This window comes from Lysobacter sp. P5_C4 (genome assembly GCF_054049695.1).
Genome location: NZ_JBFULX010000003.1, coordinates 226,050 through 337,203 on the forward strand (window position 1 = coordinate 226,050; position 111,154 = coordinate 337,203).

The following is a 111,154-nucleotide window of genomic DNA, read 5'->3' on the forward strand; positions in this document are numbered from 1 at the left end:
CTGGATCGCCTTCCTTGTCGCGACGCCGGTCGTGTTCTGGTCGGGTTGGACGTTCCTGGCAGGGTGCGTGCGCGAATTGCGCGAGCGACGCCTGGGCGCGGATACCCTGGTCGCGACGTCCGTGCTGATCGCGTATTTCGCGAGCGTGTACGCAACGGTGACTGGTGGTCCGGCCGTCTGGTACGACGCGGCAGTGATGTTCGTCTTCCTGTTGCTCGCCGCACGCATGCTCGAACAGCGCGCACGTGCCACCGCGAGCGCACGCGTGGATGCGCTGGCGCGCGCGCGTCCGGCCTTCGCGGTGCGCGAGCGCGACGGGCGGCGCGAAACCATCCCGCTCCAGGCGCTGGAGCCCGGCGACATCGCCTGCGTCGCCGCCGGGGCGGGCGTGCCCGCCGACGGCGTGTTGCTCGATGCGCAGGGCTGGTTCGAGGAATCGTTGCTGACCGGTGAATCCACGCCGGTGCACAAGTGCGCAGGCGATCCGGTGTTCGCGGGCACCGCGTGCCGCGAGGTGCCTGCGCGCGTTCGGGTGGACGCGACGGGCATCGCGACGCGGCTGTCGCAACTGGCGGCCCTGGTCGAACGGGCGCAGGCGCACCGGCCCGCGATCGCGCGCACGGCCGATCGCGTGGCGATGGGGTTCGTCGCGGTGCTGTTCGCGATCGCCACCCTCGTGTATGTCGCATGGCGCATCCATGCGCCGGATCGCGCACTCGACGTCGTGCTGGCATTGCTCGTGATCAGTTGCCCGTGCGCGTTGTCGCTGGCGATTCCCACCGCGCTCGCCGCGGCCAATGGCGCACTCGCGCGCATGGGCGTGTTGCCCGTCGGCGCCGATGCGCTCGATCGGCTCGCACGCATCACGGACGTCGTGTTCGACAAGACCGGCACGCTGGGCGAAGCAGTGCCCGCATTGGGGCGCGTCCAAACCTTCGACGGCTTCCCGCGCGCGCAGGCGCTGGGCATCGCCGCGGCGCTCGAACAGGACAGCAGGCATCCACTGGCGTCGACGTTCGCGCCGTATCGCGACGGCGGGCGCAGCGTCGATGCCGCACGCAGCGTACCGGGGCAGGGCGTGCAAGGCTGCGTCGACGGCGTCGCGTGGCGGTTTGGACACGCCCCGTTCGCATGCAGCGGCGCCGACGACGGTGCGCTGTGGCTCGGCGACGGGACCCGCGTTGTCGCCCGCTTCGAGGTCAGCGAGAAGCCGCGGGCCGACGCGCGGGCGGCACTCGACGCGCTGCGTGCGCAGGGACTCAGTCTCCACCTGTGCAGCGGCGACGGCCACGCAGCGGTTGCGCGATTCGCCGATGCGCTCGCCTTCGACGAGGTCCGGGCACGCCAGTCGCCGGAAGACAAGCTCGCGGGCGTGCGCGCATTGCAGGCGCGGGGCCGCGTGGTCGCGATGGTCGGCGACGGGCTGAACGACGCGCCCGTGCTCGCGGGCGCCGATGTCTCGATCGCCGTCGCCGATGGCGCGGCCCTTGCGCAACGCGCGGCCGACCTTGTGCTCGCCACGCCCGCGCTCCATCGCATTCCCGACGCGATCGCGCTGGCGCGCGACACGCGCCGCGTGGTCCGGCAAAACCTCGCATGGGCGATCGGCTGGAACCTGGTTGCCTTGCCCATCGCCGCCCTCGGACTGGTCACGCCGTGGATCGCCGCGCTCGGCATGGCGTTGTCGTCGCTCACGGTCACGCTCAACGCGCTGCGGCTAGGGCGGGAACGCGGGGTGCGCGCATGAACATCCTCTTGCTGCTGGTGCCGCTCGCGCTGTTGTTGCTGGTGGTCGCCATCGTTGCTTTCGCGTGGGCCGTGCGCGGGGGGCAGTTCGAGGATCTCGAAACGCCTGCGTTGTCGATCCTCGCCGACGAYGATCCGCTGCCATCGCAACAGGACACCCACGATGGCGCTTGACTGGCTCGTCCTGGGCGGCGCGCTGCTCACCGGATTACTCGGTGGTGCGCATTGCGCGGTGATGTGCGGCGGCATCGCGACCGGCTTGTCCGTCGGACAACGCAGCAGTTGGTGGATCGCCGCGCAACCGAACCTGGGGCGCATCGCGGGCTATGCGATCGCCGGCGCGCTGGCCGGCGGTGTCGGTCAAGCGGTGCTCAATGTCGCGCGGATGCCGGCACTGGTGGTTGCCTCGCGCGCGGCGGTGGGCATCGTGCTGGTGCTCGCGGCATTGCGCCTGCTCGACCGGAGTGGGCGTTTCGCGTTCCTCGCGATTCCGGGCACGCGGTTGTGGCAGCGCTTGCGTCCGTTGCAGCAGCGCCTGCTTCCCGCCGATACCGTCCCCAAGCGCTTCGGCCTGGGCGTGTTGTGGGGGTGGATGCCGTGCGGCCTGAGTACGCAGTTGCTGATCGCGGCGTGGCTGCAGGCCAGCGCGTGGCACGGCGCGATGACGATGCTCGCCTTCGGGCTTGCGACCTTGCCCGTGATGTTGCCGCTGACCTGGGCCGGCGCACGCTTCGGCCAGCGCCTGCAACGCGGTGGATGGCGCATCGCGTCGGCGATGGTCGTGCTTTGCGCCGGCGTGGCGACGATCGCGGGGCCGTGGCTGGTGCAGGTGCCCGCGTTGCACGGCGCGCTCGAAGCGCTGGGGTGCCGCAGCCTGGCGTGATCAGCCGTGCGCGCGGTCGCGAGGTTCGACGACTTCGGGGTGGTGGGCGAGACGATCGAGCTCCGCGCGATCGAGGATTTCCACGCGACGGCCATCGACCGCGATGACGCCGTCTTCCTGCAACCGCGTGAAGCCGCGGCTCACCGTTTCCAGCGCGAGCCCGAGGAAGCGCGCGATGTCTTCGCGGCGCATCGGCAGCCTGAATTGCAGGTCCGACTGGCCGATGTGCCGGAACCGTTCCGACAGGCCATGCAGGAAGAGCGCGATGCGCTCGGAGGCCTGGCGGCGCGCGAGCATGTCCAGGTGATCCTGGTCGCGGCCGACGCTGCGCCCGATCACGCGCAGCAATTGATGCTGCAGCCCCGGCACTTGCGATGCCACGTCGGCGAGCTGGTCGAACGGGACTTCGCAGACGTTGGCGGTGGTCAGCGCAATGGCGTCGCAGCGATGGATGTCGGCGCCGAGCGCGTCCAGGCCGATCAACTCGCCGGGCAAATGGAAGCCGACGACGCGCTCCTCGCCACCTTCGCTGATGGAAACGGTCTTGAATGCGCCGTCCCGCGCGACATAGACCGCGGTGAGCGGATCGCCCATGCGGAACAGGGATTCACCGCGCACGATGGGCCGCCTGCGTCGGACGATCGAATCGAGCTGCTTCAGCCCGTCCATGCCGATGCCCGCCGGCAGGCACAATTGCTGCAGCGAGCAGTGGGTGCACCCTTTCCGCAGCGTCTGGAGGTCGAGGACGAGCGAGGCCATGGGCGAAATTGTAACCGCTGGCCCAAGCCCGATGTTTTGCGTCATGCTGCTTCCGGCATGGCAATCACTGCACGAGACACGGCCTCATCCGCGCGCCTGGCCGACGACCTGCGTGGCGTGGGGCAATTGGCGATCGAAGGCGTGATCGGCCTCACCGACGTGGTCGAGGCGATGCACTCGGCGATCGGCCACCTGCCCGCCGTCATCGGTCGCAAGCCCCCCACGACGACGACGGGACTCACCGGGCTGGTCTACGGCACGGTGCGGGGCGTTACGCGCCTGGTGGGCACAGGCGTCGACGCCTCCCTCGCGGCGCTCGCGCCGGTGCTCGGCGGGGGCGTGCGCGCTCCGCGGCGCGAAGCGGCGATCGCAGCGCTCAACGGCGTGTTCGGGGACCACCTGCATGCCAGCGGCAACCCCCTGGCAATCCACATGCAGCTTCGCCATGCGGGCGATGCAGTCTCCCTGTCGCGCGAAAGCCTGCCCCGACGCTTCCCGCACGCCGACGGCAAGGTGATGGTGTTCCTGCACGGGTTGTGCATGAACGACCTGCAATGGTCGTTTGCCGGCCGGGACCGCGGCACCGCGCTCGCCGAGGACTTCGGCTTCTCGCCGTTGCACCTGCACTACAACACCGGACGGCATGTCGCCGAAAATGGGCGCGCGTTCGCAGAACTGCTCGAACAGCTCGTGCATGCGTGGCCCGTGCCGGTGGAGGAGCTCGTGCTGGTTTGCCACAGCATGGGCGGACTGGTTGCGCGCAGCGCGATCGGCGTCGGCGTGAAGGCTGGCCACGCATGGTCGACGCGGCCGTTGCAAGTCATGTTTCTTGGCACGCCGCACCACGGCGCGCCGTTGGAACGCGTCGGCGGTTGGGTCGATCTGCTGCTCGGGCTGAGCGCGTACAGCGCGCCGATCGGGAAAATCGGCCGCACCCGCAGCGCCGGCATCCGCGATTTGCGGCATGGCGTCCTTCGCCAAGGCGGGGAGGCTGCGGTGTTGCCGGCGCACGTGCACGCGTATGCGATTGCAGCAACCGTCGAACGGTCGCGCGGAGCGGCAAACCTCGGGTCTCTCCGTGGCGATGGCCTGGTTCCGGTCGCGAGCGCATTCGGCGAACATCCCGATCCTGCCTTCGATTTGCGCATTCCTGCCGCGCGTCGCCGGATCGCGCATGGCACGCACCACCTTGGCCTGCTGCGTAGTGCGGCGGTCTACAGGCAACTCTCGGACTGGTTGCGGGCTTCCAACAAGGACGATCCCTGATGCCACATCTCCACGCCGAATGGCACAAGTCTTCACGCATCGGTTGGCTCCGTGCCGCGGTGCTCGGCGCGAACGACGGCGTAATTTCCACCGCCAGCCTGATGGTGGGTGTCGCTGCGACCGGCGCCGCCCCATCGGCGGTGTTGACGGCCGGTATCGCCGGATTGGCCGCGGGCGCGATGTCGATGGCTGCGGGCGAATACGTGTCGGTGCAATCCCAGGCCGACACGGAGAAGGCCGACATCGCGAGGGAAACGAAGGAACTCGAGACGCAACCGGAACTGGAGCGCGCCGAACTCGTTGCGATCTACCGCCGTCGCGGCCTGGACGAGGCGTTGTCCGCGCAGGTCGCGGATCGACTCATGGCCCACGACGCACTGGGCGCGCACGTCCGCGACGAGTTGGGCATCACCGACACGCTTCGTGCGCGCCCCGTCCAGGCGGCGATGGCATCGGCCGCATCGTTCATGGTCGGCGCGTTGATTCCGATCGCCGCATCGCTCGTGTCGCGGGAGAACAGCAGCACCTGGATCACCTCGACCACGCTGGTCGCGCTGCTCGGCCTCGGGGGGCTTGCGGCTTATGCGGGCGGTGCGTCGGTGGTCAAGGGCGCAGTCCGCGTCGCATTTTGGGGGGCCCTCGCGATGGCACTCACTGCCGGGGTAGGCCGCCTGTTCGGGACGGCGGTTTGAGGGAGCCTCCAGCGACAAGAAGCAAGCCGATCGCGAACAGGAACAGCGCGATCGTCAGCAGCCAGGCGTCGACCCGGTTGTCGAGACCGAAGCCAAGGATCGCGCACAGCGCGGAGCCAAGGGACGCGACGGCTGCCAGCAAGGCAACGCCGAGCAGCGCCCAACCGATCAAACGGTAGCGCCGCGTCATCGTTCGTATGCGCCGATGTCCGTGCGCGTTCCACGGATGCGCGGATGACCGATGTCGCGCTGGTCATAAGCAAGACCCAGCACGTTGTTGCCTCGGTCGATTGCGGCACTGGTGCCGACCAGCGCGTGGGTGGGCGTCGGTCCGCCATTCCAGGCAAGCGCGCGCAAGCCCGGATCGACGCGGAGCGTGTCGCCAGGCAGGCCAAGCACCGACGTGCCGATGATGTTGTCGGCGCCATCGACCGAGTAGCCCGCGAGCCTGAAGCCGCCGACGTCGACCGCATTCGCATTCGCAGCGATGATCGAACTCTCGACGTGCAGCTGGAACGGCGAGAGCCATGCCGTCACCGCCGCGGTCCCCGGATGACCGGCGTCGACCTTGTTGAAGGCGATGGTGCTGTTGTGGATCGATACGTGGCCGGAAATGCCGGCAGCGCTGGCGTCGGGAGCGGTGTTGCCGGACAGCGTGCTGTCGACCATGGCCGAGTCATTCCCGTTTTCGATGCAGATCCCGCCGCAATGTTCGGACCCGACGTTGCGGGCCAGCGTCGAGCGATGGAGGTATGCGCTCCCGTAAACGTAGAGCCCGCCGCCATCGCGCGCGACGTTGTAGTCGACCAGTGCGAAGAGTGTCTTGATGTAGCCGGCGTACGCACCGCCGCCGAGCGAAGCGGAGTTGCGTGTCAGGCGGCTGCGGAAAATCGTCAGTGTCCGGGCGCTCACCGCGCCTCCGGTTGCGGAGAACGCCTCCGCGGAATTGGCGTCGAGAAGGCTGTCGGCGACCAGGACGTGCCCGTTCGCGAACACGCCGCCGCCGTTGGCGAATGCCCCCGTGCCCACGCCGCCCGAGTCCGGCGGCGTGCGGCCGCTCGCTACGCAATGGTGGACGCGCACATGGCGAAGTTCGACATCGCCTGCGGACCAAACGCATCCGCCTGCTGCGTACTGCACGGAGTCGCGCCCGTTCGCGAGGGTCAGCCCGGAAATATGGAGCTTGCCGGTCCCCGTGTGCTGGAACACACGACCCTGACCGTTCGCGTCGATCGTCAGTCCGTTGTTCCCGAGAATGCGAATGTCCCGCTGCGGTAACAGCACCTGGGATTCGATCGGCACGACGCCGCACGCCAAGGTGCGCAGATCGATGGTGCCGCCGGCGGGCGCGAGGGCGGCGGCATCGCGCAGGCTGCCCGGGCCAGCGTCATTGCAGTTGGAAACCACGACACTTGCGGTTGCGGTCGCGGCGGGCGCCGCCGATGAGCCGACGACGCCGAAGGCGGCAAGCGCTGTTGCCGAGATGACTCGAAGGGTGCTGTTCATTGAGGTTCGCTCCTGGCGGAGGATGCGTCACGCAACGTCGTATTGCGGGTGCATGTTCGATCGTGCGCTTGCGTGGGCGAGCGCGCGTTGACCTGGATCAAGGCGTCGCGTCTTCGCTGGGTGCATCTTGTGCGACATCCCCCCGGAGGCGTCGACATGCTCAAGGACCTGTTCTTCCCGGTGACGGGCGCTGCCAGCGACGACGCGGCCCTCGCGGTCGCCGAGCAGCTTGCGAAACGACATCGTGCCAGGCTGATCGTTTCGGTTCCCGCCGCGGTGCCGACCGCCCTGGCCGCGCCGTGGGGATTCGCACCCGGCCCCGTGCTGGCGGAAGTCCTCGAGGAAGTGGAGATACGTGCGGTGGGACGTGCGGACGCGCTTCGGCAACGACTTGCGAACTCCGAAGCGACCGTCGAAGTACGCGTCGACCGAACGCGCCTGTTCGATCCGCCCGAGGCGCTGACCATCCAGTCGCGCTACGCGGACCTGTCCGTGCTTGCGCAACCCCGGGGCGATGAAGCATCGATCGCCCACGCGTTCTTCAACGCCTTCCTCTTCCAATCCGGTCGGCCGGTGCTGGTCGTGCCGCCGCGGCCGTTGCCAGGCCCGTTCGACAAGGTGTTGATCGCGTGGAAGCCCACGCGCGAATGCGCGCGCGCGGTCCACGAGCTGCTCGCGCTATTCGCCCCGCGCGAAGCGGAGATCCTGGTGGTCGATGCGGAAATAGGCGACCTCGGGCACGGCGACGAGCCCGGCGCCGATATCGCCGCACACCTGGTGCGACACGGGCTGAAGGTCAACGTGGCGCGGCGCCGTTCGGGCACGATGAGCGTGGCGACCACCGTGCTTCTGCATGCCTCCGAATCGAGCGCGGACCTGGTCGTTGCCGGCGGTTACGGCCACGCGCGCATGCGCGAATGGGTCCTGGGCGGCGCGACGCGCGAGATCTTGTCGGCGCTGGAGATCCCCGTGCTGTTTTCGCATTGAGGTGTGCGGACAGGTGCGCGATGGCGCGGTGTCTTGGCGAGCACGTCGCGTGCGGCATTGGTGATGAAGTGCCCGAGTTCGGCACGATGCGCGGTTGTCTCCAGGTGCCGCGCATCCACAAGCCATGTCGCGCGTGGCGCCTTGCGGCACAGACGTTCGAGGTCAGCGAACGCCGCGTCTGCCGTCGGGCCGCCGGCCGTGCAGAAGAACGCGACTTGCGGCGCGCGCGCGACATGGCGCCTGGCGAACGTGCGTACCGGCGTGGCCATCCGTCCGGCCCAGATCGGGCCGCCGATGATGACGATGTCGTAGCATGCCGGATCGCGATTGGGCGGCAGGACGGGCGTGGACCGCCGGACAATCGCATCGAAGAGCGCGCGAAAGACGCCTGCCAGGCCTTGTCGCATGCGCGGCTCCCGGATCTGTTCGATGTCGGCGCCCGTCGCGCGGCGGATTTCGTTGGCGATGGCCCGCGTGCGCCCGGTCATGGAGTAGTAGACGACGAGGATGCTTGCGGCCATGGCGGGATCTCCATCGGGAATGGGCCCATCGTTGCGCACGGGCGCGACGCGCACCTTGATCTGCGTCAAGAGCGCCTCCGCTTGGCCCCGGTCACGGCGATGCCGGGCGAAAGTCGGACGAATGCGCGGCCTTGCGCCTGCGCCGCACGACCCGTACCAACTCGAACAACGTCACACCCGCGACCAACAGCACCGGCACGTTCAACACACCCGACCCGCGCATCGCGTCGGGAAAGAATTTGGCCTGCCCGAAGAACAACGACGCGGTCGCGATCCACAGGCCCGTGCCCATCCGCCACAGATGGCGCACCAGGCGTTGCGCACCTTCGATGCGGCCGGCGAGCAGCAGGCGACCATCGAGTAGCGTGCCGGACAGGCTGACGAAGCCGAACGCGAAGAACACGCCGGCGGGGAAGTGGTCGACGCCCCCTTCGCGCACCGCGAGCGCGCCGAGCCAGGCAGCGCGCGCCGTTGCAAGGGCGCCGAGCAACATCAACGCGACATACCACCCGCGCGCGATGGCGACATCGCGCTTGACCGTCAGGAAACCGGTCGTCACCAGGTAGAGCGTCACCATCGCGGCGACCACGTTGCCGCGGTTGGGATGGACGAACGACGCGGCGTACAGCGCGGTGCCGGTCAGCGTGACCATCGCGACGACGAACGCGTCGCCCGAACGACGATGCAGCGGCGATCCTTTCTTCGCGAACAGCGCGGTGAAGCCCGCAAGGATGGCCATCACTCCGGCGGCGATATGGATCCAGCGCAACATGGCGAACTTCCCTTCGTGTCCGGTGTGGGCCGACTGTGGAAGTGCGCATCAGGCCGGTCCAGCCCGCATGCGACGAACGACGGTCTGGCGGGCATGAAGCACGGTCGACGCCGACGATCCGCGCGCGCCGGGCTGGTATCGTCCCGCCATGTCCGCGAACCGACCTTCGCCTCCGCCTCCGCCGGTGCCCGGATCGTGGTTCGGGTGGCGCCGGCTGCGCGTGGTCGGTATCACGGCATTCGTCGTGAGCCTGCCGATGTCGGCCAACTGGACCGCGCCCTACGTCTTGCTGCTGTTGCGACTGCTCCTGGTGGGGCTCGCAGCGTTGTTCGCCTTCGGGCTGTTCGAACGCTGGCCGCGCCGGTTGCCGGAATGGTTTCCGCGATGGGGCCTGCAGGTCGCGAGCGTCGCACTTGTGATGCCGATCGCCGCCGCGCTGTCCTATGCCTTCACCACGCCGCACGACGTGCATTGGTGGACGGTGAAGTCGCGCATGGAGGGCTTCAGCTTCATCGCGTTCATGGGGTTGCTGGTCGCGCCGTGGGTCGCGATGTCGGCGTTGTATCGACAGATCAGCGGGCAGGCGCGCAGCCAGGCGCTGGCGTTCGCGCTCGAGCGCAGCCAGTTCGAGCGCAACGCGCTCGATGCACGCTTGCGACTGTTGCAGGCGCAGGTCGAACCGCATTTCCTGTTCAACACGCTCGCCAACGTGCGCGAGTTGGTGGATGCCGGATCGCCGCAGGCTTCCGACGTGCTCGGCAGCCTGATCGCCTACCTGCGCGCGGCCGTTCCGCGCCTGCACGAACCCGGCGGCACGGTGGCGCAGGAACTCGACCTGGTACGCGCGTACCTCGCGGTCATGCACATGCGCATGACCGATCGGCTGCAGTGGTCGGTGGATGCCGAACCCGCCGCCCTGCAAGTCGCCTGTCCACCGACCAGCGTGCTCACGCTCGTGGAGAACGCCGTGCGGCACGGCATCGATCCGGCGGAGGAGGGCGGGCGCATCGATGTACGCGCGACGCTGGCTGGCGATGCATGCCGAATCCAGGTCGGCGATACCGGCGTCGGGTTGTCGGGCTCGATGCTCGACGGCACGGGCCTGTCGAACCTGCGCGAACGCCTGCAACTCGCCTTCGGCGATGCCGCGCGGCTTTCGCTCACGGCGGTGCATCCGCACGGGACAAGCGCCGAGCTGGTCTTGCCATCGCAGGCGCCTACGCCATGAGCGCCCTCGCACCCACCGCGCTGATCGCCGACGACGAACCGCTGCTGCGACGCGCACTCGTGCGTTCGTTGGCGGAGGCATGGCCGGAACTCGAAATCGTCGCCCAGGCGCGAAACGGGCGCGAGGCCGTGGACCGATTCGAAGCGCTTCGGCCGGACGTGTGTTTCCTCGATGTCCACATGCCCGGCCTGGACGGCATCGATGCCGCGCGTGCGATCGGCCGCCGCGCACGCCTGGTCTTCGTCACGGCGTACGACCGTTACGCGGTGCAGGCTTTCGAGCACGGCGCCATCGACTATCTCGTCAAACCGGTCGAACCCGCGCGCCTGGCCGACACGGTCGCGCGCTTGCAGGCGAACCTGCACGCCAACACGCCGATGGGCGATCTCGCCCCCTTGCTGCAGCACCTTGCGCGCCAGCATCTGCGCTGGTTGCGCGCATCCGTCGGCAACGACGTGCGGCTGATCGCCGTCGAAGACATCGACTACCTGCGCTCCGACGAGAAATACACGCGCGTTGCGTGGCGCGGTGAGTCGGGGAAAGGCGGGGAAGCGCTCGTGCGCACACCCTTGAAGGAGCTGCTTGCGCAACTCGACCCCGCGCAATTCGTCCAGGTGCATCGGGCGGTGGTGGTGAACCTGCGGGCCGTCAGCCATGTGGTGCGCGGAGAGAACGAGACGGCGCGATTGCACCTGAAGTCGCGCACCGACGTGCTGCCGGTCAGCCGCCGCTATTCCCATCATTTCCGCGCGGGGTGACGCATGGGCTTGCTCGAAACGCTGGGCGTGCGTGTTCCGATCTTCCAGGCGCCGATGGCGGGTGTGTCGTCGCCGGCGATGGCCGCGGCGGTGTCGGCGGCAGGTGGRCTCGGCGCGCTCGGCGTGGGCGCGATGTCGGCGGCGCAAGCGCGCGAGGCGATCGCCGCAACACGGGCGCTCCATCGCGGGCCGCTCAACGTCAATGTCTTCGCGCATCGGCCCGCGATTGCGGATGTTGCGAAGGAGCGCGCGTGGCTCGCGCGCCTCGCGCCCGAGTTCCGACGCTTCAATGCGCAAACGCCGGATGCGTTGCGCGAGATCTACACGTCGTTCCTCGTTGACGATGCGATGCTCGCGGTGCTCGTCGAATCGCGCCCCGATCTCGTCAGCTTTCATTTCGGCCTGCCTACGGATGCGCAGCGCAACGCGCTGCATGCGGCGGGCATCAGCCTGGTCGCCTCGGCAACCAGTCTGGCCGAAGCGCGCCTGATCGAATCCGCGGGCCTCGACGCCATCGTCGCGCAGGGTTACGAAGCCGGTGGGCATCGCGGCGTGTTCGACCCTGATGCGCAGGACGATCGCCTCGGCACGATGGCGCTGGTGCGCATGCTGGTCGACAGCACCGCGCTTCCGGTCATCGCTGCGGGCGGGATCATGGATGGCGCTGGCATTCGTGCCGCACGCTGCCTGGGTGCGTGCGCCGCGCAACTGGGCACCGCGTTCATCGACACCGACGAATCGCTCGCGAACGCGGGGTATCGCGAGCGGCTGCATTCGGACGCCGCGCACCACACCCGCATGACGCGCGCGATTTCCGGTCGCCTTGCGCGCTGCCTGGACAACGATTTCACCCGCTTCAGCGCCGATGTCCCCGACGACGCGATTCCCGACTATCCGATCGCCTACGACGCCGGAAAAGCCCTCGCGCGATCCGCGCGGGCAGCGGGCGCGTTCGGCTACGACGCGCAATGGGCCGGGCAGGGCGCACCGCTCGCGCGCACGATGTCGACGCAAGCATTGATGGCAGCGCTGATCGCAGAGCTCGGTTGATGCAATGCAGCGAAGGTCGCGAACAAGCGATTGCCGAAGATGCCCAGCTTGTTCATCCGGTGCTCCCTGCGTGGTGGGAGCGAGCGTGCATTGCAGGCGACCATTCCGCATCCCCCGTTCGGGCGATGCGGGTACGTCCGACGCGACGACAGACTGCGCTCCCGCCCCACGGATGACGACCGCATGCAGGAGCAACTGCCGGACCGGGGCGACCAGCGTCGTCGGCTTCTCCTGGGCACCGCGGCGCTGGGCGCGGGTGTTGCGCCGCTGCGTTTCGCGCGACAGGCGCACGCGGCTGTGTCGACGCCCGTGAAAACCGGCGCCTCGTTCCCGCGCATCGAACAGGTCCACGCCGGCGTCCTCGACATCGGCTACGCGCAGGACGGGCCGAAGGACGGCACGCCGGTCGTGCTGCTGCACGGCTGGCCGTACGACATCCACAGCTATTTCGATGTGGCGTCGTTGCTCGCCGCGAAGGGGTATCGCGTCCTGGTGCCCCACCTGCGTGGCTACGGCACGACGCGCTTCCTCTCGGCGGGGACGCCGCGCAATGCACAGCCGGCGGCGCTCGCGCAGGATGTCGTGGACTTCCTGGATGCGCTGGAGATCGACAAGGCGATCCTCGGCGGGTTCGATTGGGGCGCTCGCTCCGCGGCGATCGTCGCGGCGCTTTGGCCGCAACGCGTCAAGTCGCTGGTCGCCGTGAGTGGCTACCTCATCGGAAGCCAGGCCGCGGCGCAGGCGCCGCTTCCACCCGAAGCCGAGTTGCAGTGGTGGTATCAGTATTACTTCGCGACCGATCGCGGGCGTGCCGGCTACGCGAAATACACGCACGACTTCGCGAAGCTGATCTGGAAGCTTGCCTCGCCGAAGTGGGCGTTCGACGATGCGACGTTCGATCGCAGCGCGAAGTCGCTGGACAACCCGGACCACGTGGACATCGTCGTCCACAACTACCGATGGCGCCTGGGCCTGGCCAAGGGCGAGGCCAAATACGATGCCGTCGAGACCAGGCTCGCCGCGTTTCCACCCATCGGCGTTCCGACGATCACGCTCGAAGGCGATGCCAACGGCGCGCCGCATCCGCCGCCGGAGAGCTACGCCAAACGCTTCACCGGCAAGTACGAACACCGCTTGCTGACCGGCGGCATCGGCCACGACCTGCCGCAGGAAGCGCCAGGCGAATTCGCAAAGGCGATCGTCGATTCCGATCGCCTTTGACGCTTCGATTCACCTGGGCCCGCGCTTGGCCTTGCGCGTCGTGCGGCTCTTTTCCGCCAGCGACTCGTAGTGCTTGCGCAATTCGTCCATTTCCCCCTCTTCCAGTTCTTCCAGGTCGAGCAGCTTGTTGCTCGCCGAGCGGTTCGCGCGCAGCAGTTCGTCGAGCTTGATCTGCATCGCCTCGGTGTCGCGGTTCTGCGTGTTCTGGATCAGGAACACCATCAGGAAGGTGATGATGGTGGTGCCGGTGTTGATCACCAGTTGCCAGGTGTCGTTGAAGTGGAACACCGGCCCGGTGGCGGCCCACACGACGAGGATGACCAGCGCGATCACGAAGCACATGGGCGTGCCGGTGAAGTGCGCGGCTTTTTTCGCGAAGCGCGTGAATGGTTTGTTGCGGTTGGTCATCGGGCTGGCTCGTCCGGAAGATGCGGCAGCGTCGCACGCGGCGTGAACAGGGGACGTGGTGGCCGCTAGCGATCCCGATGAGCCACGCCCGGTTGGCCCAAGGGGCAATTGCGAGGGCGCGATCCCGGCGCGAGGCTTTCCATCACGCCAACCGTCCTGGAGGGACATGCCATGGCACGCTGGACATCTTCGAAACACGGGTGCTGGATCGCGGCGTTGCTGACGCTGCTGGCCCTCGCGCCCATGGCCTTCGCCGCCGATGGCGACAAGTCCTCGGTCAAGGGGCTCATCACCGCGATCGACGGCGATACCGTCACGGTGCGCGACGGCAACAACGTCGATCACACCATCACCCTGACATCGGCCACCGAGATCAAGAAGAAGGAAGGCCTCGCGGCCGTGCGCTTCGAACGCATGCAGAAGACCGCGCTGATGCCGGGCCTGCCGATCGTGGCCGACCTCGTCGCGCAGGGCGACCAACTGCAGGCGACCGCCATTTCGTTCCGTTCGGACGACATGCGGACCGCGCAGCAAGTGCAGGCTGGCGTCGCTCCGACGTCCACGAAGGTCGATGCGATGGGCAAGCGCATGGACGACTTCGGCAAGTACGAAGCGGTTGCGACGGCCGAGGTGATGTTCGCTTCAGGCAGCACGGCGATTTCGGAAAAGGGCAAGTCCGACCTGATGGCGCTTTCGACGAAGGCCAAGGAAGTCCAGAATTACGCCGTCGTGATGCAGGGCTTCACCGATTCCACCGGCGATGCCGCGGCGAACGAACGCCTGAGCAAGCGCCGCGCCGACGCGGTCGCGAATTTCCTGCAGCGCTCCGGCGGCTTGCAGCCCGCCCGCGTCACCGCAGGGGACGGCATGGGCGTTGCGGCGGACGCTGGATCGGGCAGCAATGCGAGTGCGCGCAAGGTCGTCGTGAAGCTGGTCGTCGACAAGGGCGTCAACGCGGCGAAGTGAACCCACGGCAAGTCCCGCCACCGGCGGGCTTCCCTCGCTCCCGGGCGCATCGGTTACCCTGTGGCCATGCGCCCGTTCCCATGCCTGCTGCGCCTGCTCCTGTGCCTCGCCTTGTTGGCGAACGGCACGGCGACGGCGTTCGCGAACGCGCGGATGGCCCTCGACGGTGTCGCCGGCAGCGCACAACGCGATCCGCCGCCGTGCCACGCCGCATCGGCGATGCACGATGCGCCCGCGGCACCCTCGGCATCGCACGCCGCCGATTGCTGCCCGCCTGGTGCGTGCCTGTGCAGTTGCATCGCGCAGGCGACCAGTTTGCCAACCGTCGCCGGAATCGCGTTGACGCCGCGTGCCGCGGTGTTGACCGCCGCCCTGCATGACGCCGCGCGCGCCAGTCCGTCGCTCCCCCATCTGATCCGACCTCCCATCGGCTAAGCGGTCCATCGGCGCCTTTCGCGGCGCCTTGCCTGCCGTGCGCCTGCGCGCACGCCTGTCCGTTTTCCGGAGTGTCGGATGTCTTTCGATCCTGCTTTCGACGTGCCCGCGCAACCCGCGCGGCGCCGTTTCGTGCAAGGCCTCGCCGTTGCCGGTGTGTTTGCCGGCCTCGGTGCATGGCCCCTGCGTGCATCCCCGGGTGCGATGCGCCAAGCCGTGCTCAGCGGCACGCAGTTCGACCTGGCCATCGGGGAATCGCCTGTCAATTTCACGGGCCGCGCGCGTACCGCGGTCACCGTCAACGGTTCGCTGCCCGCGCCGCTGTTGCGCTGGAAGGAGGGCACCACGGTGCGCCTGCGCGTGCGCAACGCCTTGCGGCCCGGTTCGATCCACGGCGACCGCACCTCGATCCACTGGCACGGCATCGTGCTGCCCGCGAACATGGACGGCGTGCCGGGCATCAGCTTCGACGGCATCGGCCGCGGGCAGGCGTACGACTATCGCTTCGACGTGCGCCAGGCCGGCACGTACTGGTACCACGGCCACTCGGGCTTCCAGGAACAGGCGGGGCTCTACGGCCCGCTGATCATCGATCCGCTCGCGCCGGCGCCCTTCGCCTATGACCGCGAGCACGTGGTGATGCTCACCGACTGGACGGACCTGGATCCGGCCGCGTTGTTCTCGCGCTTGAAGAAAATGCCGGGGTACGACAACCACTACAAACGCACCGTCGGCGATTTCCTCCGCGACGCGCGGCGAGACGGTGTATCGAAAACCCTCGCCGACCGCCGCATGTGGGGCGCGATGCGGATGACGCCGACCGATCTGTCGGACGTCAACGCGAACACCTACACCTACCTGATGAACGGCGCGACGTCGCTGGCGAACTGGACCGGCCTGTTCCGCCACGGCGAGAAGCTGCGCCTGCGTTTCATCAACGGCTCGTCCATGACCTACTTCGACGTGCGCATTCCCGGTTTGAAGATGACCGTCGTCGCCGCGGACGGGCAGTACGTCCATCCGGTGACGGTCGATCAGTTCCGCATCGCCGCGGCCGAAACCTTCGATGTCATCGTCGAACCCGCGGGGCAGGACGCCTTCACGATCTTCGCGCAGGACATGGCGCACACCGGTTACGTCAGCGGCACGCTGGCCGTGCGCGAAGGCTTGCGCGCGCCGGTGCCTGCCCTGGATGCGCGCGCGATCCTGACGATGGGCGACATGGGCCATCGCATGCCGTCGAACAGCACGATGTCGCACGCCATGGTCGACATGCCCGGCATGGACCACGCCGCGATGGGCCACGCGATGCCTGCGCAAACCCATCCGGCGAGCGAAACGGGCAATCCCTTCGTCGACATGCAGGCCTCCGCGCCAACGCCGCGACTGGACGACCCCGGCCTCGGTCTGCGCGACAACGGTCGCACGGTGCTGACCTACGGCATGTTGAAAAGCGCCTTCGACGACCCCGACGGTCGCGACCCCGGGCGCGAGATCGAACTGCATCTCACCGGCCACATGGAGCGTTTCGCGTGGGGCTTCGATGGCCGCAAATTTGCGGAAGCCGAACCGTTGCGCATGCATTACGGCGAGCGCCTGCGCATCGTGCTCGTCAACGACACGATGATGACGCACCCCATCCACCTGCACGGCATGTGGAGCGACCTTGAGGACGAAGACGGCGCCTTCCACCTGCGCAAGCACACCATCGACATGCCGCCCGGCACGCGTCGCAGTTATCGCGTACGCGCCGACGCACTCGGCGCATGGGCCTACCACTGCCACCTGTTGTTCCACATGGAAGCCGGGATGATGCGCGAAGTGCAGGTGGAACGATGAAGGCGTTCTTCATCACGATCGCATTGCTCGCATCGGGCAGCGCGTACGCGCAACACCACGCGCACGGCGAGACCGCGCACGACAACAGCGTGCAGTCGTACGTGTTGCTCAATCGCCTGGAAGGCTTCGACGCCCACCACGGCGCGGGCCTGGCGTGGGAAGCGCAGGCGTGGGTCGGCACCGACACCGACAAACTGTGGCTGCGCTCGGAAGGCGAACGCATCGATGGACGCACGGAGGCTGCCGGGTTCGAAGCACTGTACGGCCGTCCGATCGCGCGTTGGTGGGACCTGGTCGCCGGCGTGCGACACGATTCCAGGCCCGGTGCGTCGCAGGATTGGGCGGCGCTGGGCGTCGTCGGCGTCGCGCCGTACAAGTTCCATGTGGACGCGACCGCGTACCTCGGCCCCTCCGGGCGAACGGCCGCGCGCATCGAAGCCGAGTACGAGCTGCTGTTCACCAACCGCTTGATCCTCCAGCCGCTGGTGGAAGCCAACCTCTACGGCAAGGACGATCCGCAACGCAGCATCGGCGCCGGGCTGTCGACGATCGAAGCGGGGTTGCGGTTGCGCTACGAGGTGCATCGCCAATTCGCGCCGTACGTCGGTTGGGTGTACGAACGTGCTTACGGTGATACCGCCGACTTCCGTCGCGCGACGGGCGAGGGGCCCGGCGACACGCGACTGGTTGCAGGCGTGCGCATCTGGTTCTAACGTGAAGCCCAGTCGTTCTCGCTGATCAGCCGATGGATCCGAAACACATCGTCATCTTCGCCTTCCAGCTGAGCATCGTGTGCACGGTGCTCGGTTTCGGGATGCAGGCCACGCGCGGCGACCTGTTGTACCTGTGGCATCGGCCGGGGCTACTGCTCAAGGCGCTGCTGTCGGTCATGATCGTGATGCCGATCGTCGCGGTGGCGATGGAAACCGTCTTCGATTTTCGCCCCACCACCGAGATGGCGATCATTGCGCTCTCGCTGTCGCCCCTGCCGCCGCTGTTGCCGACCAAGGCCGAGCACGCGGGCGGCGAGCACTCGTTCATGGTGGCCTTGCTGGTGACGCTGTCGCTGATCGCCATCGCCGCGATTCCGCTTTCGGGCGCGTTGCTCAGCCTGATCTTCGGGCGGGAGTTCCACGTTTCCGTCGGCGCGATCGCCAAGACCGTGCTCGGCATGATCGTCGCGCCGCTGCTGGTGGGCGTCGTGATGCGACGGCGCCTGCCGCGGCTTGCGCAACATCTGTCGCCGATCGTCGGGCGCATCGCGAAAATCCTGCTGCCGCTCGCCGTCGTCGCGTTGCTTGCGGCCGCGTGGCGCGGCATCTGGTCCGCTGTCGGCGACGGCACCATCTTCGCGATCACACTGTTCGTCGTCATCGGCCTGGCGGTGGGGCATTGGCTCGGGCGCCCCGAACGCGGCCATTCGATCGTGCTCGCGCTCGCCAGCGCCTGCCGGCATCCGGCGATCGCGCTGACCATCGCTTCGGCCAGTTTCCCCGACCTGAACTTCGTCGGCACCATCCTGTTGTACGTGCTCGTCTCTGCGATCGTCGGCGTGCCCTACGTGATGTGGCAACGCCGCGCGGAATGCCCGCCGTCGCCACCGCCGGTGGCGCCCTCGCTCTGACCCTCAGGCGCCGATGCCGGATTCGGCGATGCGCTCGTCCTCGTATTCGACGAACCGATCGAGCTTGAACGTGTCGAGCCGGAATTTCTCGGTCGCCGCCGAAAAGGCCATCGTCGCGAGCACACGTTCGGGCGATTGCGCCCACGGCGGCACGTAACGCGGGCCGGCGATCAATCCCGACTCGCGGAACGGTGCCAGCGTGATGACGTCGGCGGCGTGGACGCGTCCGCAGAAGAGCATGCGCAGGACTTCGGCGCGGCTTTCGTGCAGTGCCTTGCAGATGAACAGGTGGACCATGATGACGCCTTCCAGGTAGGCGCCGTCCTTCGTGAAGCAGACCTTGCCGTGGACGTCGCCGCCACGGAACACGCGCGCGGCGCTGCGGTAGCTTTCGACCTCGGTCTGCCCGGCATCCAGGAACGTGCGGAAGACCTCCATGAAGTCGGCCCCCTGCAACGCCTGTCCGACGGCGACGACGCGCAGCGCCACGCGGCGCAACCGTTGCAGGTCGATCGAGCCGGTGATGATCTCCGAATACGTCGCCAGGCCTTCCTGCGTGCGCGTGGTGCGTGGCGAACCGACGCCGAGCGACTTGACGCAGGGCTGGTGCTTGCCGTTGAGCAAGGTGGCCGAGTGGATGAAGGCTTCGTGCTGGACGAGTTGTTCGACGTCCAGTTCGGAGAACATCGCGGTCGCGCGCAGGGTGATCTGCTTGCTGCCGGCGGAGGCTTTCGATGCGAGGTCGGGGTTGAGCACCACGTCGACCTTGTCGTCGGTGAAAAACGGATCGATGCGCGCGCGGATGCGTTCGGCGAATTGCTCGGCCGTCATGTTGCACGGCGTTTCGGGAATCCGGCGCGAATCGACCAGGCGATCGGTGGTTGCGAGCATGTCGCGCGCCGCATCGTCGGCGGTCACGTCCTGCGACTGGTACTTCGTGTCGGGGCGGCCGTAGAGCAGGGTGGAGCAGCGCGTGAACTCGGGCGTGCCGATGCCGCGCAACATCTGTGCGGCGACGCGGTAACTCCATGCGGTCTTCCACAGCCAATGCCCGATCGGATGCCCGCGATCGATGCCGCGCATGAGCGTATCGAGTTCCGCCACCTCGGCATCGAGCGCCTGCGGTTGCGTGGTGGGTTGCGGCAACTCGGGGTTGCCTGCACGCAAGCGTTCGAGGAAGCGCGTTTCCATTGTCGCGGGCCAGCCGATCGCATCGAGCACGCGGATCTTGCGCCCGACCTTGACGATGGCCGCATCCGCGGCGAGCAGGGGCGTCAGGACGGGATCGGCGGGCACGGCGTTCATTCGGGTCTCCGCAACCAGCGATACAGGCCGCCGCCGATCACGCCGCCGATGATCGGCACGACCCAGAAGAACCACAGTTGCTGCAGCGGCGCTCCGCCGATGAACAGCGCAACGCCCGTCGAGCGCGCGGGATTCACCGAAGTGTTGGTCACGGGAATGCTGATGAGGTGGATGAGCGTGAGCGCCAGGCCGATGGCGAGCGGCGCGAAACCGGCGGGCGCTTTCGGATCGGTGGCGCCCATGATCACCACCAGGAACATGCCGGTCATGACGAGTTCGCACAACAGCGCCGCGACCATCGAATAACCGCCCGGCGACATCGCGCCGTAGCCATTGGTGGCGAAGGTGCCCGCGGCGGTCGGATCGATCACGACATCCGCGCGGCCGTGCACGATCTGCCACAACACGAACCCCGCCAGGACCGCGCCCAGTGTTTGCGCGACCCAATAGGGGATCAACTCCTTCGCGGGAAAGCGACCGCCGGCCCACAAGCCTGCGCTCACCGCGGGATTGAAGTGTCCACCCGAAACGTGGCCGAGTGCGTATGCACCGGTGACGACCGTGAGGCCGAAGGCAAGCGCGACGCCCAGCAAACCGATGCCGAGCGGATTGCCGTCGCCGCCGAAGTTCGCCGCGAGCACTGCGCTGCCGCAGCCTCCCAACACGAGCCAGAAGGTGCCGATGGTTTCGGCGAGCAGGCGCTTGAGCATGTCGATCTCCTCGGGTGCGGTGTTCAGAACGTGATCGTGCCGGTGAGCATCATCGGGTTGCCTTCCAATCGATTCTCGACATGGAACTCGTACAACCAGCGTGCGGAGAATTCGACCTTGCCGGTCTTGTAGGTCGCAATGGGACCAACGGCCAACGCATGTCCCTTGAAGCCGTCGAGGCGGTCGGCAGTCGGCCCGGTGTCGTCTTCGAGTTGCTGGATCCAGCCGCCGGCGCCGCCGAAGCCCCAGCCGCTCGCGGTCCTCTTGATCAACAACGCATCCACGCGGAAAACCGCGCCATTCTGGTAATCGGTCGCGTCGTTGCGCGTGTACAGGTCCACTGCCGCCAGGGTCGTGAACTCGAGCGTGCCGGCCTGGCCGAGCTGCGTGTACGCGAGCGTTGGCGAAAACGACCAATTGTTGAGGCTGAGGTTGGCGAGTCTGTCGGCGTCGTAATCACCGGTGGGCGCGCTGACGTAGAGCGCGAGCGACAGGTGCCTGGTCTGGCTGAAATGGCGGCTGGCGATGACCGGCACGAGCGTCATGTCGAACAGGCCGGTGTCCTCGTCGTCGGTCGACAGCCCGAGACGGCCGATGCGCAGGTCCGCGCTGACATCGACCTTCGCGAACGGCACCGCTACCGCACTGGCGTAGTTCCAGCGGCCCTCGCCCGTGGGCCAGACATACACACCGGTAAAACTGAGCAGGCTGAATTGCGCATCCAGGCCGAGCGCGGTGCTGCGCCCGATCGGTGTTTCGCGCTGGCCCCCGATTTGCCCGGCGTAGTAGATGTACCCGACGGCGAGGTTGAATCCCGGCGTCGGCGGAACGACGCCTGCATACGGCGTCCCTTGCAGGCCGGTGATCGGCTTGCCGAGGCCACCTTCCGTGGCATGGGCGGGAGCGCCGGCAAACGTGCAGGCGAGGGCTGCGACCAGCGCGACGCAGAGGGGGAGGGAACGCGCGCTCGAGCGCATGTGCGATTTCCGCCGACGACGGGACGGCCCTATCCTCCGGCGGCAAGGCCACGCACCCCAACCCGACTTCTACGGAACCGGCCTCAGTACTTCTACCGATGACGCCGCAACGGGGAAGCGGACGTCCACGCGCGTGCCGCCACGCGGCCCTGCGGCGAACTCGATGCGGCCGTGCAGGGAACGCGCGCGTTCGACCATGCTGATCATGCCGAGCCCGCGGCGCGGTGCGGCCGCGCGATCGGCCGGCAGGCCGCGTCCGTCATCTTCCACGCGCAGCAGCGCCATGTTGCCGCCGTCGCGTCGCAGTTCGATGCGCACATGGCGCGCGCCGGCGTGCTTTTCGATGTTGTGCAGCGCTTCCTGCGCGATACGGAACAGGTCGAGCTTCTGCGGCTCGTCCAGGTCGAAGGACTCGTCTGTATCGCAACGCACGTGAAGGTCTTCGCGCGAATGGCCGGCGCACAGGCCTTCGAGCGATGCGGCCAGGCTCGTGTAGCGCAGCATGCTCGGGTGCAGTTCGTGCGACAGACGGCGGATGTCGTCGGACACGCCGAGCAGGCGATCCTGCAAGCCTTCGATGCGCGCGCGCCCCGGCGGATCGGCGTTGCGCTTGAGGCTGCTCAGTTCGATGGAGATCGCCGCGAGCGACTGGTTGACGTCGTCGTGCAGATCGCGTGCGATGCGGCTGCGTTCGTTTTCCTGCATGTTCATCGCGCGCCGCGCGAGCTGGCTCAGCCGCTCGCCGGAATCACGCAGGGCCTCGCTGGATTCGCCGCGTTGATCGCGCATCGCGGTGAGCAACAGCAACACCACCGTGGTGCCGATGGACCACCATTGCACGTGCGAGAGCGTGGCAAGGGGCGCCTCGTGCACGAGCGGCCCGATGCCGAGCGAGGTCAGCAGCAGGCAACCCAGCCACACCGGGAGCCACGCCACGCGCGTCCACGCCGAACCGAGCGTATGGTCGGCCCACAACAACAGCATGATCGGCGCGAGCAGCAGGAGCGGGAAGGCCTGGCCGTTGCCGATCGGCGAGATCCACGACACCACGATCGACAGCGCGCCGATCAGGATGATCGCCGGTTGCCAACCATGCGCATCGGCGTCGATCTCGTGCTCGCCAGCCAACCGCACGCCGCCGGTGAAGGCGGGGACGACGATCAGGTAGCCGATGCTGCGCGCGAGCATGTCGTGGGCGTCGGTCAGGGACATCGCCATCATCCCGAGTTGCGCGCCCGCCGCATGCGCCCACGCGCCGCCCGCCACGGGCAGGAGGACGCCGCACAGCACGAGGAACTTGACCGGATCACAACCGGTGGGCGAGATCCGGCCGTCGCGCGCCGGGTGCAACCACCACGTGCCCACCACGACCAGCGCGAACTCGCCCATCAGCACGACGCAATGCGGCAACAACTCGCGCTCCATGCCCACGCAGGCCATCGCGCTGCCGAACAAGGCCGCCCCGAACACGACGGGCCATCGCGCGCCCGGCGTCGCCAGCAGGCCGCACATCAGGATCGCGCCCGGGATCCAGACCGATTGGCCGAGGAAGGACGCCATCCACGGCGTCATCGTCATCGCCTGTCCGAGCGCGCCTGCCGCGGCGACGGCCGCGGGCAGGAGCCACCCCGTGCGTGCAGGTGCCAGGTCCATTGCGAGCCCCATGCGTTTTCAGCTTTGTCTACACCTCGTACACGCGTCCGGCAACGCCACAAGGTCATCGTTCCGACGGATGGATCACCCGTTCCAATACATGAATACGGCGAGGTCCCTCACACCCTTTGAACGCATTTCACGCGAGGCTCACCGTACGCAGGGGGACCCATACGACCTTCAAAGGGGCGGAAGATGGACGCTGCGAATTCGAGCGAACGCGCGCGGGTGCTGCTGGCCGACGACCACGTGCTGGTCGCGCAGGGCGTCGAAATGCTGCTGCTGGAGTGCTTCTGCAACATCCGGATCGTGAGCGACGGCGAGTCGCTCGTCGCGGCGGTGCGCAGCGATCCGCCCGACGTCGTCGTCTCCGACATCAGCATGGGCGGCATCAGCGGGCTGGACGCGATGCGCACGGTGCGTGGCCTGGGCATCGAGGTGCCGTTCGTGTTCCTGACGATGCACGCCGATCCCGAGCTCGCCGCCGAAGCGATCGAAGGGGGCGCGAGCGCCTATGTCCTGAAGTCCTCGGCAGGCGATGAACTCGTGCGCGCGATCTTCGAAGTGCTCGCGGGGCGCACCTACGTGACGCCGACGCTCGCCGCACGCACGATCCGCGCCAGCGCGCATCGCGCGCACGGTGCGCCGTCGGCTTCGCGCACCACGCCCGATGCGGCATTGACGCAGAAGCAGCGCGAGATCCTGGCGCGCGTCGCGCAGGGATTGCGTTCCAAGCAGATCGCGTTCGAACTGGGCTTGTCGGTGCGCACGGTCGAGTCGCACAAGTACGCGATCATGCAGGAGTTCGGCGTACACAGCACCGTCGAACTGGTCCGCAAGGCGGCGCATGCGGGGCTGATCGCGATCGACGCGCCGCCCTGACGTACTGACCGGGCACAGTAGTTTTACCTGCCCGGTTTCAGTCGTTTTCACGATAGGCGCGGGGCGCGCGTGGCTTCAGGCTGGTGGCATGCAAGGTCTCGCGCCGAATCGCACGCGCGTGCTGCTGGCCGAGGACAGCCCGGTGGTGGCGCGCCAGTTGCGCACGCTGCTGGCACAGGACTTTGAGGTCCTTGGCCTGGTGACCGATGGCGACGCCATCCTGCCCGCGCTGGAGGCCTTGCAGCCCGATGTGCTCGTCACCGACATCTCGATGCCCGGCATGGACGGGTTGCAGGCCGCCGAAAGGGCGTTGAAAGCGCATCCGGCGCTGCGCGTCGTGTTCATCACCGTGCACGACGAACCCGCCCTCGTCGCCCGTGCGCGCGCGCTTCCGCGCACCGCCTACGTGTTGAAGGCCGACGCCGGCGATGCGCTGTCCGCCGCGGTGGGCGAGGTGATGGCCGGCCGCTGGTATGCGTCGCCCTCGCTCAATCGGCAGGCGCTGCGGCGTTGAACGCACAGTAGAAATACTGAGGGCGGCGACCGTGTAAACCCCGTTGTGTGGTCCATGCGGCGACCGGAAGCTGGGCCCATGCCCCCGGTCGATCCCGTGACATTCAAGACCAGCGACGACATCTCGGTCGAACTGTCCTCGCGCCGCACCGGCATGAGCTTCCAGCGCACGCGCCTGAGCGCGGACCGCACGTTGATGTCGGTGATCCGCACCTCGCTGTCGCTCATCAGCTTCGGCTTCACCATCTACCAGGTGTTCACGCACTGGCTGGAAAACCCGGCCGCGCAGATTGCACGCGCGGCGCCGCGCAACTTCGGCATCGCGCTGGTCGCCCTCGGCATCGCTTTGCTGTTGGTCGGCATCGTCTATCACGCGCGTTACATGAAGCAATTGCGCGCCGAACGCACGCAGATGATCCGCGACGGGCTGATCCACGGGCAGAGCGCGTATCCGGTCTCGCCGATCCTGATCTGCGCGGTGGTGCTGCTGCTCATTGGTTTGATGTCGATCGCGAGCATGGTGTTCGACGTGAAGCCGTTCGGTTGAAACTTTCCAGGAGGCAACGCAATGAAGGCGCTCATTCCATTCGCACTGACCGCGCTGCTGGCCGGTTGCGCATCCACGCCCGACGTCACGGTCGACCACGACCCGGCCGCGGATTTCTCCCGTTACCACACCTACTACTGGGCGCAGGAACCGCAGGTCGTCAATCCGCTGGTGAAGCAACGCCTCCTCGCGGGCATCGATGCGCGCCTGGCGGCGAAGGGATTCACGCGACAGGAAGGCAGCGGCGATCTTGCGATCGTCGGCAATGTCGCGACCAGCGAGAAGCAGACGCTCGACACGATGTACACCGGCGCCGGCATGGGCGGGTGGGGGTACGGCCGGCCGGGATGGGGCGCCTACGGCGGCATGGGCAGTTCGACGACGCGCGTGAACACCTACACCGTCGGCACGCTCGTGCTGGACATGTTCGAACCGGCGACGAAGAAAGCGGTGTGGCGGGGCGTGGCCAGCGGCACCGTCCCCGATTCGCCGGAGAAGACCGACGCTGCGATCAATGCTGCGCTGGACAAGATGTTCGCCGCCTTCCCGCCGGGCGCTGCCGTCAAATGAGCGCGCAACCCGCGGTGCGCGCCGATTGCAACGCCGGCATGGTGTGGATCCCCGGACGTACGTTCCGCATGGGATCGGACGATCACTATCCGGAAGAAGCGCCGGCGCATCGCGTCACGGTCGATGGGTTCCGGATCGATGCATCGCCGGTGACCAACGCGCAGTTCCGTGCGTTCGTCGAAGCGACCGGGCATGTCACGCTCGCCGAAGTGCCGCCGAAGGCCGGGGACTATCCCGGCGCACTGCCGGAGATGCTGGTCGCGGCTTCCGTGGTGTTCGTCCCGCCGACGCATCGTGTCGGCCTGGACGATCACCATCGCTGGTGGCAGTTCATCCCCGGCGCCGACTGGCGACATCCGCACGGCCCGCATTCGTCGATCGAGGGCAAGGACGATCATCCGGTCGTGCATGTCGCCGCGCGCGATGTCGATGCGTATGCGCAATGGGCGGGCAAGGACGTGCCGACGGAAGCGCAATGGGAATGCGCCGCGCGCGGGGGACTGGACGACGCCGAGTTTGCATGGGGCGATGAATTCGCGCCGCACGGATTGCATCGCGCGAATACCTGGCAGGGCGAGTTTCCCTGGCAGAACCTCGCGCAGGATGGGTATGTCGGCACCTCGCCGGTCGGTGCGTTTCCCGCGAACGGGTACGGCTTGCTCGACATGATCGGCAACGTGTGGGAATGGACGTGCGACTGGTATCGCCCGCGCCATCCCGCCGAAGCACGCAAGGCCTGCTGCATTCCGGAAAACCCGCGCGGCGGCCCGCAGGCGTCCAGCTTCGATCCCGCGCAACCGCAGTTGCGCATTCCGCGCCGCGTGATGAAGGGTGGTTCGCACCTGTGCGCGCCGAACTATTGCCGTCGCTATCGTCCCGCCGCACGCATGGCGCAGCCGGTCGACACCTCGACCTCGCACCTGGGCTTTCGTTGCGTTCTGCGCACCTGAGCCACGCGCATGGAAGACCTCTTCAGGCAAATCAGTGAAGGCATCGCGTTGGCGCTGGAGGCGATCTCCGTCCTGATGATCGCCATCGGCGGCGTCGAAGCGCTCGCGCGCATCCTGATGCCGCTGTTCCGCAACCAGGCCACGCACGGCCGACGTCGCGCGGCATGGCTGAGCCTGGCGCGCTGGTTGCTGCTCGGCCTGGAATTCCTGCTGGCGGCCGACATTGTGCGCACCGCGATTTCGCCGGACTGGGACGACGTCGGTTTGCTCGCCGCGATCGCGGTGATCCGCACGTTCCTCAACTATTTCCTCGAACGCGACCTGGAAGCGGCCTCGCGCGAAGCGCCGACGGCCGAGGCGGCGAGGGAGATGCAATGAGCACGCAACCCACATCAACGAGGCGCATCGGCCTGACCGCTGGCCGCCGGCACGCGGACGAGGCGTTGTGTACGAACGTCCCTCCGGAGATCCGCGCATGTCCAGCCACGTCTACAAAGCGGTCGAGCTCACCGGTTCATCGAAGACCGGCACCGACGATGCCGTGCGCAATGCGATCGAACGCGCCGGCAAGACGATCCGGAGCCTGAAGTGGTTCCAGGTGATCGACACGCGCGGTCACGTCGAAGACGGCCGCATCCAGCACTGGCAGGTGACGATCAAGGCCGGCTTCACGCTGGAGGAGTGAGCGGGCCTGCACTCGCGGCGATGTCGTAGTGCACGACGGTCGATTCGAACTCCAGCAGGAAGTCGCGATCCTCCGGGTAATACTTCGCCATGGCGATGTCGTCGCCGGCGAAGGCGACGATGGCCTCGCGCGAGGTCCAGTGCGTCATCGTGATGAAGTGGGCGACATCGCCCTCCATGCGTCGCAGCAACCACACACCCGTGTTGCCGGGAATGCGGCGGTAATCGGGGATCGCGCGAGCCTCGAGGAACGCCAGGTACGCATCGGCGTGGTGGGCGTTGGTGCGGCCGTGCCACATGCGGACGATCATGGGCGGGGCTCCGTGCGGGCGACGCCGCGATTGTGTCATGTCATGCGCGCGGCGCGCGGAAGATTCCACTGTCCATCCGCGACCGTGCCCGCGAGCGAAAGCTGACCGGCGTCGCACGTGCCCGGTTTCGCATCGCCTTAGGCTGTTGCGAAAGGAGGTCATGGATGACGATCCGTGTATTCGTGGTGGACGACCACGTCATGGTGCGCACCGGAATGTGCATGATCCTCGGCGAAGGGTCGGGCGTCGAAATCGTCGGGCACGCCGAGAACGGGGAAGATGCATTGCCGCAATTGCGCAGGTTGCGGCCTGACGTGCTGGTCTGCGACGTGCACCTGCCCGGCATCAGCGGGCTGGAGGTCACCGAGCGCGTGGTGCGCGGTGGTTACGGCACGCGCGTGATCGTCGTGTCCGCGCAGCACCAGGGGCCGCTGCCGCGGCGCGCGATGGAAGCGGGTGCATCGGCCTACGTCGGCAAGAGCCACGATTCGACCGAACTGCTGCGGGCGCTGCAGGATGTCGCGCATGGCAGACGCTATCTCGCCACGGGCATCGCGCAGCAGATGGCGCTGGCAGGCATCGATGGCGCGGGCGCTTGCCCGTTCGACGCACTGTCGCCACGCGAACTGGAAGTCGCGATGTTGCTCGTGCGTGGATTGCGCCAGGAAGACATCGCGCGGCGCCTGAGCCTAAGCGCAAAGACGATCAACACGCACAAGTCGCGCTTGTTCGAGAAGCTGGGGATCCGCGATCCGATCGCGCTCGCGCGGATGGTCAGTCGCTACGGGATGTGCGATCCGGCGTTGGCGTTGTAGGCCCGCTTCGGAAAAACAAAGGCCGCACCCGGAGGCGCGGCCTTTGTCGTTGCGCTTGCGGCTTCGAAAGCGCTTACGCGTTCCGCTGCTCGTGCTTGACGTCTTCGACCGCGTCCGCGGCGGCCTGCGCCGGATCGGCGGAAGGCACGGCGTCGAACAGGCCCGGCGTCGGGGTCGGGCCGGCGATGGCGTCCTCCTGCACATCGCGCTGCATGTCTTGCTGCACGACGGCGGTCTCGACCTGGGTTTCGGGCTCGGGCCGCGTTTCGACCACGGGTGCAGCTTGCGACGGCACCGGCGCGACTTCGATCGGCGCGACTTCGACAGGTGCTGCATCGATCGGTGCTGCATCGACCGGCTCGGCTTCGCCCTGCGCGGACGCGGCTTGCGCAACGCTTTCGTTCGCGACCGGTGCATCGGTCCACGTGCCCGGCGTTGACGCCGAGGCGTGATCCCATGCGGCCGCGGCGGATTCGACGTTGGTCTCGGCCGGAGGAGTGCGCTCGACGTCGTGTTCCACCGGCGCCTGTGCGAACTGCGCTTCATGCGCGGCGGCCTGCTGCGGCGCGGCGGCCGCTTCGGCGGGCTGCGATGCGACCGGGGCGGGCGCAAAGTCGTCCTCGAAGTCGAACTCCGGCTGCGAACGATGCTGCGCGGCGACTTCGCCGGTGTCGGCGTCGTCGTGCATGGCGCCTTGCGCGTCGCCTTCATTCCCGGCTTCGCCCTCGGCGCCGCCTTGGCCACGACGGCGACGACGGCCACCGCGGCGGCCGCGACGACGGCGTCCGCCGGCTTCGCCCGCGTCGGCGTGCGCATCCTGCGGATGTTCGGTGCCTTCGACGACCGGCGGCTGCTGCACGGCGTCCTGCGTGGCGTCACCGGGCTGCACAGCGTCGGTTGCGGGCAGGCCCGGCGCGATCGACGTCACTGCGGCCATCTCGGCGACCGGCTCGACCTTCGCCTCGGCAGCCCTGGCGGCATCGGCGGCGGCCTGTTGTTCGCGCTGGCGCTGCTTCTCGGCGTTGCGCGCCAACTGATCGGCCCGTTGCTGCTCGGCGCGCTGCTGCTGTTCCAGACGCTGCTGTTCGCGCTGCGCTTCATCGCGCGGCGGCTTGGGCTGCTTCTGCTGCTTCGGCGCCTGCGGCTGTTGCGGCTGGTTCTTCTGCTGCGCCTGCTGCGGACCTTTTTGCTGGGCGCTCTTCTGGTCGCGGCGGCCTTCGTCGCGACGGCCCTCGTCACGGCGGCTATCGCGCCCGGCTTGCTGGCTGCGGCCGCGGCCGTCGCGCGAATCGCGGCGGCCGTCGCGAGCATTGCGGCCACGCTCTTCCTGCGAACGCGGGGTGGGCGCGGGCGTTGCGACGACGGGTTCACCGCCACCGAACAGGCGCTTGAAGAAGCCGCCGATGCCACCGGCCGAACGCGCGACCGCCGCCGGAGCGGCGGCAACGGGCGCCGGCGCAGGTGCGGGTTCGTCGCGCGGTTCTTCGCGCACGGGCGCGGGCTGCGCGGGACGCACGTTGGTGACCGCCGGCAGGTTCGGGATGTTGAGGTGCGCCTTGGTCAATGCGTGCGTGGCCAGCTTGCGCGGCGTGCCGCGCATGTAGCTCGGCTTGCTGCTCTCTTCGCCGATCTCGTTCTCGCGGATGCGCGTGACTTCGTAATGCGGCGTCTCGAGCTGGTCGTCGGCGACGATGACGATCGGCGCGTCGTGGCGCTGTTCGATCTCGGCCAGCGCGCGGCGCTTTTCGTTGAGCAGGTAGTTGCCGATCTCGGTCGGCACCTGCACGAGCACCTGGCCGGTGTTTTCCTTCATCGCGTGTTCTTCGGCGATGCGCAGGATCGAGAGCGAGAGCGATTCGACGCTGCGCATGCGGCCGTGGCCTTCGCAACGCGGGCAGACGAGCTGGCTGGATTCGCCCAGGCTCGGGCGCAGGCGCTGGCGCGACATCTCCAGCAGGCCGAAGCGCGAGATGCGGCCCAGCTGCACGCGCGCGCGGTCGTACTTGAGCGAATGCTGCAGCTTGTTCTCGACTTCGCGCTGGTGCTTGTTCGAGGACATGTCGATGAAGTCGATGACCACCAGGCCGCCGAGGTCGCGCAGGCGCAGCTGGCGCGCGACTTCCTCTGCCGCTTCCAGGTTCGTCTGGAACGCGGTTTCCTCGATGTCGCCGCCCTTGGTGGCGCGCGCGGAGTTCACATCGACCGCGGTCAGGGCTTCGGTCTGGTCGATCACCAGCGCGCCGCCGGAGGGCAGGCGCACGGTGCGCTCGTACGCGTTCTCGATCTGCGATTCGATCTGGAAGCGGTTGAACAGCGGGGTGTCGTCGGTGTAGTGCTTGAGCTTGCGCAGGTTGTGCGGCATGACCTGCTGCACGAATTCGCGGGCTTCCTCGAACATCTCCGGCGTGTCGACGAGGATCTCGCCGATGTCGGCGCGCATGTAGTCGCGCAGGGCGCGGATGATCAGGCGCGATTCCTGGTAGATCAGGAAGGGGCTGGGCTTGGTGAGCGCCGCTTCGGCGATCGCCTTCCAGACCTGCAGCAGGTAGTCCAGGTCCCACTGCAGCTCTTCCGCGTCGCGGCCCACGCCGGCGGTGCGGATGATCACGCCCATGTCGTCGGGGATCTCCAGCTTGTCCATCGCCTCCTTGAGGGCGGCGCGGTCGTCGCCTTCGATGCGGCGCGAAACGCCGCCGGCGGTCGGCGAGTTGGGCATCAGCACCATGTAACGGCCGGCGAGCGAGATGAACGTCGTGAGCGCCGCGCCCTTGTTGCCGCGCTCTTCCTTGTCGACCTGGACGACGATTTCCTGGCCCTCGCGCAACAACTCGCGCAGGCCCGCCTTGTTGTGGTCGACGCCCTGCTGGAAATAGTCGCGGGAGATTTCCTTCAGCGGAAGGAAACCATGGCGGTCGCCGCCGTACTCGACGAAGGCCGCTTCCAATGAGGGTTCAAGGCGCGTGATGCGCCCCTTGTAGATGTTGGACTTCTTCTGTTCCTTCGACGGCTGTTCGATGTCGATGTCGTACAGGGTCTGGCCGTCGACGATGGCCACGCGCAGTTCTTCGGCCTGCGTGGCGTTGATGAGCATTCGCTTCATTTGCGTTCCTCGCGCGCTGTCGCACGCGGAACGCCGTGGGCGTTCGCCTCTGGATACCGCGGCGCCATCGGCGCGCCATGCAGGCGCATCGTTGTCGCTTCTTGTATGCCAGCGCTACGACACCTCGGCGAACCGCGGGAGCGCTTGTATTCCCAATCCAATTTGCGGGCCGGCGACGTTGCGGCGGGGGAGCCTTGCGTCGCGCGGGTCGTGTGAGCGCCGATGTCTGACGCACCGGGCGATGGCCGGGCCTGCCGACGAGCCGCTAACATGGCCGCCCCGGGGGCGGTGGTCGCGCACTGTGTCGGGGATCGCGGGAGGCGGGCTTTCGGCCCGTTGGCTGTGCGGGAACGCGATGTTCGCGGTCCTTCGCGCAATCTCCCTGCGAAATCAAACCCTTACTTCGCGCGGCGAGTGTAGCAGGTCAAAGGCGAGCATGGACCCCACCGATCAATCCCCCGGCCGTGCCCCCGCACAGGCCCGGACCGTCCGCATTGCCGATGACCGGGAAGGCCAGCGGCTGGACAACTTCCTGCTCGGGTATCTCAAGGGCGCGCCGCGCTCGTTGATCTACAAGATCGTGCGGTCCGGCCAGGTGCGCGTGAACGGGGGCCGCGTGAAGGCCGACAGGCGCCTGGAGGGCGGCGACGAGGTGCGCATCCCACCGGTGCGCCTGGACGAGCCGACGGAGAAGGGCACGCCCGCCAAGGGTCTGCTCGACGCAATGGAAGGCAGCATCGTGTTCGAAGATGGGCGCCTGCTCGCCGTCAACAAGCCCGCGGGCGTGGCCAGCCACGGCGGCAGCGGCATCAGTTTCGGCGTGATCGAAACGCTGCGCGTGCTGCGCCCGCACGACGGCCTGGAACTGGTGCATCGCCTCGACCGCGACACCTCCGGCCTGCTCGTGCTGGCGAAGAAGCGTTCGGCGCTCACCGAACTCCAGTCGCTGATGCGGGAAGAGGGCGGCATCGCCAAGCGCTATCTCGCGCTCCTCGTCGGCCGCTTGCCCAACGGCACGATGACGGTCGACGCGCCGCTGCACATCGGCCTGCGCCAGGGCGGCGAGCGCCATGTGCAGGTGAATCCGGCGGGCAAGCCGTCGCTGAGCCACTTCAAGGCGTTGGAGCGCCGCGGTGGCCAGTCGTATTGCGAAGTGCGCATCGAAACCGGCCGCACGCACCAGATCCGCGTGCATGCGCAACACATCGGCCATCCGATCGCCGGCGACGACAAATACGGCGATGCGGCGGCGAACAAGCGGCTGCGCGAACAGGTGGGGTTGAAGCGGATGTTCCTGCACGCATCGACGCTGGACTTCGCGCTCGACGGCGGGCGCGCCCCGTACGCGCTCAACGCGCCGCTCGCGCCGGAATTGATCGACGTGCTCGACCGCCTGGCCTGAGGCTCAACCCGCCAGGCGTTCGGTCTTGGCGGCCAGGATGAAGTCGTTCTCGCTCAGGCCGCCGACGTCGTGCGTGGAAAAGCGCACCACGCAGCGGTCGTAATGCACGCCGAGGTCCGGATGGTGGTCCTCGGCGTTGGCGATGAAGGCCAGCGCGTTCACGAAGCCCATCGTGCGGTAGTAGTCCTTGAACTTGTAGGTCTTCACGAGCGCGTGGCCGTCCTCGGCCAACTCCCAGCCGGGGATCTGCGGCAGCAATTCGCGCACGCGGGCTTCGTTGAGCTTGTGCTCGGCGCCGCGGCGCGGGATGCAGTGGGCGTCGGCGAGGGCGATCAGGTCGGACATGGGGGCACTCCGCAGCGTTGCGCGCTGAACCAGAACATATCGGCCGTGGTCGCACGGTGGACTGTCCACCACGGCGGCCGCTTCCGGGGTCGGTAGAATAGCCCGCATGATCCAGCTCTCCGAAACCGCGCAGGCGCACTTCCGCCGCCTGATCGAACGCGAAGCCCTGCCGGGCCTCGGCGTCCGCCTGTCCGCCGTCCATCCCGGCACGCCGCGCGCCGACGTGCGCCTGGAGTTCGCCGAACCCGGCGATCTCAGCGGCGACGAGTGGGCCATCGACTGCGATGGCTTCACCCTGTGGGTCGATCCCGCCAGCGCGCCCTTCCTGGATGCCGCGGAGATCGACTACACGCAACAGGCCACCGGCGGGCAGTTGCAGATCCGCGCCCCGAAGATCAAGGGCGAAGCGCCGGCGGACACCGCATCCCTGGTGGAACGCGTGCGATGGGTGGTCGAACATGAGGTCAACCCGCAGCTCGCCCAGCATCGCGGGCACGTGTCGGTGCATGAGGTGACGGCCGAAGGTGTCGTGCTGCTGCATTTCGGCGGTGGTTGCCACGGTTGCGGCATGGCGGACGTGACGCTGAAGCAGGGCATCGAGACGACGCTGATGACGCGCGTGCCGGGCGTCACCGCGGTGCGCGATGCGACCGACCATGCCACAGGCACGGCGCCGTACATGCCGCGCGACGCGGCCTGACGGTTCGCGGAGCGCGCCACTCTGGCCGGCACTTTCTCCGCCGACGACATCATCGAAGCACTGGGGCTGCGGCGGCGGCTGAAGTCCATTCGCCCGCAGGCGCCGGGGACGTTTCCGCCCGGTTGGCAGCAATGGTTCGACACCATGCACGCCACGCCGCATGCGGTGAAGGGCGCACCGCCGCAAACCTTCGTCGACGAACTTGCGCAACGTCCGCTCGCTTCGCCGCCCGGGCGCGAGGTGCAGCTCAATCGTTGGCAGGCGTTCGCGACCTTGTGGCGCCAGCAATGGCATCCGCCGATTCGCGAGGAACGGGGATTGCGATGGTTCGCCGCGTCCGTCAGCGCGGTGTTGCATCTGTTCTTCGCGATCCTGCTGTTGTGGCTCGCCTATGTCTTCGTCCCGCCGCCGCCACCGGAAGGCGCGGGCGAGCAGGTCGTGCAGGCTGAATTCATCGGCAAGGGCACGCCGGCGGAAACCGGCGGGGGCGCGCCGGAAGGGCCGCAACCGGAACCGGCGCAAACCGCCGCCGCACCTTCGCCGCCCGCGGCAACGCCGACGCCATCGGAAGCGCCGACGCAGCCACCGCCGCCACCGCAACCCGAGCAGCCCGCGCCGCAACCCGAAGAGCCCGTCGCCGCGCAACCGCCGCCGCAGGCGCAACCCGAACCCGCGCCCGTCGTCGAAGTGCCGCCGGCGCCGCAACCCCTGCAGGTGACGGAAGTACCGCAACCGGACACGCAGTTCGTATTGCCGCCGCCACGCCCGCGCGAAGTCGACGTCTCGCCACGCGAATTGACGATGCCGCAGCTACGACAACCCACGCAGGCGATCGCGCGCACGGAAGCGCAACGGCAGACGATCGACACACAGCGCGTCGAAGTCCAACGCATCCGCATTGCGCCCCAGGTGCGCGGTGAGGAGTCTGCACGCCTGGCGCAACAGATCCCGATCGCGAACGCGCAATCGCAATCGCGCGAGATCGCGTTGCCGACCTTGCGCGGGCAAGCGCGCGAGATCCCGATGCCATCACGCGGCACCACGCCGGGCGCGACTGCACCGGGGACGTCGACGTCAAACGCGCCCTCCACATCGCCGGGCACGGCGACCGCGGCGACCTCGGCCGCACCGGGCGGGCAACAGGCGCCGGGCAGCGGGACGTCGCCCGCGGCGCAGCCCGGTGCAGGCACCACGCCGAACGCCGCACCAGGCGCGTGGCCCTCGCCGAATCGCGGGGACGATTGGGGCGCAGGGACGCGCAACACACCGGGCGGTAAGCCGGGCTCCGGTGCAAAGCCCGGCATCTTCGATGCGCAGGGACGGCCGAACCTCGGCGAACCGCCGACGCCGGGACAGAACGCGCCGGGCACGGTGGAAGCGCACATCGCCGACCTGGATCGCGCGGGCCGTTGGCTCAAGCGCCCGCCGCTCGACTACACGCCGACCACGTTCGACCAATATTGGGTGCCGAGCGAAACCCTGCTGCAGGAATGGGTGCGCAAGGGGATCAAGTCGCTTTCGATCCCGATCCCCGGCACCGACAAGAAGATCTCGTGCGTCGTTTCGCTGCTGCAGTTCGGCGGCGGCTGCGGCCTGGTGGATCCGAATGTCAACGCGCAAGCGGCGACGGCGCGACCGCCGCCGGATGTCCCGTTCAAACCCTGGCTGCAGCAGGACAACGGGAGCGTCAGGAAGGCGCCGCCTCCGCCGAACACCTCGGTGCAGGTGCCGGCTTCGACGACGCCCTGACGCAAAAAGGCCCGCTTGCGCGGGCCTTTTCTCAAACGCAGCGCGGTGTCACTGCGCGCTGTGCAGGTCGGCCAGGTGGCTTTCCGTGGAGTGGAAATACGCACCCAGGTCGGCGATCTGCTGGTCGGTGAGGTCCTTCGCCTGAGGCGTCATCAGCGCGTTGTCGCGATCGCCCTTGCGATAGGCGAGCAGCGCGTGCCCGATGTAATCGGAGTACTGGCCGCCGAGCTTCGGGTAGACCTTGTCGATCGGTGCGTTGCCTTCGGCGCCGTGGCAATCCACGCACGCAAAACCGTTGCGCTTGGTCGTTGCGAGCTTCATGCCCGCTTCGACGTTGCCCGCCGGCAGGCCGGCGGAGGAAGACTTCGGCGCCTCGCCTTCGGCGTGGCTGCCTTCGGTCTTGCCTTCTTCGCCGTTCTTCGAACAGGCGGTCAGCGCGAGGGCGAGCAGGGCGATGGCGAACGCGGTCTTCTTGATCGTCATGGTCAGGCTCACTTCTGCACGTTCACGGTCGAAAGGTAGGCGGCGATGTCGGCGATGTCCTGCGGCGAGAAGCTCTCCGCCTGCGCCTGCATCGTCGGGTGCTTGCGCTTGCCTTCGCGATATTCGGTGAGCGCCGAGGCCAGGTAACCGGCCGACTGCCCGCCGATGCGCGGCACGTGGTAGCTCGGGTAGGCGTTCTTGTAACCGGTGATGCCGTGGCAACCGCGGCACGTGTAGGTGAGTTCCTTGCCCTTCGCGGCATCGCCGGTGAGGTCGGCAGCCTTCGGTTCGGCAGGCGCGGCCGGCTTGGCGGCGGCGGTGGAAGCGGCGGCCGGTGCGGCGGTGGAGGCAGCGGCCGGTGCGGCGGTGGAAGCAGCGGCCGGCGCGGCGGCAGTGGCCGGTGCGGCGGGCTGCTGCGCATGTGCAGTCAAGAGCAGGGGCGCCAGCAGCAGGCCGGCGGCGATCGTCAGCGGTCGCATCATGAAGTGAAGTCCACGGTGGAAGTTCGGTCGCGCGATACGCGTGTCATCCGGGCGTCTCGCAAGCGGCGAAGTATAGCCCGCACGTGAATGGAACCGGCAAACGGGTGGCCGTCGAATGCGTTCGCGCGCGTGCAACCGGTCGGACCATCGACGCATCTCTTGTTCGATCTCTCCCGAAGTGCGATCCGCGCGCAACGCCCGCATCCGTCCATACGCAGGAATCCTCCGCGAAGTCACCATGACCTATGGCGCATGGCGGCGGGAACGGGGGAGTGATTTACTTGACTACAACACCCAAGGGGTCAGCCCACATGTCCGCCAATGTCTCCATCCACGGCCGCGCCCTGCGCGCCGGCGCCCTCCTGATCGCCTGCGCGCTCGCGCTCGCCGCCTGCAAGAAGGGGGATGGAGATGCCCAGGCCAAGGCCAAGGACGACAAGGGCCCCGATGCCATTCCCGTCGAGGTGATGGCCGCCACCAAGCGTCCGATCGCCGCCAGCTACACCGGCACCGCGCCGCTGGAAGCCCGCGGCGAGTCGCAGGTGGTCGCCAAGACCTCCGGCGTCGCGCTGCAGGTGCTCGTGCAGGAAGGCCAGGCCGTGAAGGCCGGCCAGGTGCTCGTGCGCCTGGATTCCTCGCGCGCTGCGTTGCAGGCCGCGCAGACCGCCGCGCTGATGGGCAAGCTCGAAGCCAACTACAAGCGTTCGGTCACGCTCGCCGATCAGAAGCTGATGAGCGCCAACGACATCGACACGATCCGCTATGACCTCGAGAACGCACGCGCGGCCAACCGCCTGGCGAACCTCGAACTCTCGTACGCCAACGTCGTCGCGCCGATCTCCGGCGTGATCGCCGAGCGCAAGATCAAGGACGGCAACTTCGTGCAGATCAACACGCCGATCTTCCGCATCGTCGATACCTCGCGCCTGGAAGCCACGCTCAACGTGCCCGAACGCGAAGTCGCCACGCTGCAGCAGGGCCTGAAGGTCGCCCTGTCCGCCGACGCGCTGCCCGGCAAGAAGTTTTCCGGCGTCATCGATCGCATTGCACCGGTCGTCGACTCGGGCAGCGGTACGTTCCGCGTGATCTGCACCTTCGAAGGCGGTGGCGCGCTGCAGCCGGGCATGTTCGGCCGCATCCGCATCGACTACGACCAGCGCACCGATGCGCTCGTCGTTCCGCGCATCGCGCTGCTGGAAGACGAAGGCGATCCGGCGGTGTTCGCGATCAAGGCGGGCAAGGCCGTGCGCGTGCCGGTGAAGCTTGGTTACCTCGACGGCCAGTGGGCCGAAGTGCGCCAGGGCCTGAAGGTGGGTGACCAGGTCGTCACCGCCGGCAAGGTCGCGCTGCGCGAAGGCAGCCCCGTGCAGATCGTCGGCGACCAGGCCAAGCCGGCCGCGCCGGTTGCCGGCGGCAAGGGCGTCGCCGCCGCCACCGCATCGCGCTGATCGACGACAACGGCCTGGAGCTGCGCGTGAACCATTCTTCCGATCCTGCCTCCTTCAACGTCGTCGAATTCTCCACGCGTCGCCGCGTCACGGTGATGATGGCGACGCTGACGTTCCTCATCTTCGGCTTCATCGCCTTGAGCCACCTCAAGGTCAACCTGCTGCCCGACCTCAGCTATCCGACGCTCACGGTGCGCACCGAGTACACGGGCGCGGCGCCATCGGAAATCGAAACGCTGATCAGCGAGCCGGTGGAAGAAGCCGTCGGCGTGGTCAAGGGGCTGCGCAAGCTCAAGTCGGTGTCGCGCACGGGGCAGAGCGATGTCGTGCTCGAGTTCGCGTGGGGCACCAACATGGACAAGGCCTCGCTGGAAGTGCGCGACAAGATGGAAGCGCTCTCGCTGCCGCTGGAAGCCAAGCCGCCGGTGCTGTTGCGCTTCAATCCCTCGACCGCGCCGATCATGCGCCTGGTGCTTGCGAACAAGGGCCGGGACACACAGGGCGCACTGACCGCGTTGCGCCGTTACGCCGACGATGACCTGAAGAAGAAACTCGAACCGGTCGAAGGCGTCGCCGCGGTGAAGGTCGGCGGCGGCCTGGAAGACGAAGTGCAGGTCGACATCGACCAGCAGAAACTCGCGCAGCTCAACCTGCCGATCGATACCGTCATCCAGCGTTTGCAGCAGGAAAACATCAACATCTCCGGCGGTCGCCTGGAGGAAGGTTCGCAGCGTTACCTCGTGCGCACGGTCAACCAGTTCGCGACCGTCGACGAAATCCGCAACCTGCTCGTCACCACGCAAGCGGCGGGTGGCGGTGGTGCGCAGAGTGCAGCCGAAGAAATGGCGCGCGTGGCCGCAGCGACGGGCAATGCCGCGGCGATGGCCGCGGCCTCGTCCGTGCAGAGCGCGTCCTCGGGCAGCTCCGCGGCGGCCGGCGGCATGCCGATTCGCCTGAAAGACATCGCCGACGTGCGCCAGGGCTTCAAGGAGCGCGAAGCGATCATTCGCCTCGGCGGCCACGAAGCCGTGGAACTTGCGATCTACAAGGAAGGCGACGCCAATACCGTCTCCACCGCCGATGCCATCGCGACGACGATCGAGACCATCCGGAAACAGATGCCGCCGGACATCGAGCTGACCGTCATCGACGATCAATCGCAGTTCATCCGGCACGCCATCCACGACGTGAAGCGAGACGGCATCATCGGCGCGATGCTCGCGATCCTGGTCATCTTCCTGTTCCTGCGCGATGGCTGGAGCACGTTCGTCGTCGGCCTGTCGCTGCCGGTGTCGATCATCACCACGTTCTTCTTCATGGGCCAGTTCGACCTCAACCTCAACGTGATGTCGCTCGGCGGCCTGGCGTTGGCGACGGGCCTGGTGGTCGACGACTCGATCGTCGTGCTCGAATCGATCGCGAAGGCACGCGAACGGGGTCTTGGCATCGTCGAAGCCGCGATCGTAGGCACGCGCGAAGTGAGCATGGCGGTGGTCGCCTCCACGCTGACGACGATCGCGGTGTTCCTGCCGCTGGTGTTCGTCGAAGGCATCGCCGGCCAGCTGTTCCGCGACCAGGCGCTGACCGTCGCACTCGCCATCGGCATCTCGCTCGTCGTGTCGATGACGCTGATCCCGATGCTCTCCTCGATCCGCGGCCGTGCACCGCTCGCGTTCAAGGAAGAGCCGGCGCATCCGCGCTGGGAGCCGACGTCGAAGTTGCAGCGGCCCGTCGCCGCCACCGGTCGCGGCATCGGCTGGGCGATCCGCAATGGTGCGTTCGGTTTCTTCTGGCTGTTCGTGCGCGCATGGCGCGGCCTGGTCGCCGTCGTCGGCCCGGTCATGCGCACCGCCAGTCGCGGTGCGATGTCGGTCTACGATCGTCTCGAAGCGCTGTACCTGCGCACGCTGCCCAACGCACTCGAACACCCGCGCAAGGTGCTCGCCATCGCCGCGCTCGCCTTCTTCGCCACGCTCGCGGTGGTGCCGCTGCTCGGCGCCGACCTGATCCCGCAGCTCGCGCAGGACCGTTTCGAGATGACGGTGAAGCTGCCGCCCGGCACGCCGTTGCGCGAAACCGACAAGGTGGTGCAGACCCTGCAGGGCGAACACGGCAAGGACGAGAACCTCACCGCGCTGTACGGGGTGAGCGGCACCGGCACGCGCCTGGATGCCAGCCCGACCGAAAGCGGCGAGAACATCGCCAAGCTCACCGCGGTGATGAAGAACGGCGGCAGCGCGAAGGTCGAATCGGACCTGACCGAGAAGCTGCGCAAGAGCATGGCCGGCCGCACCGATGCGCAGCTCGACTTCAGCCGACCGGAGCTGTTCAGCCTCTCCACGCCGCTGGAAATCGAACTGCAGGGCGCCGATCTCCCGCAGATCGAAGCGGCCGGTCGCAGGCTTGCGACGATGTTGCGCGGCAACCCGCATTACGCCGACGTGACCTCGACGGTGGAGCAGGGCTTCCCGGAAATCCAGATCCGCTTCGACCAGGATCGCGCCGCGGCGCTGGGGTTGACGTCGCGCCAGATCGCCGACGTCGTGGTGAAGAAGGTGCGCGGTGAAGTGGCCACGCGCTATTCCTTCCGCGATCGCAAGATCGACGTGCTGGTGCGTGCGAAGGCGACGGATCGTGCGTCGGTGGAAGACATCCGCAACCTGATCGTCAACCCGAACAGCAGTACGCCGGTGCGCCTGTCGTCGGTGGCCGACGTCGTCGCGGGCACGGGCCCGAGCGAAATCCACCGCGCCGACCAGGTGCGCGTGGCCATCGTCTCGGCGAACCTGCGCGACATCGACCTCGGCGGCGCGGTGAAGGAAGTGCAGCAGATGGTGCACGACACGCCGCTCGGCGCGGACGTGGGCATGCACATCGGCGGGCAGGGCGAGGAACTGGATCGCTCGGTGAAGTCGCTGATGTTCGCCTTCGGCCTGGCCGTGTTCCTCGTCTACCTGGTGATGGCCTCGCAGTTCGAATCACTGCTGCATCCCTTCGTCATCCTCTTCTCGATCCCGCTCGCTCTCGTCGGCGCGGTGCTCGCGTTGCTGATCACGAACTCGGCGATCTCGGTGGTCGTCTTCATCGGCCTGATCCTGCTGGTCGGCCTGGTGGTGAAGAACGCGATCATCCTGATCGACAAGGTCAACCAGTTGCGCGAGGAGGGCGTGCCCAAACGCCAGGCGCTCATTGATGGCGCGCGTTCGCGCCTGCGCCCGATCGCGATGACCACGCTGTGCACGCTGTTCGGCTTCGCGCCCCTGGCCCTGGCCGTGGGCGAGGGCGCGGAAGTGCGCTCGCCGATGGCGATCACGGTGATCGGCGGGCTATTGGTGTCCACGCTGTTGACGCTGGTCGTCATTCCGGTCGTGTACGACCTGCTGGATCGTCGTTCGGACGAGTACTACGCGCAGAAACTGCGTTCGCAACGTGCGGATGCGAAGAAGGCGAAGTCGCTGATCGAACACGACCAGGATCCGCTCAATGGTTCGGCTGATCCGGCGCCGGAGGCCAGTCCGTGAGCGTCGCCGAGCTCAGCATCAAGCGGCCCGTCACCACGATCATGTTGTTCGTGTCGATGGTCGTCGTCGGCCTGATCGCGGCGGTGCGCCTGCCGCTGGAAGCCATGCCCGATGTCTCGGCGCCCCTGCTCTTCATCCAGTTGCCCTATGCCGGCTCCACGCCGGAGGAAGTGGAGCGCACGATCCTGCGGCCCGTCGAGGAAACGCTCTCGACGATGACCGACGTCAAGAGCATGGAAGGCAACGCGACGTCCGAGCAGGGCACCGTGTTCGTGGTGTTCTCCGACTGGGATCGCGACATCGAAATCGCGTCGGCCGAGGCGCGCGAACGCATCGATGCGATCCGCGCCGACCTGCCCGACGACCTCCAGCGTTACTTCGTCTGGAAGTGGGCGACGGGCGACCAGCCCGCGCTCGAGTTGCGCCTCACCAGCAAGTCGCTCGACCTGACCAAGGAATTTGACCGCATCGACYGCATCTACAAGCGGCGCCTCGAACGCCTGCCGGGCGTGGCCAAGGTCGAACTGGAAGGCGCGCCGCAGAACGAAGTCGAGATCGCGATCGACCAGGACCGGCTCAACGCGCACGGCCTGGCGCTGAACGATCTCGACCAGCGCCTGCGTGCGGTGAACTTCTCCGTGTCCGCGGGCCAGATCGACGATGGCGTGCAGCGCCTGCGCGTGCAGCCGGTGGGCGAACTCGTCGACCTGCAGCAGTTGCGCGACACGCCGCTGGGCAAGGGCGTGCGTCTGTCGGACGTCGCCGATGTGCGCCTCAAGCCGGAGAAGATGCCGTACGGCCGTCGCCTGGACGGGCGCCCCGCGGTCGGCATCGACGTCTACAAGGAACGCGACGCCAACCTCGTCGACGTCTCGCGCAACGTGCGCGCCGAACTCGACACGATCAACAAGGAACAGGGCACCAACGACATCGACCTGCTCGTGCAGTGGGATGCCGGCGAGAGCGTGACCGGTTCGCTGCTCGGCCTGGCCGAAGCCGGCGGCATCGGCCTGCTGTTGTCGATCGCGGTGCTGTACTTCTTCCTGCGCCATTGGCCCTCGACGCTGATGGTGACGCTGGCGATTCCGATCTGCTTCATCATGACGCTGGGCTTCATGTACTTCGCCGGCGTCACGCTCAACGTGCTGTCGATGATGGGCCTGCTGCTCGCGATCGGCATGTTGGTCGACAATGCGGTCGTGGTGGTGGAAAGCATCTACCAGGAACGCGAACGCCTGGGCGGCGAACCCAAGCTCGCGTCGATCATCGGCACCCGCCACGTCGCCATCGCACTGTCCGCGGGCACGTTGTGCCACTGCATCGTGTTCGTGCCGAACCTGTTCGGCGAAAAGAACATGATCAGCATCTACATGGGCCAGATCGCGATCACGATCTGCGTTTCGCTGCTCGCCTCCTGGCTGGTCGCGGTGAGCCTGATCCCGATGCTGTCGGCGCGCATGAAAACGCCGCCGGCCGTGCGCGACGAAAAGGGGCTGATCGCGCGCCTGCAGCGCCGTTACGCGGTGCTGCTGCGATGGACGCTGGATCATCGTGGCTGGAGCGTGCTCGGCATCCTGATGATCGTGGTCGCGAGCATGGGCCCGGTGATGTGGACCAAGTCGAACATGTTCGGCGGCGACGATGTCGGCGAGATCGACATCTACTACCAGTGGAAGGGTGCGTACACCAAGGAGCAGATGTCGGCCGAGGTCCTCAAGGTCGAGCACTACCTGGATGCGCATCGCAAGGAATTCCAGATCGACCAGGTCTTCTCGCGCTATCGCGAGCAGGGCTGGGCCGGCACCAACGTCAAGCTCGAAACCAAGGACCGCGAGGCGGTCGCCAAGATCACCGAGGAAATGCGCAAGGGCATGCCGAAATCGGCGCGCGCCAACATCGGCATCGGCGACCAGGGCGGTCCGGATGGCGGCAACGGTGCGGGCAAGGAAGTGCAGGTGATGCTGGTGGGCGATTCGACGCAGACGCTCAGCGAAATCGCCGAGGACGTCGTGCCGCTGCTCGCGCGCAAGAAGGAGTTGCGCGACGTGCGCATCGACAACGGCGATCGCAACAGCGAGCTGACCGTGCAGGTGGATCGTGATCGCGCGGCGGCTTTCGGCTTCAGCGCGAACGATGTGGCGACCTTCGTCGGCCTGGCCTTGCGCGGCGCGCCGCTGCGCGAGTTCCGCCGCGGCGACACCGAAGTGCCGGTGTGGGTGCGCTTCGCCGGGGCCGACGATTACGGCACCGAAGACCTGGCGAGCTTCACGGTGCGCGCGCCGGACGGGCGCAGCGTGCCGCTGCTGTCGATGGTCAACGTGCAGGTGCGTCCGGCTGCCTCGACCATCGAGCGCACCAATCGCCAGACCACGCTGACGATCACCGCCGGCATCGCCGACAAGGTCACGCAACCCGACGCGAAGAAAGCGATCGAACAAACGCTCGAGAAGGCGCGCGAAGGCTTCCCCGCCGGTTACAGCTATTCGTTCGACCGTCCCTCGTTCATGAGCGACGACGCGGCGGTGACGCAGATGATGTGGAACCTGTTGATCGCCTTGTTCATGATCTACGTGGTGATGGCGGCGGTGTTCGAATCGCTGCTCTTTCCCTCGGCCATCATGAGCGGCGTGATCTTCTCGATCTTCGGCGTGTACTGGCTGTTCTGGCTCACCGGCACCGAGTTCAACATCATGGCCTTCATCGGCATCCTGGTGCTGATGGGCGTGGTGGTGAACAACGGCATCGTGATGGTCGAGCACATCAACAACCTGCGGCGACGCGGACTGTCGCGCACCGACGCGCTGGTGGAAGGCAGCAAGGAGCGCCTGCGCCCCATCCTGATGACGATGGGCACGGCGATCCTGGCGATGGTGCCGATCGCGGTGGGCAACACGCAGATGGCCGGCGACGGCCCGGCGTATTACCCGATGGCGCGCGCGATCGCCGGCGGCCTTGCGTTCTCGACGGTGGTCAGCCTGCTGTTCCTGCCGACGATCTACGCCATGCTCGACGACCTGCGCCATGGCACCGTGCGCGCGATCCATCGGGCGCGCGGGAAGACGCTGCCGCCGTCGGTGGCGACCGTCACCGCGATCAGCGCCTCGGAGTAATCAGCCGAGCAACTTCCCGAGCATCCGGGCACCGCCGAGCCAGACACCGATGGCGGTGCCCAGGCTGGTCAGGAAGAAATTGAGCAACACGCGTGCCACGCGGTTGCGGTACCAGCCGCGCACGCTTTGCACGTCGTCGCGCAAGGCCATGAAATCGGCGTAAGTCGGCTTGCGCACCCATGCTTCGACGATCGCGCTGATCGTGCCGGACGCCAATGCCGGGTGCAGGGGCGTCACCGGCGAGGCGAAGAACGCCGCGATGATGCTCAGCGGATGTCCGCCTGCCGCGGCACAACCGATCGCGCCCAGCGTGCCGGTGATCATCACCCAGTACAGCATCAGGTCGGCGCCGACATCCAGGCCGCCGCGCCAGAACCCGAACGCGAATCCGCCGAGCACGAAGAACGCCAAGATTACCGTGAACCACGGGAAGGACGACTTCTCCTTCACCGTTTCGAGTTGGCCGCGGATGTCGCCGGGCGTGCGGTTTTCTTCGCGCAGGTGCTTTGCAAGGCCCTGCAGGTGGCCGGCGCCGACGACCGCGAGCACGTTGCGCGCACCGCTTTGCGCCGTCGCGCTTTCGCGCAGGCGCGCGGCCATGTAGCGGTCGCGTTCGCCGATGACGGTGTCGTACAACTCCGGGTTGTCCTGCGCGAATTCGCCGAAGCTGGATTCGAGCATGTCGCCCTGCTTGAGCTTTTCGATTTCGTCGTGGCCGACTTCCTCGTCGCCGAACAGCGACGCGGCGATGCCGCCGCCGAGCTTCGCGCGCCCCCACCAGCCCAGGCGTTGCGAGGCGCGCTTGAAGGTGAGGCCGACGTCGCGGTCGATGAGGTGCACGGTCAGGTTGCGTGCGTTCGCGTCGTTCACCGCGGCCTTGAGTTCGGCGCCCGGTTCGATGCCCAGTTGTTCGGCGAGGCGACGTTGATACGCGGCCAGGCCGAGGTTTGCGGCGAACAAGGCCGTCTTGCCTTCGCGCAGGACCTTGACCAGGTCCATGCGCGCGAGTGCGTCGGGATCGCTCAGCGCGGCCAGGCGTTGCGGGTCGAGTTCGACGGCGACCGTGTCGAATTCGCCGCTGGCGATCGCCGCGTGCACGGCATCGACGCTGGCGCGCGAGACGTGCGCGGTGCCGAGCAAGGTGTAGGCCACGCCGTCGCGTTCGACGCGGAGGTGCGGCTGGTCGGCGAAGAGGGCGGGGGGCTGCGCGGTCGGATCGGTCATAGCCGCGCAGTATGGACGTTCGCCTGGCTCAGGCGAACCCGTAGGGCAGGTTCCGTGATGACACCACGCGGACGCCCACCGTCTCGCCATGCGCGAATCGCAGGGCCGCGGCGATGACGCCTGCATCTCCCGCGATGCGGTTGTGGCCCAGGCCCTGCGTGCTGAGCAGGCGCGAATCGGCCCAGTAGCGTGCATAACGCTCGCCTTCCGACCAAGGCACCTCGCGATCCTCCAGGTCGTGCACGATCAGCGCCGGTCGCGCGATGCACGGCGCGTTGCGATGCGCCTGGAGGTCGTCGAAGGCGACGCCCACGTGGCGCTCGAAGGAGCAGATCAGCGCGCGCCACAGCCGCTGTGGCAACGCGATCATGCGGGCGAAGCGTTCGGTCGCCGCTTCCGGATCCGCGGCCGGTGCGATCAGCACGACGCGTTCGGCCTGCAGGCCGTTCGCCAGCGCGACACTCGCGGCCGCGCCGCCGAGCGAATGCCCGACGAGCAAGGCCGCGGGGCCGAAGCGTCGTCCGACGGCGAGCAAGGTGTCCGCGAAGCCCGGCAAGGTGGTGCGCTCACCCGAACTGCGTCCGTGCGCGGCCTGGTCGAAGGCGACGACCGCGTAGCCTTCCGCGCGCAAACGCGGCACCCAGGGCAGGAAACGCGTGCCGTGGCTCGACCAGCCATGCGCGAACAACACGTAAGGCTGGCGCTGCGGATCTCCCCACGTGTAGGTGGCGATGCGCTTGCCGTCGACCGTGATCTGTCCGATGCGCGCAGCGCCGACGGGCGCGGCGAGGGCACGCGCGCGGCTGGATCCGAAGGGCGTGGAGAACAACTTGCCGGCGGCGCGCAGCGTGGTCTTCGGGTTGAGCATTCCGAAGACGCGGAACCCCAGGCGCACTGCGACCAGATGCAGCGAAGAGCGAACGGTCGTGCTAATTCGAGAGGCGGGCGTTGCCATGGGGGCTCCGGCGTGCAATCAGCGTTGGGGGGAGGCGGGTCGCGGCGCGTAAGCCGCGATCCATCGTTCGACGGCGGCATCGCCATGGCGGCGCGCGACGTCGTAGCCGAACAGGCCGGCTTCGTGATGGACGGTGAGCGGAATGGCGTAAAGCTCGAACACGTATTGGTCGACGTCGCCCTGTGCGAGATGGCCTGCGTCGATGGCCAGTTGCACGGCGCGCGCGAGTTCGTTGCGCCAGCGATGTTCGTTGTGGACGACCAGATCGCGCAGCGCACCGGGGCGGTCGTCGTATTCCATCACCGAGGCCATCAGCACGCAGCCACCGACGGCCGCGGTGCTGCGCACCCATTCGAACCAGTGCGCCATGATGGCGCGCAGCCGGGGCAGCCCGCGGGATTGGGTCAACGCCGGCATGAGGACTGCGTTGCCGAAACGTTGCGCGGCTTCTTCCAGGACCGCCAGCTGCAAATCTTCCCGCGAGCCGAAGTGTGCGAACACGCCACTCTTCGACATGCCGACGGCAGCCGCGAGTGGACCGATCGACAAGCCTTCGACGCCGGAGGCGCGTGCGATGTCATAGGCCCGCGCGACGATCGTGTCGCGGGTGGCTGCGCCCTTCGGCGTGGCGGTTTGGGTGCTCATGGCGGCGGACATTAGCACGACCGTTCGTATTTTGTGGACCGCTTGTCGGCTGATGCGGTCCCCCGATGGGTCGACCCTAGTCGCGGTAGCGCTTCAGCAGGTCCTGGTACGCGTCGATGCGGCGGTCCCGGAGGAAGGGCCAGATGCGACGCACGTGTTCGCTGCGCTCCATGTCGACCTCGGCCATCAGGACCTCGGGTTGGTCCTGGTTGGCTTCGGCGAGGAACTCCCCCTGCGGGCCCAGCACGTGGCTCGATCCCCAGAAGCGGATGCCCGATGTGCCCATCGGCGAGGGCTCGTGGCCGACGCGATTGCAGCTCAACACCGGCAGGCCGTTGGCAACCGAGTGCCCGCGGTGGCTGAGGATCCACGCGTTGCGCTGGCGATCCTTTTCGGACTGTTCGTCGTCGGGGTCCCAGCCGATGGCGGTCGGATACAGCAGCAGCTCCGCACCGGCGAGCGCCATCAGGCGCGCGCCCTCCGGATACCACTGGTCCCAGCACACCATCAGGCCGAGGCGGCCGACGGAGGTGTCGATCGGTTCGAAGCCCATGTCGCCCGGCGTGAAGTAGAACTTCTCGTAGAAGCCCGGGTCATCGGGGATGTGCATCTTGCGGTACTTGCCCGCGAGCGCGCCGTCGGTTTCGAACACGACCGCGGTGTTGTGGTACAGGCCGGTCGCGCGCTTTTCGAACAGCGAGCTGACGAGCACGATGCCGTGCTGCTTCGCCAGTTTCGACAGGCGTTGCGTGCTCGGGCCGGGAATGGTTTCGGCGAGGTCGAATTCGCGCACGTCCTCGTGCTGGCAGAAGTACGGCCCGTTGTGCAGTTCCTGCAGCAACACCAGGCGCGCGCCGTTCTTCGCCGCTTCGCCCACGCGCGATTCGATCACCGCGAGATTTTCTTCGGCGCAACCGTGGTTGCGTTCCTGGATGAGCGCGACGGGAAGCCTGGTACTGCGGGTCATCGCACGAGTCCTTGCGGCAATTGCATCGTGATGCAGTGGAGGCTGCCGTTTTGCCAGATCAGCGAACGGCAGGGAACCTGCACGATGTCGCGGCCGGGGAAGGCCTTTTCAAGCACGGCGGCGGCGAGCGCATCGGCCGGATCGCCGTAGGAGGGCATGAGCACGGCGCCGTCGACGATGAGGAAGTTCGCGTACGAGGCCGCGAGGCGCCGGTCGTCGTCCAGGATTGGCTGCGCCCAGGGCAGCGGGAACAGGCGATACGGCGCGCCGTCCCTCGTGCGCAGCGCCGCGATCTCGTCGGCCATCGCGCGCAATTCGGCGTAATGCGAATCGGAGGGATCGTCGCAGGCCTGGAACACGATCGCGTCGTTCGGCGCGAGGCGGGCGAGGGTGTCGATGTGCGCGTCGGTGTCGTCGCCTTCGAGGTAGCCGTAGTCCAGCCACAGCACGCGGTCCTGCTTCAGCCACGCTTTCAACTGTGCGTCGAGCGATGCGCGATCCGCATCAGGATGACGTTCGTGCAGGCAACGCCAGGTGGTGAGCAGCGTGCCGTCGCCGTCGGTTTCGATCGCGCCGCCTTCAAGCGCGAAGTCGATCGGCGCGCGTTGTGCGTCTTCAAAAACACCTTGTTCGACGAGCCGTTCGATCAACTGGTCGTCGCGGCTGGCTTCGAACTTGCCGCCCCAGCCGGTGAAACGGAAATCGAGCAGGCGGAAGCCGTCGGGCGTGCGCAGCGTGATCGGGCCGGAGTCGCGCAGCCAGGTGTCGTCGTATTCGACTTCGACGAAGCGCACGCGCGCAAGATCCACGCGTGCCGAACGCAAGCGCGCCTCGGCGTACGTCTGCAGGTCTTCGTCGGCCACGCATACGATGACGCGCGTGTAACGCACGAGCGCGGCGATCAGCGCGATGTAGGTTTCCTCGACTTCGCCCAGGCGCTCGGCCCAGTCGGTGTCGGCGTGCGGCCATGCGATGAGCACCGCGGACTGGGACTCCCACTCCGCGGGGAAACGTGCGTCGGAAGAGCGCTCCGTGGGGGCGGAGCGTGCAGCGGATTCGGGCATCAGCGGATGGCGGGCTTCGGGCCGACTTCGTTGGCGTCGGCCTTGTTGGCGACGGCGTCGATGACGCGGTCCTTCTCGAAGTAGACGGTGAACGTGGGATAGGACCAGCGGTTGATGGTCGGCCACTGATGCTTCTGGCCGCCGCGCGGGTCGAGCTTGCTGGTGGGCGCGCCGAACTTGGATTCCACTTCCTGCGCGCTCATGCCACGGGCCGGCATGGCCGCGGTGTTTTCCTGGCTGACGCGTTCGATCAACAGCGTGTCGCCTTCGGTCACGCGCGTGTCCGGGGCAGGCGTGGGCTGGGCGTCCTGCGCGAAAGCCGCGCCGGCGAAACCGAGGGCGAAAATGGATGCGGCAACGATGCGGACGACCATGCGGACTCTCCCCTTTGGCATTCCACCTGAATGCAAGTGGGCGGGATTGTAAGCACGAAGCAGGATCCGAAAATGCGAAAGCCGCCTCGCGGCGGCTTTCGTCAATCGGCAAATCGCGAACCGCTCAGCGCTGGCGCGCCTTGAAACGCGGGTTGGACTTGCAGATCACGAAGACCTTGCCACGACGGCGGACCACCTTGCAGTCGCGGTGACGGGCCTTCGCCGACTTCAGGGAGGACAGGACCTTCATGACGAACCTCGGCAACGGTTGAATGTGGATGGGTGGAGCGAAGCCGCGCATTCTGACGGGTTTTCTTCGGCCGCTCAAGTGGTTGCACTACAATCGTTCCCCATGACCGAAGCCCAGCCCGATCGCCCCGCCATCCCCGTCCTCACCATCGACGGCCCCTCCGGCTCCGGGAAGGGCACCATCAGCCGCCACGTGGCCCAGCGCCTGGGCTGGCATTACCTGGATTCGGGCGCGCTCTACCGTGCGGTCGGCATCGCCGCGGGGTGGAACGATATCGACCTGTCGGACGCCTCGGCGCTGGTCCGCTGCACCTTCGACACGGAGATCGACTTCCGCGAAGGCAACGGGGACGAGCCCCGCGTCATCGTGAACGGGGTGGACGCCACCGATGAGCTGCGCACCGAGACCGCCGGTGCGGCCGCTTCGGCCATCGCCGCCATTCCCGAGGTCCGCGCCGCGCTCAAGGAGGCCCAGCGCGCCTATCGGCGCCCGCCGGGCCTGGTCGCCGACGGCCGGGACATGGGCACGGTGATCTTCCCGGACGCCGCGCACAAGGTCTTCCTGACGGCCAGTGCCGAAGAACGGGCCGAAAGGCGCCATAAGCAGTTGAGCGAGAAGGGAGTTTCCGTTACATTGCCCGGTCTGTTGCGCGAGATCCTCGCCCGCGACGCCCGCGATGCGAACCGTGCAGTGGCGCCCTTGCGGCCGGCCGAAGACGCCGTCCGGATCGACACCACCGGCCTTTCGATCCAAGCCGTCGTCGAGCGCGTGCTGTCGTTGATGTCGGCCCGCTGACACCAGTTTCATCCGTAGCACAAAGCCCCCGCCGCGCATGGGTGTGCGGTGGGGTTCACCACTCCAACCCCCTGGTCGCTTCATCCCGAAGCACCGCCTGAGAATTTACCAATGTCCGCTGCAATGACCGAATCTTTTGCCGAACTGTTCGAACAGAGCCAGGCCGGCCTGGCCAAGCTCAAGCCCGGCTCCATCGTCACCGGTGTCGTCGTCGAGGTCCGTACCGACGTCGTCGTGATCAACGCCGGCCTGAAGTCCGAAGGCATCGTGCCGATCGAACAGTTCCGCAACGACGCCGGCGAGATCGACGTGGGCGTGGGCGACGAAGTGAAGGTCGCCCTCGACTCGCTCGAGAACGGCTTCGGCGAAACCGTGCTGTCCCGCGAGAAGGCAAAGCGCGCGATGGTGTGGGACGAACTCGAGGAAGCGCTCGAGAAGAACGAAACCATCACCGGCCGCATCAGCGGCAAGGTCAAGGGCGGTTTCACCGTCGACATCAAGGACGTCCGCGCGTTCCTGCCGGGTTCCCTGGTCGACGTGCGCCCGGTCCGCGACCCGGTGTACCTCGAGGGCAAGGAACTCGAGTTCAAGCTCATCAAGCTCGACCGCAAGCGCAACAATGTCGTCGTCTCCCGCCGTGCGGTGGTCGAGAGCGAACATTCGGAAGAGCGCGAGCAGCTGCTCGAGAAGCTGGTCGAGGGCGCGGTGCTCAAGGGCGTCGTCAAGAACCTCACCGACTACGGCGCGTTCGTGGACCTCGGTGGCATCGACGGCCTGCTGCACATCACCGACATGGCCTGGAAGCGCGTGCGCCATCCGTCCGAAGTCGTTGAAGTCGGCCAGGAATTGGACGTCCGCGTGCTCAAGTACGACCGCGAGCGCAACCGCGTCAGCCTCGGCCTGAAGCAGCTGGGCGAGGATCCGTGGGACAACATCGCCCGTCGTTACCCGGCCAACACCCGCGTGTTCGGCAAGGTCTCCAACGTCACCGATTACGGCGCGTTCGTCGAAATCGAGCCGGGCGTCGAAGGCCTGGTCCACGTGTCCGAAATGGACTGGACCAACAAGAACGTCAACCCGTCCAAGGTGGTCCAGGTCGGCGACGAAGTGCAGGTCATGGTGCTCGACGTGGATGAAGAGCGTCGCCGCATCTCGCTCGGCATGAAGCAGGTCACCAGCAATCCGTGGGAAACCTTCGCCGCGATCCACAAGAAGGGCGACAAGGTGTCGGGCCAGATCAAGTCGATCACCGACTTCGGCGTCTTCATCGGCCTGGACGGCGGCATCGACGGTCTCATCCACCTGTCGGACATCAGCTGGAACTCCACCGGCGAAGACGTCGCGCGCAACTTCAAGAAGGGCGACAACCTCGACGCCGTCGTGCTCGCGGTCGACCCGGAGCGCGAGCGCATCTCGCTCGGCGTCAAGCAGCTCGAGCAGGATCCGTTCGGCCAGTACATGGCTGCCAACCCGAAGGGCTCGAAGGTCAAGGGCACCGTCAAGGAAGTGGACGCCAAGGGCGCGACCATCGACCTGGGCGAGGGCGTGGAAGGCTATGTCTCGGTTCGCGACATCTCCTACGACCGCGTCGAAGACGCCAGCCAGGTGCTGAAGGTCGGCGAGGAAGTCGAAGCCAAGTTCACCGGCATGGACCGCAAGGGCCGCACGCTGCAGTTGTCGATCAAGGCGAAGGACGAAGCGGATACCGCCGAAGCCATGGCCGAATACAACAAGGCATCGGACGCTTCCACGGGCACCACGCGCCTCGGCGCGCTGCTGCGCGAGCAGCTGAACAACAAGTCCGAGTAATCGTTGCATCGCGAAGGCGGCCCGGTCATCGGGCCGCCTTTCGCACAAGCAGGAAAGGCCGGGCTCCAACCGAGCAATCCAACCGAGCAATCCACTGCCCGCATCCGACGAGCCAGAATGACCAAGTCCGAACTGATCGAGATCCTCTCCGCGCGCCAGGGCCACCTGAAGGCGGACGACGTCGATCTCGCGGTCAAGTCCTTGCTCGAGATGATGGGCGGGTCGCTCAGTGGCGGCGAACGCATCGAAATCCGCGGTTTCGGCAGCTTCTCGCTGCACTACCGTCCGCCCCGCCTGGGGCGCAACCCGAAGACCGGCGACTCCGTCGCGCTCCCGGGCAAGCACGTCCCGCATTTCAAGCCCGGCAAGGAACTCCGCGAGCGCGTCAGCGCCGTGGTGCCGGTCGAACCGGACGCATGAGTCCATCGGCTAAGCTGACCCCTCCAACGCGAAGGAGCCGCAGCGCCGAATGATCCGATTGATCCGTCTCCTGATTGCCCTGGCATGCCTCGCGGCAGGCATCGTCGTGGGCGCGCTCAACCCGCAAACGGCAGTGCTCGACTTCGGCTTCGCCAGCGCGACGAGCTCGCTCGGCGTGATCGTGCTGGTGTCGCTGCTCGTCGGCGTGGTCGCCGGCGGCCTCGCACTGGCGGCGAGCGTGGTCCTGCCGATGCAACAACGCCTGCGCCGTGCGCAGAAGCCCGACGCGCGTTCGCGCGACGCACGCCCCGACAACGACCGGACGATCCCCTGACGCATGTTGGAATTCGTCAACCAGTGGTTCTGGTTCTTCCTCCTGTTGCCGCTCGCGGCGTGGAGCGGTTGGCTCATCGGCCGGCGCGGTGGCGAACGCCACAGCGACACGCAGGTCAGCCGGCTGTCGACCACCTACTTCCGCGGCCTGAACTACCTGCTCAACGAGCAGCCCGACAAGGCGATCGAAGTCTTCCTGCGCATCGCCGAACTGGACAAGGACACGTTCGAAACGCAAGTCGCGCTCGGACATCTGTTCCGCCGTCGCGGTGAAGTCGATCGCGCGATCCGGCTGCACCAGGCGCTCGTGCAGCGGCCCGACCTGTCCGACCAGCAGAAGGTGCAGGCGCTGCTCGCGCTGGGCGAGGATTACATGCGCTCGGGCCTGCTCGATCGCGCGGAGACGGTTTTCAGCGACCTCGTGCGCCTGGACATGCGCGCCCCGCAGGCGCTCAAGCATCTCATCGGCATCTACCAGGCCGAACGCGACTGGGCGAAGGCGATCGAGAACGCCACGCGCTACGAGGAAATCACCGCCGAGCCGATGGGCAAGCTGGTCGCGCAATTCGAATGCGAACTCGCCGACCGCCATCGTGCCGCAGGCGAAGTCGAAGCCGCGCGCGCCGCGGTTGCGCGCGCCTACCAGGCCGATGCGAATTCCGTGCGCGCCGGCATCCTGGAAGGCCGCATCGAACTCGAACACGGCAACGATGCCGCCGCCATTCGCGCCTTCGAGCGCGTCGCGCGCATCGACGCCGACTATCTCCCTGAAATCCTGCCGCAGTTGTTGCCGGCCTACGAACGCGCGGGCGATCTGTCGGGCGCGCGCAGTTTCCTCACCGAGATGATCGAGCACTATCGCGGTGTCGCGCCCGTGCTCGCACTGACGAAGATGGTCGAATCCGAAGAGGGCGTGTCTTCGGCGCGCGCCTACCTCGCGCAGCAGTTGAAGGATCGTCCGTCCGTGCGCGGCGAAGCGGCGCTGATCGACCTGACGCTCGCCGACGGCGGCGACCCTGCGGCCACGCTCGAAGATCTCAAGCACATCACCGACCAGTTGCTCGTGCGCAATCCGAGTTACCGGTGCAACCGCTGCGGTTTCGGCGCGCGTGCGCACCACTGGCAATGCCCCAGTTGCAAGGAATGGGGCTCGATCAAGCCATTGCTGAACTACGCGGTCGTCTGATGTCCGCTGCATGGTTGCTCGGCTGCCTGCTGATTGGACTGGGGGGCACCTGGTTTGCGCGGGCCTACGCACTGCGTCGCGGCGTCGTCGATGCACCGGGCGAACGTCGCGCGCACACGACGCCGACGCCACGCGGCGGCGGGGTTTCGATCGTCGTCGCGCTGTTGCTCACGGGCGCGTGGTGGCTGCGCGGCTTGGCCGATCCGTTCGAACTGAGCTGCGCGCTTGCGGGCCTGGCCCTGGTCGCGGGCGTGGGCTTGCTCGACGATCACCGCCCGTTGTCCCCGTGGTGGCGCCTGGCGGTACAGGGCATCGCATCGGCGCTGCTCGCGGTCGGCACGGGGCACGCCACTGGTGAACCGACCCTCGCCGTCGCGGCATTCGTGCTGGCGATGGCGCTGACGAACATCTGGAACTTCATGGACGGGATCGACGGCATCGCCGCGACCCAGGCACTGCTGTGCGCGCTGGCGATCGGGCTGCTCGGGCATGGCGCATGGTCGTGGTGGGCCCTTGCGCTTGCGGCGGCGACGCTGGGCTTCCTGCCCTTCAACTTCCCCAGGGCGCGCATCTTCCTCGGCGATGTCGGGAGCGGGGCGCTCGGGTTCGCGCTGGCCGCGTTGCTCATCAGGACCGTTGCAGGCACGTCCGCCGCGCAGGCGTGGTTGTGGGCGCTGCCGATCTCCGCGTTCGTGATCGATGCAGCGCTGACCCTCGCGCGCCGCATGCTGCGCGCGGAGCGCTGGTGGCGACCGCACGCGCAGCATCTCTATCAACAATGGGCGCGACGCACGGGCTCGCACCCCAGGGTCACGCTGGCCTATGCGGCGTGGACGCTGGCCGCCATCGTCCTGATGGCGACGCTCGGAGGTCAGGGACATGACGCGCTGCGGGTGTCGGTCGTCGTCGTCGCGTGGTATACCGCCGGTGTTGGAGCGTGGTGGATGCTGCAAAGGGAAGGGAGTAGCGCGGTGAAGGAAAGCACCGAATGATGTCGTGGCGTCCGAATTGGGCGTCGGCCCTGCCGCGCACCGCGGTCCTGGCCCATGACCTGATCATGGTGTGGCTCAGCTGGAACGCCCTGCGGCTCGTCCGCCACGGGCTGGCCGGCACGCCGGTCGACGTGCCCGCGCTGACCTCGCCGGAAATGCTGCTCGTGCTGATCGCGCAGGGCCTGGTGCTGTGGCGCGTGGGCCTGTATCGCGGACTGTGGCGCTTCGCGAGCGTGCCCGACCTGTTCAACCTGGCGAAGGCCGCGGTTCTCGGCGTCATCGCCATCGCGCTGGGCCTGTTCCTCTACAACCGCCTGGCGACCGTGCCGCGCACGGTGTTGATCCTCTATCCCTTCGCACTCGTCGGCCTGCTTGGCGCGCCGCGCCTGCTGTATCGCGTGTGGAAGGAACACACGCTCGCGCGCACCCATGCGCAGGGCGTGCGCGTGCTGATCCTCGGTGCCGGCCTGGCGGGCGAAGCGCTCGTGCGCGACCTGCGCCGTACCGGCGCGTACGAACCGGTCGGATTCCTCGACGACGCGGCGCAATTGCGCGGCAGCAAGTTGCAGGGCGTGCCGGTGCTCGGGCCGATCGCGGACCTGGAATCCATCGCGCGCGAAACCGCCGCGCGCCTGATCGTCATCGCCATGCCCTCGGTGCATGCGACGTTGTTGCAACGCGTGGTCGCCGTCTGCGAACGCACCGGAATTCCCTTCCGCATGGTGCCGCGCTTGGACGACATGCTCGAAGGCCGCTCGCAACCGGGCGAACTGAAGGAAGTTGCGATCGAAGACTTGCTCGGTCGCAGCCCCGTCATGCCTGACTGGAAAGCGATTCGCGGTTGGCTCGGTGGTCGCTCCGTCCTGGTGACCGGAGGCGGTGGTTCGATCGGCGCCGAGTTGTGCCGACAGTGCGCGAAGCATGGCGCGCGTCGCGTCGGCATCGTGGAGATCGACGAACTCGCGCTCACCACCACCGTCGCCGAACTGCAGCGCGATTTCCCGGACCTGGAATGCGTGCCGCTGCTCGGCGATTGCGGGGACCCGGCGGTCATCGCGCACGCGCTGCGCCTGTCCGAACCCGATTCGGTCTTCCACGCGGCCGCGTACAAGCAGGTGCCGCTGCTCGAGGACCAGTTGCGCGAAGCCGTGCGCAACAACGTGCTCGCCACCGACACGGTCGCGCGCGCGTGCCATGAAAACGGCGTCGGCACGTTCGTGCTGATCTCCACCGACAAGGCGGTCGATCCGGTCAACGTGCTGGGCGCGACGAAACGCCTGGCGGAAATCGCATGCCAGTCGCTCGTGGACCGGCGCTCGACGCGCTTCGTCACCGTGCGCTTCGGCAACGTGCTCGACTCGGCGGGCAGCGTCGTGCCGCTGTTCCGCGAACAGATCCGCAAGGGCGGCCCGGTGACGGTCACCGACCCGGAGGTCACGCGCTTCTTCATGACCATTCCCGAAGCCTGCCAGTTGATCCTGCAGGCTTCGGCGATCGGCGCGCACGAAGCGGTCTACACGCTCGACATGGGCGAGCCGGTCGCGATCCGCGTGTTGGCCGAACAGATGATCCGCCTGGCGGGCAAGCAGCCGGGGCGCGACATCGCGATCGTCTACTCGGGCCTGCGGCAGGGCGAGAAATTGCACGAAACGCTCTTCCACGCCGACGAGCGCTACCGCCCCACCTCGCATCCCAAGATTCTCCAGGCCGAACCGCGCGCGGTCTCGCCCGACGCCGTGCACGAGGCGCTCGCGCAACTGCGCGAAGCCTGCGGCCGCTACGACCTCGAAATCATGTCCCGCGTGCTGCGCGCAGCGGTGCCCGAATTCGCGCCTGCACCCGCCGTGCACGCGCAGGCCGCCACCGTAGTGGCCTTTCCCGCCCGCAACGCCCGCAGGATCTGATGACCCCGACGTCCCCCAACCCGCCGCGCCGCGTGCGCAAGGCCGTGTTTCCCGTGGCCGGCCTCGGTACGCGCTTCCTTCCCGCCACGAAGACCGTGCCGAAGGAAATGCTGCCGATCATCGACAAGCCGCTGATCCAGTACGCCGTCGACGAAGCCATCGAAGCCGGCTGCGACACGCTGGTGTTCATCACCAACCGTTACAAGCACGCCGTCGCGGACTATTTCGACAAGGCCTACGAGCTCGAACAGAAGCTCGAACGCGCCGGCAAGCACGAACAACTGGAACTCGTACGCAACGTGCTGCCGCCCGGCGTGCGCGCGGTGTTCGTCACCCAGGCCGAGGCATTGGGCCTCGGCCACGCGGTGTTGTGCGCGAAGGAAGTGATCGGCGACGAACCCTTCGCCGTGTTGTTGCCCGACGACCTGATCTGGAACCGCGGCCCCGGCGCGCTGAAGCAGATGACCGACCACGCGGCGGAGACTGGCAACAGCGTGCTCGCCGTGCAGGATGTCCCCGCCGACAAGACCAGCAGTTACGGCATCGTGGCGACCGAGGACTTCACCGGGCGCAAGGGCCGCATCAGCGCGATCGTCGAGAAGCCCGAGCCGCAGGACGCGCCGAGCACGCTCGCCGTCGTCGGCCGTTACGTGCTCGACAGCCGCATCTTCGCACTGCTCGAGCAAGTCAAGCCCGGTGCCGGCGGCGAGATCCAGCTCACCGATGCCATCGCGCAACTGCTCATCGAGCAGGAAGTGGACGCCTATCGCTTCCGCGGCACGCGCTTTGACTGCGGCACGCACATCGGGCTGATCGAAGCGACCATCCGCTACGCGCTCGACCACGAAAAGCTCAGCGAAGCCGCGGCGCGCACGATGCAGACGGCGCTCGACGAGCTGGGCGTGGTCGAACTCAAGTAGTGCAGGGCGGCAACGTGCGATGCCCGCTCCGTTGCCCGCTTCACCCATCGGCGATGTGCTGATCGCGATCGCGCAGATCGGCGTCGCGCTGGCGGGCTTTTCCGGTTTGATCGCGGCCATCCGCACGACGGCGCCGGAAGGCTGGCATCCGCGCGATCCCTGGTCGCTGTCGTGGATGCTCGCCACGAGCATCGGTGCGCTGCTGCTGGCCTTGCTGCCGTTGTGGCTCGGCCTGTTTCCCTGGACCACCGATCGCGTTTATCGCATCGCCTGCGGCGCGACCTGCGTCTACACCGGCGTGCTCGTCATCGTCCGCGCCATTGCGGGTCGGCGCCTGACGCGCGCCGGTTATCCGCCGCGCGTGCCGTATTTTCCGCTCACGCTGACCTGCCTGCTGACGCTGGCGGCGATCGCCGGCGGGCTCGGTGCGTTCGGCCAACTGGGCGGGGCGATCGTGCCGGTGTTCGCCGGCTGCCTGTTCATCCTGCTGCTCGCCTCGGTGCTGGTGCTCGCGATCTTCCTGATACTGCTCGCGCGGTCGTTCGACAATGCGCCACGCGACGAACGGCCCGACAAGTAGCCGGGCCGCGTCCGCCTCACACCGCTTCGAAAATCCCCGCCGCACCCATGCCGGTGCCGATGCACATCGTCACCAGGCCGTATTTCTGCTTGCGACGATGCAGCCCGTGCACGATGGTCGCGGTGCGCACCGCGCCGGTCGCACCGAGCGGATGGCCGAGCGCGATCGCGCCGCCGAGCGGATTGACCTTCGCCGGATCCAGTTTCGAATCGCGGATCACCGCGAGCGCCTGCGCGGCGAAGGCTTCGTTGAGTTCGATCCAGTCGATCGCATCGATCGACAGGCCCGCTTGCGCCAGGGCCTTGGGAATCGCCGCGATCGGGCCGATGCCCATCACTTCGGGGCGCACGCCGGCAACGCTGAAGCTGCGGAATTTCGCCAGCGGCGTCAGGCCGTAATCCTTGATCGCCTGTTCGGAGGCGAGCAACACGGCAGCCGCACCATCGCTCATCTGCGAACTGTTGCCCGCGGTGACGCTGCCGCCGAACTGGCCGTTGCGGAACACCGGCCTGAGCTTGGCGAGGCCTTCGAGCGAGGTATCGGGGCGCGGGCCTTCATCGAGTTTCACGATGCGGCGCACTTCCTGGATGAGGTTGCCGTCGGGCAGGTGCGAGATGACTTCATACGGCGAGATCTCCGCATCGAATTCGCCGGCCTGGATCGCCGCGAGCGCCTTCTGGTGCGAAGCGAGCGCGAATGCGTCCTGGTCTTCGCGCGAGACCTTCCATTCTTCGGCGACCTTCTCCGCGGTGATGCCCATGCCGTAGGCAATGGCGACGTTTTCGCCGCCCTGGGCGAACACCGACGGGCTCAGCGCCACCTTGTTGCCCATCATCGGCACCATCGACATCGACTCGGTGCCGCCGGCGAGCATCAGGTCCGCATGGCCGAGGCGGATCTGGTCGGCGGCCAACGCGACCGCCTGCAAACCCGACGAACAAAAACGATTGATGGTCTGCGCGGCGATCGTGTTCGGCAGGCCCGCGAGCAAGGCGCCGATGCGCGCGACGTTCATGCCTTGCTCGCCCTCGGGCATCGCGCAGCCGATGATGACATCGCCGATGCGCGCGGCATCGATGCCCGGCGCCTGCGCGACGGCGCTGCGCAGCACGTGCGCGAGCATGTCGTCGGGGCGGGTATTGCGGAACACGCCGCGCGGGGCCTTGCCCACGGGCGTGCGCGTGGCGGCGACGATGTACGCTTCCTGTACTTGCTTGGTCATGTCAGTCAGTTCCTGAGCGGCTTGCCGGTCTTGAGCATGTGCGCGATGCGTTCCTGCGTCTTCGGCATCTGCGCCAGCGCCACGAAGTGTTCGCGTTCCAGGCGGAGCAGCCATGCCTCGTCGACCAGCGTGCCGCGGTCGACGGCGCCGCCGCAGAGCACGGTGGCGATGCGCGTCGCGATTTCGAAATCGTGCGGCGAGATGAAGCGGCCTTCGAGCATGTTGACGAGCATCATCTTGAACGTCGCGATGCCGACATCGCCCGCGACCTGGATGCGACGCGCCGGCAACGGCGGGCGATACCCGGAATCGGCGAGCGCACGCGCCTGCGCGCGCGCGACGTCGAGCAGTTCGAAGGCGTTGAAGACCACGCCATCGTTTTCGCGCGCCAGCTTCAACTGTTTGGCTTCGAACGCGGAGGTGGACACCTTGCCCATCGCCACCGATTCGAAGCCCGTCTTCAACTGCGCGAAGACATCACCGCCGGGACCCGCGGCTTCCGACGCGCGCAAGGCGAGTTCCTTCAGGCCGCCGCCCGCCGGCAACAGGCCGACGCCTGCTTCGACGAGGCCGACATAACTCTCGAGCGCGAACACGCTGCGCGCGGCATGCATCTGGAATTCGCAACCGCCGCCGAGGGCCAGGCCGCGCACCGCGGCAACGACCGGCACGAGCGAATACTTGATGCGCTGGCTGGTGGCCTGGAAGTTGCCGACCATGCCCTCGAAGCCCTTGACGTCGCCGGCCTGCAACAGGCCCAGCGCGCCGGCAAGGTCGGCGCCGGCGGAGAAGGGCTCCTTCGGTTGCCAGATCACCAGGCCCCGGAAATCGCGTTCGGCGATCGCGATCGCTTCCTGCAATCCGTCGAGCACGAAATTGTTGACCGTCTGCAGCTTGGTCTTGAAGCCGACCACCGCGATGTCGTCTCCTTCGTCGACCCACATGCGCACGCCGTCGTTCTCGAACACGGTGCGGCCCTGCGAGAACTTCTCGCCGAGCACCGGATCGGGGAACCGCTGGCGCTGGTACACCGGATTGGACGAGCGCGGCACCATCGCATTGCGGGCGGGGCTGTAGCTGCCGGCGGGGCCGTGCACGCCGTCGCGGCCGTCGAACACCCAGTCGGGCAACGGCGCATTCGCCATGGCCTGGTTACCGACGATGTCGTCGGCGATCCATTGCGCCACTTGCTTCCATCCCGCGGCCTGCCAGGTTTCGAACGGACCGAGCGACCAGCCGTAGCCCCAGCGGATCGCGAGGTCCACGTCGCGCGCAGTGTCGGCGATGTCGGCCAGGTGATAGGCGGTGTAGTGGAAGGTGTCGCGGAAGCAGGCCCACAGGAATTGCGCCTGCGGATGTTCGCTTGCACGCAGCGCGGCGAATTTCTTCGCGGGGTCGCGCTCCTTCAACAACTCGGCGACGGAAGGATCCAGTTCGCCCGCGCTTGCCCGGTAATCCTGCTGCGCCAGATCGACGACGAGGATGTCCTTGCCGCGCTTGGTGTAGAAGCCCGCGCCGGTCTTCTGGCCCAGCGCGCCCTTGGCGACCAGTGCCTGCAGCCATGCAGGCGCGGCGAAGTATTGGTGCCACGGATCATTCGGCAGCGTGTCGGCCATCGTCTTGATGACGTGCGCCATCGTGTCCAGGCCGACGACGTCCGCGGTGCGGTAAGTCGCCGACTTCGGACGACCGATCGCCGGACCGGTCAGCGCATCCACGGTGTCGAACCCGAGACCCAGTCGCTGCGTGTGGTGCATCGCGGCCAGCATCGAGAACACGCCGATGCGGTTGCCGATGAAGTTCGGCGTGTCCTTCGCAATGACCACGCCCTTACCTAGCGTGGTGACGAGGAAGGTTTCGAGCGCTTCGAGGATGTCCGGATCGGTCGTTTGCGCGGGAATCAATTCGGCCAGGTGCATGTAGCGCGGCGGATTGAAGAAATGCACGCCGCAGAAACGGTGGCGCAGGGCTTCGGGCAGCACGCCGGCCAACGCATTGATGCCCAGGCCCGAGGTGTTGCTGGCGAGCACCGCGTGTTCGGGCACGAAGTCGGCGATCTTGCGGTACAGGTCCTGCTTCCAGTCCATGCGTTCGGCGATCGCTTCGATCACCAGGTCGCAGCCGCGCAGCAGTTCCAGGCCGGTGTCGTAGTTCGCCGGCACGATGCTTTCGGCAAGCGCCTTGTCGGCGAGCGGAGCAGGGGAGAGCTTGCCGAGGTTGGCGATGGCCTTGATCGCGACGCCGTCGGGCGGGCCTTCCTTCGAGGGCAGGTCGAACAGCACCGTATCCACGCCGGCATTGGTCAGGTGGGCGGCGATTTGCGCGCCCATGACCCCGGCGCCGAGCACGGCCGCCCGGCGTACAAGCAATTTCTTCGACATGTTGCGTAAGCCCATGAAAGGGAAAAAGAAATGAGGTCGAGTTAAAGCAATGTCTCAGCTTTTGAAACCGGCCGCGGCGAAGCGGATCAATTCCTCCGCCACGTGCTGTCGATGGGCGGCTTCGGAAACACCCGAGGGCCGCTTGATCAGTCCGAAATCGGCCATCGCATAGGTCAGGGCACCCGACAGGAAATCCAGCCGCCAATACAGCGTTTCCTTCGTCAGGCCGGGCATGCAGGCCGCAATGGCCTTCGCGAATTCGCGCAGCACGTGCCCGTACTGGTCGGACAGGAACTTGCGCAGGCCGTCGTTCTTCTCGGCGTAGGCGCGGGCGATGACGCGGATGAACGCGCCGCCGCCGTGGCGGTCCTGCGCCATGGCCAGCGCGGGTTCGACGAAGGCGGCCAGGATCGGTTCGAGCGCGCCCGGATGCGCCTTCATCGCGGCCTTCAGCGCGTCGATGCGATGCGCGCTCATGTCGTCCATGCGGCGTCGGAACACCTCGTTGACGAGGTTCTCCTTGCTGCCGAAATGGTAGTTCACGGCCGCGATGTTGACGTCCGCACGGCTGGTCACCTGGCGCAACGAAGTGCCGGCGAATCCGTACTGGGCGAAGAGTTCTTCGGCGGCGCCGAGGATCCGGTCCTTGGTGGAGAAGTGCACGGTGGTCGGCATGGCACGGGTCCTCTGCGGGCGATTCGGTCCACTGGTTCAAGCGCTTGGTTCAAGCGCACGGTTCAAACGCTTGTTCGATCCTAGTCCGTACGCCAACGTATCGTCAAACGGCGCGGACGCACCTGCCGCTCACCGGAGGTTGTGTTCCACGCGTGCAAGTGAAGCGTTCACCGGCTAGAATCGCTGCCAGCCATATCGGCTAAACCCGCGTTCCGTCGCGGGTTTTTCTGTTATCCTCGGGCTCGCGCGAAAGTCGCGAGCCCGCCTGCCCGGAGAGTTTCGAAATGGCGCTGGAGCGCACCCTGTCGATCATCAAGCCCGATGCCGTTGCCAAGAACGTCATCGGCGAAATCTATTCCCGCTTCGAGAAGAACGGCCTGAAGGTCGTCGCCGCGAAAATGAAGCACCTGTCGAAGCAGGAAGCCGAAGGGTTTTATGCCGTGCACCGCGAGCGTCCGTTCTTCGGCGCGCTGGTGAACTTCATGATCTCCGGCCCGGTCATGATCCAGGCGCTCGAAGGCGACAACGCGGTGCAGAAGAACCGCGACCTGATGGGCGCCACCAATCCGAAGGACGCCGCCGCGGGCACGATCCGCGCCGACTTCGCCGACTCGATCGACGCCAACGCCGTGCACGGTTCGGATTCGCTCGAGAACGCCGCGAACGAAATCGCGTTCTTCTTCCCCGCCACCGACGTCTGCGCGCGCTGAGCGCCTGACTGACAGGTCATCGAAAGCAACGCAGTGAACGCGATCGCCACCAAGCAGAACCTCCTCGAGCTCGACCGCGAGGGCCTGGAAGACTTCTTCGCCGACACCCTCGGCGAGAAGCGTTTCCGCGCGCACCAGGTGATGAAGTGGATCCACCATCGCTACGTCACGGATTTTGCGGAGATGACCGACCTGGGCAAGGCGCTGCGCGCCAAGCTCGAGGACGCGGCGGAAATCGTCGTGCCGAAGGTGCAATTCGAAAAGCCTTCGGCCGACGGCACGCACAAGTGGCTGCTCGGCATGGATGGCGGCAACGCCATCGAGGCGGTGTTCATTCCCGACAAGGGCCGCGGCACGCTGTGCGTGTCCTCGCAGGTCGGCTGCGCGCTCAACTGCCAGTTCTGTTCCACCGCAACGCAGGGGTTCAACCGCAATCTTTCCACCGCCGAAATCATCGGGCAGGTGTGGGTCGCGGCGCGCCACCTCGGCAACGTCCCGCACCATCAGCGCAAGCTCACCAACGTGGTGATGATGGGCATGGGCGAGCCGCTGATGAACTTCGACAACGTCGTGCGCGCGATGAACGTCATGCGCGACGACCTGGGCTTCGGCCTGGCCAACAAGCGCGTCACCCTGTCGACCGCGGGCATGGTCCCGATGATCGACAAGCTGGGGCAGGTGAGCGACGTCTCGCTGGCCATCTCGCTGCACGCACCGAACGACGATCTGCGCAGCGAGCTGGTGCCACTCAACAAGAAGTACCCGATCGCCGAGCTTCTTGATTCGGCCGCGCGTTACGCGATGCGCAAGAAGGGCACGTCGATCACCTTCGAATACACGCTGATGAAGGGCGTCAACGACCAGCCGCAGCATGCGAAGCAGTTGGCGCGCCTGATGCACAAATTCGACAATGCCGTGCAGATGAAGGACGCGGCCAAGGTCAACCTCATTCCGTTCAATCCCTTCCCGGGCACGCGCTTCGAGCGTTCGCCGGAAGAGGACATCCGCGCGTTCCAGAAAACCTTGCAGGAAGCGCGCGTGCTGGCGACGGTGCGGCGCACCCGCGGCGACGACATCGACGCTGCATGCGGCCAGTTGAAGGGGCAGGTGCTCGACCGGACCCGGCGGCAGGCCGAGTTCCGCAAGCACCTGGCCGAACAGGGGATCGGCGATGCGGCGGCCTGAGGTCGTCGCGGTCGCACTCCTGGTGGCCCTTGCGGGGGCGGGTTGTTCGCGCGTCGCCTTCATGAAGACCGACACCTCGCGCGGCAACTTCGAGGAATCCAACGCACCGGTCGTCGTGCACGAAACGCCCGAGGCCCGCAATCGCACGCAGGCGCGCAATTCGCTCGGGCTGTCGGAAGAACGCCTGCGCACCGGCGACCTCGTCGCCGCCGAAAAGTACGCGCGCCAGGCGCTCCAGAGCGATCCGAACTCGGTCGGCGCGTACACGCTGCTGGCGGTGATCGCCGAGCAGCAGGGCCAGTCGGCGCAGGCCGGCCAGAACTACAAGCGTGCCTCCGAACTCGCGCCCACCGACGGCCGCACCCTCAACAATTACGGCACGTGGCTGTGCATGAACGGCCAGCCGCAGGCCTCGCTCGACTGGTTCGACCGCGCGATGCAGGCGCCCGGCTACGGAACACCCGCGGCCGCGCTGGCCAACTCCGGCAGCTGCTCGCTCGATGCCGGCGACGCCGTGCGCGCCGACCGCGACCTGCGCCAGGCCGTGGCGCTCGCCCCGGAAAATCCGGTCGCGCTGGCTGCGCTGGCGAAGCTGCAGTTCCGGTCCGGCCACTATCTCGAAGCGCGCGCTTTCTCCGAGCGCCGACTGGCGGCTGCCGCGGCGGACGCCGATGCGCTAATACTTGCGTCACAGATCGAAGACAAACTCGGCGACAGTGCTGCAGCGGCACGATACGTTCGCCGCCTGAGGGAGGAATTCCCCGGCACTGCGCAGGGGAACGCGGGGGGATCGAAGTCGCCATGACCAGCGAACACGAACACGCCTACGCATCCGGCGGAGAGCCCGGTGTCGGCGAACGTTTGCGCAAGGCACGCATCAACGCGGGCCTGACGATCGACGAGGTCTCCGCGAGACTCAAGATGCCCCATCGCGTCGTCGAGGCGATGGAAGCCGAAGACTGGAAGCGCCTCGGCGCACCGGTCTACGTGCGCGGCCAGTTGCGCAGCTATTCGCGCCTGCTCGGGTTGGTGACCTCCACCACGCTCGCCGCGTCGGGCGTCGCGCCGATCGAACCCACGCCCATCGTCGCGCGCAGCTACACGCCGCGGATGACGCGATGGTTCGAGCAGGGCAAGCGCCGTCTGGTCTACATCATCCTCACTGCCGCGCTCGTCGTGCCCGCGTGGCTGGCGACCAAGCCGCACATCATGGGCCGCACGGATCCGGCGACGGTGCAGTCGCTCGATGCGCCCGCCGCCGGTGCGCCGCTGGCCGGCGACGTCGACGCGCCCGCGCCCGTCGTGAACGAACCCACCGTCGTCGCTTCGATGACGCCCAATCTTTCGCCGCGCCCGGTGGCGAAATCCGCGCTCGCGCTGCGCCTGACGGGCGACAGCTGGGTGCAGGTGCAGTCCCCGGATGGCCGCACGATCGAGAAGGGCCTGCTTCCGGCGGGTACCACGCGTTCCTATGCCGCGGGCGAAGTCGGCCGCGTCACGCTGGGCAATGCATCGGCGGTGGTGGTGCAGCAGGGCGATCGTTCGCAGGACCTGACGCCCTTCCGCCGCGCGAACGTCGCGCGCTTTACGGTATCCTCTGACGGCTCCCTGGCGCCGGTCGGCGACTGACCCACGCGCTTCCAGGGCCCGCATGCGGGGCAGGCGTGACGCGTCCCGCGCTCGCGCGCGTCCGCATCCCCCGATAGCAACAGTCCAAGGTCCAGCATGGTCGACCATTTGCTCGATGAGCACGAACAAAGCGAACGCGTCCGCGGTTGGTTGCGCCAGAATGGCGCGGGCCTCATCGCGGGCATAGCCCTCGGCCTGGCCGTCATCGGCGGCTGGAACTGGTGGCAGAACCATCAGGCCGGGGAACGCGCACGGATGGGTGCGCAGTACTCGCAGGTCGTCGATGCCATCGCCGCGCACGACCTGAAAAAGGCGGCCGCCGAAAACGTGGCGCTCTCCAGGTCCGACACCGAATACGCCGCGCTCGCCGCGATGCAGTTGGCGCGCGCGCAGGTGGAGAAGGGCGAGCGCGACGCCGCCATCGCCACGCTCAAGGGCGTGCACGCGAAGGATCCGGCGATGATGGCCGTCGTGCATTCGCGCCTTGCGCGCCTGTACCTCGACGGCGGCAAGCCGCAGGACGCACTCGCGCTGCTGGGCGACAAGCCCGAAGGCGCCGCGGCGATCGAAGCGCGCGGCGATGCGCTCTTCGCGCTCGGCCGCACCGATGACGCACGCGCCGCCTACACGCAGGCGCTCGCCAAACTCGACGTCGCCACCCCGGCGCGTCGCCTCGTCGAACTCAAGCTCATCCAGGTCGGCGGTAGCCCGGCCCGGCCGGAGGCCAGCATCTGATGTCTTCGCATTCCCGCATCGTTTCGCGCGCAGCGCTCGTCCTGGCGTGCGTGTTCGTCCTCGGCGGCTGCACCACCATCAAGGGGTGGTTCGGCGGCAAGGACGACAAGAAGGCCGCAGAGCCGGCTGAACTCACCGACATCACGGCGACCGCCAAGGTCGCGAAGATGTGGTCGGTCGGCGCCGGCAAGGGCGAAGGCAAGATCGGCGTGCGCCAGGGCCCGGCAGTCGCCGACGGCAAGGTGTACGTGGCTGCGGTCAAGGGCGGCGTGAGCGCGCTCGACCTGCAGACCGGCGCCGTGCAGTGGACCTACAAGCCGGCCGAAGTCGAAGACAAGCCCGACGTGCGCCTGTCCGGCGGTCCCGGCGTGGGCGGCGGCGTGGTCGCCGTTGGTGGCCTCGACGGCGAAGTGATCGCGCTCGATGCCGCGACCGGCACCGAGAAGTGGAAGGGCAAAGTCGGCGCCGAAGTCATCGCCGCGCCGACCGTCGGCGACGGCCTGGTGCTCGTGCACAGCAATGACGGTCGCGTGACCGCGTTCGACGCCGAAACCGGTGCGCGCCGCTGGTTCTGGCAACGCGACCTGCCGGCGCTCACCGTGCGCGGCAACGATGCGGTGTTGCTCGGCCCCGGTTTCGTGTTCGTCGGCAACGACGATGGCACCGTCGCCGCGCTTTCGGCCACCGACGGTCGCCTGCTGTGGGAACAGGCCGTCGCGCAGAACGAAGGCCGCAGCGAACTCGACCGCCTGGCCGATGTCGACGGCACGCCCGTCCTCGACGGCACGACGATCTACGCGACGAGCTTCAAGAAGGAGACCATCGCGCTCGACGGCCCGACGGGTCGTCCGATCTGGCAGCGCGAGAACGGCGGTTCCGGCCGCCCGGGCAACGCGCCCGACCGCATCGTCGTGGCCGATCCGGCCGGCACCGTGTGGGCCATCGACAAGGCCACCGGTAGCGCGCTGTGGTCGCAGCCCGCGCTCGCACGCCGCAAGGTGACGGGCGTGGCGGTGCAGGGCGATTACGCCGTGGTCGCCGACTACGACGGTTACGTGCACTGGCTGCGCCTGTCCGACGGTGCGTTCGCCGCGCGTGCGCGCGCCGGTGGCGATCCGGTGAAGGCTGCGCCCGTCGTGTCCGACGGCGTCCTGCTCATCCAGAACACCGACGGCGAAGTCACCGCTTTCCGTCTGCAGTAAGGGTCAAAATGCTTCCCCTCGTCGCGCTGGTAGGTCGTCCGAACGTCGGGAAGTCGACGCTGTTCAATGCGTTGACGCGCTCGCGCGATGCCCTCGTGCACGACGAGCCCGGCGTCACGCGCGATCGCAATTACGGCGTGTGCCGCCTGGATCCCGAGCGCCCGTTCGTGCTCGTGGATACCGGCGGCATCGCCGGCATCGAGGAAGGCCTCGCCGGCGCCACCGCGCGCCAGTCGCGTTCGGCGGCCGAAGAAGCCGACCTGATCCTCTTCATCGTCGACGGCCGCGAAGGCGCATCGTCGATCGACGACGAGATCCTTGCGTGGCTGCGCAAGGTCGACACGCCGACCTTCCTCGTCGTCAACAAGATCGATGGCCTGGATCCGCAGACGGCGCTCGCGGAATTCGCGCGTTACGGCTTCAAGGACGTGCTCGCCACCTCTTCGGCGCACAAGACGGGCATCGACACCCTGCTCGCGCGTGCGCTGGCCGTGCTCCCAGCTGACGGCGACACGCAGATCCTAGACGACGATCCCGAACGCATGCGCGTGGCCTTCGTCGGCCGCCCGAACGTCGGCAAGTCCACGCTGGTCAACCGCATCCTCGGCGAGGAGCGGATGATCGCCTCCGACGTGCCGGGCACGACGCGCGATTCGATCGCCGTCGACCTGGAGCGCGACGGACGCAAATACCGCCTGATCGACACCGCCGGCCTGCGCCGCAAGGGGCGCGTGGAAGAAGCCGTCGAGAAGTTCTCGATCGTCAAGACGCTGCAGGCGATCGAACACTGCCAGGTCGCGGTGATCATGCTCGACGCCGTCGAAGGCGTGACCGAGCAGGACGCCAGCGTGCTCGGCGCGGTGCTCGACGCCGGCCGCGCGCTGGTCGTGGCGGTCAACAAGTGGGACGGCCTGAGCGACTACCAGCGCCAGCAGAACGAAGCGCTGCTCTCGCGCAAACTCGCGTTCGTCGAGTGGGCCGAAGCGGTGCGCATCTCCGCGCTGCATGGCTCGGGCCTGCGCGAGTTGTTCAAGGCGGTGCATCGCGCACACGGCTCGGCCACGCGCAAGTTCACCACCGCCGAAATCACGAAGGCGATGGAGATCGCGTACGAGACCAACCCGCCGCCGGTGGTGCGCGGGCACGTCGCGAAGCTGCGTTACACGCACCCGGGCGGCGAAAATCCGCCGACCTTCATCGTGCACGGCACGCGCTTGCGCACCTTGTCGGATTCGTACCGCCGCTACCTGGAAAACTTCTTTCGCAAGCGGTTCAAGCTCGTGGGCACGCCGATCCGCTTCATCTTCCGGGAAGGCGAAAACCCCTACAAGGACAAGCCCAAGAACGCGCTCACCGAACGTCAGGTCGCGAAGAAGCGCCGCCTGATGCGGCACGTCAAGGGCAAGTAAGGGCCGGCGTGATCGCGCCGCGGGACATCGCGCTCGGGATCCTCGCCGGTGGCCGCGGCACGCGACTGGGTGGCATCGACAAAGCCTGGATCATGCGCGGCGGCATCGCGCAGGTGCAGCGCCTGGCGCATCGGTTCGAACGCGAAGTGTCGCAAACCCTCGTCAGCGCGAATCGCGATTTCGAACGTTACGAAGCACTCGACCTGACGCCGGTTCCGGATCGCACGCCCGATCTCGGTCCGATCGGCGGCCTCGACGCGCTGGCGCACGCGTGTACGAGGCTGTGGTTGCTCACGCTTCCGGTCGACGTCGTGTTCGTGAACGACTGTTTGATCCCCACGCTGGCCAGCGCGGGCGGGCAGGGCGCGAGCATCGAAGACGAAGATGGCCCGCAGCCGTTGGTGGCGTTGTGGAATGTCGAATCGCTTCGCAACGTGGCGCTGGCGATCGACGACCGTTCCGTCCAATCCCTGCAGCAACGGCTCGCGATGCCGCGCATTCGCCTGCCCGGCGTCCGCCTCGGCAACCTCAACACGCCGGACGATCTCGTCGCGGCCCACGCCCATCTACCCTGACATGCGCGGCGACTTCCCGACGCAACTCACGTTCGACCAGGCGCAGGCAATTGTCGACGCCGCTGCGGCCGAACATCGCCTGCCCACCGAACGCCTCGCCCTCGCGCGCACGCACCAGCGCATCCTCGCGCAGGATCTCATCGCGCCGATCCCGCTGCCGCCGTTCGACAACAGCGCGATGGACGGCTACGCGATACGCCATGTCGACGTGGCGCAAGGCGAAAGCACGCTGCAACTGGTCGGCGAACAATTCGCCGGCCGCGCGCTCGACCTGTCCCTGGATGCCGGCCAATGCATCCGCATCACCACCGGCGCGCCCATGCCGCGCGGCGCCGATACCGTCGCCATCCGCGAAGTCGTTCGTGTCGAAGGCGAGCGCATCACGGTGCCCGCCGACATCCGCGCCGGCGCCAACGTGCGGCATGCAGGCGAAGACGTGCAGGTCGGCGACGCCGTGCTCGCGCCGGGCCTGGTCCTGACGCCTGCGCGCGTGGCCACCGCCGCGTCGCTCGGCATCGACCAGCTCGCGGTGTCCGCGCGCCCGACCGTCGCGGTTTTCACCACGGGCGACGAACTCGTGCCGCCGGGCATGCCGCTGGCACCGGGCCAGATCCACGACAGCAACCGCGAGTTGCTGATGGGCCTGTTGCGCGCCGATGGCCTGGAACCCACCGCGTGGCCCACCTTGCCCGACGATCCGGAACGCATCGCGTCGATGCTGCGCGATGCCGCATCGAGTTTCGACGTGGTGATCACCTGCGGCGCGGTCTCGGCGGGCGAGAAGGACCACGTGCCCGCGCTGCTGGAGGCGCACGGCCGCATCCGGTTCTGGAAGGTGCGCATGAAGCCGGGGATGCCCTTGCTGTTCGGCGACCTGGAACGCGCGCGATTCCTGGGATTGCCCGGCAATCCGGTGTCGGTCTTCGCCACCTACGCGACGCTCGGCCGCCGCCTGCTCGACGGGCTGCAAGGACGTACCGAAGCGCGCCGCCGCTTCCGCGCACGCCTCACGGCGCCGATCCAGAAGGCGCACGCCCGCCGTGAATTCGTCCGCGGCCACCTCGAAGTCGGCGAAGACGGCACGCTCCATGTCCTTCCCGACGCCGCCACCGGCTCCCACCGCCTGCGCGCGGCCGCGATGGCCGACGCCCTGATCGTCGTTCCGGAAGGAACGCAACAGCTTTCCATCGGCGATGTCGTCGACGTGCTGCCGTATTAACGCCCCGGCCGGATAATCCCCCGATGGCCGTCCACGAACGCACCCCCGCCGAAGCATTCGCGCGCCAGCAAGCCGGCGCGCTCCTGGTCGATGTGCGCGACGCACACGAACGCGCACTCGGCACCGCGCACGGGGCACGCGGCATCGCACGCGCGGAGCTCGAAACCGACCCGTCGGCGCACCTGCCCGACACGGGCGCCGAAATCCTGCTGATCTGCCAGGGCGGCCGTCGTTCGCAATTCGCCGCCGACGCGTTGGCCGCACGCGGTTACACGAACCTCGCTTCCGTCATCGGCGGCACGCTCGCGTGGTCCGCCGCGGGCCTGCCGATGGATGCCCCCGAACTCGACGACGACTTCAGCGATCGCTATTCGCGTCATCTGCGTTTGCCCGAAGTCGGCCTGGCCGGGCAGAAGCGCCTGGAAGCCGCCACGGTCCTGGTGATCGGCGCCGGCGGACTCGGTTCGCCCGTCGCGTATTACCTCGCGGCCGCGGGCGTCGGCACGCTGCGCATCGCCGACGACGACGTGGTGGAGCGCAGCAATTTGCAGCGGCAGATCCTGCACACCGATGCGCGCATCGGTGCTTCGAAAGTGGAGAGTGCGCGGGCGACACTGCGCGCGCTCAATCCGCGTACCCGCATCGAGGCCATCGCCGAACGCGTGACCTCGGACAATGTCGAGCGCATCGTCGAAGGCGTCGATGTCGTCGTCGACGGCGCCGACAACTTCGCCGCGCGCTACCTGCTCAACGATGCGTGCGTGAAACTCGCCAAGCCACTGGTGTACGGCGCGGTACATCGCTTCGAAGGGCAGGTGGGCGTGTTCGATGCCGGGCGGCATCGCGGCTCCGCGCCGTGTTATCGCTGCCTGTTCCCGGAACCCCCGCCGCCGGAAGCCGCGCCCAACTGCGCCGAAGCCGGCGTGCTCGGCGTGGTGCCGGGGCTGATCGGATTGTTGCAGGCCACCGAGGCGATCAAGCTGATTCTCGGCATCGGCACGCCGCTGACGGGCCGCCTGTTGCACGTCGATACGCTGGGCCTGCGCTTCCGCGAAACCCGCCTGGCGCCCGACCCCGATTGCCCCGTGTGTCCGCCCGGGCGTGATTTTCCCGGTTACATCGACTATGCGAGGTTCTGCGCAGGGGGCTGACGAGCGGCCCCGCGACGGCACCCGGGGGTGACATGGAAGTTGCAGTCCGCAAGCAGTGCGCGATCTTGCTGTTGCTGGTCGCGTCGTCGTTCGCAGGCATGCAGGTCGCACGCGCAGGCGAACCGTGCGACATCGCAGCGCCACCAGCGACCACGTGGGGCCAGCGCGTGGCCGCCGCCGCGTGCGCCGAAAGCCGCCTGTGGTATTCGCCCTTCCTCGACGAACAGGGGCGCCTGGCGAGCATCCGCATTGCCGAAGCCGAGAACAGCCGCCTGCAGGACGGCAGGACCACGGCGTGGCGCCGTGTCGTCGATTACTGGAAGGGCACCGGTCTGCTGTACGCGATGTCCGGCCACATGGGCGCGAACGAGTGCGGCATGTCGCTGGATGTGTGGCCCGGCTCCGCCGCGTGTCGCGCATTCGTCGTCGATACGCCGTGGTCGGCGACCTTCGTGTCCTTCGTCTACGTGCGCGCCGGCGTGCCGGGGTTCGCGCCGTCGGCGAGCCATTTCGATTTCATCCGGCAAGCGCTGCGGGGTGGCCCCGAGTCGCCGCTGCGTTTCGCCGATCCCGACACCGAAGCGCCCGCGTTGGGCGACCTGCTGTGCTTCACGCGCGGACAGAGCGTGCCGATGGGACCCGCGGGCATTCGTGCGTACGCCGCGCGCGGCGGCGATTCGATCGCGATGCATTGCGACATCGTGGTGGCGATCGACAACGGGAAGCTCTACACCGTCGGCGGCAACGTGCTGCAGGGCGTCACGATGCGCACGCTGCACGTCAACCGCACCGGCGCGCTCTGGAACCTGCCGCACCGCGGCACGATGGACATCGCGTGCACGCCCGGCGCGAGTGCGGGCTGCACCTTCAATCGACAGGATTGGGTCGCGCTGCTGAAACTCGAACCGAAGGCCAGTGCGCCGCCTCCGACGCCGGCGACGCCGGCGACGCAATGCTGCACCGCGTGCCCGCTGCCGATGCCGGCGAACATGCAACGCTGCCCGGTCGAGCCCAAACCGATCGCGCCGCCGGCACCGGTCGCGGCGCCGACGAGGCCCTGATCAGGTCGCCGGCGTCGCGCGTTTCGGCCGCGGCTTGGTGCGTTCGTCCATCTGCATGCCCAGCACGGTGTTGCAGTGGATGCACGAAAACGTCATCACGCGCCGCTGCTTGGAGGCGCCGTCGACGGTCGCGACCGCCTGTTCGACGTTGACGTGCAGCACGCGCATGTCGCACTTCGGGCATTTCGCCTGGTTCATCATCAAGGGGTCCCCACGAAGGCCATGAGCGACTTTGCGTACGTCGAGCTCGCCGCGACGGTGGCGTGGTCGTCGTTCGGCAAATCGAGCACGCTGGCTTTGCGATCGAGCGATGCGATCAGGCTGTCGGTGCTCGCGGCGGGTACGACGTCGTCGCGGCCGGCGCGCACGATCAACAGCGGTCCCTTGTAATCGCGCAGGTAGGTCGCCTGTTCGTATTTGTCCTGCAGCAGCCACTTCACGGGGAGCCACGGGTAGTGCGTCTGCGCGACGTTCGCCATGCTGTCGAAAGGCGTGACGAGCACGAGCTTGGCGACGGGGCGCCTGGAGGCGACGTAACTCGCCACCGCGCTCCCGAGGCTGCGGCCGATGACGACGATTTTCGCCCCGGGCTGGCGCGCCTGCACCTGGTCGAAGACGGCGAGGGCGTCTTCGAGGATGTCGGCCTGCGTCGGCGTGCCTTCGCTCGCGCCGTAGCCGCGATAGGGCACCAGGTAGGTGCTCGCATTCGGAAACCACTTCGCGAAGTCGGCCTTCCGCAGTTCGATGCGCTCGGCGTTGCCGCCGAAGTACACGACGGCGCCCGGCTGCCCGATGTTCACCAGCCATCCGTTGAGCATCACGCCGTTGCGCGCGATGCCGAAGTCGGTCTTCGCCGGATCGGACCTGGTGTCCTGCGGGAGGTAGAGGATGTCGCGCTGCTTGGCGTACATCCAGCCGCACACGCCGGCGTAGGCCAGGACGGGCGCTGCGGCGATCAAGGTGATCACGACGGGTTTGTGGAATTTCATCGCGGTGCCTCCTTGCGTTGCGCGGCTTCGAAAGCGGCCAGTTGCTCGGGCGTCGCCTCGCGCTGGTGCTTCGACTTCCATTCGGCGAAGGGTTCGCCGTACACGGCGTCCCGGGCCTCTTCCTTCGTCAACGCAATCCCGCGGTGTTCGGCGGCCTCGCGGTACCAATCGGCCAGGCAGTTGCGGCAGAAGCCGGCCGCCGTCATCAGGTCGATGTTCTGCACGTCCGCGCGTTCGCGCATGAGGTGCTCGACGAGGCGGCGGAAGACCGCGGCCTCGAGTTGGGTGTTTTCGTAGTCCTGCCCGCTCATGCGTCCTGCTCGTCGCCTGTGATGACCCTCGTGGTCGCGAGGCTACAACGGGTCGGCAATAATGTCCGGCCTTGACTCCACCACACGGCCGGTCGCTTGCACATGACGACGCCCCCCGCCCGCATCCTCGACGGCAAGAAGATTGCCGAGGAACTGCTCGATTCGCTGGCCGCCCGTGTCTCGGCGCGGGTCGCCGGAGGCAAGCCGCGTCCGGGGCTGGCCGTGGTCCTGGTGGGCAACGACCCGGCCTCGTCGGTCTACGTGCGCAACAAGCGCCGGGCCGCGGAGAAGGTCGGGATCCGCGCGATCGACCACGACCTGCCGGCCACGACCACCGACGCCGACCTCCTGGCCCTGGTCGACCGCCTCAACGCCGACCCCGAAGTCCACGGCATCCTGGTCCAGTTGCCCCTGCCGGACCGGCGCGATGCCACCGAGTTGATCCACCGCATCGACCCGCGCAAGGACGTCGACGGCTTCCACCCCGAGAACGTCGGCCACCTGGCCCTGCGGCAGTTCGGTCTGCGGCCCTGCACGCCGCGCGGCATCACGACCCTGCTGGCCTACACCGACCGCCCCGTGCGCGGCGCGAGCGCGACGATCGTCGGCGTCTCCAACCACGTCGGCCGCCCGATGGCGCTGGAGCTGCTGATCGCCGGCTGCACGGTCACGGCCTGCCACAAGTTCACCCCGCCCGAAGTGCTCGAGGCCTCGGTGCGCAACGCCGACATCCTGGTCGTCGCCGTGGGCCGCCCGGGGCTGGTGCCCGGCGAGTGGGTGAAGGAGGGCGCGGTGGTCATCGATGTCGGCATCAACCGCCTCGACGATGGCCGCCTGGTCGGCGATGTCGGCTTCAAGGCAGCGGCCAAACGGGCCAGCTGGATCACGCCCGTGCCCGGTGGGGTGGGGCCGATGACCGTGGCGACACTCATGCAGAACACATTGGAGGCGGCGGAGGCATCGGACGCGGGTTGATTCGGGATACAATTGCTGGCTTCCCGCACTCGGGTAGCCCAATGCTCCGCATCCTGGCCGAAGCGCTTACCTACGACGACATCTCGCTCGTCCCCGCGCATTCCACGGTCCTCCCCAAGGACGTCCGCCTCGCCACGCGCCTCACGCGCAGCCTGCGACTGAACATGCCGATCGTGTCCGCCGCCATGGACACCGTCACCGAAGCACGCCTGGCCGTCACGATGGCGCAGCTCGGTGGCATCGGCATCCTGCACAAGAACATGTCGGTCGAACGGCAGGCCGCGGAAGTCGCGCGCGTCAAGAAGTTCGAAGCCGGCGTGATCAAGGAGCCCTTCACAGTCGGGCCCGAAACCACGATCGGCGAAGTGCTCAAGCTCACGCGCGCGCGCAACATCTCCGGCGTGCCGGTGGTCGAGAACGGGCAGCTGATGGGCATCGTCACCGGGCGCGACATGCGCTTCGAGAAAAAGCTCGACGATCCGGTCCGCCACATCATGACCAAGAAGGATCGCCTCATCACGGTGCGCGAAGGCGCGAGCGACGAGGAAGTCGTGCAGTTGCTGCACAAGCATCGCATCGAGAAAGTCCTCGTCGTCAACGACGGTTTCGAACTGCGTGGCCTAATCACCGTCAAGGACATCCAGAAGAAGCAGGACAACCCCAACGCCGCGTACGACCCGAGCGAGCGCCTGCTCGTCGGCGCCGCGGTCGGCGTCGGCGGCGACACCGAACAACGCATCGAAGCACTCGTCTCCGCCGGCGTGGACGTGATCATCGTCGACACCGCGCACGGCCATTCGCAGGGCGTGCTCGACCGCGTCCTGTGGGCCAAGAAGACATTCCCGAAGCTCGAAGTCGTCGGCGGCAACATCGTCACCGGCGATGCGGCGCTTGCGTTGATGGACAACGGCGCCGATGCGGTGAAAGTCGGCGTCGGCCCCGGTTCGATCTGCACCACGCGCATCGTCGCGGGCGTCGGCGTGCCGCAGGTCACCGCGGTGTCGATGGTGGCCGAAGCGCTGCAGGATCGCATCCCGCTGATCGCCGACGGCGGCATCCGCTATTCCGGCGACATCGGCAAGGCGATCGTCGCGGGCGCATCGAGCGTGATGATCGGCGGTCTGTTCGCCGGCACCGAAGAATCGCCGGGCGAAACCGAGCTGTTCCAAGGGCGCAGCTACAAGAGCTATCGCGGCATGGGTTCGCTGGGCGCGATGGAGAAGGGGTCGAAGGACCGCTACTTCCAGGACGCCAGCGACGCCGACAAGCTCGTGCCCGAAGGCATCGAAGGCCGCGTGCCGTATCGCGGGCCGCTCAGCGGCGTGGTGCATCAACTCGCAGGCGGCCTGCGCGCGACGATGGGCTACGTCGGCTGCGCGACGATCGACGAAATGCGCACCAAGCCGTCCTTCGTGAAGGTGACCTCGGCAGGCACGCGCGAATCGCACGTGCACGACGTGCAGATCACCAAGGAACCGCCGAACTACCGCGCTTCTTGATCCAACCCGCGCCGGCTTCGTGCCGGCGCTTTCGCATCAGGGCCCCCAATGACCCACGACATCCATACCGACAAGATCCTCATCCTCGATTTCGGCGCGCAGTACACGCAGCTGATCGCGCGCCGCATCCGCGAACTCGGCGTTTATTGCGAAATCTGGGCGTGGGACCACGATCCGTCGGAAATCGCGAAGTTCGGCGCGAAGGGCATCATCCTGTCCGGCGGTCCCGAATCCACGACGCTTCCCGATGCACCCAGCGCGCCGCAGGAAGTCTGGGATTGCGGCTTGCCGCTGCTCGGCATCTGCTACGGCATGCAGACGATGGCTGCGCAACTGGGTGGCGCGACCGAAGCGGCGGACCAGCGCGAGTTCGGCCATGCGCAGGTCGAGGTCGTTGCGCACGATGCGTTGTTCGACGGCCTGAAAGACCATCCCGGCTCGCCGCCGCGCCTGGATGTGTGGATGAGCCATGGCGACCATGTGTCGCACGCGCCCCCCGGTTTCGTCGTCACCGCGCGCACCGATCGCATTCCCGTCGCCGCGATGGCCGACGAGTCGCGCCGCTGGTACGGCGTGCAATTCCATCCCGAAGTCACGCATACGCGGCAGGGCCAGGCGTTGCTGCGCCGCTTCGTCGTCGACATCTGCGGCTGTGCCACCCTGTGGACGGCGGCGAACATCATCGACGACCTCGTCGCGCGCGTGCGCGCGCAGGTGGGTTCGGAGGAAGTGATCCTCGGGTTGTCGGGCGGCGTGGATTCGTCCGTGGTTGCCGCGTTGTTGCATCGCGCGATCGGCGACCAGTTGACCTGCGTGTTCGTCGACACGGGCCTGCTGCGTTTCGAGGAAGGCGACCAGGTGATGGCGATGTTCGCCGAGCACATGGGCGTCAAGGTCATCCGCGTGGATGCGGCGTCGCGGTATTTCGCCAAGCTCGAAGGCGTCGGCGATCCCGAAGACAAGCGCAAGATCATCGGCAATCTGTTCGTCGACATCTTCGATGAAGAGTCGAACAAGCTCGCGAACGCCAAATGGCTCGCGCAGGGCACGATCTATCCCGACGTGATTGAGTCGGCCGGCAGCAAGACCGGCAAGGCGCACGTCATCAAGAGCCACCACAACGTCGGCGGCTTGCCCGAGCACATGAAGCTCGGCCTGGTCGAGCCGCTGCGCGAGTTGTTCAAGGACGAAGTGCGGCGCCTGGGCGTCGAGCTGGGTTTGCCGCCGTCGATGGTGTATCGCCATCCGTTCCCGGGCCCCGGCCTGGGCGTGCGCATCCTCGGCGAAGTGAAGCCCGAGTACGCCGACCTGCTCGCCAAGGCCGACCACATCTTCATCGACGAGCTGCGCAAGAACGGCCTGTACGACAAGGTCAGCCAGGCCTTCGCCGTGTTCCTGCCGGTGAAGTCGGTGGGCGTGGTTGGCGACGCGCGCGCTTACGAGTGGGTGATCGCGCTGCGCGCCGTGGAAACGGTCGACTTCATGACGGCCCACTGGGCGCACCTGCCGCATGATTTCCTCGGCACGGTGTCCAACCGCATCATCAACGAACTGCGCGGCGTGTCGCGCGTGGTGTACGACATCAGCGGCAAGCCGCCGGCGACCATCGAGTGGGAATAGGAAAATAAATTCCCCGATCCTGTCGATTTTCGCCGTTCTCGTTCGTCGTGACTGGTGAGGGGCCAGCAACGCTGGCCCAAACGAGGAGACTGACAATGCGCGTCATGGTGTTCGCAAAGATGCCCGCCGATGCCCCGGCCATGGAACCCACGCCCGAGGCGCTGGAAGCCTTCGCCGCGATGGATCGCTTCACGGACGAGCTTGTCGCGGCCGGTGTGTTCGTGGCCGGCGCGGGCCTGAAGCCGGGCAAGCGCATCACGCAGGAGGGCCAGGAGCGCCTGATCGTGGACGGCCCGTTCGCCGAAGCGCGCGAAGTCATTGCCGGCTTTTCGATCTGGGAAGTGAAGGACCTGGACGACGCCCTGGCGTGGGCGATGAAGGCCCCCGACTTCGGCGTGGGCGCGATGGAGATCCGCCCGTTCTTCGAAGTTGCGGACCTGGAAGGCTTCGTCTCGCGCGAGGAACTCGCAGCGCCCCGCGACGGTGAGCGCGGGAAGCTCGGGGTCGCTTGATCGCCACCGACGCCGACGTCGCCTGGATGCAACGCGCGCTCGCGCTGGCCGAGCGCGCGGAGCACGAAGATGACGAAATTCCGGTCGGCGCGTTGCTCGTGTCGGCCGAAGGCGACGTCCTCGGCGAAGGCTGGAACCGCAACATCACCGACCGCGATCCGACGGCGCACGCGGAGATCGTCGCATTGCGACAAGCCGGCGCGCGCGTGGGCAACCACCGCCTGCTGGGCAGCACGCTGTACGTGACCCTGGAACCCTGCGCGATGTGCGCGATGGCGATGGTGCATGCGCGCGTGGCGCGCGTGGTGTTCGGCGCGAGCGATCCGAAGACCGGCGCCGCCGGCAGCGTGTTCGACCTGTTGGCCGATCCGCGCCACAACCATCGCATCGAGGTTCTCGGCGGCGTGCTCGCCGACGAAGCCGGCACGCGCCTGACGAATTACTTCCGCAGGAAGCGCGGCAAGCCGCTGCTCTGAATCGGCGTGGGCCGATTCAACCGCGCTTGCGCTTCATCTCCTGCTCCATCTCCAGGTCGAAGCTGGAAACCGACAGGCTTACTTCGCTGCCCATCACGATGCTCGCCGCGAGCAAGAACAGGACGCCGAGCAGCGCCAGCGCAGTCGGCACCACGCCGAGCTTGAACCCGGTGAAGGCATCCAGCGCCAGCGACAGGCTCGTGCCCACGAACGCACCGAGCGCACCGTAGAGCATCTGGCATGCGCGCAGCACCAGGTGCGCGCGGCGACGATGGCGGTGGATCTGGTCCTGGCGCTCGCCGGCATCGGGCGCGTCGAATTCCCAACTGACCATCAACGCACGCAGGCGATCGACCACGCGCGCCAGGCGGGCGTTCGCGGACGTCAGCAGCGACGCCGTGGCCGCCATGAGCAGGGCGGGCGCCAGCATGGCGGTCAGGATGGCGTAGTGGGCGAGGGCGGACTGGAGGACGGAGGGCATCGGCAGGCGGTCGGGCGAAGGGGCTGGGCTATCATGCGGCAGGTCCCGTTTCCCTAGCGAGCACATGGCGAACCACATGGAAAGTGAAGGCCGGTTGATCTGGATCGACCTGGAAATGACCGGGCTCGACACCGGCCGCGATTCGATCCTCGAGATCGCCACCATCGTCACCGACTCCAACCTGCAGGTGCTCGCCGAAGGCCCGGAGCTCGCCATCGCGCACCCGGCGTCGGTGCTGGAGGCGATGGACGAATGGAACCGCACGCAGCACCGCAAGTCGGGGCTGTGGCAGCGCGTCGTCGACAGCCGCGTGACCCTCGACGAAGCCGAGGCGCGCACGCTGGCCTTCCTGTCCGAATGGGTGCCGGCCAACGCATCGCCCATGTGCGGCAACTCGATCTGCCAGGACCGCCGATTCCTGCACCGCCTGATGCCGGCGCTGGAGGATCACTTCCACTACCGCAACCTGGACGTCAGCACGATCAAGGAACTGGCGCGCCGCTGGGCGCCCACGGTGCTGGCCGGCGTGCGCAAGCAATCGGCGCACACGGCCTTGAGCGACGTGCGCGATTCCATCGCCGAACTGTCCTACTATCGGAAGCACATGGGCCCCCTGTCGGGCCTGCCGACGGGGTAGGGTGCGCCGCTTCCTCGCACTGCTTGCGCTGTGCATCCTCGCTGCCGGCGTGCACGCCGCCGGCAAGCCGGTCAACGCCTACTTCCGCGAAACCTGGACCACCCGCGAAGGCCTGCCGCACAACCAGGTCAACGCGATCGCGCAGACGCCCGACGGATATCTGTGGTTCGGCACCTGGGAAGGCCTGGTGCGCTACAACGGCCTGGAATTCCACGTCATCGACCGCCGCAACACGCCGGCGCTGCGGGACAACGGCATCCGTTCGATCCGCGTCGCGCCCGATGGCGCGCTCGTCGTGGGGACCTCGCGCGGCGGCGTGAGCGTGTTGCGCAACGGTGCATGGCGCACGTACGGCAAGCGCGACGGCCTGGCGCAGGACGAGGTGATGGATGCGGTGCTCGATGCGAAGGGGCGCCTGTGGGTGGCCACCGAAAGCGCGGGCCTGACGCGCATCGATGCCGATGGTCGCGCGCACCAGTACAACCAGGCAACCGGCCTTCCGACCAACATCGCCTTCGGGCTGGTGCGCGATCGCACCGACGCCGTCTGGCTGTCGACGGCCGCGGGCGTCGTGCGCTTCTTCGGCGACAAGGCGCCCGTGGTCTACAACGAAGACGACGGCTTGCCGAACGCGCCGATCTTCCATCTGGAACAGATGGCCGATGGCACCCTGTACGCCGGCACCGAACGCGGCGCGTATCGGCGCGTGGGCGAGCGCTTCGAACCCGTGTCGCCCAGCTTGCCCGCTGACGGCGTACCGAGCCTCGTGCGCGATGCCGCGGGCGCCCTGTGGGTCGGCACCATCAACCATGGCTTGTTGCGCCTCGGTGCGGACGGGGCACTGGATTCGCTGAGCAGCCAGAAAGGCTTGCCGAACAATCGCGTCGCCGCATTGTTCATCGATCGCGAAGGCAGCCTGTGGGCCGGCACGAATGCGGGCCTGCTGCGCCTGCGGGATGCGCCCTTCACCACCTTCAACACCGAGCAGGGCCTGAGTGACGACTACGTGCGCGCCATCGTGCAGGGCCGCGACGGCAGCATCTGGATCGGCACGAGCCGGGGCCTGAACCGCTGGAAAGACGGCAAGGTCATCGACGTGCTGACCAGCGCCGATGGCCTGCCCGGCGATTCGATCCTGAGCCTGCTCGCCGAAGACGATGGCAGCCTCTGGGTCGGGACCTACGTCGGCGGCTTGTTGCGCTTGCGCGACCGCAAGGTCGTCGAGCATTACGACACCGCGGGCGGCATGCCCGGCAGCAACCAGGTGCGCGCGCTCGCACACGGGCTCGACGGATCGTTGTGGATCGGCACCTCGCGCGGCCTGGTGCAACGGAAGGACGGCAGGTTCCGTCTCTTCGGTTCGGCCGCAGGCCTGCCGCGCGATTTCGTCCTCGGCCTGCACGTCGCGCGCGATGGCGCGGTGTGGGTCGGCACGGCGAATGGCGCGGCGCGCGTGATCGACGAACGCGTCGAACCCATCGACCTGCATCGCATGAACGATGCGCAGGATGTCTTCGACTTCCACGAAGACAGCGACGGCACGGTGTGGATCGCCACCGACCGCGGCCTGGTGCGTTATCGCCAGGGGCAGCTCGCGTCGATCGGCCTGGCGCAGGGATTGCCGATCGACACCTTGTTCCAGGTCGTCGACGACCAGGCGGGCAGCCTGTGGCTGACGTCGAACCGCGGCGTGCTGCGCGTGGCACGTCGCGATGCCGAAGCGGTCCTGGGCGGCAAACAGCGCACGGTGAATCCCGATCAATTCGGCGAACCCGATGGCCTGGCGAGCAGCCAGGCGAACGGGGGATCCGGGCCCGCGGCCATCCGCGACGCGCAAGGCCGTCTGTGGGTCGCGACGGCGCGCGGCGCGGCGATGGTCGACCCGACGGTGTTGCACAGCTATCGACGGCAATTGCCGCCAGTGGTGATCGAACAGGTGCTCGCCGATGATCGCGAGCTTCCGACGCAGGCGCGCCTCGTGTTGCCACCGGGCACGCGCAAACTCGAATTCCACTACGCCGGTTTGAGTTTCCAGATGCCGCGCCTGCTGCGGTATCGCTATCGGCTCGAAGGCGTGGACGCCGGCTGGAACGAACGCGGCAACCAGCGCGTCGCGCAGTACACCAACCTCGGGCCGGGCAAGTATCGGTTCCTCGTCACCTCCTCGGCGCCGGGGCTGGGGCAGGGGTGGAATCCCGATACCACGGCGTTGGAAATCCAGATCCGGCCGCAGGTCTGGCAGAACGCGTGGTTCATGGCAGCCTGCGCGGCGGCGCTCGCGTTGCTGGTCGTCTTCTACATCCGCTGGCGCACGCGCAGCTTGCGCATCCGCGCGATCGCGCTGGAAAGCGAGGTCGATTCACGCACGCGCGACCTGCGCGAACAAGCCGCGCGCCTGCTCACCGCCGATGAAGAAAAGACGCGGCTGTTGCACCAATTGCAGGACAAGTCCGAAGCCTTCGAACGCCAGGCGCGCGAGGATGCGCTGACCGGATTGCAGAACCGCCGCAGCCTCGACGAGCGCCTGGCGCAAGCGTTCGATGCGGCGGTGCGCACGCAGCAGCCGCTGGCGTTCGCCTTGCTGGACATCGACAACTTCAAGCACATCAACGACGCGTACTCACATGCGGCAGGCGACGAAGCCCTGCGCGAAGTCGCGCGCGCGTTGCGACAGGCGGTGGATGGTGATGCGTTGCTCGCACGCTGGGGCGGCGAGGAGTTCGCGGTGTTGTTCCCGACGGCGACGCTGGAACAGGCGCGCGCGCGTTGCGAAACGGCGCGCGCCGCGATCGAAGGCCTGAACTGCGACGGATTCGCGCCGGGCTGGCGCATGACGCTGAGCGGCGGCGTGTGCGACCGCATGGGCTTCGCCCACCACGAACGCCTCGTACGGCGCGCCGATCAGCTGCTGTACGAGGCGAAGCGGGCGGGCAGGAACCGAATCGTCGGTTAGGCCTTGGCCTTGGCCTTCGCCAGGGCGAGCCACGTATCGACGACGGTATCGGGATTGAGCGACACCGATTCGATGCCCTGTTCCATCAGCCACAGCGCGAGATCCGGATGGTCGCTCGGGCCCTGGCCGCAGATGCCGACGTACTTGCCCTTGGCGCGCGCGGCCTTGATCGCCATCGACAGCAACTTCTTCACCGCCGGGTCGCGTTCGTCGAAGAGGTTGGCGACGATCGCCGAGTCGCGATCCAGGCCGAGCGTCAGCTGCGTGAGGTCGTTGGAACCGATCGAGAAGCCATCGAACAGCTCGAGGAATTCATCGGCCATCAGCGCGTTGGACGGCACCTCGCACATCATGATGACCTTCAGGCCATCCTTGCCTTGCTCAAGGCCGTTTTCCTTCAGCACGTCGAGCACCTTGCGGCCTTCGTCGAGCGTGCGCACGAACGGGATCATGACCCAGCAGTTGGTCAGGCCCATCGTGTCGCGCACCTTCAACACGGCGCGGCATTCCAGCGCGAAGGCGTCCTTGAACGACGGATCGACGTAACGGCTCGCGCCGCGGAAGCCGATCATCGGATTTTCTTCGTGCGGCTCGTACTTCGAACCGCCGATCAGGTTGGCGTATTCGTTCGACTTGAAGTCCGACAGGCGCACGATCACCGGATGCGGCGCCACCGATGCGGTGATCGTCGCGATGCCTTCGGCGAGGCGGTCGACGTAGAAGTCGACCGGGCTGGCGTAACCGGCCATCTTCGCGTCGATCTTCTGTTTGGTCGCCGCGTCCTGCTTCGCGTATTCGAGCAGGGCCTTGGGATGCACGCCGATGTGCGAGGCGATGATCATTTCCAGGCGCGCCAGGCCGATGCCCGCGTTCGGCAACATGCCGAAGTCGAAGGCGCGGTCGGGGTTGGCGACATTCATCATGATCTTCAGCGGCGCCGGCGGCATGTTCGCCAGGTCGGTTGTCGTGCGCTCGAAGGGCAGGGCGCCGTCGTAGATGAAACCGGTGTCGCCTTCGGCGCAGCTGACCGTGACCGTTTCGCCGTCCTTGATCCGATCGAGCGCATCACCGGTGCCGACGACCGCCGGCACGCCCAGTTCGCGCGCGATGATCGCCGCGTGGCAGGTGCGGCCGCCGCGGTTGGTGACGATGGCCGAGGCGCGCTTCATCACCGGTTCCCAATCGGGGTCGGTCATGTCGGCGACGAGCACGTCGCCGGGCTGCACGCGGCTCATGTCGTCGAGCGATCGCACCACGCGCGCCACGCCTGCGCCGATCTTCTGGCCGATCGCACGGCCTTCGGCCACGATCGTGCCGCGCTTTTCGAGGTTGTAGCGTTCGATCTGCGTCGCGTGGCCGCGCGATTTCACCGTTTCCGGGCGCGCCTGCACGATGAACAACTTGCCGCTGACGCCGTCCTTCGCCCACTCGATGTCCATCGGGCGGCCGTAGTGTTGTTCGATGATCAGCGACTGGCGCGCGAGTTCGTGCACGTCTTCGTCGCTGACGGAGAAGGTGTTGCGCAGGTTGGCCGGCGTGTCTTCGTTGCGCACGCGCTCGCCGGGCTGGTCGGAGTACACCATGCGGATCTGCTTGGAACCGAGCGAGCGGCGGAGGATCGCCGGCTTGCCCTGCTTGAGCGTGGGCTTGAAGACGTAGAACTCGTCGGGGTTCACCGCGCCCTGCACGACGTTCTCGCCCAGGCCGTAGCTGGCGGTAATGAACACCACGTCGCGGAAACCCGATTCGGTATCCAGGGTGAAGAGCACGCCCGACGAACCCACGTCCGAGCGCACCATCAACTGCACGCCCGCCGACAGGAACACATCCTCGTGCTTGAAGCCGTGGTGCACGCGATAGGCGATCGCGCGGTCGTTGTAGAGCGATGCGAAGACTTCCTTGACCTTGCGCACGACATCGTCGGCGCCGGTGACGTTGAGGAAGGTTTCCTGCTGGCCGGCGAAGCTGGCGTCGGGCAGGTCTTCGGCGGTGGCCGAGGAACGCACGGCGACCGCGAGTTCACCGCCGCCCCCGCTGTTGCCGGCATTCTCCGCGCACAGCTTCGCGTAGGCCGTACGGATGTCCTGGTCGAGGTCGGGCTGCAGCGGCGCATCGATCACCCAGCCGCGGATCTGCGCGCCGGCCGCGTTGAGGGCGGGCACGTCCTCCACGTCCAACGTGGCCAGGCGGTCGAAGATGCGCTGGTGGAGATCGTTGTGGGCGATGAAGGCCTTGAACGCATCGGCCGTGGTGGCGTAGCCCCCCGGCACGGAGACGCCGAGCTTCGCCAGGTTGCCGATCATCTCGCCGAGCGAGGAATTCTTGCCACCCACCTGCGCAAGGTCGGTCAGTCGCAGGTCGTGCAGCCACAGGATGTTGGCGCTCAAGGCGTGGGGCTCCGGCATTCGAAATGGGGGAGGGGCGTGGCACACACGGGCCGCGCCGCCGCGAAGCGCGGTATTTTACAGACCCCGCGTCCTCATCGCCTGCACATGACCCAGACCCGCCCGGTCTTCTATGTCTCCGACGGCACCGGCATCACGGCCGAAACCATCGGCCACAGCCTCCTGACCCAGTTCGCCGACACGCGGTTCACGACCGACCGCATCTCCTTCGTCGACACCGCCGAGAAGGCCCGGGAGGCCGCCAACCGCATTCGTGAGGCCGGCGAAGCCGCCGGGGCGCGGCCCATCGTGGTCAACTCCTGCGTCGACAACGAGCTGTATCGCATCCTGGCCGAGAGCGGCGGGTTGATGCTGGACATCTTCGCGCCCTTCATCGAGCCGCTGGAACGCGAGCTGGGGGAGCAGCGCACGATGCGGGTGGGGCAGGCGCACGGCATGGTGAATTTCGAGGCCTACCACCGCCGCATCAACGCGATGAACTACGCGCTGACGCACGACGACGGCATGATCATGGACTTCGAGGACGCCGAGATCATCCTGGTCGGCGTGTCCCGCGCGGGCAAGACGCCGACCTGCGTGTACCTGGCACTGCACTACGGCATTCGCGCTGCCAACTATCCGCTGACCGAGGAAGACCTCGAGGCCGACCGCCTGCCGGCCAAGCTCCGGGCGCATCGCCACAAGTTGTTCGGGCTGACGATCGATCCGATCCGCTTGCACCAGATCCGCCAGGAACGCCGGCCGAATTCGCGGTACTCGCAACTGGAGACGTGCAGGCGCGAAGTTGCACAGGCCGAGCACATCTTCCTCAACGAGCGATTGACGACGTTGAGCACGACGCACACGTCGATCGAGGAAATCTCGAGCAAGGTGCTGACCACGCTGGGCATCCACCGGGAGATGTTTTGACGGCGTGAAGCCCGGGCCGCTTTTTTGCGTGGATTTTCCGAACGCGTTGCCGCCCGTTGGGAAAGCAAAACGTTATGCCTGCAAGGGCATGTCGTCAATGCTGCCGCGAAGGGTTTGTGGCGTGTAGGATCGCCCCATGAGCCGTCTCGCATCCCGCACCGCACGCATCCCCCGACTGAGCCGCTTCGGCTGGCTGATGGCGTTGTATGCGGAGAACCACGTGCGCCTGGTGCGCCTGTTCGAACCGCAGCACCTGGCCGTCGGACGCTACGTCTCCAGTGTCGGCGACGGGCTCGACGTCGTGCTCGATGTCGTCGAGCTGCACGCCTACACCGTCGAACTCCGATTGAGCTACGCCATCCGCGATCCGCTGACCGGCCAGCCCGATCCCTCCGCGCACCTGCGTCTGTATCGCGATGCGAAGCAGGTGGAGGCGACGCACTGCTACGTCGGACGGCGCTGGCAGGATGTCATCGGCATGTATCCGCCGCCTGCCGAAGTGGTCTGCCACCGCCTGCGCATGAACACCTTCCTCGGCAAGTGGATCCAATACCTCGCCGAGCAGGGGCACGGCGTTGCGACGCTGGTGCGGTTGCCGGACGAGACGACGACGATCGCCGCCTGACCTGGCCGGGATCGCAATCGGTGTGATGCCGCGGTGATTCTCCACCGAGAATAATTCTCGGGGTCGGCCCGGCACACGCGCCGGCTGGATACACTCCGGCGCCGCCCGCTGCGCGATCGCGCGGGCGTTGTCTTTTCCGGGGAAGTGCAGGGTCGTGTCCATCGTGTTTCGCCTGGCCGTCTGCGCGGCCTTCGTTCTTTTGTGCGCGTGCGCCAGCCGTGGCCAGGAGGCGTCCGTCTTGCCCGAGGCCGACCCCGTCGCCACGGCCGTCGGCCGCCCCGAGTACCGCATCGGCCCGAGCGATCTTCTCGCCGTCACTGTTTTCCAGATCAAGGACTTGGACCGCGAAGTTCGCGTGAACAATGCCGGTGACGTGTCGTTGCCGCTGATCGGCGCACTGCCCGCCGCGGGCAAGACGGTCGGCGAACTCCAGGCCGACATCGCCGCGCGCTTTTCCGAGCGCTTCCTGCAGGATCCGCAGGTCACGGTGTTCGTCAAGGAATACGCGAGCCAGCACGTCACCGTCGGTGGCGCCGTCGACAAGCCCGGCATTTTCCCGATCACCTCGCGCATGACCCTGTTGCAATCGATCGCGCTGGCCGGCGGGCTCGACGACGTGGCCAGCCAGCGCAACGTGCTGGTCTTCCGCAATTCGGGCGGTGAACGCCGTTATGCGCGCTTCGACGTCGCGGCGATCCAGGCCGGCGAACAACCCGATCCGCAGTTGGCAGCCGAGGACGTCGTGGTCGTCGACACCTCCGGCGGCAAGATGACCTTGCAGGCGCTGATCAAGCTGGCGCCGTTCGTGGCCGTGTGGCGGGCCTACCGATGAACCTCGCAGACGCCCCACAGATCGTCGCGGCCGACGCCGCCGCGCGCGACGACGACGACCAGATCAACCTCCTCGATTACTGGCACGTGCTCGTCGACCGGCGCTGGATCGTCGCCGCCGTGGCCGCGTGCGTGTTCGTGCTCGTGTTGGCCGCGACCTTGCTCGCCACGCCCGTGTTCCGTGCATCCACGACGATGCAGATCGAACGCGACACGATGAAGATCATGGACGTCGAAGGCCTGACGCCCGCCGAGTCGCCCATGGATCGCGACTTCTACCAGACGCAATACGAATTGCTGCGCAGCCGCTCGCTCGCGCGGCGCGTCGTGCAGGACCTGTCGCTGGACAGGGCGCCGCAATACGCGCAGGCGATGGCGAAGGTGGAAGCCACGTTCGAAGCCAATGCGCCTTCGTCGAAGCGCCGCGACGCCCGCGAACGCGCGCTGGTCGGAGACGTGCTGGAGCGACTGACCATCGAACCGGTGCGCAACTCGCGCCTGGTGCGCGTGAACTTCGACTCGCCCGATCCCGCGCTCGCCGCGCGCGTGGCGAACGCCTGGTCGGATGCCTTCATCGCCAGCAACCTGGAGCGCCGCTTCGATGCGTCGTCCTATGCGCGCAAGTACCTCGAGGAACGCCTGGCGCAGTTGAAGGGCCGCCTGGAGGATTCCGAAAAGGCGCTGGTGGACTTCGCCACGCTGGAGCAGATCGTCTCGGTCGGCGAAAACGCGCCGTCGCTGAGCGCGCAGAACCTGGGCGAACTCAACGCATCGCTCGCGCAGGCGCAGGCGGCGCGCATCCGTGCGCAGGCGGCGTGGGACCAGGCGCGCGTGGGCAACGGCCTGGGCCTGCCGCAAGTCGTGGCGAGCCCGCTGGTGCAGAAGTTGCGCGAGTCGCGCTCGCTGCTCGCGGCGCAGTACCAGGAACAATTGCGCACCTTCAAGGCCGATTATCCCGACATGCGCCGCCTCGCGGGGCAGGTCGCGGAAACCGATCGCCAGATCGCCGCGGAGGTCGACCACATCCGCTCGGCCGTGCGTTCGGAATACGATGCCGCGCGCGCGCAGGAAACCCTGCTCGAGGGCCGCATGGCGGGCCTGAAACACGATGTGCTCGATCTCCAGGGCCGCAGCATCCGCTACAACATCCTGCGTCGCGAGGCGGAAACCAACCGCCAGCTCTACGACGGCCTGCTGCAGCGCTACAAGGAAATCGGCGTCGTCGGCAATGTCGGCACGAACAACGTCTCGACGATCGACCGCGCCGACGTTCCCGAGCGCCCGCATTCGCCGCGCCTGTTGCTCAATCTCGCCGTCGGCTTGTTGCTGGGCCTGTTCGCCGGCGTGCTGTCGGCATTCCTCCTGCATCACCTGGATCGCACGGTGCAGGCACCCGATGCGCTGGAGGCCTTTGCCGGCCTGCCGGTCCTCGGCGCCGTGCCGCGCCTGCCGAACGGCGAAACACCGGCCATCGCCTCGGCCGATGCGCGCTCGCCGTTCTCCGAGAGCTATCGCTCGGTGCGCACGGCCCTGCAGTTCGCCACCGCGCACGGGCTTCCCGGCGCATTGCTGGTCACCAGCGCGGGGCCCGCGGAAGGCAAGTCGACGACGGCGCTCGAACTGGCGCGGAACATCGCGCAGATCGGCAAGCGCGTCGTGCTCGTCGACGGGGATCTGCGCAAGCCTTCGCTGCACCAGTTGATCGGCGTGCCCAACGCGACCGGCCTGTCGAACGTGCTGGCGGGCGCAGCCGATGTCGCGGACGTCTTGCAGGTGGCGAACGCAGGCGGCTTCAGTGTCGTGACCTCCGGTCCGCTGCCGCCTAATCCGCCGGAATTGCTTGCAGGCGATCGCTTTCCGCGCTTCCTTGCGCAGTTGCGCGAGCGCTTCGACGTGGTCGTGATCGACGGTCCGCCCGTCCTGGGCCTGGCCGATGCGCCGCTGCTCGCGCACCAGGCCGAAGCGACGATGCTCGTCGTCGCGGCCGACCACACGCGGCGCGACGCGGTGCGCGGTGCGCTGCGCCGGTTGCAGGGCGTGCAGGCGCGCATGGTCGGCACGTTGCTCACGCGTTTCGACACTTCGCGAAAGATCGCGGGCCACGCTTACGGCAGTTACTCGTACTACGCCTACGGCAAGAAGGCATGACGCCGCGGCGCCGCGTGCTGATCGCGGCGGCGGTGGCAGTCGCAGCCCTTGCGGCGGTACAACTCGGGCGCGTGGATACGGAAATCGGTGCCGCGTTCGGGCCGGAGCGGACCATGCGCCTGCTCGATTCGACGGAAGGCCCGCCGACGCAACGTGTCGCGCTTGCGCGCGACGTGCTGTCGACGCGCCCCATCGATGGACGCGCGTACCGCGCCATCGCCGTCGCGCAAGCCGGCGACGCGCCGCCTTCGCACGCGCTGCTCTCCATCGCCAATGCCCGGTGGCCGCGCGATCCGCACACGCGCGCCTTGCTCGCCGAATCGGCGCTCGCGCAAGGCGATGCCGTGACCGGCCTGTCCCATCTCGACGCGATGCTGCGCGTCGCGCCGGCCTCGCGCGGCGCCACCTTGCCCCTGCTGGTTCCGCACTTGGCCGATGCGCGCGTGCGCGCGGCGCTCGTCGACCGGCTGGCGGCCGACCCGCCATGGACGACCGCGTTCTTCGCGCAATTGCGGGATCCGGCGACGCCCGCCGTCGATGCCGAGGGTTTGCTCGCCGGGCTGGACGCGCGCCACCCACTGGACCTCGACGGCTTGCAGACGCGCGTCGCGGTGCTGGACCGCGCCGGTCGACATGCGCAGGCCCGTGACGCGTGGCGCGCGCTGTTGCCGGAAGCTGCGCGGGGCGAGGACGCCGCCGTGTTCGATGGCGGGTTCGAGCAACCCGCGATTGCGGAGGGCTATGGTTGGCACATCGATCCCTTGCCGGGGGTCTTCGTCGAATACGACACCCATGCGCCGCATGCGGGCGCGTCGGCGTTGTCGATCGATTTCGGCGGGCGCGCCCAGGCGTTCGCGGGGCTGCGGCAATCGCTGGCGCTCGCGCCGGGCGGCTATCGCTTCGTGGCGTGGGTGCGCGACGAGGTCGAACGCCAGCGACCCTTCCAGTGGCGCATCACCTGTCGCGAAGGCGTCGAACTCGCGCGCGTGCCGTTCGATCGCGGCGAGGGTGGGGCGCAATGGCATCGCATCGATGCCACCTTCGAAGTGCCCTCCGATTGCGCGGGCCAGACGCTCGTCCTGGTGCACGCGGCGCGGTTCCTGGCCGAGCGGCACCTGCAGGGGCGACTGATGATCGACGACGTAGGAATTTTTCTTGCCAGGCAAGAGGCCGTGCGTGAAGGCGATCACGCTATGATTTCACGCGAGCGCAACACGCGACTCGACTTGTTAGGGGACAAGCACAAATGAAGTACACGATCATCGCCGTCGCGCTCCTGTCCATGGGTGCAGCGCAGGCGCAAGCCGCGCAGAAGCGCGCGCCGGCTCCCAAGCCGGAAGCGCACGCCACCGCCACCGAACAGGCAGCGCAGGCGCCGACCGTGCCGGTGCAGTCGAAGAAGACCCCCAAGGCCTCGTCGATCGTGCTCGGCGCGGTGGGTGTGGTTGCCGCGATCGGTGCGGCGAACGGCATGGGCGGCGGCGGCAGCAGCAAGCAGCCTGCGGCGCAGCCTTCGAGCCCCTGACGGCCCACCGACGGAGTCGAACGACGGGCCGCCTCGCGGCCCGTTTGTTTTTCTGAAGTTCCCGATGCAAACCCGACCGTCTTTCCTGGAGCGCCAGTCCGTTGCGTTTGCCTGCACGGCGACGCTGCTCGTCGTCGCCCTGTTGTTCGGCGGCGGGGCGCGTGGCGCGGGCGATGCGATGGTGCACCTGGCCATGTTGCCGTGCTTGGCGCTCGGCATCGCGCGATGGCGCACGGCGGAAGTCACGCGCTGGGACCGTGCATTCCTCGCCCTGTTGTCGAGCGCGCTCGCGCTGGTGGCCCTGCAGCTTGTGCCGTTGCCGCCTGCGTGGTTCGCGGCGTTGCCCGGGCGCGCGTCGGTCGCGGCGGATCTCGCGCACGCCGGCATCGCGCCCGCCTGGCGCCCCATGTCGCTGGATGCGTGGGCGACCGTTCGCGCCGCGCTTGCGATCCTCACCTTCGGCGCGATGTGGTTGTCGGCGCGTTCGTTGCCGCATGCGCTGCGTCGGCGTTTGCTGATCATCGCGGTCGGCGTGGGGGTGGCGCTGGCCTTCCTCGGATTCGCGCAAGCCACGGGCGGCCCGAACGCCCTGCGATTCCATGCCTTCCATCATCCGATCGGTGCGATCGCCACCTTCGCCAACCGCAACCATTTCGCCGATCTGCTCGGCGTGCTGTTGCCCATCGCGCTGGCCCTTGCCGCGCAGGCGCAAGGACGCGGCCAACGCGCGCAGGCGGGGCTTGCGCTGGTCGCGGTCGTCGCGCTGTGGCTCGCGGCGGCGCTGACGTTTTCGCGCGCGGGTTTCGTCCTGGCGTCTTCGGCGCTCGTCGCGGCCGCCTGCGTGCTGTGGTGGCCGCGACGCGGGGCAGGGCGTCGCTGGCTCGCGCCCGGATTGGCGTTCGGGATCGCGATGCTCGCCGTCGCGCACTTTGCGTGGGACGGTCTCATGCAACGGCTGCAGACCGATCCGCTCGACGATTTGCGCTGGCAATACGTTCGCCATGGCCTGGAGGCGATGTGGGCGTGGCTGCCCTGGGGCAGCGGCCTCGGGACCTTCCCGTGGGTGTACGCACCGATGGAACCGCTGCAGGCGATGGGCCCGACCTTCGCCGAACGCGCGCACGACGACCTGTTGCAGATCGCGATCGAAGCGGGCGTGCCCGGGCTGCTCCTCGTGCTCGCGTTCCTGGCCATGGTCGCGGTGAAGGCAGCGAGAAATTTTCCCATGGGGCGGGCCGCCGCCGTCGTGGATGATCCGGTCGCAAGTGTGACTGCTGTCGCGCTGGTGGTGCCGATCCTGCATTCGGTGGTGGATTACCCGCTGCGGACGTTTGCTCTGTTGGTGACAGCCGGCCTGCTGCTCTCAATCGAGGGGGTGCGAGGGCAGCAGGCCGGTGTTTGACAGCGACACCACAGGGGAAAGCAATGTTGTTCGCACCGATGCCGCAGGAGTTGCGGCAAACCACGTACAAGCCCGGCAAGTACGCCGCGCTGCTCGGCTGGAGCCTGCGCTTCGCAGACCTGGCGACGATCGGCGGCGCCGGCGCCGTCGCGTGGTGGGTGCGCTTCGGCAACCTCGACGTCTCGATGATTTACATGCGGCACGTCGCTATGGCCGTGTTCCTCGCCTTGCCCGTGCTGAGCCTGTCGAAGCTGTATCGCAGTTGGCGCGGGCAGGGCCTGTTCGCCGAGCTGCCCTCGATGGCCGGCGCGTTCGGCCTGATCTTCGGACTCACGATCCTCTATGCGGTGGCGATGAAGCTGCCGGTGAATCTCTCGCGCCTGTGGTGGATGTTGTGGTTCGGCCTGACGCTCGCGGGTGGCGCGACCACGCGCGTGATTGCGCGCCGCCTTGCGTCGGTGGTGCGCGAGCGGGGGATGGATTTGCGGACGGCGGTGATGGTGGGCGGTGGCGCGGATGCGCGCCGTATCGTCGAAGCGCTGGGTCGTCAGAAGGGTGCCGGTATCCGCGTCCTCGGCTGGTTCGACGTACCCGGGCTGGGGGGCAACCTGCAGGAAGCGCCACGCCTCGGCGACCTTGCCCAATTGACCGACTTCGTCGAACGCCACCATGTCGACCAGGCATGGATCACGCTGCCGATGAGCGCAGAGCGTGACATCGCGCGCATCCTCGATGCGCTCGCGTATTCGACGGCCGACATCAAGTTCGTGCCCGACCTGCTGGGACTTCGGCTGCTCAACCACTCGGTCGAGCAAGTTGCCGGCCTGCCGGTGATCAACCTGCGCGCGAGCCCGCTCGATGGCGATGCGCGCCTGCTCAAGGCCGTCGAGGACCGCGTGCTCGCGGCGCTGATCCTGTTGTTGATCGCACCGCTGATGGCGGCCATTGCGATCGGCGTGAAGCTGAGCTCGCGCGGCCCGATCCTGTTCCGCCAACGCCGACACGGCCTCGACGGCAAGATCATCGACGTGTGGAAATTCCGCAGCATGCGCGTGCACGAGGAAGCGCACGGGCAGGTGACGCAGGCGACGAAGCACGACGCGCGCGTGACCAGGTTCGGTGCGTTCCTGCGGCGCACGAGCCTCGATGAGCTGCCGCAGTTCTTCAATGTGCTGCAAGGCACGATGTCGATCGTGGGGCCGCGGCCGCATGCAGTTGCGCACAATCACCATTACAAGAACCAGGTGCAGCTTTACATGCAACGGCACCGGGTGAAGCCCGGGATCACCGGATGGGCGCAGGTTAATGGGCTGCGCGGCGAGACCGATACGCTCGACAAGATGTCGAATCGGGTGGAGCACGATTTGTTCTACATGCAGAACTGGTCGGTTTGGTTGGACTTGCGGATCGTTGCGATGACGGTCGTGGGTGGATTCCTCGGCAGGAACGCGTACTGAGGTATCGGCAAGTGCAGTCCACGAAAATAAAAGCCCGCATCCTCGTCGCGGGCATCAACTATGCCCCCGAGTGCATCGGCACGGGCAAGTACACCAGCGAGTTCTGCGAGTGGCTTGCCGCGCGGGGGCACGACGTGCGTGTCGTGACCGCACCGCCTTATTACCCGGAATGGAAGGTGGCGCCGGAACACCGGGCGCGTTGGTTTCGACGCGAACGAAAGAACGACGTGGATGTGATTCGCTGCCCGACGTGGGTGCCGCGCAAGCCGCGCGGCATCACGCGCATGGTGCACCTCGCGTCCTTCGCTGCGTCGTCCGTGGCGGCCTTGCTCTGCTCGATGTCCTGGCGCCCCGACCTCGTGGTCAACGTGGCGCCGACACTGGCGAGTGCCCCGGGCGCATGGGCCGTCGCGCGACTTGGTGGCGCCAAGTGCTGGCTGCATGTCCAGGATTTCGAAGTGGATGCGGCCATGGACATGGGGATCGTGGATGCTGGGCCGCTGCGCCGAATGGCATTGGCGATCGAGCGTGCGCTGCTGCGCCGCTTCGACGTGGTATCGACGATTTCCCCGAAGATGATCGAGCGCCTTGCGACGAAAGGGGTCGAAACGCATCGTCGTGCGTCGTTCCCCAACTGGGTCGACATCGACGCGATTCGTCCGCTCACCACGCCGAGCGCCTATCGCGCGGAACTCGGAATTCCCGAGCGCGCGGTCGTGGCGCTTTATTCCGGCAACATGGGCCTCAAGCAAGGACTCGAACTGCTGGGGACAGTGGCCCGTCGCCTCGCGGACGAACCGCAGTTGTATTTCGTCTTCGGCGGAGAAGGCCCGGCCCGCGCCGAACTCGAAGCCGCGTGCACCGGACTGCCCAACATTCGCTTCGTCGGCCTGCAGCCGACCGAACGCATGCAGGACTGGCTTGGGCTCGCCGATATCCACTTGCTGCCGCAACGCGCAGACGTTGCTGACCTCGTCATGCCGTCCAAGCTGACCGGCATGCTGGCCAGCGGACGACCCGTTCTTGCAACCGCGCTTCCCGACACGGGCGTTGCACATGCAATCGCCGGATGCGGCATCGCAACGGCGCCCGGCGATCCCGACGCATTTACTGCGGCGCTGCGACACCTGTCCTCCGACGCCAGCCTGCGGCACGACCTAGGCGAAGCGGCACGCGCCCGCGCCGAACACGACCTTGCACGCGACGCGATTCTGCTACGCGTCGAAGCGCGGATCCTCGCGTTACTCCCCGATCGATTTTCAGAAGAAGTTGCCTCCGCATGACCAAGCGCGCCCTCATCACCGGCATCACGGGCCAGGATGGCTCGTACCTGGCCGAACTCCTGCTCGAGAAGGGCTACGAAGTGCACGGCATCAAGCGCCGCGCCTCGTCGTTCAACACCGAGCGCGTCGATCACCTGTACCAGGATCCGCACGAGACCGGGCGCAAGTTCCACCTGCACTACGGCGACCTGACCGACACCAGCAACCTGACGCGCATCGTCGCGGAAGTGCAGCCCGACGAGATCTACAACCTCGGCGCGCAGAGCCACGTGGCGGTGAGCTTCGAGATGGCGGAATACACGGCCGACGTCGACGGCCTCGGCGCACTGCGCCTGCTTGAAGCGATGCGCTTCCTCAAACTCGGCGACAAGTGCCGCTACTACCAGGCGAGCACGAGCGAGCTGTACGGCCTCGTGCAGGAAACGCCGCAAACCGAAAAGACCCCGTTCTACCCGCGCAGCCCCTACGGCGTGGCGAAGCTCTACGCCTACTGGATCACCGTGAATTACCGCGAGGCGTACGGCATGTACGCCTGCAACGGCATCCTGTTCAATCACGAGAGTCCGCGCCGCGGCGAAACCTTCGTGACGCGCAAGATCACGCGTGGCCTGGCGAACATCGCCGTCGGCCTCGAAGACTGCCTGTACATGGGCAACCTCGACGCGCTGCGCGACTGGGGTCACGCCAAAGACTACGTGCGGATGCAGTGGATGATGCTGCAGCAGGAAGTCGCAAAGGACTACGTGATCGCGACCGGCGTGCAGTACAGCGTGCGGCAGTTCGTGGACATGGCTGCGAAGGAACTGGGGGTCACGCTGGCGTTCGAAGGGGATGGGGTTGAGGAGCGCGGGGTCGTGCTGAAGGTTGAAGGGGACAAGGCGCCCGCGGTGAAGGCGGGGGATGTAATTGTGCGAGTCGACCCACGGTATTTTAGGCCTGCAGAGGTGGAGACATTATTGGGAGATCCGACGAAGGCGGGTTCCGACCTTGGATGGGTTCCACACATCACGCTTGAGTCGATGGTGAAGGAGATGGTCGCAACTGATCTGCGGGATGCAACGCGTTACAGGCTGCTCAAAACCCATGGATTCTCCGTGCACACGCCTGTAAACGCTTAACAATGTCATCGAGTCTGCTCGCCACCTCGAACCGCGCCCGCCGAATCATGGCTGGTGTAGGTGCAAATGGGCTGACTCAAGCCAGTCAGCTAATTATGAGACTTGCAGAGGTTCCGCTACTGCTCATGCTTTGGGGGCCAAATCGTTACGGAGAGTGGCTACTGATCGCTGCACTGCCAGCAGCACTGTCCTTTGGCGACATAGGAATTACAAAGACCGCCAAACGCGAAATGGCGATTCGAGCTGGCAAGGGCGACGAAGCCGGAATCGCATCGACATTTCAGAACTCATGGYTTTTGCTAATTAGCTTCTCGGCGATTCTACTGTCACTGCTTATTTTGGTGCTCCCGGAATTGCCTATCGCGCGGTGGCTTGTCCTTAGGACGATTGATGGGCCTGGGCTGAATCTGGCGCTGACGGCTCTAGCTGCACAGGTCCTGGTCTATTTCCAATGTGGCTTGCTGCAAGGCGCATTCACTAGTCGTGGTCGTTACGCTCTCGGCGAGATGCTTGTTGCGATTAGCGCAGTTCTCTCTTTTGGCGGAACAGTAAGCGGAGCGGCTGGAAGTGGCAGCATTGTGGGTGCAGCGCTGGGAGCATTGGCGGGACAAGTTATCGGTTATTTGGTGATGCTATTCACGTACATGCGAAAAATACCAACACCAAGGTACGGCGTTTCGAACTGGAATCTCCGCGACATCAAGGCCCTTTTCTCGCCGTCCGTCGCTAGCCTCGCGTTCCCCATATCAGATGCGCTGAATATTCAGGGGGTGCGAATCATCGTTGGGCTTGCGCTGGGTCCTGTAGCCCTCGCTGCGTTCTCGACAACGAGGACGCTGTGCCGACTTGCTCTGCAGCCGGCACTGGCGGTGGCACGCACCATCGAGCCGGAGCTCTCGCTAGCCTACGGCGCTGGCGAGAAATCTGAAGCCCGGGCACTCTTTATTGGCGCGAGCCACGGCAGCTTCTGGCTTTCCCTGCTACTTGCCATCGCCATCGGCGCGTTTGCACCACTCATATATCGACTGTGGGTAGGCGACGCGTTGCAATTGGACGTTATTGCCTTAGGGCTCTTGCTGATTGCATCAGTATTGAACGTGCTGTGGAACGTCTCGTTGGTCGTCCCATGCTCGCTAAACAAGCATCTGACCCTTGCCACGCCGTTCGTTGGCATCTACGGCTTTGGCTCCATTCTGTTGGTGTTTGGACTACTCAAAATGCACCCGGGCGCACCTGGTGCCGCGCTGGGAATCGTCCTTGCGGACGGCTTTGCATTGGCGGTCGTCCTTGGAGCTGCCCTTCAGATTGCGAACGTGCGCTGCACAGATTGGGTTCGTGGCGTCACCCGATCGCCACTCATCGCGGTGAAACAGATCGCTCAAAACATCTTTGCAGATCGGGCGTCGAGGCACGCAAGATGACATCGGAAATGCTAGGTCGATGATCGCTGACTGGACACTTTTTCTCTTCGTTCTCCTCCTGTCTTGTACAGGGGGGGTATCCGTACTGCTGCACCGGAGATTCGACGCGGTAGGTGGGGTTGTGCTGGGCTATTCATACTTTATCGGTGGCCCGGTACTACAGCTTTTGCTTTTTGGGCAAATCGACGATTTTGATCTCGCGATTGATCCAGTACGGTTGGGTTCGTCGTTACCGCTGGCGACTTACCTACTTCTGACTGCAGGTGTGACGCTTTGCTTCTTGAAGTTCCCGAGGAATGACAAGATTGGAGGCCTTGCCGGCTCATTCGACGCTCCCGCCCAGTTATCCGTTTACGTGACGCTGCATTTAGTTGCCTATGGGGCTCTTGCGGTGACTCTCTTTCTCATGTCCGGGAAAATGCGTGGCGGCCACTGGATGGAAGCAAACAATGAAATGTATGCAAGTGGTTTTCTACCAACTATTGTCGGCAACTTTTACAATGTTCTGAGGGTAACGCTACCAGGGGTGGTGGCGTTCGCATTCTTACGCAAAGTCCGATCGTTTCGGTCCTCGATTTCGACCTTGATCGTGTTTGCCGTATTCGAAGTAATCGTTTCTTCTAATCGAATCGTCTTGCTGTTCACCCTGATGGCAATAGCGTTGATTCTATGGACGCACAACAAGAAGCTCCTGATCATCCTGGTAGTCCTTGCTCCAATCGTTGCTCAGTTCAATGCAGTGTTTCCCGCCGTTCGCGGGTTGATGTGGTCGCAAGGGCTAAGTTATGCGCAGACCAGCGATAGTTTTCGAGTTGCAATAGATTCCGCGAAAGAGCCGATGCCGGAGCGCGGCAGCAAACTCGTCGGCTCCGCCTTCGAATCTGCAAATATTATGGTGCTCCAGTACGTAATGGATACGTACGGGCGCTCCAAGCCGTTGCTACACGGCGAGACAATGCTCATCAAGCCCGCCACGCTGTTTTTGCCTAAGTCGATCTTCCCGGCCAAACCCGAGGGCTTTAATACGCGAGTCGGCTTTGATATCACTGGCAACAATATTCTTGCGCTAAATACAACACTGGCCGGCGAGGCTTTCGGCAACTTCGGGTGGCTCGGCCCAGCCTTCTTCGGCTTGGTTGCGGTGCTGTTCTTTACGGCATCCCGTCTGCTCGGGGGGAGACTCGTCGAATATCAACTATTCTTCGTGGCATTTGCAGCATGGAGATTCGAATTTGCGTTCCTCGCGATTGGAGTCTTCGTATTGTTTTGGTTCTATGTGCTCTCAGCGTCATGCGTAAAGTCGATGGTGAGGCTGCAATCCGCCAAGGTGTGCCCTTGATGGAAGCGCTCCCTAAGTCTCAATTGGCGATCTTCTATCACTTCTACCCGCATTACAGGGCGGGGGTGATCGAGGCGATACTCAACGATCGACGCTGGGAGGTCACATTTTATGGCGACGCGAAGGGAATTGACGGAATCAATGAATATGACTTTCGCGGCTCGCCAAACTTCCGACGAATCAAGACGACATGGCTTGGGAAGTTCGTTATCCAGCCAGGTTTAGTCCGCGCGTGTGCTTTTGATGAATTTGAGTGCGCAGTTTTCTTGGCGGACCCAAATCATCTAACCACTTGGGTCGGCGCGCTTATTTGTAGGCTTCGTAGCAGACGCGTCGTTTTTTGGGGGCATGGTTTCAGAAACTCGCGAGTGTCACTAAAGAACCGCGTTCGACGCGCTTTTTTCGGGCTTGCCCATGGATTTTTTAGTTACGGCTACCGCGCCAAAACGGCCGCAATTGAGATGGGGTTCGATGCGTGCGACGTCCACGTCGGCTTCAACTCTCTGAATTATCGGTCGCAACGTGCGATGAGAGACTTGTGCGCTGGCGGCAATGCCAGCGGCACAAGCGCCGGCCTGCAGGTACTTTGCATTTCCAGGCTCACCACTTCGTGCAGGTACGAAATTCTCTTCCATGCCGTTGCTGAAATAAAGCGGCGAGGCCGTGTTCCACCATCGGTGACAGTTATTGGGGATGGCCCAGAGAAGCAGAGATTAATGTCGCTCGCTTGCACACTTGGCGTGGACGCTAATTTCTTAGGAGGCATCTACGATGAGACGGTTATTGCGCAAAAAATCTACAACGCCGACGTCACCGTGTCACCAGGCAAGGTTGGACTTACGGCGATGCACAGTCTTATGTATGGAACTCCAGTAATTAGCCACGACAGTCACGAATCGCAGATGCCTGAAGTTGAAGCGATAGTCTCGGGATACACGGGCGAGCTTTTTGTCGAAGGGAGTGTTGAGGATTTGGTGGATAAGTTGCTTGCTCTTGAGGCCCGATATCCAAATCGAAACCTTACTAGGGAGCGGTGTTACAAGATGATCGACGAAGTCTATAACCCGCAAATGCAAGTCGAGATCCTCTATCGGGCAGCTACCGGGTTGCCGGCCACGCGTGGCGACGAGGCGTTTCGATTGTTTGAAAGGGATGAGAAGTGAGCTTGCGGCGGCTGTTGAGGAAATTCAGGCGCTTGTACTGGCAAAAGCGGCTTCGACTGAGGCATGTGCATCCCACATTTCTTGCTGGTGGCGCTTCGGCGATTTGCCGCGATTTCAACGCCGGTGCGTACAGCTACGTCGGTCCCGGATGCGAGATCGGCCCAGGTGTTTCAATCGGTGCGTACACCATGCTGGGGCCCGGTGTGCGCATAGTTGGAAATGATCACGTATTCGAGAGTTCCGGAATCCCGGTGATCTTTAGTGGGCGACCTCCGTTTAAGAGGACTGTGCTTGGCGCAGATGTGTGGGTCGGCGCCGGAGTCATTGTTATTTCTGGGATAAGAATTGGGCACGGAGCCGTCGTTGCTGCAGGGTCAGTAGTTACCAAGGACGTTGATGCTCTTTGCGTCGTCGGTGGAGTGCCAGCTCGACACATTCGAAGGCGCTTTCGGACCGAGGCGGAAGATGCTGCACATTTAGAATTTCTCTCGAGGCCTCCCGTAGAGCAAGAGTACTGCTCCCCCTTGGTCGAAGGTGATGGGTAGCAGCATTACGCGCGCGACTTAGCGACAAGTATCAACGTCAATTCCGAATAGCGGTGAACGGATGAGCATTCTTAGCGCTGAGCAATCAAAGCCTATTCAAGGTGGGCCGAGTTACACCGTTAGGCATCGCCTTTACCGGTTTGGCTGGTCGTTGGCGTGGTTGGTACTTGCGGCCTGGACCCCTCCGCCATTACATCGATGGAGAGTTTTGGTGCTGCGATGCTTTGGCGCAACTGTGCATTCGACGGCGCATGTATACGGGTCTGCGCGCGTTTGGTATCCGCCGTTCTTGCGAATGGATGAACACTCTTGCTTAGGGCCAAGGGTAAATTGCTACTCGATGGCACCTGTTTGGCTTAAGCAGGGCGCGATAGTTAGTCAGGGATCGCACCTCTGCGCGGGGATGCACGACATTGGCGATCCCGCGTTCCAGTTGATTGCGAGGCCAATCGTGCTCGGCGAAAGGTGTTGGGTTGCGGCAGAAGCATTTGTGGGACCTGGCGTAACCCTTGGCGAGGGCGCTGTTCTCGGCGCTCGCGGAGTGTTGTTCAAAGACGCTGAGCCGTTCGGCGTCTATGTAGGCAACCCTGCTGTTCTCACGAGGATGCGAATACGGGTCAGCGAAGCTGAGACGTAAGAACGAAATATTGAGTTATGAATTGGTGAACTGATGAAGCGGGATCTCGCGGTAATAATTCTTGCACATAACGAGGCCTTGCATATTGAGCGATGCCTCCGTGCGATAGACGGTTTGGCGACGGAAGTATTCGTAGTCGATTCGGGATCGATCGACGGGACAGACCGCATTGCTGCCTCCCTGGGCGCGCATGTGCTGTCACACCCTTTCTTGAACTATGCCGCTCAGTTCCAATGGGCGCTGGAGAACGCTCCGATCACCTGCAAATGGGTGATGCGCTTGGACGCGGACGAGATCATTGAATCGAACCTGCGGGCGGAGATCGAAACGCAGCTGGAGACTCTGCCGTCAGATGTCGTAGGCGTTAATCTTCTTCGCAAACACGTATTCATGGGGCGGTGGGTTAAACACGGTGGTCGCTATCCGCTTCGTCTGCTTCGAATTTGGCGTCGCGGCCACGGTCGGATAGAGAACCGTTGGATGGACGAGCATATGGTGGTGTGGGGAGGTCGTGTCGTCACCTTTAAAGGAGGGTTCGCGGACGAAAACCTCAATGACCTCACTTACTTCACTGAAAAACACAACAAGTACGCCACGCGCGAAGCAATTGATGTGTTGAATCAAAAGCTGGAGCTGTTCCCCAGAGACAATGCATTGACTCGCGGAAGCGCATCTCTTCAAGCATCCATTAAACGATGGGGAAAGGAGCGCATCTACAACAGGTTGCCCTTTACTTTGAGCGCCATGTTGTATTTCCTCTGGAGATATGTCTTCCAGTTTGGGTTCCTCGATGGTCGTTCAGGGCTCGTCTATCATTTTCTTCAGGGATATTGGTACCGGTTCCTGGTAGGCGCGAAGTTGATGGAATTTGAGAATGCCATTCGTCACTTGTCAACGAAGCAAGACGTCATAAACGAGCTCTCTCGATTAACTGGTCACAATCTGGCAGGTTCGTCGACGAGCGAGGATCGGGCGGCCCTATGATCCCCATCATCCTCTCCGGCGGCACCGGCAGCCGCCTCTGGCCGCTCTCCCGCGAGGCCTACCCCAAGCAATTCCTCCCGCTCGCCGGATCCGACACGATGCTCCAGTCGACCTGGCACCGTGTCGCACCGCTGACGACATCGCCTCCGATCATCGTCACCAACGAAGATCATCGCTTCATGGTCGCCGAACAGCTGCGCGAAGCGGGCTGCACGCCCGCCGCGATCGTGCTCGAACCAGTAGGGCGCAACACCGCGCCTGCGATTGCGGTCGCGGCGTTGCAGGCGATGTCCGGCGGCGACGATCCGTTATTGCTTGTGTTGCCTTCGGATCACGTGATTGCCGACCCAACTGCTTTCCGAACGGCGGTGTTGCGTGCCGAATCGGCCGCGCGGAAGGGCAGGCTGGTCACGTTCGGCATCGTGCCGACAGGGCCAGAAACGGGTTACGGGTACATCCGCGCGAAGTCCGACATGGGCGCGGGTGACGGCGTGCGCGATGTCGCCGAATTCGTCGAGAAGCCCGATGCCGCCACGGCGGCCGGCTACGTCGCTTCGGGCGATTACTTCTGGAACAGCGGTATGTTCCTGTTCCGCGCGTCGGTGTATCTCGCCGAACTCGAGCGGCAATCGCCGGCGATGCTCGTCGCATGTCGCGCGGCGCTGTCGAAGGCGGCGGTCGACGCGGACTTCGTGCGCCTGGACAAGGTGTCCTTCTCCGAATGCCCGTCGGATTCCATCGACTACGCGGTCATGGAGAAGACGTCGCTGGCGTCGGTTCTGCCAATCTCCGTCGGCTGGAACGACGTCGGCAGTTGGTCGGCGCTATGGGACATCGCAGAGCAGGACGGCAATGGCAACGCGCATCATGGCGACGTCATCGCGAAGAACTGCCGCGGCACGCTGGCTTGGGGCGATGGCCGCCTCGTTGCGATGCTCGGGTTGCAGGATGTCGTCGTCGTCGATACGGCTGATGCGGTGCTAGTCGCCCACAAGGATCACGTGCAGGACGTCAAGTCCATCGTCGCCGAGCTCAAGGCGAAGGGCCGTCCGGAGCCGACATGGCACCGCAAGGTGTATCGCCCCTGGGGCAGTTACGACTCCATCGATCTCGGCGAACGGTTCCAGGTCAAGCGCATCACGGTGAAGCCCGGTGCGCAGTTGAGCCTGCAGATGCACCACCATCGCGCGGAACACTGGATCGTCGTCAGCGGCACCGGGCGCATCACGCGCGGTGAGGAGACATTGATCCTCTCGGAAAACCAGAGCACGTACATTCCGCTTGGCGTCAAGCATCGCCTGGAGAATCCGGGCCGCATGCCGCTGGAACTGATCGAGGTGCAGTCCGGCAGTTATCTCGGCGAGGATGACATCGTGCGCTTCGAGGATGCCTACGGGCGGGGTTGATGGCGTGTTGATGGACAGTCGGTGGGGGAGGGGAGTGGGCATCGCGTGCGTCGCGGTGCTCTCCTGGTTCTATTGCCGGCCGGGGCATCTTTCCGCCGGAGACGCACCAGCATTGGATGCACTGGCGCACTGCGGCGTGTTCGCCGCGATCGGGTACTGGTACGCGCGCGCAATCAGTGCACGCCTTTCGTTCTTATTGCCGCTCGTAGCGTTGGCTGTCGCGCTGGAATGGCTGCAGTGGTGGCGGGGCGATTACGCGCGCGTCGAGTGGGCCGACATCGCCTGGAATGTCGGCGGCGTTCTGCTGGGGTGGGCATTGGCCCGCGCGCGCAAGTAGCAGCGCACCCGAGCGGGCCGTTCAAACCTGGCGCAGCGAGCCTTGGTGCTCGAGGAACCACCGATACGTCGAGGCGATCCCTTCGCGCAGCGGGGTTTTCGCCTTCCACCCAAGCCGTGAAAGACGACCGACATCGAGCAACTTGCGCGGCGTCCCATCCGGCTTGGTGGTGTCGTTGACGATCGCGCCTACGTAGCCTGTGATCTCCTTGACCAACTCGGCGAGCTCGCGAATCGAGATGTCTTCGCCCACACCGATGTTGACGATGTCTTCGCCTTCATAGGTCTTCGCCAGGTGCACCACGGCATCAGCGAGATCGTCGACATGCAGGAACTCGCGACGCGGCGTCCCGGTGCCCCACATCACGACCTCGGCATCGCCGCGATGCTTCGCATCATGGAATTTGCGGATAAGCGCGGGGAGCACATGCGAGTTCTGCAGATCGAAATTGTCGCCCGGGCCATACAGGTTCGTCGGCATGAGGCTGATCGCGTTGAAGCCGTACTGGCGCCGGTAGGCCTGGCACAACTTGATGCCGGCGATCTTGGCGACCGCGTACCACTCGTTGGTGGGTTCAAGTGCGCCCGTCAGCAGGTAGTCCTCGCGAATCGGCTGGGGTGCGAGCTTCGGGTAGATACAGGATGAGCCCAGGAACACGAGCTTTTTCGCACCGTGGCGATACGCGGCGTCGATGACGTTGTCCTGGATCTGCAGGTTCTCGAGCAGGAACTCCGCGGGGTAGGCGTTGTTGGCATGGATACCGCCGACTTTCGCTGCAGCCAGGAACACGATGTCCGGTTTCTCGGCCGCGAAGAACGCTTCGACTGCGTCGCGATCGCGCAAGTCCACCTGGTCGCGGCCAGCGAGCAGCAACTGATTGAAGCCCTCAGCCTGGAGACGGCGCACGATGGCGCTGCCCACGAGGCCGCGGTGGCCGGCGACGAAGATGCGGTCTTGGGAATGCATGGACGACTGCGAATCGGAAACGAACACGCATGATACCGGCGCTTCGCGTGCGTTCCCGCCCCGCTATGCGGCCACGATGCCCGAAAAGTTCTTACTGCGGCATCGCTGGCCGCTCATCCCGGTATTCGCACATGCATCAAATGCCGCGGATGCCCATTCTCCGGCCGGAACACATGCTCCGCGCCGATCGCATCGGCGCGGTCGCTGATGTTCTGCAAACCCAGCCCCTCGCCGTTGGCCGGCACCTCGAAGGCGCCGCCTTCGTCGTCGATGCGCAAGGTCAGGTCCCGGCCGCCGTCATGCGGCTCGACGGTCAGCGTGATCGACACGCGGCCGCCGCAGCCGTGGCGGACGCAGTTGGTCGTCACTTCCTGGCAGATGCGGTAGATCGCGGTGGCGATGTCCTGGGGCAGGGCGTCGGCGTCGCCGTCGATGCGGCATTCGTAAGCGATCCCATGGTCGCGCGCCAATTCGCGCATCGGTCCTTCGGAGAGCGCACGCTCCAGGCCGAAGCGATCCAGCGCGAGCGGGTGCAAGGACTGGATCGCCCCGCGCAGGTGTTCGTGCGCGTCGGCGACGAGTTCGCTGAGTGAGCGGAGGCCTTGCCGGATGTCGCGCTCCTCGTGCGCCCGCTCGACGATGCGCAGGCGGGTGGCGATCGCAGTCATGTCCTGGCCGAGTTGATCGTGCAGTTCGGCGCCGATGCGTTTGCGCTCGTCTTCCTGCTTGGACACCAGGCGATTGGCGGCATCCGAAAGTGCGCGCGTGCGCGAGGACAGCATGTCGATCGTCGAGGTCAACGCGCGGCCCTGCAGGCGGAGCGATTCGCCGGACACGCCGATCATCAGCGCGGCGAAGCCCGCGGCCGAGGTCAACAACTGCAGTTGCATCGAGGGCCCTACGCCCACGAACCCGGGCCCCAGGCGATACACGGCGACGCTGAGCAGCGCGAGGGAGATGGCGGCCGTGCGCCAACCGTAGCGGAATGAAAGCCACAGCAGCGGAAACAACGCGATCATCAGCGGGTACAGATCGGCGTTGTGGATGGGCAACCAGGAAAGCCCCAGGGCGACCAGGGCCGGCATCACCACCAGGCCATCGGCGAGCACGTAGCGCCAGGGCTCGCGACGCGGCCCGAATTGCGCGAGTGCCGTGCGCACCAGCGGAGCGATCATCAGGATGCCGGTGAAGTCCCCGATCGCGAAGCTGATGACCATCTGCGGAGGGAGTTGCGGCACGCCGTCGTCGGCGATGTTGATCAGCACGAGCATGACGCCGCTGGCGACCGCGGCGGCGAGCCCGCACAGCAGGAAGCGCATCATCGAATCGGGGGAGGGGACCAATCCCGCTGGCCGCGCAAACGTGTAAACGATGGCGGCATACACGCACCACGGCGTGAACGATGCCAGCAGCATGGCGAGCGGATCCTGGAACGTCCCGCGCGCGATGGCGAGGAGCACGATCGCGATGACCTCCCCGACGAGCGTCACCCACCAATGGCGCCGCGGCAGGAGCCACAGGACCGAGAGCCTGAGGCCTGCGGGCAGGAACCAGTGCAGGCTCGATATCGAGTAAAGCAGGACGTAAGCCGCCAGGTAGGCGGGCGCGATGAGCCAATGGACTCGACGCGCACCGTCCCGGCGCGTTTCAATGCGGGTACCCCGCGCACGTTCCTGCCTACCGGACCCCACCATGCCACCCCTTCGCATTGCCTTGGTCGACGACCATCCCATCGTAAGGGCTGGCTTCCGGCAATTGCTGGAAATGGAACCCGGATGGGAGGTGACCGCGGAGCTCGGCAGCGCGCGCGAGGTGGCGGCCTGGCTCCTCACCGCGAACTGCGACGTGCTGGTGATGGATCTCTCGCTGCCCGACGGCGACGGCCTCGTGCTGATTCGCCATGTACTTGCGCAGCGGCCCAAGCTTTCGATTGTCGTGCTCAGCATGCACGACGGTGCGTTGTACGTTCAGGACGCGATGGCGGCGGGCGCGAGGGGTTATGTCACCAAGCGGGCGGCGCCCGACGAACTCGTGGACGCCATCCGCGCCGCCGGCCGCGGCGAGCGTTACCTGGGCAAGGACGTGCGCGCGCACGACGCCGAGGACGGCAACGAAAACGCATTGCTGCCGGAATTGACCGCGCGCGAAGCGCAAGTCTTCCTGCTGGTGGCGCGCGGGCATTCGGTGTCGCGCGTCGCGGCGACGATGGGCATCAGCAACAAGACGGCGTACGCGCATCGCGCGAACATCTACGCGAAACTCGACGTGCAATCGGATTACCAATTGCGCCAACTGGCCAGGCGACGCGGCCTGGTCGTGCCCACCTGAATCGCGGGTCGGGGATGCCGAAATTCGTCCGCGCGACGTGAAGAAAATCGCCAAAAAGTGTTGACGCTTCCGGAGACCGCCCCTAAACTTGCCGGCTTCCAGCAGTGGGGCCATAGCTCAGCTGGGAGAGCGCCTGCATGGCATGCAGGAGGTCGCCGGTTCGATCCCGGCTGGCTCCACCAATAAAATCAAAGCTGCAAACCGCTACTGTCCCCATCGTCTAGAGGCCTAGGACATTACCCTTTCACGGTAGCGACCGGGGTTCGAATCCCCGTGGGGACGCCAAACAAACAAGAAGGGCTGCCGAAAGGCGGCCCTTCTTGTTTTGGGCGATGAAAGTGGTGAGCAATACGCCGCTGCAATTGCACCTTGCTCAACGAAACGCGGCAAGGAGCAACACCACGAATCCGAGCACCGCAGCTGTCGCATGCCCGAGGAGCAACCACGCCGGAATCAGCACGCGATTCCATTTGTACTTCAGGCTCATCACGACGCCGCCGAGCGCGGCCAGCAGGAACAATACGAGGGCGACGGTGCCCATCGACGTTCCGGGGGCCGCTCGATCGGTGCAGATCGCATACGCGAGCAACGTCAGGCCGGAGGCTGCGAGCAAACCGTGGAGCATCGCGATCGCCGCGGGCGGATTGACGCGGCGTGCGAATCGGATGCCGGCCATCAGTAATCCGCCCAACGCCGCGATGCCGAAAAGAACGGCCGAAGTTTGCAGCATGTGCATGGCGAGCCTCCCTGGCATCGGTTGCGATCCACAGACTAGGCGCGGTCCGCAGACTGGGGTGTGAGGCTGGCTGGAGGAGGCACGGCCATTGGTGCCGGGCTGCTGGGCTCGGAAACGCCGCCCAGCAAGTGCAGACGCGTCCGTAGCCTGATCGAGAAGCTACGTAAGATGCATTATGCGAAGTTTCGTACCCACGATATGGCCCTCCTACGGGCTTCCAGCTTCCCCGACCTACCCCCGAAAGGCAAATTCTGCCTTTCGGGGTCCAAAAAAAAGCTGACGCGACACCAAGTCAGCTCACTGACTCTTGGCCGCTTCCTTTGCTTTTGCCAGTGCAACGATGCCCTCAAGATGCTGCTGCCGTTCGTGACGAGCGATGTACCAATCCTTCAGCAGAATCTCGATCAAGCCGATCAACAACTGAGCCTCCTCAGGCTCAACGTCGATTACGAGATTGATGTCCCGCTCCATGTGGGCGCCGATGTTTCCAATGTTTCGAACGGCATCAATGGCGTCCCACGTCGATTGATCGATGTTGCCCTTCAGTGCATTGATTTCGTCGACCAGGCGCGCCTTCGAAATACCCCAGTAGTCGCGGATGATTCCTTGCAGGCACCTGCGCGAAAGAGTTGCAGATGCCTTGGGA

At 66.5% G+C, this 111,154-nt stretch carries 107 protein-coding genes, 2 tRNA genes and 2 pseudogenes (2 of these 111 only partly in view); 77 read left to right on the forward strand and 34 right to left on the reverse strand.

Features of this window, described 5'->3' with window-relative positions; translation table 11 throughout:
- The 3 genes in view from ACXJJ8_RS09020 to ACXJJ8_RS09030 are tightly spaced (each overlapping or abutting the next) and all read left to right on the forward strand, a layout consistent with a single transcriptional unit that may run on beyond the window.
- Positions 1-1,747: the 3' portion of a heavy metal translocating P-type ATPase gene (locus ACXJJ8_RS09020; protein ID WP_499029095.1), read on the forward strand. Its footprint begins 659 nt before the window's first position; only the last 1,747 of its 2,406 coding nucleotides appear in the window; its start codon lies beyond the left edge, outside the window; its stop codon occupies positions 1,745-1,747.
- The gene (gene ccoS, locus ACXJJ8_RS09025; RefSeq protein ID WP_499029097.1) at positions 1,744-1,920 is read left to right on the forward strand and encodes a cbb3-type cytochrome oxidase assembly protein CcoS; all 177 of its coding nucleotides are present in this window, start codon (positions 1,744-1,746) and stop codon (positions 1,918-1,920) included. The genes ACXJJ8_RS09020 and ccoS overlap by 4 nt, the downstream gene beginning before the upstream one ends.
- The gene (locus tag ACXJJ8_RS09030; protein ID WP_499029099.1) at positions 1,910-2,629 is read left to right on the forward strand and encodes a sulfite exporter TauE/SafE family protein; all 720 of its coding nucleotides are present in this window, start codon (positions 1,910-1,912) and stop codon (positions 2,627-2,629) included. Before ccoS ends, ACXJJ8_RS09030 begins: the two co-directional genes overlap by 11 nt.
- Here ACXJJ8_RS09030 and fnr read toward each other — a convergent pair whose 3' ends face one another.
- Positions 2,630-3,388, reverse strand: coding sequence for a fumarate/nitrate reduction transcriptional regulator Fnr (fnr, locus tag ACXJJ8_RS09035; RefSeq protein ID WP_499029101.1), 759 nt, complete (start codon positions 3,386-3,388; stop codon positions 2,630-2,632). It abuts the gene before it with no gap.
- Positions 3,389-3,445: 57 nt separating this feature from the next.
- On the opposite strand from fnr, the gene ACXJJ8_RS09040 reads away from it, so the two are divergent.
- Positions 3,446-4,654 carry an esterase/lipase family protein gene (locus ACXJJ8_RS09040; protein ID WP_499029104.1) on the forward strand — a complete coding sequence of 403 codons (1,209 nt, stop codon included), beginning with the start codon at positions 3,446-3,448 and terminating at the stop codon, positions 4,652-4,654.
- A complete protein-coding gene (locus ACXJJ8_RS09045) occupies positions 4,654-5,346 on the forward strand; it encodes a VIT1/CCC1 transporter family protein (protein WP_499029106.1) in 693 nt (230 codons plus the stop codon). Before ACXJJ8_RS09040 ends, ACXJJ8_RS09045 begins: the two co-directional genes overlap by 1 nt.
- Here the strand turns inward: ACXJJ8_RS09045 and ACXJJ8_RS09050 are convergent.
- On the reverse strand, positions 5,306-5,536 hold the full coding sequence (locus ACXJJ8_RS09050; RefSeq protein ID WP_499029108.1) for a hypothetical protein: 231 nt from the start codon (positions 5,534-5,536) through the stop codon (positions 5,306-5,308). The genes ACXJJ8_RS09045 and ACXJJ8_RS09050 overlap by 41 nt on opposite strands.
- The gene (locus tag ACXJJ8_RS09055; protein WP_499029110.1) at positions 5,533-6,852 is read right to left on the reverse strand and encodes a choice-of-anchor Q domain-containing protein; all 1,320 of its coding nucleotides are present in this window, start codon (positions 6,850-6,852) and stop codon (positions 5,533-5,535) included. The genes ACXJJ8_RS09050 and ACXJJ8_RS09055 overlap by 4 nt, the downstream gene beginning before the upstream one ends.
- A gap of 156 nt (positions 6,853-7,008) precedes the next feature.
- On the opposite strand from ACXJJ8_RS09055, the gene ACXJJ8_RS09060 reads away from it, so the two are divergent.
- The gene (locus ACXJJ8_RS09060; RefSeq protein WP_499029112.1) at positions 7,009-7,839 is read left to right on the forward strand and encodes a hypothetical protein; all 831 of its coding nucleotides are present in this window, start codon (positions 7,009-7,011) and stop codon (positions 7,837-7,839) included.
- On the opposite strand, the gene ACXJJ8_RS09065 is transcribed toward ACXJJ8_RS09060, so the two are convergent.
- A complete protein-coding gene (locus tag ACXJJ8_RS09065; RefSeq protein WP_499029114.1) occupies positions 7,746-8,429 on the reverse strand; it encodes a flavodoxin family protein in 684 nt (227 codons plus the stop codon). The two genes, ACXJJ8_RS09060 and ACXJJ8_RS09065, sit on opposite strands and share 94 nt — an antisense overlap.
- Positions 8,430-8,451: 22 nt before the next feature.
- Positions 8,452-9,132, reverse strand: a complete 681-nt coding sequence (locus tag ACXJJ8_RS09070) for a DUF2306 domain-containing protein (protein ID WP_499029116.1) — start codon at positions 9,130-9,132, stop codon at positions 8,452-8,454.
- A 220-nt stretch (positions 9,133-9,352) separates the two neighbouring features.
- On the opposite strand from ACXJJ8_RS09070, the gene ACXJJ8_RS09075 reads away from it, so the two are divergent.
- The 4 genes from ACXJJ8_RS09075 to ACXJJ8_RS09090 all read left to right on the forward strand — a co-directional run bounded on the left by ACXJJ8_RS09075 (position 9,353) and on the right by ACXJJ8_RS09090 (position 13,389).
- Positions 9,353-10,360: a sensor histidine kinase gene (locus ACXJJ8_RS09075; protein WP_499029118.1), complete on the forward strand. Its 1,008-nt coding sequence runs from the start codon at positions 9,353-9,355 to the stop codon at positions 10,358-10,360.
- Positions 10,357-11,118, forward strand: coding sequence for a LytR/AlgR family response regulator transcription factor (locus tag ACXJJ8_RS09080; RefSeq protein ID WP_499029120.1), 762 nt, complete (start codon positions 10,357-10,359; stop codon positions 11,116-11,118). The genes ACXJJ8_RS09075 and ACXJJ8_RS09080 overlap by 4 nt, the downstream gene beginning before the upstream one ends.
- A gap of 3 nt (positions 11,119-11,121) precedes the next feature.
- Positions 11,122-12,168: an NAD(P)H-dependent flavin oxidoreductase gene (locus tag ACXJJ8_RS09085; RefSeq protein WP_499029123.1), complete on the forward strand. Its 1,047-nt coding sequence runs from the start codon at positions 11,122-11,124 to the stop codon at positions 12,166-12,168.
- A 183-nt stretch (positions 12,169-12,351) separates the two neighbouring features.
- Positions 12,352-13,389, forward strand: a complete 1,038-nt coding sequence (locus ACXJJ8_RS09090) for an alpha/beta fold hydrolase (protein ID WP_499029125.1) — start codon at positions 12,352-12,354, stop codon at positions 13,387-13,389.
- A gap of 9 nt (positions 13,390-13,398) precedes the next feature.
- Here ACXJJ8_RS09090 and ACXJJ8_RS09095 read toward each other — a convergent pair whose 3' ends face one another.
- The gene (locus ACXJJ8_RS09095) at positions 13,399-13,797 is read right to left on the reverse strand and encodes a low affinity iron permease family protein (RefSeq protein WP_499029127.1); all 399 of its coding nucleotides are present in this window, start codon (positions 13,795-13,797) and stop codon (positions 13,399-13,401) included.
- Positions 13,798-13,968: 171 nt separating this feature from the next.
- Here ACXJJ8_RS09095 and ACXJJ8_RS09100 point away from each other — a divergent pair, with 171 nt between their 5' ends.
- The 5 genes from ACXJJ8_RS09100 (at position 13,969) to ACXJJ8_RS09120 (ending at position 18,661) form a co-directional block, all read left to right on the forward strand.
- Positions 13,969-14,763: an OmpA family protein gene (locus tag ACXJJ8_RS09100; protein ID WP_499029130.1), complete on the forward strand. Its 795-nt coding sequence runs from the start codon at positions 13,969-13,971 to the stop codon at positions 14,761-14,763.
- A 66-nt stretch (positions 14,764-14,829) separates the two neighbouring features.
- On the forward strand, positions 14,830-15,198 hold the full coding sequence (locus tag ACXJJ8_RS09105) for a CopL family metal-binding regulatory protein (protein WP_499029132.1): 369 nt from the start codon (positions 14,830-14,832) through the stop codon (positions 15,196-15,198).
- A gap of 78 nt (positions 15,199-15,276) precedes the next feature.
- A complete protein-coding gene (locus ACXJJ8_RS09110; protein ID WP_499029134.1) occupies positions 15,277-17,037 on the forward strand; it encodes a copper resistance system multicopper oxidase in 1,761 nt (586 codons plus the stop codon).
- Complete coding sequence (locus tag ACXJJ8_RS09115; RefSeq protein ID WP_499029136.1) at positions 17,034-17,750, forward strand: copper resistance protein B; 717 nt, start codon at positions 17,034-17,036, stop codon at positions 17,748-17,750. The genes ACXJJ8_RS09110 and ACXJJ8_RS09115 overlap by 4 nt, the downstream gene beginning before the upstream one ends.
- Positions 17,751-17,782: 32 nt before the next feature.
- Positions 17,783-18,661, forward strand: a complete 879-nt coding sequence (locus ACXJJ8_RS09120) for a bile acid:sodium symporter family protein (RefSeq protein ID WP_499029138.1) — start codon at positions 17,783-17,785, stop codon at positions 18,659-18,661.
- A gap of 3 nt (positions 18,662-18,664) precedes the next feature.
- On the opposite strand, the gene ACXJJ8_RS09125 is transcribed toward ACXJJ8_RS09120, so the two are convergent.
- The 4 genes from ACXJJ8_RS09125 to ACXJJ8_RS09140 all read right to left on the reverse strand — a co-directional run bounded on the left by ACXJJ8_RS09125 (position 18,665) and on the right by ACXJJ8_RS09140 (position 23,306).
- Positions 18,665-19,966, reverse strand: a complete 1,302-nt coding sequence (locus ACXJJ8_RS09125; protein ID WP_499029140.1) for a peptidase MATCAP family protein — start codon at positions 19,964-19,966, stop codon at positions 18,665-18,667.
- Positions 19,963-20,682, reverse strand: coding sequence for an aquaporin Z (gene aqpZ / locus ACXJJ8_RS09130; RefSeq protein WP_499029584.1), 720 nt, complete (start codon positions 20,680-20,682; stop codon positions 19,963-19,965). Before aqpZ ends, ACXJJ8_RS09125 begins: the two co-directional genes overlap by 4 nt.
- 17 nt (positions 20,683-20,699) lie before the next feature.
- Entirely contained in the window at positions 20,700-21,653 is a 954-nt protein-coding gene (locus tag ACXJJ8_RS09135; RefSeq protein ID WP_499029142.1) for a SphA family protein, read from the reverse strand.
- A gap of 69 nt (positions 21,654-21,722) precedes the next feature.
- Positions 21,723-23,306, reverse strand: coding sequence for a sensor histidine kinase (locus ACXJJ8_RS09140; protein ID WP_499029146.1), 1,584 nt, complete (start codon positions 23,304-23,306; stop codon positions 21,723-21,725).
- 195 nt (positions 23,307-23,501) lie between these two features.
- On the opposite strand from ACXJJ8_RS09140, the gene ACXJJ8_RS09145 reads away from it, so the two are divergent.
- The 7 genes from ACXJJ8_RS09145 to ACXJJ8_RS09175 all read left to right on the forward strand — a co-directional run bounded on the left by ACXJJ8_RS09145 (position 23,502) and on the right by ACXJJ8_RS09175 (position 27,453).
- Entirely contained in the window at positions 23,502-24,188 is a 687-nt protein-coding gene (locus ACXJJ8_RS09145; RefSeq protein WP_499029148.1) for a response regulator transcription factor, read from the forward strand.
- A gap of 88 nt (positions 24,189-24,276) precedes the next feature.
- The gene (locus ACXJJ8_RS09150) at positions 24,277-24,702 is read left to right on the forward strand and encodes a response regulator (protein WP_499029150.1); all 426 of its coding nucleotides are present in this window, start codon (positions 24,277-24,279) and stop codon (positions 24,700-24,702) included.
- A gap of 78 nt (positions 24,703-24,780) precedes the next feature.
- On the forward strand, positions 24,781-25,248 hold the full coding sequence (locus ACXJJ8_RS09155) for a YidH family protein (protein WP_499029152.1): 468 nt from the start codon (positions 24,781-24,783) through the stop codon (positions 25,246-25,248).
- A 21-nt stretch (positions 25,249-25,269) separates the two neighbouring features.
- Positions 25,270-25,818, forward strand: coding sequence for a DUF4136 domain-containing protein (locus ACXJJ8_RS09160; RefSeq protein WP_499029154.1), 549 nt, complete (start codon positions 25,270-25,272; stop codon positions 25,816-25,818).
- Positions 25,815-26,768, forward strand: coding sequence for a formylglycine-generating enzyme family protein (locus tag ACXJJ8_RS09165; RefSeq protein WP_499029156.1), 954 nt, complete (start codon positions 25,815-25,817; stop codon positions 26,766-26,768). The genes ACXJJ8_RS09160 and ACXJJ8_RS09165 overlap by 4 nt, the downstream gene beginning before the upstream one ends.
- 9 nt (positions 26,769-26,777) lie before the next feature.
- Positions 26,778-27,146 (forward strand): DUF1622 domain-containing protein, encoded by a 369-nt coding sequence (locus ACXJJ8_RS09170; RefSeq protein ID WP_499029158.1) that lies wholly within the window; start codon positions 26,778-26,780, stop codon positions 27,144-27,146.
- Positions 27,147-27,243: 97 nt separating this feature from the next.
- Entirely contained in the window at positions 27,244-27,453 is a 210-nt protein-coding gene (locus tag ACXJJ8_RS09175; RefSeq protein ID WP_499029160.1) for a dodecin, read from the forward strand.
- Here ACXJJ8_RS09175 and ACXJJ8_RS09180 read toward each other — a convergent pair.
- A complete protein-coding gene (locus ACXJJ8_RS09180) occupies positions 27,437-27,763 on the reverse strand; it encodes an antibiotic biosynthesis monooxygenase family protein (protein WP_499029162.1) in 327 nt (108 codons plus the stop codon). The genes ACXJJ8_RS09175 and ACXJJ8_RS09180 overlap by 17 nt on opposite strands.
- Before the next feature lie 164 nt (positions 27,764-27,927).
- On the opposite strand from ACXJJ8_RS09180, the gene ACXJJ8_RS09185 reads away from it, so the two are divergent.
- Complete coding sequence (locus ACXJJ8_RS09185; protein ID WP_499029164.1) at positions 27,928-28,578, forward strand: response regulator; 651 nt, start codon at positions 27,928-27,930, stop codon at positions 28,576-28,578.
- Between the two features lie 73 nt (positions 28,579-28,651).
- Here ACXJJ8_RS09185 and rne read toward each other — a convergent pair whose 3' ends face one another.
- Entirely contained in the window at positions 28,652-31,678 is a 3,027-nt protein-coding gene (gene rne / locus ACXJJ8_RS09190; protein ID WP_499029166.1) for a ribonuclease E, read from the reverse strand.
- A gap of 436 nt (positions 31,679-32,114) precedes the next feature.
- Here rne and ACXJJ8_RS09195 point away from each other — a divergent pair, with 436 nt between their 5' ends.
- Complete coding sequence (locus ACXJJ8_RS09195; RefSeq protein ID WP_499029168.1) at positions 32,115-33,080, forward strand: RluA family pseudouridine synthase; 966 nt, start codon at positions 32,115-32,117, stop codon at positions 33,078-33,080.
- 3 nt (positions 33,081-33,083) lie between these two features.
- Here the strand turns inward: ACXJJ8_RS09195 and ACXJJ8_RS09200 are convergent, their stop codons facing one another.
- On the reverse strand, positions 33,084-33,425 hold the full coding sequence (locus ACXJJ8_RS09200) for a 4a-hydroxytetrahydrobiopterin dehydratase (RefSeq protein ID WP_499029170.1): 342 nt from the start codon (positions 33,423-33,425) through the stop codon (positions 33,084-33,086).
- Positions 33,426-33,531: 106 nt separating this feature from the next.
- Here ACXJJ8_RS09200 and ACXJJ8_RS09205 point away from each other — a divergent pair, with 106 nt between their 5' ends.
- Complete coding sequence (locus ACXJJ8_RS09205) at positions 33,532-34,125, forward strand: NfuA family Fe-S biogenesis protein (protein WP_499029172.1); 594 nt, start codon at positions 33,532-33,534, stop codon at positions 34,123-34,125.
- A 144-nt stretch (positions 34,126-34,269) separates the two neighbouring features.
- Complete coding sequence (locus tag ACXJJ8_RS09210; protein WP_499029174.1) at positions 34,270-35,874, forward strand: hypothetical protein; 1,605 nt, start codon at positions 34,270-34,272, stop codon at positions 35,872-35,874.
- A 48-nt stretch (positions 35,875-35,922) separates the two neighbouring features.
- Here the strand turns inward: ACXJJ8_RS09210 and ACXJJ8_RS09215 are convergent, their stop codons facing one another.
- Positions 35,923-36,357: a c-type cytochrome gene (locus ACXJJ8_RS09215; protein ID WP_499029176.1), complete on the reverse strand. Its 435-nt coding sequence runs from the start codon at positions 36,355-36,357 to the stop codon at positions 35,923-35,925.
- 8 nt (positions 36,358-36,365) lie between these two features.
- Entirely contained in the window at positions 36,366-36,836 is a 471-nt protein-coding gene (locus tag ACXJJ8_RS09220; protein WP_499029587.1) for a c-type cytochrome, read from the reverse strand.
- A 314-nt stretch (positions 36,837-37,150) separates the two neighbouring features.
- On the opposite strand from ACXJJ8_RS09220, the gene ACXJJ8_RS09225 reads away from it, so the two are divergent.
- Genes ACXJJ8_RS09225 through ACXJJ8_RS09235 form a run of 3 tightly spaced genes read left to right on the forward strand, consistent with a single transcriptional unit; the run spans position 37,151 to position 44,918 of the window.
- Positions 37,151-38,287: an efflux RND transporter periplasmic adaptor subunit gene (locus ACXJJ8_RS09225; protein ID WP_499029179.1), complete on the forward strand. Its 1,137-nt coding sequence runs from the start codon at positions 37,151-37,153 to the stop codon at positions 38,285-38,287.
- A gap of 26 nt (positions 38,288-38,313) precedes the next feature.
- Positions 38,314-41,808 carry an efflux RND transporter permease subunit gene (locus tag ACXJJ8_RS09230; RefSeq protein WP_499029181.1) on the forward strand — a complete coding sequence of 1,165 codons (3,495 nt, stop codon included), beginning with the start codon at positions 38,314-38,316 and terminating at the stop codon, positions 41,806-41,808.
- Complete coding sequence (locus tag ACXJJ8_RS09235; protein WP_499029183.1) at positions 41,805-44,918, forward strand: efflux RND transporter permease subunit; 3,114 nt, start codon at positions 41,805-41,807, stop codon at positions 44,916-44,918. Before ACXJJ8_RS09230 ends, ACXJJ8_RS09235 begins: the two co-directional genes overlap by 4 nt.
- Here the strand turns inward: ACXJJ8_RS09235 and ACXJJ8_RS09240 are convergent, their stop codons facing one another.
- From ACXJJ8_RS09240 to ykgO, 7 genes are all read right to left on the reverse strand, one after another.
- On the reverse strand, positions 44,919-46,142 hold the full coding sequence (locus ACXJJ8_RS09240) for a TraB/GumN family protein (protein ID WP_499029185.1): 1,224 nt from the start codon (positions 46,140-46,142) through the stop codon (positions 44,919-44,921). It abuts the gene before it with no gap.
- Positions 46,143-46,170: 28 nt separating this feature from the next.
- Positions 46,171-47,097, reverse strand: a complete 927-nt coding sequence (locus tag ACXJJ8_RS09245) for an alpha/beta hydrolase (RefSeq protein WP_499029187.1) — start codon at positions 47,095-47,097, stop codon at positions 46,171-46,173.
- Between the two features lie 18 nt (positions 47,098-47,115).
- Positions 47,116-47,742 carry a TetR/AcrR family transcriptional regulator gene (locus ACXJJ8_RS09250; RefSeq protein WP_499029189.1) on the reverse strand — a complete coding sequence of 209 codons (627 nt, stop codon included), beginning with the start codon at positions 47,740-47,742 and terminating at the stop codon, positions 47,116-47,118.
- A 76-nt stretch (positions 47,743-47,818) separates the two neighbouring features.
- Positions 47,819-48,709 (reverse strand): carbon-nitrogen hydrolase, encoded by an 891-nt coding sequence (locus ACXJJ8_RS09255; RefSeq protein ID WP_499029191.1) that lies wholly within the window; start codon positions 48,707-48,709, stop codon positions 47,819-47,821.
- The gene (locus ACXJJ8_RS09260) at positions 48,706-49,773 is read right to left on the reverse strand and encodes an agmatine deiminase family protein (protein ID WP_499029193.1); all 1,068 of its coding nucleotides are present in this window, start codon (positions 49,771-49,773) and stop codon (positions 48,706-48,708) included. Before ACXJJ8_RS09260 ends, ACXJJ8_RS09255 begins: the two co-directional genes overlap by 4 nt.
- Complete coding sequence (locus tag ACXJJ8_RS09265; protein ID WP_499029195.1) at positions 49,773-50,147, reverse strand: hypothetical protein; 375 nt, start codon at positions 50,145-50,147, stop codon at positions 49,773-49,775. Before ACXJJ8_RS09265 ends, ACXJJ8_RS09260 begins: the two co-directional genes overlap by 1 nt.
- Positions 50,148-50,271: 124 nt before the next feature.
- Positions 50,272-50,397: a type B 50S ribosomal protein L36 gene (ykgO, locus tag ACXJJ8_RS09270; protein ID WP_010342887.1), complete on the reverse strand. Its 126-nt coding sequence runs from the start codon at positions 50,395-50,397 to the stop codon at positions 50,272-50,274.
- Positions 50,398-50,499: 102 nt separating this feature from the next.
- Here ykgO and cmk point away from each other — a divergent pair, with 102 nt between their 5' ends.
- The 9 genes from cmk (at position 50,500) to ACXJJ8_RS09315 (ending at position 59,336) form a co-directional block, all read left to right on the forward strand.
- Positions 50,500-51,192, forward strand: coding sequence for a (d)CMP kinase (cmk, locus tag ACXJJ8_RS09275; protein WP_499029197.1), 693 nt, complete (start codon positions 50,500-50,502; stop codon positions 51,190-51,192).
- 123 nt (positions 51,193-51,315) lie between these two features.
- On the forward strand, positions 51,316-53,001 hold the full coding sequence (gene rpsA, locus ACXJJ8_RS09280) for a 30S ribosomal protein S1 (RefSeq protein WP_499029199.1): 1,686 nt from the start codon (positions 51,316-51,318) through the stop codon (positions 52,999-53,001).
- A gap of 3 nt (positions 53,002-53,004) precedes the next feature.
- The gene (locus ACXJJ8_RS09285) at positions 53,005-53,421 is read left to right on the forward strand and encodes an integration host factor subunit beta (RefSeq protein ID WP_499029201.1); all 417 of its coding nucleotides are present in this window, start codon (positions 53,005-53,007) and stop codon (positions 53,419-53,421) included.
- A gap of 49 nt (positions 53,422-53,470) precedes the next feature.
- Positions 53,471-53,755: a lipopolysaccharide assembly protein LapA domain-containing protein gene (locus ACXJJ8_RS09290; protein WP_499029203.1), complete on the forward strand. Its 285-nt coding sequence runs from the start codon at positions 53,471-53,473 to the stop codon at positions 53,753-53,755.
- 3 nt (positions 53,756-53,758) lie between these two features.
- A complete protein-coding gene (gene lapB / locus ACXJJ8_RS09295) occupies positions 53,759-54,940 on the forward strand; it encodes a lipopolysaccharide assembly protein LapB (RefSeq protein ID WP_499029205.1) in 1,182 nt (393 codons plus the stop codon).
- Positions 54,940-55,932 carry an MraY family glycosyltransferase gene (locus tag ACXJJ8_RS09300; RefSeq protein WP_499029207.1) on the forward strand — a complete coding sequence of 331 codons (993 nt, stop codon included), beginning with the start codon at positions 54,940-54,942 and terminating at the stop codon, positions 55,930-55,932. Before lapB ends, ACXJJ8_RS09300 begins: the two co-directional genes overlap by 1 nt.
- The gene (locus ACXJJ8_RS09305; protein WP_499029209.1) at positions 55,929-57,836 is read left to right on the forward strand and encodes a polysaccharide biosynthesis protein; all 1,908 of its coding nucleotides are present in this window, start codon (positions 55,929-55,931) and stop codon (positions 57,834-57,836) included. The genes ACXJJ8_RS09300 and ACXJJ8_RS09305 overlap by 4 nt, the downstream gene beginning before the upstream one ends.
- Positions 57,836-58,756 (forward strand): UTP--glucose-1-phosphate uridylyltransferase GalU, encoded by a 921-nt coding sequence (gene galU, locus ACXJJ8_RS09310; protein WP_499029211.1) that lies wholly within the window; start codon positions 57,836-57,838, stop codon positions 58,754-58,756. Before ACXJJ8_RS09305 ends, galU begins: the two co-directional genes overlap by 1 nt.
- Positions 58,757-58,775: 19 nt before the next feature.
- Entirely contained in the window at positions 58,776-59,336 is a 561-nt protein-coding gene (locus ACXJJ8_RS09315) for a hypothetical protein (protein WP_499029213.1), read from the forward strand.
- A gap of 16 nt (positions 59,337-59,352) precedes the next feature.
- Here ACXJJ8_RS09315 and ACXJJ8_RS09320 read toward each other — a convergent pair whose 3' ends face one another.
- Genes ACXJJ8_RS09320 through ACXJJ8_RS09330 form a run of 3 tightly spaced genes read right to left on the reverse strand, consistent with a single transcriptional unit; the run spans position 59,353 to position 63,614 of the window.
- Positions 59,353-60,558, reverse strand: coding sequence for an acetyl-CoA C-acyltransferase (locus tag ACXJJ8_RS09320; protein ID WP_499029215.1), 1,206 nt, complete (start codon positions 60,556-60,558; stop codon positions 59,353-59,355).
- 5 nt (positions 60,559-60,563) lie between these two features.
- Complete coding sequence (locus ACXJJ8_RS09325) at positions 60,564-62,939, reverse strand: 3-hydroxyacyl-CoA dehydrogenase/enoyl-CoA hydratase family protein (protein ID WP_499029217.1); 2,376 nt, start codon at positions 62,937-62,939, stop codon at positions 60,564-60,566.
- 54 nt (positions 62,940-62,993) lie between these two features.
- Entirely contained in the window at positions 62,994-63,614 is a 621-nt protein-coding gene (locus ACXJJ8_RS09330; RefSeq protein WP_499029220.1) for a TetR/AcrR family transcriptional regulator, read from the reverse strand.
- Between the two features lie 284 nt (positions 63,615-63,898).
- Here ACXJJ8_RS09330 and ndk point away from each other — a divergent pair, with 284 nt between their 5' ends.
- The 11 genes from ndk to ACXJJ8_RS09385 all read left to right on the forward strand — a co-directional run bounded on the left by ndk (position 63,899) and on the right by ACXJJ8_RS09385 (position 74,490).
- A complete protein-coding gene (ndk, locus tag ACXJJ8_RS09335) occupies positions 63,899-64,324 on the forward strand; it encodes a nucleoside-diphosphate kinase (RefSeq protein WP_499029222.1) in 426 nt (141 codons plus the stop codon).
- Between the two features lie 18 nt (positions 64,325-64,342).
- On the forward strand, positions 64,343-65,509 hold the full coding sequence (gene rlmN / locus ACXJJ8_RS09340; protein ID WP_499029589.1) for a dual-specificity RNA methyltransferase RlmN: 1,167 nt from the start codon (positions 64,343-64,345) through the stop codon (positions 65,507-65,509).
- Positions 65,496-66,314: a type IV pilus biogenesis/stability protein PilW gene (gene pilW, locus ACXJJ8_RS09345; protein WP_499029224.1), complete on the forward strand. Its 819-nt coding sequence runs from the start codon at positions 65,496-65,498 to the stop codon at positions 66,312-66,314. The genes rlmN and pilW overlap by 14 nt, the downstream gene beginning before the upstream one ends.
- Entirely contained in the window at positions 66,311-67,138 is an 828-nt protein-coding gene (locus tag ACXJJ8_RS09350; RefSeq protein ID WP_499029226.1) for a RodZ domain-containing protein, read from the forward strand. The genes pilW and ACXJJ8_RS09350 overlap by 4 nt, the downstream gene beginning before the upstream one ends.
- Positions 67,139-67,234: 96 nt before the next feature.
- Positions 67,235-67,873 carry a YfgM family protein gene (locus tag ACXJJ8_RS09355; RefSeq protein ID WP_499029228.1) on the forward strand — a complete coding sequence of 213 codons (639 nt, stop codon included), beginning with the start codon at positions 67,235-67,237 and terminating at the stop codon, positions 67,871-67,873.
- Positions 67,873-69,075, forward strand: coding sequence for an outer membrane protein assembly factor BamB (gene bamB, locus ACXJJ8_RS09360; RefSeq protein ID WP_499029230.1), 1,203 nt, complete (start codon positions 67,873-67,875; stop codon positions 69,073-69,075). The genes ACXJJ8_RS09355 and bamB overlap by 1 nt, the downstream gene beginning before the upstream one ends.
- 8 nt (positions 69,076-69,083) lie before the next feature.
- Entirely contained in the window at positions 69,084-70,484 is a 1,401-nt protein-coding gene (gene der / locus ACXJJ8_RS09365) for a ribosome biogenesis GTPase Der (RefSeq protein WP_499029233.1), read from the forward strand.
- Positions 70,485-70,492: 8 nt separating this feature from the next.
- A complete protein-coding gene (mobA, locus tag ACXJJ8_RS09370; protein ID WP_499029235.1) occupies positions 70,493-71,059 on the forward strand; it encodes a molybdenum cofactor guanylyltransferase in 567 nt (188 codons plus the stop codon).
- Position 71,060: 1 nt separating this feature from the next.
- Positions 71,061-72,278, forward strand: coding sequence for a molybdopterin molybdotransferase MoeA (locus ACXJJ8_RS09375; RefSeq protein WP_499029238.1), 1,218 nt, complete (start codon positions 71,061-71,063; stop codon positions 72,276-72,278).
- A 23-nt stretch (positions 72,279-72,301) separates the two neighbouring features.
- On the forward strand, positions 72,302-73,429 hold the full coding sequence (gene moeB / locus ACXJJ8_RS09380) for a molybdopterin-synthase adenylyltransferase MoeB (protein ID WP_499029240.1): 1,128 nt from the start codon (positions 72,302-72,304) through the stop codon (positions 73,427-73,429).
- Positions 73,430-73,461: 32 nt separating this feature from the next.
- A complete protein-coding gene (locus ACXJJ8_RS09385; protein WP_499029242.1) occupies positions 73,462-74,490 on the forward strand; it encodes a DUF2272 domain-containing protein in 1,029 nt (342 codons plus the stop codon).
- Here ACXJJ8_RS09385 and ACXJJ8_RS09390 read toward each other — a convergent pair whose 3' ends face one another.
- From ACXJJ8_RS09390 to ACXJJ8_RS09400, 3 genes are read right to left on the reverse strand one after another with little or no spacing between them, the layout of a single operon-like run.
- Positions 74,491-74,688 (reverse strand): hypothetical protein, encoded by a 198-nt coding sequence (locus ACXJJ8_RS09390; RefSeq protein ID WP_499029244.1) that lies wholly within the window; start codon positions 74,686-74,688, stop codon positions 74,491-74,493. It lies immediately after the preceding gene.
- Positions 74,689-74,690: 2 nt separating this feature from the next.
- The gene (locus tag ACXJJ8_RS09395; RefSeq protein ID WP_499029246.1) at positions 74,691-75,479 is read right to left on the reverse strand and encodes an alpha/beta hydrolase; all 789 of its coding nucleotides are present in this window, start codon (positions 75,477-75,479) and stop codon (positions 74,691-74,693) included.
- A complete protein-coding gene (locus ACXJJ8_RS09400) occupies positions 75,476-75,790 on the reverse strand; it encodes a DUF1244 domain-containing protein (RefSeq protein WP_499029248.1) in 315 nt (104 codons plus the stop codon). The genes ACXJJ8_RS09395 and ACXJJ8_RS09400 overlap by 4 nt, the downstream gene beginning before the upstream one ends.
- Positions 75,791-75,892: 102 nt before the next feature.
- Here ACXJJ8_RS09400 and folD point away from each other — a divergent pair, with 102 nt between their 5' ends.
- From folD to tadA, 5 genes are all read left to right on the forward strand, one after another.
- On the forward strand, positions 75,893-76,765 hold the full coding sequence (gene folD, locus ACXJJ8_RS09405; RefSeq protein WP_499029250.1) for a bifunctional methylenetetrahydrofolate dehydrogenase/methenyltetrahydrofolate cyclohydrolase FolD: 873 nt from the start codon (positions 75,893-75,895) through the stop codon (positions 76,763-76,765).
- Positions 76,766-76,806: 41 nt separating this feature from the next.
- On the forward strand, positions 76,807-78,264 hold the full coding sequence (guaB, locus tag ACXJJ8_RS09410; protein ID WP_499029252.1) for an IMP dehydrogenase: 1,458 nt from the start codon (positions 76,807-76,809) through the stop codon (positions 78,262-78,264).
- Positions 78,265-78,312: 48 nt separating this feature from the next.
- Positions 78,313-79,884 carry a glutamine-hydrolyzing GMP synthase gene (guaA, locus tag ACXJJ8_RS09415; protein WP_499029254.1) on the forward strand — a complete coding sequence of 524 codons (1,572 nt, stop codon included), beginning with the start codon at positions 78,313-78,315 and terminating at the stop codon, positions 79,882-79,884.
- A 95-nt stretch (positions 79,885-79,979) separates the two neighbouring features.
- On the forward strand, positions 79,980-80,396 hold the full coding sequence (locus tag ACXJJ8_RS09420; protein WP_499029256.1) for a YciI family protein: 417 nt from the start codon (positions 79,980-79,982) through the stop codon (positions 80,394-80,396).
- 26 nt (positions 80,397-80,422) lie between these two features.
- Complete coding sequence (gene tadA / locus ACXJJ8_RS09425; RefSeq protein WP_499029591.1) at positions 80,423-80,872, forward strand: tRNA adenosine(34) deaminase TadA; 450 nt, start codon at positions 80,423-80,425, stop codon at positions 80,870-80,872.
- A gap of 16 nt (positions 80,873-80,888) precedes the next feature.
- Here tadA and ACXJJ8_RS09430 read toward each other — a convergent pair whose 3' ends face one another.
- Entirely contained in the window at positions 80,889-81,353 is a 465-nt protein-coding gene (locus ACXJJ8_RS09430) for a DUF2721 domain-containing protein (protein WP_499029259.1), read from the reverse strand.
- Positions 81,354-81,429: 76 nt separating this feature from the next.
- Here ACXJJ8_RS09430 and orn point away from each other — a divergent pair, with 76 nt between their 5' ends.
- Entirely contained in the window at positions 81,430-81,990 is a 561-nt protein-coding gene (gene orn, locus ACXJJ8_RS09435; RefSeq protein ID WP_499029261.1) for an oligoribonuclease, read from the forward strand.
- A gap of 1 nt (position 81,991) precedes the next feature.
- Entirely contained in the window at positions 81,992-84,943 is a 2,952-nt protein-coding gene (locus ACXJJ8_RS09440; RefSeq protein ID WP_499029263.1) for a two-component regulator propeller domain-containing protein, read from the forward strand.
- Here ACXJJ8_RS09440 and ppsA read toward each other — a convergent pair.
- Positions 84,940-87,330 carry a phosphoenolpyruvate synthase gene (gene ppsA, locus ACXJJ8_RS09445; protein ID WP_499029265.1) on the reverse strand — a complete coding sequence of 797 codons (2,391 nt, stop codon included), beginning with the start codon at positions 87,328-87,330 and terminating at the stop codon, positions 84,940-84,942. The two genes, ACXJJ8_RS09440 and ppsA, sit on opposite strands and share 4 nt — an antisense overlap.
- Before the next feature lie 105 nt (positions 87,331-87,435).
- Here ppsA and ppsR point away from each other — a divergent pair, with 105 nt between their 5' ends.
- The 18 genes and pseudogenes from ppsR to ACXJJ8_RS09535 all read left to right on the forward strand — a co-directional run bounded on the left by ppsR (position 87,436) and on the right by ACXJJ8_RS09535 (position 106,478).
- Positions 87,436-88,257 (forward strand): posphoenolpyruvate synthetase regulatory kinase/phosphorylase PpsR, encoded by an 822-nt coding sequence (ppsR, locus tag ACXJJ8_RS09450; RefSeq protein WP_499029267.1) that lies wholly within the window; start codon positions 87,436-87,438, stop codon positions 88,255-88,257.
- Between the two features lie 136 nt (positions 88,258-88,393).
- On the forward strand, positions 88,394-88,882 hold the full coding sequence (locus tag ACXJJ8_RS09455) for a DUF1249 domain-containing protein (RefSeq protein ID WP_499029269.1): 489 nt from the start codon (positions 88,394-88,396) through the stop codon (positions 88,880-88,882).
- Positions 88,883-89,120: 238 nt separating this feature from the next.
- The gene (locus ACXJJ8_RS09460; RefSeq protein WP_499029271.1) at positions 89,121-89,714 is read left to right on the forward strand and encodes a polysaccharide biosynthesis/export family protein; all 594 of its coding nucleotides are present in this window, start codon (positions 89,121-89,123) and stop codon (positions 89,712-89,714) included.
- Positions 89,696-91,087 (forward strand): annotated as a pseudogene (locus tag ACXJJ8_RS09465) (GumC family protein); the annotation flags it as partial. The gene ACXJJ8_RS09460 and the pseudogene ACXJJ8_RS09465, both read left to right, overlap by 19 nt.
- A gap of 141 nt (positions 91,088-91,228) precedes the next feature.
- A pseudogene (locus ACXJJ8_RS09470) lies at positions 91,229-91,861 on the forward strand (CpsD/CapB family tyrosine-protein kinase); the annotation flags it as partial.
- On the forward strand, positions 91,858-93,111 hold the full coding sequence (locus ACXJJ8_RS09475) for a hypothetical protein (RefSeq protein ID WP_499029274.1): 1,254 nt from the start codon (positions 91,858-91,860) through the stop codon (positions 93,109-93,111). The pseudogene ACXJJ8_RS09470 and the gene ACXJJ8_RS09475, both read left to right, overlap by 4 nt.
- Positions 93,108-93,386 (forward strand): hypothetical protein, encoded by a 279-nt coding sequence (locus ACXJJ8_RS09480; RefSeq protein ID WP_499029276.1) that lies wholly within the window; start codon positions 93,108-93,110, stop codon positions 93,384-93,386. Before ACXJJ8_RS09475 ends, ACXJJ8_RS09480 begins: the two co-directional genes overlap by 4 nt.
- Positions 93,387-93,450: 64 nt before the next feature.
- The gene (locus ACXJJ8_RS09485) at positions 93,451-94,788 is read left to right on the forward strand and encodes an O-antigen ligase family protein (RefSeq protein ID WP_499029278.1); all 1,338 of its coding nucleotides are present in this window, start codon (positions 93,451-93,453) and stop codon (positions 94,786-94,788) included.
- Positions 94,789-94,811: 23 nt separating this feature from the next.
- On the forward strand, positions 94,812-96,245 hold the full coding sequence (locus ACXJJ8_RS09490) for an undecaprenyl-phosphate glucose phosphotransferase (RefSeq protein ID WP_499029281.1): 1,434 nt from the start codon (positions 94,812-94,814) through the stop codon (positions 96,243-96,245).
- Between the two features lie 11 nt (positions 96,246-96,256).
- Positions 96,257-97,528 (forward strand): glycosyltransferase WbuB, encoded by a 1,272-nt coding sequence (locus tag ACXJJ8_RS09495; RefSeq protein ID WP_499029283.1) that lies wholly within the window; start codon positions 96,257-96,259, stop codon positions 97,526-97,528.
- Positions 97,525-98,646, forward strand: coding sequence for a GDP-mannose 4,6-dehydratase (gmd, locus tag ACXJJ8_RS09500; RefSeq protein WP_499029285.1), 1,122 nt, complete (start codon positions 97,525-97,527; stop codon positions 98,644-98,646). The genes ACXJJ8_RS09495 and gmd overlap by 4 nt, the downstream gene beginning before the upstream one ends.
- Positions 98,647-98,648: 2 nt before the next feature.
- Positions 98,649-100,067, forward strand: a complete 1,419-nt coding sequence (locus ACXJJ8_RS09505; RefSeq protein WP_499029287.1) for a hypothetical protein — start codon at positions 98,649-98,651, stop codon at positions 100,065-100,067.
- A gap of 19 nt (positions 100,068-100,086) precedes the next feature.
- A complete protein-coding gene (locus ACXJJ8_RS09510; RefSeq protein ID WP_499029289.1) occupies positions 100,087-101,406 on the forward strand; it encodes a hypothetical protein in 1,320 nt (439 codons plus the stop codon).
- Positions 101,406-102,569, forward strand: coding sequence for a glycosyltransferase (locus ACXJJ8_RS09515; protein WP_499029291.1), 1,164 nt, complete (start codon positions 101,406-101,408; stop codon positions 102,567-102,569). Before ACXJJ8_RS09510 ends, ACXJJ8_RS09515 begins: the two co-directional genes overlap by 1 nt.
- Before the next feature lie 65 nt (positions 102,570-102,634).
- Positions 102,635-103,114 carry a DapH/DapD/GlmU-related protein gene (locus tag ACXJJ8_RS09520; protein WP_499029593.1) on the forward strand — a complete coding sequence of 160 codons (480 nt, stop codon included), beginning with the start codon at positions 102,635-102,637 and terminating at the stop codon, positions 103,112-103,114.
- Positions 103,115-103,784: 670 nt separating this feature from the next.
- Entirely contained in the window at positions 103,785-104,735 is a 951-nt protein-coding gene (locus tag ACXJJ8_RS09525; RefSeq protein WP_499029293.1) for a glycosyltransferase family 2 protein, read from the forward strand.
- A complete protein-coding gene (locus tag ACXJJ8_RS09530) occupies positions 104,732-106,141 on the forward strand; it encodes a mannose-1-phosphate guanylyltransferase/mannose-6-phosphate isomerase (RefSeq protein ID WP_499029296.1) in 1,410 nt (469 codons plus the stop codon). Before ACXJJ8_RS09525 ends, ACXJJ8_RS09530 begins: the two co-directional genes overlap by 4 nt.
- A gap of 34 nt (positions 106,142-106,175) precedes the next feature.
- Positions 106,176-106,478, forward strand: coding sequence for a hypothetical protein (locus ACXJJ8_RS09535; RefSeq protein WP_499029299.1), 303 nt, complete (start codon positions 106,176-106,178; stop codon positions 106,476-106,478).
- Between the two features lie 21 nt (positions 106,479-106,499).
- Here the strand turns inward: ACXJJ8_RS09535 and fcl are convergent, their stop codons facing one another.
- Entirely contained in the window at positions 106,500-107,444 is a 945-nt protein-coding gene (gene fcl / locus ACXJJ8_RS09540; protein ID WP_499029301.1) for a GDP-L-fucose synthase, read from the reverse strand.
- Positions 107,445-107,557: 113 nt separating this feature from the next.
- Positions 107,558-109,138, reverse strand: a complete 1,581-nt coding sequence (locus ACXJJ8_RS09545; RefSeq protein WP_499029303.1) for an MASE1 domain-containing protein — start codon at positions 109,136-109,138, stop codon at positions 107,558-107,560.
- On the opposite strand from ACXJJ8_RS09545, the gene ACXJJ8_RS09550 reads away from it, so the two are divergent.
- The 3 genes from ACXJJ8_RS09550 to ACXJJ8_RS09560 all read left to right on the forward strand — a co-directional run bounded on the left by ACXJJ8_RS09550 (position 109,137) and on the right by ACXJJ8_RS09560 (position 110,057).
- The gene (locus ACXJJ8_RS09550) at positions 109,137-109,772 is read left to right on the forward strand and encodes a response regulator (RefSeq protein WP_499029305.1); all 636 of its coding nucleotides are present in this window, start codon (positions 109,137-109,139) and stop codon (positions 109,770-109,772) included. The genes ACXJJ8_RS09545 and ACXJJ8_RS09550 overlap by 2 nt on opposite strands.
- Positions 109,773-109,878: 106 nt before the next feature.
- A tRNA-Ala gene (locus ACXJJ8_RS09555) sits at positions 109,879-109,954 on the forward strand.
- 27 nt (positions 109,955-109,981) lie between these two features.
- Positions 109,982-110,057: transfer RNA gene (locus tag ACXJJ8_RS09560), tRNA-Glu, on the forward strand.
- 88 nt (positions 110,058-110,145) lie between these two features.
- Here ACXJJ8_RS09560 and ACXJJ8_RS09565 read toward each other — a convergent pair.
- Both ACXJJ8_RS09565 and ACXJJ8_RS09570 read right to left on the reverse strand, forming a co-directional pair.
- On the reverse strand, positions 110,146-110,508 hold the full coding sequence (locus ACXJJ8_RS09565; RefSeq protein WP_499029307.1) for a hypothetical protein: 363 nt from the start codon (positions 110,506-110,508) through the stop codon (positions 110,146-110,148).
- A 297-nt stretch (positions 110,509-110,805) separates the two neighbouring features.
- A protein-coding gene (locus ACXJJ8_RS09570; protein WP_499029309.1) for a DUF4145 domain-containing protein crosses the window boundary here: on the reverse strand, positions 110,806-111,154 show its 3' portion. The gene runs 335 nt beyond the window's last position; 349 of the gene's 684 nt are visible here — the last part of the coding sequence; the start codon falls outside the window, past its right edge; its stop codon occupies positions 110,806-110,808.

What these genes read in the sequence shown, in the direction of transcription:
- galU (WP_499029211.1), top strand. Translation starts at nt 57,836, where the DNA reads ATGACCCCGACGTCCCCCAACCCGCCGCGCCGCGTGCGCAAGGCCGTG.
- ACXJJ8_RS09180 (WP_499029162.1), bottom strand. Translation starts at nt 27,763, where the DNA reads ATGATCGTCCGCATGTGGCACGGCCGCACCAACGCCCACCACGCCGAT.
- ACXJJ8_RS09050 (WP_499029108.1), bottom strand. Translation starts at nt 5,536, where the DNA reads ATGACGCGGCGCTACCGTTTGATCGGTTGGGCGCTGCTCGGCGTTGCC.
- ACXJJ8_RS09145 (WP_499029148.1), top strand. Translation starts at nt 23,502, where the DNA reads ATGGACGCTGCGAATTCGAGCGAACGCGCGCGGGTGCTGCTGGCCGAC.
- ACXJJ8_RS09300 (WP_499029207.1), top strand. Translation starts at nt 54,940, where the DNA reads ATGTCCGCTGCATGGTTGCTCGGCTGCCTGCTGATTGGACTGGGGGGC.
- ACXJJ8_RS09390 (WP_499029244.1), bottom strand. Translation starts at nt 74,688, where the DNA reads ATGAACCAGGCGAAATGCCCGAAGTGCGACATGCGCGTGCTGCACGTC.
- rpsA (WP_499029199.1), top strand. Translation starts at nt 51,316, where the DNA reads ATGACCGAATCTTTTGCCGAACTGTTCGAACAGAGCCAGGCCGGCCTG.
- ACXJJ8_RS09090 (WP_499029125.1), top strand. Translation starts at nt 12,352, where the DNA reads ATGCAGGAGCAACTGCCGGACCGGGGCGACCAGCGTCGTCGGCTTCTC.
- fnr (WP_499029101.1), bottom strand. Translation starts at nt 3,388, where the DNA reads ATGGCCTCGCTCGTCCTCGACCTCCAGACGCTGCGGAAAGGGTGCACC.
- ACXJJ8_RS09175 (WP_499029160.1), top strand. Translation starts at nt 27,244, where the DNA reads ATGTCCAGCCACGTCTACAAAGCGGTCGAGCTCACCGGTTCATCGAAG.
- tadA (WP_499029591.1), top strand. Translation starts at nt 80,423, where the DNA reads ATGCAACGCGCGCTCGCGCTGGCCGAGCGCGCGGAGCACGAAGATGAC.
- ACXJJ8_RS09115 (WP_499029136.1), top strand. Translation starts at nt 17,034, where the DNA reads ATGAAGGCGTTCTTCATCACGATCGCATTGCTCGCATCGGGCAGCGCG.
- ACXJJ8_RS09255 (WP_499029191.1), bottom strand. Translation starts at nt 48,709, where the DNA reads ATGACCCGCAGTACCAGGCTTCCCGTCGCGCTCATCCAGGAACGCAAC.
- ACXJJ8_RS09165 (WP_499029156.1), top strand. Translation starts at nt 25,815, where the DNA reads ATGAGCGCGCAACCCGCGGTGCGCGCCGATTGCAACGCCGGCATGGTG.
- ACXJJ8_RS09120 (WP_499029138.1), top strand. Translation starts at nt 17,783, where the DNA reads ATGGATCCGAAACACATCGTCATCTTCGCCTTCCAGCTGAGCATCGTG.
- rne (WP_499029166.1), bottom strand. Translation starts at nt 31,678, where the DNA reads ATGAAGCGAATGCTCATCAACGCCACGCAGGCCGAAGAACTGCGCGTG.
- ACXJJ8_RS09485 (WP_499029278.1), top strand. Translation starts at nt 93,451, where the DNA reads ATGCAAACCCGACCGTCTTTCCTGGAGCGCCAGTCCGTTGCGTTTGCC.
- ACXJJ8_RS09510 (WP_499029289.1), top strand. Translation starts at nt 100,087, where the DNA reads ATGATCGCTGACTGGACACTTTTTCTCTTCGTTCTCCTCCTGTCTTGT.
- ACXJJ8_RS09475 (WP_499029274.1), top strand. Translation starts at nt 91,858, where the DNA reads ATGACGCCGCGGCGCCGCGTGCTGATCGCGGCGGCGGTGGCAGTCGCA.
- ppsR (WP_499029267.1), top strand. Translation starts at nt 87,436, where the DNA reads ATGACCCAGACCCGCCCGGTCTTCTATGTCTCCGACGGCACCGGCATC.
- ACXJJ8_RS09210 (WP_499029174.1), top strand. Translation starts at nt 34,270, where the DNA reads ATGCACGCCACGCCGCATGCGGTGAAGGGCGCACCGCCGCAAACCTTC.
- guaB (WP_499029252.1), top strand. Translation starts at nt 76,807, where the DNA reads ATGCTCCGCATCCTGGCCGAAGCGCTTACCTACGACGACATCTCGCTC.
- orn (WP_499029261.1), top strand. Translation starts at nt 81,430, where the DNA reads ATGGAAAGTGAAGGCCGGTTGATCTGGATCGACCTGGAAATGACCGGG.
- ACXJJ8_RS09160 (WP_499029154.1), top strand. Translation starts at nt 25,270, where the DNA reads ATGAAGGCGCTCATTCCATTCGCACTGACCGCGCTGCTGGCCGGTTGC.
- pilW (WP_499029224.1), top strand. Translation starts at nt 65,496, where the DNA reads ATGCGGCGGCCTGAGGTCGTCGCGGTCGCACTCCTGGTGGCCCTTGCG.
- ACXJJ8_RS09325 (WP_499029217.1), bottom strand. Translation starts at nt 62,939, where the DNA reads ATGTCGAAGAAATTGCTTGTACGCCGGGCGGCCGTGCTCGGCGCCGGG.
- ACXJJ8_RS09395 (WP_499029246.1), bottom strand. Translation starts at nt 75,479, where the DNA reads ATGAAATTCCACAAACCCGTCGTGATCACCTTGATCGCCGCAGCGCCC.
- ACXJJ8_RS09290 (WP_499029203.1), top strand. Translation starts at nt 53,471, where the DNA reads ATGATCCGATTGATCCGTCTCCTGATTGCCCTGGCATGCCTCGCGGCA.
- ACXJJ8_RS09480 (WP_499029276.1), top strand. Translation starts at nt 93,108, where the DNA reads ATGAAGTACACGATCATCGCCGTCGCGCTCCTGTCCATGGGTGCAGCG.
- ACXJJ8_RS09490 (WP_499029281.1), top strand. Translation starts at nt 94,812, where the DNA reads ATGTTGTTCGCACCGATGCCGCAGGAGTTGCGGCAAACCACGTACAAG.
- ACXJJ8_RS09515 (WP_499029291.1), top strand. Translation starts at nt 101,406, where the DNA reads ATGGAAGCGCTCCCTAAGTCTCAATTGGCGATCTTCTATCACTTCTAC.
- ACXJJ8_RS09080 (WP_499029120.1), top strand. Translation starts at nt 10,357, where the DNA reads ATGAGCGCCCTCGCACCCACCGCGCTGATCGCCGACGACGAACCGCTG.
- fcl (WP_499029301.1), bottom strand. Translation starts at nt 107,444, where the DNA reads ATGCATTCCCAAGACCGCATCTTCGTCGCCGGCCACCGCGGCCTCGTG.
- lapB (WP_499029205.1), top strand. Translation starts at nt 53,759, where the DNA reads ATGTTGGAATTCGTCAACCAGTGGTTCTGGTTCTTCCTCCTGTTGCCG.
- ACXJJ8_RS09185 (WP_499029164.1), top strand. Translation starts at nt 27,928, where the DNA reads ATGACGATCCGTGTATTCGTGGTGGACGACCACGTCATGGTGCGCACC.
- ACXJJ8_RS09105 (WP_499029132.1), top strand. Translation starts at nt 14,830, where the DNA reads ATGCGCCCGTTCCCATGCCTGCTGCGCCTGCTCCTGTGCCTCGCCTTG.
- ACXJJ8_RS09060 (WP_499029112.1), top strand. Translation starts at nt 7,009, where the DNA reads ATGCTCAAGGACCTGTTCTTCCCGGTGACGGGCGCTGCCAGCGACGAC.
- ACXJJ8_RS09140 (WP_499029146.1), bottom strand. Translation starts at nt 23,306, where the DNA reads ATGGACCTGGCACCTGCACGCACGGGGTGGCTCCTGCCCGCGGCCGTC.
- moeB (WP_499029240.1), top strand. Translation starts at nt 72,302, where the DNA reads ATGGCCGTCCACGAACGCACCCCCGCCGAAGCATTCGCGCGCCAGCAA.
- ACXJJ8_RS09400 (WP_499029248.1), bottom strand. Translation starts at nt 75,790, where the DNA reads ATGAGCGGGCAGGACTACGAAAACACCCAACTCGAGGCCGCGGTCTTC.
- ACXJJ8_RS09350 (WP_499029226.1), top strand. Translation starts at nt 66,311, where the DNA reads ATGACCAGCGAACACGAACACGCCTACGCATCCGGCGGAGAGCCCGGT.
- ACXJJ8_RS09565 (WP_499029307.1), bottom strand. Translation starts at nt 110,508, where the DNA reads ATGCACATGCTGCAAACTTCGGCCGTTCTTTTCGGCATCGCGGCGTTG.
- ACXJJ8_RS09200 (WP_499029170.1), bottom strand. Translation starts at nt 33,425, where the DNA reads ATGTCCGACCTGATCGCCCTCGCCGACGCCCACTGCATCCCGCGCCGC.
- ACXJJ8_RS09125 (WP_499029140.1), bottom strand. Translation starts at nt 19,966, where the DNA reads ATGAACGCCGTGCCCGCCGATCCCGTCCTGACGCCCCTGCTCGCCGCG.
- ACXJJ8_RS09525 (WP_499029293.1), top strand. Translation starts at nt 103,785, where the DNA reads ATGAAGCGGGATCTCGCGGTAATAATTCTTGCACATAACGAGGCCTTG.
- ACXJJ8_RS09215 (WP_499029176.1), bottom strand. Translation starts at nt 36,357, where the DNA reads ATGACGATCAAGAAGACCGCGTTCGCCATCGCCCTGCTCGCCCTCGCG.
- ACXJJ8_RS09170 (WP_499029158.1), top strand. Translation starts at nt 26,778, where the DNA reads ATGGAAGACCTCTTCAGGCAAATCAGTGAAGGCATCGCGTTGGCGCTG.
- ACXJJ8_RS09205 (WP_499029172.1), top strand. Translation starts at nt 33,532, where the DNA reads ATGATCCAGCTCTCCGAAACCGCGCAGGCGCACTTCCGCCGCCTGATC.
- ndk (WP_499029222.1), top strand. Translation starts at nt 63,899, where the DNA reads ATGGCGCTGGAGCGCACCCTGTCGATCATCAAGCCCGATGCCGTTGCC.
- ACXJJ8_RS09330 (WP_499029220.1), bottom strand. Translation starts at nt 63,614, where the DNA reads ATGCCGACCACCGTGCACTTCTCCACCAAGGACCGGATCCTCGGCGCC.
- gmd (WP_499029285.1), top strand. Translation starts at nt 97,525, where the DNA reads ATGACCAAGCGCGCCCTCATCACCGGCATCACGGGCCAGGATGGCTCG.
- ACXJJ8_RS09320 (WP_499029215.1), bottom strand. Translation starts at nt 60,558, where the DNA reads ATGACCAAGCAAGTACAGGAAGCGTACATCGTCGCCGCCACGCGCACG.
- ACXJJ8_RS09155 (WP_499029152.1), top strand. Translation starts at nt 24,781, where the DNA reads ATGCCCCCGGTCGATCCCGTGACATTCAAGACCAGCGACGACATCTCG.
- ACXJJ8_RS09265 (WP_499029195.1), bottom strand. Translation starts at nt 50,147, where the DNA reads ATGGTCGTCCGCATCGTTGCCGCATCCATTTTCGCCCTCGGTTTCGCC.
- ACXJJ8_RS09030 (WP_499029099.1), top strand. Translation starts at nt 1,910, where the DNA reads ATGGCGCTTGACTGGCTCGTCCTGGGCGGCGCGCTGCTCACCGGATTA.
- folD (WP_499029250.1), top strand. Translation starts at nt 75,893, where the DNA reads ATGACGACGCCCCCCGCCCGCATCCTCGACGGCAAGAAGATTGCCGAG.
- ACXJJ8_RS09315 (WP_499029213.1), top strand. Translation starts at nt 58,776, where the DNA reads ATGCCCGCTCCGTTGCCCGCTTCACCCATCGGCGATGTGCTGATCGCG.
- der (WP_499029233.1), top strand. Translation starts at nt 69,084, where the DNA reads ATGCTTCCCCTCGTCGCGCTGGTAGGTCGTCCGAACGTCGGGAAGTCG.
- ACXJJ8_RS09220 (WP_499029587.1), bottom strand. Translation starts at nt 36,836, where the DNA reads ATGCGACCGCTGACGATCGCCGCCGGCCTGCTGCTGGCGCCCCTGCTC.
- ACXJJ8_RS09430 (WP_499029259.1), bottom strand. Translation starts at nt 81,353, where the DNA reads ATGCCCTCCGTCCTCCAGTCCGCCCTCGCCCACTACGCCATCCTGACC.
- bamB (WP_499029230.1), top strand. Translation starts at nt 67,873, where the DNA reads ATGTCTTCGCATTCCCGCATCGTTTCGCGCGCAGCGCTCGTCCTGGCG.
- ACXJJ8_RS09545 (WP_499029303.1), bottom strand. Translation starts at nt 109,138, where the DNA reads ATGGTGGGGTCCGGTAGGCAGGAACGTGCGCGGGGTACCCGCATTGAA.
- guaA (WP_499029254.1), top strand. Translation starts at nt 78,313, where the DNA reads ATGACCCACGACATCCATACCGACAAGATCCTCATCCTCGATTTCGGC.
- ACXJJ8_RS09260 (WP_499029193.1), bottom strand. Translation starts at nt 49,773, where the DNA reads ATGCCCGAATCCGCTGCACGCTCCGCCCCCACGGAGCGCTCTTCCGAC.
- ACXJJ8_RS09530 (WP_499029296.1), top strand. Translation starts at nt 104,732, where the DNA reads ATGATCCCCATCATCCTCTCCGGCGGCACCGGCAGCCGCCTCTGGCCG.
- ACXJJ8_RS09150 (WP_499029150.1), top strand. Translation starts at nt 24,277, where the DNA reads ATGCAAGGTCTCGCGCCGAATCGCACGCGCGTGCTGCTGGCCGAGGAC.
- ACXJJ8_RS09055 (WP_499029110.1), bottom strand. Translation starts at nt 6,852, where the DNA reads ATGAACAGCACCCTTCGAGTCATCTCGGCAACAGCGCTTGCCGCCTTC.
- ACXJJ8_RS09045 (WP_499029106.1), top strand. Translation starts at nt 4,654, where the DNA reads ATGCCACATCTCCACGCCGAATGGCACAAGTCTTCACGCATCGGTTGG.
- ACXJJ8_RS09355 (WP_499029228.1), top strand. Translation starts at nt 67,235, where the DNA reads ATGGTCGACCATTTGCTCGATGAGCACGAACAAAGCGAACGCGTCCGC.
- ACXJJ8_RS09100 (WP_499029130.1), top strand. Translation starts at nt 13,969, where the DNA reads ATGGCACGCTGGACATCTTCGAAACACGGGTGCTGGATCGCGGCGTTG.
- ACXJJ8_RS09225 (WP_499029179.1), top strand. Translation starts at nt 37,151, where the DNA reads ATGTCCGCCAATGTCTCCATCCACGGCCGCGCCCTGCGCGCCGGCGCC.
- ACXJJ8_RS09550 (WP_499029305.1), top strand. Translation starts at nt 109,137, where the DNA reads ATGCCACCCCTTCGCATTGCCTTGGTCGACGACCATCCCATCGTAAGG.
- ACXJJ8_RS09110 (WP_499029134.1), top strand. Translation starts at nt 15,277, where the DNA reads ATGTCTTTCGATCCTGCTTTCGACGTGCCCGCGCAACCCGCGCGGCGC.
- ACXJJ8_RS09250 (WP_499029189.1), bottom strand. Translation starts at nt 47,742, where the DNA reads ATGAGCACCCAAACCGCCACGCCGAAGGGCGCAGCCACCCGCGACACG.
- ACXJJ8_RS09385 (WP_499029242.1), top strand. Translation starts at nt 73,462, where the DNA reads ATGGAAGTTGCAGTCCGCAAGCAGTGCGCGATCTTGCTGTTGCTGGTC.
- ACXJJ8_RS09305 (WP_499029209.1), top strand. Translation starts at nt 55,929, where the DNA reads ATGATGTCGTGGCGTCCGAATTGGGCGTCGGCCCTGCCGCGCACCGCG.
- ACXJJ8_RS09375 (WP_499029238.1), top strand. Translation starts at nt 71,061, where the DNA reads ATGCGCGGCGACTTCCCGACGCAACTCACGTTCGACCAGGCGCAGGCA.
- ACXJJ8_RS09070 (WP_499029116.1), bottom strand. Translation starts at nt 9,132, where the DNA reads ATGTTGCGCTGGATCCATATCGCCGCCGGAGTGATGGCCATCCTTGCG.
- ACXJJ8_RS09455 (WP_499029269.1), top strand. Translation starts at nt 88,394, where the DNA reads ATGAGCCGTCTCGCATCCCGCACCGCACGCATCCCCCGACTGAGCCGC.
- ykgO (WP_010342887.1), bottom strand. Translation starts at nt 50,397, where the DNA reads ATGAAGGTCCTGTCCTCCCTGAAGTCGGCGAAGGCCCGTCACCGCGAC.
- ACXJJ8_RS09240 (WP_499029185.1), bottom strand. Translation starts at nt 46,142, where the DNA reads ATGACCGATCCGACCGCGCAGCCCCCCGCCCTCTTCGCCGACCAGCCG.
- ACXJJ8_RS09135 (WP_499029142.1), bottom strand. Translation starts at nt 21,653, where the DNA reads ATGCGCTCGAGCGCGCGTTCCCTCCCCCTCTGCGTCGCGCTGGTCGCA.
- cmk (WP_499029197.1), top strand. Translation starts at nt 50,500, where the DNA reads ATGACCGAAGCCCAGCCCGATCGCCCCGCCATCCCCGTCCTCACCATC.
- ACXJJ8_RS09040 (WP_499029104.1), top strand. Translation starts at nt 3,446, where the DNA reads ATGGCAATCACTGCACGAGACACGGCCTCATCCGCGCGCCTGGCCGAC.
- ACXJJ8_RS09195 (WP_499029168.1), top strand. Translation starts at nt 32,115, where the DNA reads ATGGACCCCACCGATCAATCCCCCGGCCGTGCCCCCGCACAGGCCCGG.
- ACXJJ8_RS09095 (WP_499029127.1), bottom strand. Translation starts at nt 13,797, where the DNA reads ATGACCAACCGCAACAAACCATTCACGCGCTTCGCGAAAAAAGCCGCG.
- ACXJJ8_RS09420 (WP_499029256.1), top strand. Translation starts at nt 79,980, where the DNA reads ATGCGCGTCATGGTGTTCGCAAAGATGCCCGCCGATGCCCCGGCCATG.
- ACXJJ8_RS09245 (WP_499029187.1), bottom strand. Translation starts at nt 47,097, where the DNA reads ATGGCAACGCCCGCCTCTCGAATTAGCACGACCGTTCGCTCTTCGCTG.